Source organism: Agathobaculum hominis (genome assembly GCF_014288055.1).
GTDB classification, from domain to species: domain Bacteria; phylum Bacillota; class Clostridia; order Oscillospirales; family Butyricicoccaceae; genus Agathobaculum; species Agathobaculum hominis.
In genome coordinates this window covers 170,691-283,660 of record NZ_JACOPK010000001.1, presented here as the reverse complement: position 1 = coordinate 283,660, position 112,970 = coordinate 170,691, and the positions used below count along the sequence as shown (strand labels likewise).

109 protein-coding genes, 3 tRNA genes and 2 pseudogenes (2 of these 114 cut by a window edge) are annotated in these 112,970 nt (G+C 56.7%); 41 read left to right on the top strand and 73 right to left on the bottom strand.

Features of this window, described 5'->3' with window-relative positions; translation table 11 throughout:
• Window positions 1–481 carry the 5' portion of a hypothetical protein gene (locus H8S02_RS01370; RefSeq protein ID WP_186968892.1) on the bottom strand. It extends 395 nt beyond the left edge of the window, so only the first 481 of its 876 coding nucleotides appear in the window; it begins with the start codon at window positions 479–481; the stop codon falls past the left edge of the window.
• 6 nt (window positions 482–487) lie between these two features.
• On the opposite strand from H8S02_RS01370, the gene H8S02_RS01365 reads away from it, so the two are divergent.
• Window positions 488–691, top strand: a complete 204-nt coding sequence (locus H8S02_RS01365; protein ID WP_186968891.1) for a hypothetical protein — start codon at window positions 488–490, stop codon at window positions 689–691.
• Between the two features lie 121 nt (window positions 692–812).
• On the opposite strand, the gene H8S02_RS01360 is transcribed toward H8S02_RS01365, so the two are convergent.
• The 6 genes from H8S02_RS01360 to H8S02_RS01335 are packed head-to-tail and all read right to left on the bottom strand — an operon-like array spanning window position 813 to window position 7,830.
• A complete protein-coding gene (locus tag H8S02_RS01360; RefSeq protein WP_186968890.1) occupies window positions 813–1,418 on the bottom strand; it encodes a hypothetical protein in 606 nt (201 codons plus the stop codon).
• Window positions 1,411–4,071, bottom strand: a complete 2,661-nt coding sequence (locus tag H8S02_RS01355; protein ID WP_186968889.1) for a TraG/VirB4 family ATPase — start codon at window positions 4,069–4,071, stop codon at window positions 1,411–1,413. The genes H8S02_RS01360 and H8S02_RS01355 overlap by 8 nt, the downstream gene beginning before the upstream one ends.
• A complete protein-coding gene (locus tag H8S02_RS01350) occupies window positions 4,007–4,387 on the bottom strand; it encodes a PrgI family protein (RefSeq protein ID WP_186968888.1) in 381 nt (126 codons plus the stop codon). Before H8S02_RS01350 ends, H8S02_RS01355 begins: the two co-directional genes overlap by 65 nt.
• The gene (locus H8S02_RS01345) at window positions 4,380–4,676 is read right to left on the bottom strand and encodes a helix-turn-helix domain-containing protein (RefSeq protein WP_186968887.1); all 297 of its coding nucleotides are present in this window, start codon (window positions 4,674–4,676) and stop codon (window positions 4,380–4,382) included. The genes H8S02_RS01350 and H8S02_RS01345 overlap by 8 nt, the downstream gene beginning before the upstream one ends.
• Before the next feature lie 9 nt (window positions 4,677–4,685).
• The gene (locus H8S02_RS01340) at window positions 4,686–5,909 is read right to left on the bottom strand and encodes a C39 family peptidase (protein WP_186968886.1); all 1,224 of its coding nucleotides are present in this window, start codon (window positions 5,907–5,909) and stop codon (window positions 4,686–4,688) included.
• Window positions 5,884–7,830: a hypothetical protein gene (locus H8S02_RS01335; protein WP_207722038.1), complete on the bottom strand. Its 1,947-nt coding sequence runs from the start codon at window positions 7,828–7,830 to the stop codon at window positions 5,884–5,886. The genes H8S02_RS01340 and H8S02_RS01335 overlap by 26 nt, the downstream gene beginning before the upstream one ends.
• A 128-nt stretch (window positions 7,831–7,958) precedes the next feature.
• Here H8S02_RS01335 and H8S02_RS01330 point away from each other — a divergent pair, with 128 nt between their 5' ends.
• Both H8S02_RS01330 and H8S02_RS01325 read left to right on the top strand, forming a co-directional pair.
• Window positions 7,959–8,225: a type II toxin-antitoxin system Phd/YefM family antitoxin gene (locus tag H8S02_RS01330; RefSeq protein ID WP_186968884.1), complete on the top strand. Its 267-nt coding sequence runs from the start codon at window positions 7,959–7,961 to the stop codon at window positions 8,223–8,225.
• The gene (locus H8S02_RS01325) at window positions 8,218–8,526 is read left to right on the top strand and encodes a type II toxin-antitoxin system RelE/ParE family toxin (protein WP_186968883.1); all 309 of its coding nucleotides are present in this window, start codon (window positions 8,218–8,220) and stop codon (window positions 8,524–8,526) included. The genes H8S02_RS01330 and H8S02_RS01325 overlap by 8 nt, the downstream gene beginning before the upstream one ends.
• Before the next feature lies 1 nt (window position 8,527).
• Here H8S02_RS01325 and H8S02_RS01320 read toward each other — a convergent pair whose 3' ends face one another.
• Window positions 8,528–8,905, bottom strand: coding sequence for a hypothetical protein (locus H8S02_RS01320; RefSeq protein WP_243166350.1), 378 nt, complete (start codon window positions 8,903–8,905; stop codon window positions 8,528–8,530).
• A gap of 78 nt (window positions 8,906–8,983) precedes the next feature.
• Between H8S02_RS01320 and H8S02_RS01315 the strand changes: the two are divergent.
• Both H8S02_RS01315 and H8S02_RS01310 read left to right on the top strand, forming a co-directional pair.
• Window positions 8,984–9,169 (top strand): annotated as a pseudogene (locus tag H8S02_RS01315) (TnpV protein); the annotation flags it as partial.
• 132 nt (window positions 9,170–9,301) lie between these two features.
• On the top strand, window positions 9,302–9,706 hold the full coding sequence (locus H8S02_RS01310; protein WP_186968881.1) for an LptM family lipoprotein: 405 nt from the start codon (window positions 9,302–9,304) through the stop codon (window positions 9,704–9,706).
• 345 nt (window positions 9,707–10,051) lie between these two features.
• On the opposite strand, the gene H8S02_RS01305 is transcribed toward H8S02_RS01310, so the two are convergent.
• The 7 genes from H8S02_RS01305 to H8S02_RS01275 all read right to left on the bottom strand — a co-directional run bounded on the left by H8S02_RS01305 (window position 10,052) and on the right by H8S02_RS01275 (window position 21,115).
• Window positions 10,052–10,834 carry a class D sortase gene (locus tag H8S02_RS01305; protein WP_186968880.1) on the bottom strand — a complete coding sequence of 261 codons (783 nt, stop codon included), beginning with the start codon at window positions 10,832–10,834 and terminating at the stop codon, window positions 10,052–10,054.
• Window positions 10,835–10,913: 79 nt separating this feature from the next.
• Window positions 10,914–12,233 carry an ATP-binding protein gene (locus H8S02_RS01300; RefSeq protein ID WP_186968879.1) on the bottom strand — a complete coding sequence of 440 codons (1,320 nt, stop codon included), beginning with the start codon at window positions 12,231–12,233 and terminating at the stop codon, window positions 10,914–10,916.
• Between the two features lie 193 nt (window positions 12,234–12,426).
• Window positions 12,427–13,569: a hypothetical protein gene (locus H8S02_RS01295; RefSeq protein ID WP_186968878.1), complete on the bottom strand. Its 1,143-nt coding sequence runs from the start codon at window positions 13,567–13,569 to the stop codon at window positions 12,427–12,429.
• 21 nt (window positions 13,570–13,590) lie between these two features.
• Window positions 13,591–18,663 carry a SpaA isopeptide-forming pilin-related protein gene (locus H8S02_RS01290; protein WP_186968877.1) on the bottom strand — a complete coding sequence of 1,691 codons (5,073 nt, stop codon included), beginning with the start codon at window positions 18,661–18,663 and terminating at the stop codon, window positions 13,591–13,593.
• Window positions 18,664–18,735: 72 nt separating this feature from the next.
• On the bottom strand, window positions 18,736–19,257 hold the full coding sequence (locus H8S02_RS01285) for a CAP domain-containing protein (RefSeq protein ID WP_186968876.1): 522 nt from the start codon (window positions 19,255–19,257) through the stop codon (window positions 18,736–18,738).
• A 45-nt stretch (window positions 19,258–19,302) separates the two neighbouring features.
• A complete protein-coding gene (locus H8S02_RS01280; RefSeq protein WP_186968875.1) occupies window positions 19,303–20,301 on the bottom strand; it encodes a ParB/RepB/Spo0J family partition protein in 999 nt (332 codons plus the stop codon).
• Entirely contained in the window at window positions 20,294–21,115 is an 822-nt protein-coding gene (locus H8S02_RS01275; protein WP_186968874.1) for a ParA family protein, read from the bottom strand. Before H8S02_RS01275 ends, H8S02_RS01280 begins: the two co-directional genes overlap by 8 nt.
• Before the next feature lie 461 nt (window positions 21,116–21,576).
• On the opposite strand from H8S02_RS01275, the gene H8S02_RS01270 reads away from it, so the two are divergent.
• The 3 genes from H8S02_RS01270 (at window position 21,577) to H8S02_RS01260 (ending at window position 24,599) form a co-directional block, all read left to right on the top strand.
• Entirely contained in the window at window positions 21,577–22,920 is a 1,344-nt protein-coding gene (locus H8S02_RS01270; RefSeq protein WP_186968873.1) for an MATE family efflux transporter, read from the top strand.
• A gap of 97 nt (window positions 22,921–23,017) precedes the next feature.
• Window positions 23,018–23,091, top strand: a tRNA-Gly gene (locus H8S02_RS01265).
• Window positions 23,092–23,216: 125 nt separating this feature from the next.
• Window positions 23,217–24,599: an S-layer homology domain-containing protein gene (locus H8S02_RS01260; RefSeq protein WP_186968872.1), complete on the top strand. Its 1,383-nt coding sequence runs from the start codon at window positions 23,217–23,219 to the stop codon at window positions 24,597–24,599.
• A 59-nt stretch (window positions 24,600–24,658) separates the two neighbouring features.
• Here the strand turns inward: H8S02_RS01260 and H8S02_RS01255 are convergent, their stop codons facing one another.
• Both H8S02_RS01255 and H8S02_RS01250 read right to left on the bottom strand, forming a co-directional pair.
• Window positions 24,659–25,846: a phosphodiester glycosidase family protein gene (locus tag H8S02_RS01255; RefSeq protein ID WP_186968871.1), complete on the bottom strand. Its 1,188-nt coding sequence runs from the start codon at window positions 25,844–25,846 to the stop codon at window positions 24,659–24,661.
• Between the two features lie 99 nt (window positions 25,847–25,945).
• Window positions 25,946–27,661 carry a DEAD/DEAH box helicase gene (locus H8S02_RS01250; RefSeq protein ID WP_186968870.1) on the bottom strand — a complete coding sequence of 572 codons (1,716 nt, stop codon included), beginning with the start codon at window positions 27,659–27,661 and terminating at the stop codon, window positions 25,946–25,948.
• Between the two features lie 132 nt (window positions 27,662–27,793).
• Between H8S02_RS01250 and H8S02_RS01245 the strand changes: the two genes are divergently transcribed.
• On the top strand, window positions 27,794–28,636 hold the full coding sequence (locus tag H8S02_RS01245; protein ID WP_186968869.1) for a putative manganese transporter: 843 nt from the start codon (window positions 27,794–27,796) through the stop codon (window positions 28,634–28,636).
• An 84-nt stretch (window positions 28,637–28,720) separates the two neighbouring features.
• Here H8S02_RS01245 and H8S02_RS01240 read toward each other — a convergent pair whose 3' ends face one another.
• Window positions 28,721–29,332 carry a CpXC domain-containing protein gene (locus H8S02_RS01240; protein ID WP_186968868.1) on the bottom strand — a complete coding sequence of 204 codons (612 nt, stop codon included), beginning with the start codon at window positions 29,330–29,332 and terminating at the stop codon, window positions 28,721–28,723.
• 241 nt (window positions 29,333–29,573) lie between these two features.
• Here H8S02_RS01240 and H8S02_RS01235 point away from each other — a divergent pair, with 241 nt between their 5' ends.
• From H8S02_RS01235 to H8S02_RS01215, 5 genes are all read left to right on the top strand, one after another.
• Window positions 29,574–30,020: a Fur family transcriptional regulator gene (locus tag H8S02_RS01235; protein ID WP_186968867.1), complete on the top strand. Its 447-nt coding sequence runs from the start codon at window positions 29,574–29,576 to the stop codon at window positions 30,018–30,020.
• The gene (locus tag H8S02_RS01230) at window positions 30,010–30,960 is read left to right on the top strand and encodes a metal ABC transporter substrate-binding protein (protein ID WP_186968866.1); all 951 of its coding nucleotides are present in this window, start codon (window positions 30,010–30,012) and stop codon (window positions 30,958–30,960) included. The genes H8S02_RS01235 and H8S02_RS01230 overlap by 11 nt, the downstream gene beginning before the upstream one ends.
• A gap of 1 nt (window position 30,961) precedes the next feature.
• Window positions 30,962–31,705, top strand: coding sequence for a metal ABC transporter ATP-binding protein (locus H8S02_RS01225; protein WP_118686473.1), 744 nt, complete (start codon window positions 30,962–30,964; stop codon window positions 31,703–31,705).
• Window positions 31,692–32,510, top strand: coding sequence for a metal ABC transporter permease (locus H8S02_RS01220; RefSeq protein ID WP_186968865.1), 819 nt, complete (start codon window positions 31,692–31,694; stop codon window positions 32,508–32,510). The genes H8S02_RS01225 and H8S02_RS01220 overlap by 14 nt, the downstream gene beginning before the upstream one ends.
• 1,005 nt (window positions 32,511–33,515) lie before the next feature.
• Entirely contained in the window at window positions 33,516–34,808 is a 1,293-nt protein-coding gene (locus H8S02_RS01215) for an O-acetylhomoserine aminocarboxypropyltransferase/cysteine synthase family protein (RefSeq protein WP_186968864.1), read from the top strand.
• A 132-nt stretch (window positions 34,809–34,940) separates the two neighbouring features.
• On the opposite strand, the gene H8S02_RS01210 is transcribed toward H8S02_RS01215, so the two are convergent.
• Both H8S02_RS01210 and H8S02_RS01205 read right to left on the bottom strand, forming a co-directional pair.
• Window positions 34,941–35,657 carry an NAD-dependent protein deacylase gene (locus tag H8S02_RS01210; protein ID WP_186968863.1) on the bottom strand — a complete coding sequence of 239 codons (717 nt, stop codon included), beginning with the start codon at window positions 35,655–35,657 and terminating at the stop codon, window positions 34,941–34,943.
• Window positions 35,658–35,684: 27 nt separating this feature from the next.
• Window positions 35,685–36,206 carry a nitroreductase family protein gene (locus tag H8S02_RS01205; protein WP_118686477.1) on the bottom strand — a complete coding sequence of 174 codons (522 nt, stop codon included), beginning with the start codon at window positions 36,204–36,206 and terminating at the stop codon, window positions 35,685–35,687.
• Window positions 36,207–36,443: 237 nt separating this feature from the next.
• Here H8S02_RS01205 and H8S02_RS01200 point away from each other — a divergent pair, with 237 nt between their 5' ends.
• The 6 genes from H8S02_RS01200 (at window position 36,444) to H8S02_RS01180 (ending at window position 42,654) form a co-directional block, all read left to right on the top strand.
• On the top strand, window positions 36,444–38,048 hold the full coding sequence (locus tag H8S02_RS01200; protein WP_186968862.1) for an ABC-F family ATP-binding cassette domain-containing protein: 1,605 nt from the start codon (window positions 36,444–36,446) through the stop codon (window positions 38,046–38,048).
• A 901-nt stretch (window positions 38,049–38,949) separates the two neighbouring features.
• The gene (locus tag H8S02_RS01195) at window positions 38,950–39,372 is read left to right on the top strand and encodes an RrF2 family transcriptional regulator (protein WP_118722221.1); all 423 of its coding nucleotides are present in this window, start codon (window positions 38,950–38,952) and stop codon (window positions 39,370–39,372) included.
• 43 nt (window positions 39,373–39,415) lie between these two features.
• Window positions 39,416–39,961, top strand: a complete 546-nt coding sequence (locus tag H8S02_RS01190) for an NADH peroxidase (RefSeq protein WP_186968861.1) — start codon at window positions 39,416–39,418, stop codon at window positions 39,959–39,961.
• 360 nt (window positions 39,962–40,321) lie between these two features.
• Complete coding sequence (gene istA, locus H8S02_RS01185) at window positions 40,322–41,557, top strand: IS21 family transposase (protein ID WP_407926390.1); 1,236 nt, start codon at window positions 40,322–40,324, stop codon at window positions 41,555–41,557.
• Between the two features lie 3 nt (window positions 41,558–41,560).
• Complete coding sequence (locus tag H8S02_RS12430; RefSeq protein ID WP_243166348.1) at window positions 41,561–41,878, top strand: hypothetical protein; 318 nt, start codon at window positions 41,561–41,563, stop codon at window positions 41,876–41,878.
• Window positions 41,875–42,654: an ATP-binding protein gene (locus H8S02_RS01180; RefSeq protein ID WP_186968860.1), complete on the top strand. Its 780-nt coding sequence runs from the start codon at window positions 41,875–41,877 to the stop codon at window positions 42,652–42,654. Before H8S02_RS12430 ends, H8S02_RS01180 begins: the two co-directional genes overlap by 4 nt.
• A gap of 261 nt (window positions 42,655–42,915) precedes the next feature.
• On the opposite strand, the gene H8S02_RS01175 is transcribed toward H8S02_RS01180, so the two are convergent.
• Window positions 42,916–43,413: a CAP domain-containing protein gene (locus H8S02_RS01175; protein WP_186968859.1), complete on the bottom strand. Its 498-nt coding sequence runs from the start codon at window positions 43,411–43,413 to the stop codon at window positions 42,916–42,918.
• 256 nt (window positions 43,414–43,669) lie between these two features.
• On the opposite strand from H8S02_RS01175, the gene H8S02_RS01170 reads away from it, so the two are divergent.
• Window positions 43,670–44,860 (top strand): exonuclease domain-containing protein, encoded by a 1,191-nt coding sequence (locus H8S02_RS01170; protein WP_186968858.1) that lies wholly within the window; start codon window positions 43,670–43,672, stop codon window positions 44,858–44,860.
• A 605-nt stretch (window positions 44,861–45,465) separates the two neighbouring features.
• Here H8S02_RS01170 and H8S02_RS01165 read toward each other — a convergent pair.
• Window positions 45,466–46,233 (bottom strand): IclR family transcriptional regulator, encoded by a 768-nt coding sequence (locus tag H8S02_RS01165; protein WP_186968857.1) that lies wholly within the window; start codon window positions 46,231–46,233, stop codon window positions 45,466–45,468.
• 223 nt (window positions 46,234–46,456) lie between these two features.
• On the opposite strand from H8S02_RS01165, the gene H8S02_RS01160 reads away from it, so the two are divergent.
• On the top strand, window positions 46,457–46,750 hold the full coding sequence (locus H8S02_RS01160; RefSeq protein WP_186968856.1) for a hypothetical protein: 294 nt from the start codon (window positions 46,457–46,459) through the stop codon (window positions 46,748–46,750).
• Window positions 46,751–46,849: 99 nt separating this feature from the next.
• Here H8S02_RS01160 and H8S02_RS01155 read toward each other — a convergent pair whose 3' ends face one another.
• The 5 genes from H8S02_RS01155 to H8S02_RS01135 all read right to left on the bottom strand — a co-directional run bounded on the left by H8S02_RS01155 (window position 46,850) and on the right by H8S02_RS01135 (window position 51,192).
• Window positions 46,850–47,743: a dihydrodipicolinate synthase family protein gene (locus tag H8S02_RS01155; RefSeq protein ID WP_186968855.1), complete on the bottom strand. Its 894-nt coding sequence runs from the start codon at window positions 47,741–47,743 to the stop codon at window positions 46,850–46,852.
• Between the two features lie 218 nt (window positions 47,744–47,961).
• The gene (locus H8S02_RS01150; RefSeq protein WP_186968854.1) at window positions 47,962–49,125 is read right to left on the bottom strand and encodes a UxaA family hydrolase; all 1,164 of its coding nucleotides are present in this window, start codon (window positions 49,123–49,125) and stop codon (window positions 47,962–47,964) included.
• A gap of 18 nt (window positions 49,126–49,143) precedes the next feature.
• Window positions 49,144–49,437 (bottom strand): UxaA family hydrolase, encoded by a 294-nt coding sequence (locus H8S02_RS01145; protein WP_118686486.1) that lies wholly within the window; start codon window positions 49,435–49,437, stop codon window positions 49,144–49,146.
• Window positions 49,438–49,492: 55 nt separating this feature from the next.
• Window positions 49,493–50,473 carry a 2-keto-3-deoxygluconate permease gene (locus H8S02_RS01140; RefSeq protein ID WP_186968853.1) on the bottom strand — a complete coding sequence of 327 codons (981 nt, stop codon included), beginning with the start codon at window positions 50,471–50,473 and terminating at the stop codon, window positions 49,493–49,495.
• Between the two features lie 260 nt (window positions 50,474–50,733).
• Window positions 50,734–51,192, bottom strand: coding sequence for a hypothetical protein (locus tag H8S02_RS01135; protein WP_186968852.1), 459 nt, complete (start codon window positions 51,190–51,192; stop codon window positions 50,734–50,736).
• A gap of 231 nt (window positions 51,193–51,423) precedes the next feature.
• On the opposite strand from H8S02_RS01135, the gene H8S02_RS01130 reads away from it, so the two are divergent.
• Entirely contained in the window at window positions 51,424–51,870 is a 447-nt protein-coding gene (locus tag H8S02_RS01130; RefSeq protein WP_243166347.1) for a transposase, read from the top strand.
• 129 nt (window positions 51,871–51,999) lie between these two features.
• Window positions 52,000–52,497: a hypothetical protein gene (locus H8S02_RS01125; protein WP_207722037.1), complete on the top strand. Its 498-nt coding sequence runs from the start codon at window positions 52,000–52,002 to the stop codon at window positions 52,495–52,497.
• 51 nt (window positions 52,498–52,548) lie between these two features.
• Here H8S02_RS01125 and H8S02_RS01120 read toward each other — a convergent pair whose 3' ends face one another.
• Complete coding sequence (locus H8S02_RS01120; protein WP_186968849.1) at window positions 52,549–52,734, bottom strand: hypothetical protein; 186 nt, start codon at window positions 52,732–52,734, stop codon at window positions 52,549–52,551.
• A gap of 696 nt (window positions 52,735–53,430) precedes the next feature.
• On the opposite strand from H8S02_RS01120, the gene H8S02_RS01110 reads away from it, so the two are divergent.
• A complete protein-coding gene (locus H8S02_RS01110; protein ID WP_186968847.1) occupies window positions 53,431–53,802 on the top strand; it encodes a TnpV protein in 372 nt (123 codons plus the stop codon).
• A gap of 137 nt (window positions 53,803–53,939) precedes the next feature.
• Here H8S02_RS01110 and H8S02_RS01105 read toward each other — a convergent pair whose 3' ends face one another.
• Window positions 53,940–54,515 carry a TetR/AcrR family transcriptional regulator gene (locus tag H8S02_RS01105; RefSeq protein ID WP_186968846.1) on the bottom strand — a complete coding sequence of 192 codons (576 nt, stop codon included), beginning with the start codon at window positions 54,513–54,515 and terminating at the stop codon, window positions 53,940–53,942.
• A 176-nt stretch (window positions 54,516–54,691) separates the two neighbouring features.
• On the opposite strand from H8S02_RS01105, the gene H8S02_RS01100 reads away from it, so the two are divergent.
• Window positions 54,692–56,560 (top strand): heavy metal translocating P-type ATPase, encoded by a 1,869-nt coding sequence (locus tag H8S02_RS01100; protein WP_186968845.1) that lies wholly within the window; start codon window positions 54,692–54,694, stop codon window positions 56,558–56,560.
• Between the two features lie 223 nt (window positions 56,561–56,783).
• Here the strand turns inward: H8S02_RS01100 and H8S02_RS01095 are convergent, their stop codons facing one another.
• Entirely contained in the window at window positions 56,784–57,221 is a 438-nt protein-coding gene (locus H8S02_RS01095; protein ID WP_186968844.1) for a MerR family transcriptional regulator, read from the bottom strand.
• A 140-nt stretch (window positions 57,222–57,361) separates the two neighbouring features.
• On the opposite strand from H8S02_RS01095, the gene H8S02_RS01090 reads away from it, so the two are divergent.
• The 3 genes and pseudogenes from H8S02_RS01090 (at window position 57,362) to H8S02_RS01080 (ending at window position 59,803) form a co-directional block, all read left to right on the top strand.
• Entirely contained in the window at window positions 57,362–58,144 is a 783-nt protein-coding gene (locus H8S02_RS01090) for a carboxymuconolactone decarboxylase family protein (RefSeq protein ID WP_186968843.1), read from the top strand.
• Window positions 58,134–59,110, top strand: a pseudogene (locus H8S02_RS01085) (alpha/beta hydrolase). Before H8S02_RS01090 ends, H8S02_RS01085 begins: the two are co-directional and overlap by 11 nt.
• Before the next feature lie 15 nt (window positions 59,111–59,125).
• Complete coding sequence (locus H8S02_RS01080) at window positions 59,126–59,803, top strand: dihydrofolate reductase family protein (protein WP_186968842.1); 678 nt, start codon at window positions 59,126–59,128, stop codon at window positions 59,801–59,803.
• 89 nt (window positions 59,804–59,892) lie between these two features.
• Here H8S02_RS01080 and H8S02_RS12790 read toward each other — a convergent pair whose 3' ends face one another.
• The 3 genes from H8S02_RS12790 to H8S02_RS01070 form a co-directional block, all read right to left on the bottom strand.
• On the bottom strand, window positions 59,893–60,330 hold the full coding sequence (locus H8S02_RS12790; RefSeq protein ID WP_407926388.1) for a hypothetical protein: 438 nt from the start codon (window positions 60,328–60,330) through the stop codon (window positions 59,893–59,895).
• 123 nt (window positions 60,331–60,453) lie between these two features.
• The gene (locus H8S02_RS01075) at window positions 60,454–62,382 is read right to left on the bottom strand and encodes an excinuclease ABC subunit UvrA (RefSeq protein WP_407926387.1); all 1,929 of its coding nucleotides are present in this window, start codon (window positions 62,380–62,382) and stop codon (window positions 60,454–60,456) included.
• An 11-nt stretch (window positions 62,383–62,393) separates the two neighbouring features.
• Window positions 62,394–63,173 (bottom strand): LysR family transcriptional regulator, encoded by a 780-nt coding sequence (locus H8S02_RS01070; RefSeq protein WP_186968841.1) that lies wholly within the window; start codon window positions 63,171–63,173, stop codon window positions 62,394–62,396.
• A 132-nt stretch (window positions 63,174–63,305) separates the two neighbouring features.
• Here H8S02_RS01070 and H8S02_RS01065 point away from each other — a divergent pair, with 132 nt between their 5' ends.
• Window positions 63,306–64,145 carry an aldo/keto reductase gene (locus H8S02_RS01065; RefSeq protein WP_186968840.1) on the top strand — a complete coding sequence of 280 codons (840 nt, stop codon included), beginning with the start codon at window positions 63,306–63,308 and terminating at the stop codon, window positions 64,143–64,145.
• Between the two features lie 364 nt (window positions 64,146–64,509).
• On the top strand, window positions 64,510–65,208 hold the full coding sequence (locus H8S02_RS01060; protein ID WP_186968839.1) for a recombinase family protein: 699 nt from the start codon (window positions 64,510–64,512) through the stop codon (window positions 65,206–65,208).
• A gap of 382 nt (window positions 65,209–65,590) precedes the next feature.
• Here the strand turns inward: H8S02_RS01060 and H8S02_RS01055 are convergent, their stop codons facing one another.
• The 12 genes from H8S02_RS01055 to H8S02_RS01000 form a co-directional block, all read right to left on the bottom strand.
• Complete coding sequence (locus H8S02_RS01055) at window positions 65,591–66,829, bottom strand: LysM peptidoglycan-binding domain-containing protein (protein WP_186968838.1); 1,239 nt, start codon at window positions 66,827–66,829, stop codon at window positions 65,591–65,593.
• A gap of 149 nt (window positions 66,830–66,978) precedes the next feature.
• Entirely contained in the window at window positions 66,979–67,128 is a 150-nt protein-coding gene (locus H8S02_RS01050; RefSeq protein ID WP_186968837.1) for a FeoB-associated Cys-rich membrane protein, read from the bottom strand.
• Window positions 67,129–67,156: 28 nt separating this feature from the next.
• Window positions 67,157–69,670 (bottom strand): ferrous iron transporter B, encoded by a 2,514-nt coding sequence (gene feoB, locus H8S02_RS01045; RefSeq protein WP_186968836.1) that lies wholly within the window; start codon window positions 69,668–69,670, stop codon window positions 67,157–67,159.
• A 137-nt stretch (window positions 69,671–69,807) separates the two neighbouring features.
• Complete coding sequence (locus H8S02_RS01040; RefSeq protein ID WP_186968835.1) at window positions 69,808–70,029, bottom strand: FeoA family protein; 222 nt, start codon at window positions 70,027–70,029, stop codon at window positions 69,808–69,810.
• A gap of 17 nt (window positions 70,030–70,046) precedes the next feature.
• Window positions 70,047–70,256 (bottom strand): FeoA family protein, encoded by a 210-nt coding sequence (locus tag H8S02_RS01035; RefSeq protein ID WP_186968834.1) that lies wholly within the window; start codon window positions 70,254–70,256, stop codon window positions 70,047–70,049.
• 647 nt (window positions 70,257–70,903) lie between these two features.
• Window positions 70,904–71,335, bottom strand: a complete 432-nt coding sequence (locus H8S02_RS01030; protein WP_186968833.1) for a flavodoxin — start codon at window positions 71,333–71,335, stop codon at window positions 70,904–70,906.
• Window positions 71,336–71,381: 46 nt separating this feature from the next.
• Window positions 71,382–71,945 carry a DUF3793 family protein gene (locus H8S02_RS01025; RefSeq protein WP_186968832.1) on the bottom strand — a complete coding sequence of 188 codons (564 nt, stop codon included), beginning with the start codon at window positions 71,943–71,945 and terminating at the stop codon, window positions 71,382–71,384.
• 738 nt (window positions 71,946–72,683) lie between these two features.
• The gene (locus tag H8S02_RS01020; RefSeq protein ID WP_186968831.1) at window positions 72,684–73,229 is read right to left on the bottom strand and encodes a nitroreductase family protein; all 546 of its coding nucleotides are present in this window, start codon (window positions 73,227–73,229) and stop codon (window positions 72,684–72,686) included.
• A 134-nt stretch (window positions 73,230–73,363) separates the two neighbouring features.
• Entirely contained in the window at window positions 73,364–73,768 is a 405-nt protein-coding gene (locus H8S02_RS01015; RefSeq protein ID WP_186968830.1) for a secondary thiamine-phosphate synthase enzyme YjbQ, read from the bottom strand.
• A 2-nt stretch (window positions 73,769–73,770) separates the two neighbouring features.
• The gene (locus tag H8S02_RS01010) at window positions 73,771–74,349 is read right to left on the bottom strand and encodes a hydrolase (RefSeq protein ID WP_118686499.1); all 579 of its coding nucleotides are present in this window, start codon (window positions 74,347–74,349) and stop codon (window positions 73,771–73,773) included.
• A complete protein-coding gene (locus tag H8S02_RS01005) occupies window positions 74,330–75,676 on the bottom strand; it encodes a CCA tRNA nucleotidyltransferase (RefSeq protein WP_186968829.1) in 1,347 nt (448 codons plus the stop codon). The genes H8S02_RS01010 and H8S02_RS01005 overlap by 20 nt, the downstream gene beginning before the upstream one ends.
• Window positions 75,673–75,885, bottom strand: coding sequence for a DUF896 domain-containing protein (locus H8S02_RS01000; RefSeq protein WP_186968828.1), 213 nt, complete (start codon window positions 75,883–75,885; stop codon window positions 75,673–75,675). Before H8S02_RS01000 ends, H8S02_RS01005 begins: the two co-directional genes overlap by 4 nt.
• Window positions 75,886–76,736: 851 nt before the next feature.
• Here H8S02_RS01000 and H8S02_RS00995 point away from each other — a divergent pair.
• The 5 genes from H8S02_RS00995 to H8S02_RS00975 all read left to right on the top strand — a co-directional run bounded on the left by H8S02_RS00995 (window position 76,737) and on the right by H8S02_RS00975 (window position 80,060).
• Window positions 76,737–78,002, top strand: a complete 1,266-nt coding sequence (locus tag H8S02_RS00995) for an O-acetylhomoserine aminocarboxypropyltransferase/cysteine synthase family protein (RefSeq protein ID WP_186968827.1) — start codon at window positions 76,737–76,739, stop codon at window positions 78,000–78,002.
• Between the two features lie 12 nt (window positions 78,003–78,014).
• Complete coding sequence (locus H8S02_RS00990; protein ID WP_186968826.1) at window positions 78,015–78,470, top strand: GNAT family N-acetyltransferase; 456 nt, start codon at window positions 78,015–78,017, stop codon at window positions 78,468–78,470.
• A 106-nt stretch (window positions 78,471–78,576) separates the two neighbouring features.
• A complete protein-coding gene (locus tag H8S02_RS00985) occupies window positions 78,577–79,116 on the top strand; it encodes a hypothetical protein (protein WP_186968825.1) in 540 nt (179 codons plus the stop codon).
• Between the two features lie 73 nt (window positions 79,117–79,189).
• Complete coding sequence (locus tag H8S02_RS00980; RefSeq protein WP_186968824.1) at window positions 79,190–79,429, top strand: hypothetical protein; 240 nt, start codon at window positions 79,190–79,192, stop codon at window positions 79,427–79,429.
• Window positions 79,430–79,541: 112 nt separating this feature from the next.
• Window positions 79,542–80,060 (top strand): HD domain-containing protein, encoded by a 519-nt coding sequence (locus tag H8S02_RS00975; RefSeq protein ID WP_186968823.1) that lies wholly within the window; start codon window positions 79,542–79,544, stop codon window positions 80,058–80,060.
• 48 nt (window positions 80,061–80,108) lie between these two features.
• On the opposite strand, the gene H8S02_RS00970 is transcribed toward H8S02_RS00975, so the two are convergent.
• From H8S02_RS00970 to spo0A, 12 genes are all read right to left on the bottom strand, one after another.
• Complete coding sequence (locus H8S02_RS00970; RefSeq protein ID WP_186968822.1) at window positions 80,109–80,450, bottom strand: hypothetical protein; 342 nt, start codon at window positions 80,448–80,450, stop codon at window positions 80,109–80,111.
• Window positions 80,451–80,465: 15 nt separating this feature from the next.
• Window positions 80,466–81,200 (bottom strand): alpha/beta hydrolase, encoded by a 735-nt coding sequence (locus H8S02_RS00965; protein WP_186968821.1) that lies wholly within the window; start codon window positions 81,198–81,200, stop codon window positions 80,466–80,468.
• A 41-nt stretch (window positions 81,201–81,241) separates the two neighbouring features.
• Complete coding sequence (locus H8S02_RS00960; RefSeq protein ID WP_118686508.1) at window positions 81,242–82,264, bottom strand: LacI family DNA-binding transcriptional regulator; 1,023 nt, start codon at window positions 82,262–82,264, stop codon at window positions 81,242–81,244.
• Window positions 82,265–82,458: 194 nt separating this feature from the next.
• Window positions 82,459–84,780 (bottom strand): transglutaminase-like domain-containing protein, encoded by a 2,322-nt coding sequence (locus H8S02_RS12425; protein ID WP_243166346.1) that lies wholly within the window; start codon window positions 84,778–84,780, stop codon window positions 82,459–82,461.
• Between the two features lie 14 nt (window positions 84,781–84,794).
• The gene (locus H8S02_RS00950) at window positions 84,795–85,964 is read right to left on the bottom strand and encodes a DUF58 domain-containing protein (protein WP_186968820.1); all 1,170 of its coding nucleotides are present in this window, start codon (window positions 85,962–85,964) and stop codon (window positions 84,795–84,797) included.
• A 6-nt stretch (window positions 85,965–85,970) separates the two neighbouring features.
• Window positions 85,971–86,912, bottom strand: a complete 942-nt coding sequence (locus H8S02_RS00945; protein WP_186968819.1) for an AAA family ATPase — start codon at window positions 86,910–86,912, stop codon at window positions 85,971–85,973.
• Window positions 86,909–90,904 (bottom strand): leucine-rich repeat domain-containing protein, encoded by a 3,996-nt coding sequence (locus tag H8S02_RS00940; RefSeq protein ID WP_186968818.1) that lies wholly within the window; start codon window positions 90,902–90,904, stop codon window positions 86,909–86,911. Before H8S02_RS00940 ends, H8S02_RS00945 begins: the two co-directional genes overlap by 4 nt.
• 5 nt (window positions 90,905–90,909) lie before the next feature.
• Entirely contained in the window at window positions 90,910–92,622 is a 1,713-nt protein-coding gene (locus H8S02_RS00935) for an ATP-binding protein (RefSeq protein WP_186968817.1), read from the bottom strand.
• Window positions 92,623–92,868: 246 nt separating this feature from the next.
• Window positions 92,869–93,426 carry a biotin transporter BioY gene (locus H8S02_RS00930; protein WP_186968816.1) on the bottom strand — a complete coding sequence of 186 codons (558 nt, stop codon included), beginning with the start codon at window positions 93,424–93,426 and terminating at the stop codon, window positions 92,869–92,871.
• Between the two features lie 136 nt (window positions 93,427–93,562).
• Window positions 93,563–93,648 (bottom strand) — tRNA-Leu (locus H8S02_RS00925).
• 31 nt (window positions 93,649–93,679) lie between these two features.
• Window positions 93,680–93,764, bottom strand: a tRNA-Leu gene (locus H8S02_RS00920).
• Between the two features lie 161 nt (window positions 93,765–93,925).
• Window positions 93,926–94,693 (bottom strand): sporulation transcription factor Spo0A, encoded by a 768-nt coding sequence (gene spo0A / locus H8S02_RS00915; protein ID WP_243166345.1) that lies wholly within the window; start codon window positions 94,691–94,693, stop codon window positions 93,926–93,928.
• A 288-nt stretch (window positions 94,694–94,981) separates the two neighbouring features.
• Here spo0A and spoIVB point away from each other — a divergent pair, with 288 nt between their 5' ends.
• On the top strand, window positions 94,982–95,995 hold the full coding sequence (spoIVB, locus tag H8S02_RS00910) for a SpoIVB peptidase (protein WP_186968815.1): 1,014 nt from the start codon (window positions 94,982–94,984) through the stop codon (window positions 95,993–95,995).
• A gap of 462 nt (window positions 95,996–96,457) precedes the next feature.
• Here spoIVB and H8S02_RS00905 read toward each other — a convergent pair whose 3' ends face one another.
• The 3 genes from H8S02_RS00905 to H8S02_RS00895 form a co-directional block, all read right to left on the bottom strand.
• Window positions 96,458–97,171: a JAB domain-containing protein gene (locus H8S02_RS00905; protein WP_186968814.1), complete on the bottom strand. Its 714-nt coding sequence runs from the start codon at window positions 97,169–97,171 to the stop codon at window positions 96,458–96,460.
• 209 nt (window positions 97,172–97,380) lie between these two features.
• The gene (locus tag H8S02_RS00900; protein ID WP_186968813.1) at window positions 97,381–98,298 is read right to left on the bottom strand and encodes a hypothetical protein; all 918 of its coding nucleotides are present in this window, start codon (window positions 98,296–98,298) and stop codon (window positions 97,381–97,383) included.
• Between the two features lie 11 nt (window positions 98,299–98,309).
• A complete protein-coding gene (locus H8S02_RS00895) occupies window positions 98,310–98,729 on the bottom strand; it encodes a hypothetical protein (protein WP_186968812.1) in 420 nt (139 codons plus the stop codon).
• 137 nt (window positions 98,730–98,866) lie between these two features.
• Here H8S02_RS00895 and H8S02_RS00890 point away from each other — a divergent pair, with 137 nt between their 5' ends.
• Window positions 98,867–100,288, top strand: coding sequence for a hypothetical protein (locus H8S02_RS00890; RefSeq protein WP_186968811.1), 1,422 nt, complete (start codon window positions 98,867–98,869; stop codon window positions 100,286–100,288).
• Between the two features lie 95 nt (window positions 100,289–100,383).
• Here H8S02_RS00890 and H8S02_RS00885 read toward each other — a convergent pair whose 3' ends face one another.
• The 9 genes from H8S02_RS00885 to H8S02_RS00845 all read right to left on the bottom strand — a co-directional run bounded on the left by H8S02_RS00885 (window position 100,384) and on the right by H8S02_RS00845 (window position 108,443).
• Entirely contained in the window at window positions 100,384–100,926 is a 543-nt protein-coding gene (locus H8S02_RS00885; protein ID WP_186968810.1) for a hypothetical protein, read from the bottom strand.
• Between the two features lie 28 nt (window positions 100,927–100,954).
• Window positions 100,955–101,536, bottom strand: a complete 582-nt coding sequence (locus tag H8S02_RS00880) for a flavin reductase family protein (protein ID WP_186968809.1) — start codon at window positions 101,534–101,536, stop codon at window positions 100,955–100,957.
• 65 nt (window positions 101,537–101,601) lie between these two features.
• The gene (locus H8S02_RS00875) at window positions 101,602–102,240 is read right to left on the bottom strand and encodes an ECF transporter S component (protein ID WP_186968808.1); all 639 of its coding nucleotides are present in this window, start codon (window positions 102,238–102,240) and stop codon (window positions 101,602–101,604) included.
• 74 nt (window positions 102,241–102,314) lie between these two features.
• Window positions 102,315–103,094, bottom strand: a complete 780-nt coding sequence (locus H8S02_RS00870) for a type III pantothenate kinase (RefSeq protein ID WP_186968807.1) — start codon at window positions 103,092–103,094, stop codon at window positions 102,315–102,317.
• A 314-nt stretch (window positions 103,095–103,408) separates the two neighbouring features.
• Complete coding sequence (locus H8S02_RS00865) at window positions 103,409–104,740, bottom strand: glucose-6-phosphate isomerase (protein WP_186968806.1); 1,332 nt, start codon at window positions 104,738–104,740, stop codon at window positions 103,409–103,411.
• A gap of 271 nt (window positions 104,741–105,011) precedes the next feature.
• Complete coding sequence (glyA, locus tag H8S02_RS00860; protein WP_272884527.1) at window positions 105,012–106,253, bottom strand: serine hydroxymethyltransferase; 1,242 nt, start codon at window positions 106,251–106,253, stop codon at window positions 105,012–105,014.
• Between the two features lie 139 nt (window positions 106,254–106,392).
• On the bottom strand, window positions 106,393–107,031 hold the full coding sequence (gene nth, locus H8S02_RS00855) for an endonuclease III (RefSeq protein ID WP_186968805.1): 639 nt from the start codon (window positions 107,029–107,031) through the stop codon (window positions 106,393–106,395).
• Window positions 107,032–107,087: 56 nt separating this feature from the next.
• A complete protein-coding gene (locus tag H8S02_RS00850) occupies window positions 107,088–107,915 on the bottom strand; it encodes a type III pantothenate kinase (RefSeq protein WP_186968804.1) in 828 nt (275 codons plus the stop codon).
• Between the two features lie 12 nt (window positions 107,916–107,927).
• On the bottom strand, window positions 107,928–108,443 hold the full coding sequence (locus H8S02_RS00845) for a metallophosphoesterase (RefSeq protein WP_118685354.1): 516 nt from the start codon (window positions 108,441–108,443) through the stop codon (window positions 107,928–107,930).
• Window positions 108,444–108,644: 201 nt separating this feature from the next.
• Here H8S02_RS00845 and H8S02_RS00840 point away from each other — a divergent pair, with 201 nt between their 5' ends.
• Genes H8S02_RS00840 through H8S02_RS00830 form a run of 3 tightly spaced genes read left to right on the top strand, consistent with a single transcriptional unit; the run spans window position 108,645 to window position 109,474 of the window.
• Complete coding sequence (locus tag H8S02_RS00840) at window positions 108,645–108,926, top strand: hypothetical protein (protein ID WP_186968803.1); 282 nt, start codon at window positions 108,645–108,647, stop codon at window positions 108,924–108,926.
• On the top strand, window positions 108,919–109,275 hold the full coding sequence (locus H8S02_RS00835; RefSeq protein WP_118685356.1) for a hypothetical protein: 357 nt from the start codon (window positions 108,919–108,921) through the stop codon (window positions 109,273–109,275). Before H8S02_RS00840 ends, H8S02_RS00835 begins: the two co-directional genes overlap by 8 nt.
• Window positions 109,247–109,474 (top strand): hypothetical protein, encoded by a 228-nt coding sequence (locus tag H8S02_RS00830; RefSeq protein ID WP_186968802.1) that lies wholly within the window; start codon window positions 109,247–109,249, stop codon window positions 109,472–109,474. Before H8S02_RS00835 ends, H8S02_RS00830 begins: the two co-directional genes overlap by 29 nt.
• Window positions 109,475–109,537: 63 nt before the next feature.
• Here H8S02_RS00830 and rsmA read toward each other — a convergent pair whose 3' ends face one another.
• The 4 genes from rsmA to H8S02_RS00810 form a co-directional block, all read right to left on the bottom strand.
• Entirely contained in the window at window positions 109,538–110,407 is an 870-nt protein-coding gene (gene rsmA, locus H8S02_RS00825) for a 16S rRNA (adenine(1518)-N(6)/adenine(1519)-N(6))-dimethyltransferase RsmA (protein WP_186968801.1), read from the bottom strand.
• Window positions 110,408–110,540: 133 nt separating this feature from the next.
• On the bottom strand, window positions 110,541–111,068 hold the full coding sequence (gene hpf, locus H8S02_RS00820) for a ribosome hibernation-promoting factor, HPF/YfiA family (RefSeq protein ID WP_186968800.1): 528 nt from the start codon (window positions 111,066–111,068) through the stop codon (window positions 110,541–110,543).
• Window positions 111,069–111,250: 182 nt separating this feature from the next.
• Entirely contained in the window at window positions 111,251–112,093 is an 843-nt protein-coding gene (locus H8S02_RS00815; RefSeq protein WP_118685359.1) for a fumarate hydratase, read from the bottom strand.
• On the bottom strand, window positions 112,090–112,970 hold the 3' portion of the coding sequence (locus H8S02_RS00810; protein ID WP_186968799.1) for an amidohydrolase. Its footprint extends 292 nt past the window's final position; only the last 881 of its 1,173 coding nucleotides appear in the window; its start codon lies off the right edge, out of view — the gene reads right to left on this strand; the stop codon is at window positions 112,090–112,092. Before H8S02_RS00810 ends, H8S02_RS00815 begins: the two co-directional genes overlap by 4 nt.

Sequence of the window (112,970 nt, the reverse complement as noted above, 5' to 3'; positions counted from 1 at the left end):
CGCGCTTGCCGGTGCAGCTCGTCTGTTCTTCCAACAGTGCGCGGTAAATATCCGTGTAGCTGCTCCCGCACAGCAGATACGCCTGCTCGGTGCAGCCGCTGCCGAGCATGGCAGACTGCGCACAGTCTATCTCGCGCTGAATGATAACCCGCTGTGCCGTCTGCGGATAATGCACAGCGAACATCGTGCCGCCGAGCCGCAGGAAACCGGACACGAGACTGATGCCTATCGGGTGCTGTCCCTCTCTGCCGCGCAGCACCGATGCCGAGAGGTACCCGCCTTTCTCCCGGAGTGCAGCAAGCGAATTTGCGAACGGGTCAATGCCGGCGGCATACATGGTCAGTATCACAGCGGCGTTTTCAAATCTGCGATTGACACGCTGTGTGTGCCGGTCTGCCTGCATGGGAAATCCCTGTTCGGAGAGCCATGCATAACCGGCCGGTGTCAGCCGCCAGCCGTATGCCGCCGAGTACGGCCGCAAATACTTTTGCTGCACCAGCGCGGTCATAACAGACGGCCGGAAAATGCGGCGAAAATTGTGTTCACACTCACAATCTATGTTCTTGCACCACCCGATGAGCCGCATCACAGGCAGTATGGTTTGTACGCGCAAATAATCACCTTTCCTTCTGAAATTACCGCCCTGTCTTACCAGGTCGCGGTAATTGAGTTTGTGCTTTTGAAAAATTGAGAACTATCAGCATCGGTTTTACTTGCTTTTCTCCAATAACGAAAGAAAATAGAAACGAAAATGTCATTTCATTTCGACCTCCCGCACGGACGGTACTACCGCCCGTGCAGAGGTCCCTTTTTTACCGCCCGATCCACGTTTTTTTCACTTCAAAATAAGGGGCTGCAAGGACCTCGGTGAAGCCCTTTCCGTCCGGTACGCTGTCCAGAATCAGGCTGACCGTTCGGCTGTCATCGTCCTCGAACAGAACGCCTTTCAGCGCGTTCGTCACGCACTTCCATTCCTTGTTGTCGGGATCAAATGTGCGGCCTGTATACCGGCGGTCGGTGTGTTCGGTGATGATAACAAAGGTGCGGTCGTACCACGGGAGCGTGCCGCCCGCCGCACGGTGGTCATGCAGCATCTGAAGCAGTGTACTCTCGATGTAGCCGGTCACGCGCTGGCGGTTGCTCTGCAGGAGCGTATTCAGACGAATGTGTGTCCAGCCGTCACGGGTGACCTCCACCGCGCAGTGTTTCTCGACGTGGTGCGGCAGGATATGCGCCTCACGGCCATGCTTTTCCGGTTTGAGAAACGAGCTGTAATACCGCCGCGCCGAGAGCGTTGTATTCTCCAACGTGCAGAGCAGTTCATTCGCCAGATGGCTTCGCTTGTTGCTATCGTCTGCCTGCTCAAATGCTTTCGTCAGCCGCGTCAGCTTTTCCAGTTTGCCTTCGAATTCATTCATCGTTCGTAACTTCCTCCTTTGTCGGGTGTCTGCGGCGGCGCGCTTCTTCAATGTGCTGCCGCTGGCGGATTCGAGCGATGTCGCGCGGGTCGGTGGTAATCAGCTCATGCTCGCGCGGCGATGCGATAATCTGCACGCCCAAACGGTTGCGGCCTGCACAGAGCAGTGCCTGTCCGCGTGTGAAATTGGCGTGCATCTGCATTTCTTCGTCCGTCAGGTGGTAGTGCTGCTGAATGAGCGCGGCCTCTTCGGGTTCGGTCATCAGTGCAAACTTGATACGGCTGTTGTTGAGCAGTGCCTTGCCGAATTTGCCGTTTTCCAGTGCGAAGAAGTCCTCTAAGTCCTGCGAGGCGGCGATAGCAGACGCGCCGTAACCGCGCACGGTCTTGAACAGCTCCAGCACAAACTCCGCCGCCTGTGCATTAGAGCCTGCGCCGATCAGCGACCAGACCTCATCGAGAATGACCACCTTGTTCTCCGCGCGTGACATTCGGCAGTAATCCAGACAGATGTCCGCCGCCAGAAGTGTGCCGAACGGCAGCAGTTCCTTGCCGATTTCCGAAATATCCAGCACGATATATTTGTTATTCATGTCAATGTTGGTCATGCCGCCGAGATTTGCCGCCGAACCGGTCACGAAACGGCTGAGAATACCGGCAAGCGATTTGGTTTCTTCTCGTTCGTTCAGTAATTCGTAGAAGTCTGCCGGTGTCGGCTGCGACTTCAGATTGCCATATTCGTCATACAGACTGTCATTATCGCGGGTAATGCCGAAACGCTCATACAGCCGCATGAGTTCCACATCAAGACAGCTTTTCTCGTCCTCGGTCAGACCGCGCCGCAGCAGCGAAAAGTAAATATGCAGGCGGCTGATCTTGTCCGCAAGCAGAGAATCTTCACGGGTGCGGGTGCGCGTCAGTTCGGCGTTTACGTCCAGCGTCCGGCGGCGGATTTCCAGAAAGTTGATGCAGTCCGTAGAGGACGGCGCGAGTTTGATGTACAGACCGCCGATGGCCTCACACGCCGCACGGTACTCATAGCCTTTGTACGGCGCGATCAGGAAAACCTGCTTACTCTGCTGACGATAGCGCATGGCGATGAGCTGCAGCAGGTATGTCTTGCCCGCACCGGACATACCGAGAACGGTCATATTGGCGTTGCTGTATCGGTTGCCGTCGAAAATATCCAGCATACAGACCGCATGATTGCGCAGGTCCTCACCGATGAGGATACCGTTCTGTTCGCAAAGCTCCATCGAATAGAATGGAAATGCGCCTGCCGCACCGGAAAGCAGCGTGTTCCGTCTGGCTTTGCGGGCGATCTCCGGTGCAGGAGCGACTACCGGCAGGAATGAGTGAAACGCCTGTTCCTCCACGTAGTCACAGCGTTTGCAGATAATATCCTGTGATGCGCAAAGGCGTTCGACCTCCGCCAGACGAGTATGCAGCAATTCCTCATTTGCGGCCGTGACCTCAATGAGCGTGTACATATCGTAATAGTCCTCGTTTGCCGTGTTCATCTGCTGCTTGATGTACTGTCCGGCGTAAATCGCGCTGCCCATCTGCTCATAATCGGCGCGGGTGTCGTCTACATCACGCATACGGCTGCGGCTCCAGATGGTGGAGTTTGCGACTTTCGGCAGTATTTTCTCGCGCGGACGGCGAAGAAGGGTTGTCGAGAGAGAAATACCATCACCCATGCCGACCAGTGCCGCCAGCCAGCCACCGCGCACAAGGCTCTGATAGCCGTAACCGGCAATGTAAAGGTAGGCGTGATACACGCCGTCTATCACCAGATAGTCGCGGTGCGTCATGTCGATCGCGGACGGACAGATGAGGTCCATCACGCGCGTTGTGCCGTCTGACTGTTCGGATTTCAGCTTGCTTTTTTTAGGCTTGCGGCGCTTCTTTCTGCGTTTTTTCTCTTTGCGTGTCGGCTGTTCCGCAATTTCGGCATTTTCTTCAACATCGGTTTCTTCCGGCATATCCTCTGTGGGAATACCGAAATAGTCCTCCATCATCAGCCGGAAATCCACCGGCAGCTTGATGTTCCGCGCGGTCTGCTTGCACAGCATGGAAAAGACGGTTTCTACCATCTGATTGTCGATGTACTGCGGTTCTGCAACGGTCAGCCCACAGCGGGCAAGATAGCCTTTGGCGGTATCCGCAATCTGATAAAGCGCGTCTGCACGCTGTTCGGGTGTCTTGGCCGCCGGAGCCATGTCCGGCTCAAAGCGATACGCCACGAAAAAACGTGTCGTGAACGCGCCGCCCTGGATCATGCCGCGCACCTGCTCGATATTGTCCTCAATACACGCGCGACAGCTTGCGTCCGTTTCGGTTTCGGCGTACTCGTTCATACGGCGCGTGTACTGCTCCACATCGACCGGCTGTGACAGGCAGAGAAACTGTACGCTGCTCGGCGCGATTTTGAGCCATGCGGCCAGTGCGCCGACGATACGAACACGCTCTGCGGTGCTTTGCAGGAAAAAGTTCATTGGCAGCACTTCAAACAGTCCGACCAGTCCGCCGTCCCTTGTGTGAATGATGCCGCGGTCTATATCTGCAATCGGCAGACTGCCTTGCAGGTCATCGCTTGCAGCGGCGCGCTTTTGCGGGCTTTGTACGCCAAAAATCGCATCTTTTATGGTCATATTTGATCATTCCTCCCTTGTTCAAGATAATTCTGCGGTGTCTGCGCCAGCGGAAATATACGCTGAGAAAGCGGCTGAGCGAGTCGTCACGGATACCGAGCAGCGCAAAGCCGCAGACCGGTACCAGCAGGCACAGCGAGATCACCAGCTTTATCGTGAGCGACACCGCAAGCTGACGGGCGATCAGCATACAGAGACCGAGTGTCGGCGCGGCGAGCACGACCGCTTCGATGCAGTTGCGCAGTTCAAACATACCGAATACGCGGCCTGCATCGGTGAAATTCGCCGGAATAAAGTAAGTATCCTCGTTATCCATCTGCAATCACCTCGGTTTCCGGAACAGCCAGAAACAGCCGTCCTTTCTGTTCGCGGTAGTCCGCGATGGCGGCGGCCGCGTTGGCATTGCGGCGCAGCAGCACGACTTCCAGTGCGCGCGTGAGCTGTTCTTCGATATGTGGTGTCAGCGGACAGTCCATCAGCTCGATCTGACTGATACGCTGGATACTCACGCTGCTGGCCTGTGCCAGTTCCGCCAGTGAAATACGGTGCTTTACACGAAAAACTCTAAGTTTTAGAATTTTATCGCTGCGATATTCAATTCCCATTCGTTCCTCCTAACCCAGTACCCAGAAAGGCCCACCGGCGGCGGAGCCCTTGTTGCACTCGTTCAGAAAAATATTGATGTCCCACTCCTTTTGACTGCGTTCGTAGCTGGCGCAATCCGCAACCAGGATTTTGCCTTGGCTTGTGATACCGCGCAGCACGATGAAATGCCCACCGCGCGTGAAATGCCCCTGACTCATGATCGCCACGACCAGTTTCCCGTCCTGCAAAGCCTGAATCAGCTGTTTTCTGCTCTGCCCGATACCGTGGCAGGGTACGCCCCAGTGCGCCGCACCGTCCGGAATCAGGCTGTGATAACTGCCCGAACCCTCGCAGCGATGGCCGGTCTTGACCGACCACTCGCAGACCGCGGGCGGCGTGACCGTCTTGTTCGTCAGCGTGGAAATGCAGATAGCAAGCGAACTCGGTCCGCAGCCTGCGCCCGCAATCGTGTTGGTGCGGCCGTACATCTGACTTCCCCAGCGGCTGTCATACTGGCTGAAATACACCACATTTTTGGAATTTCCGCGTCCGGTGAATACAATATCGGACAGATCTTCGTCTGCGGTGTTGTCCGAGGAATCGACCGGCGCGGCGTAATCGCTGTCTGCAATCGTGTCCGCAATCAATGTCGCCCAGTCGCGCTGCTGTTCATCAAAGGCCAGCTTGTCCATCAGCTCGTCCGGTGTCATGTCGTAAATCATCAGAATGTACCCGACGAGTTTGCCGTCCGTGTACTTCGGTTCCAGTTTGTACTGCATTTTGTCTTTCATCGTCTGCACGATTTTGTCCTCATCGAGCAGAGCAACGTCCTGTTCGTGCAGGACTGATGTAATGGCAATCTGCCAGTAGTCATTCGTGTTCCCGAGCCGGGTTTCTACCGAGATGAACCCGAGGTCTTTCGGCAGGAGCGACACGAACAGTTCTACGGCCTGCTGCTCCAGCGACCGCTGACGTTTCCACGAGGCGTTCAGTGTCTGCGCCTGTGCGGTCATTTCCTGTATATCGGCAGATTTGACGCTTGGCGCGTCAAAAAGATTGCACGGTATTGCCGCGAGAAACAGCAGCGGTAAGCCGAAAATCACGGTAACTGCCGCAAGCATGGGTCTCACAAGATGCTTTCCGGCTTCGATTGCTGTGGCAGCTGCCGCGCCGTGCGGTCCGCCGGACCATGCGGCGTGTGCGATGCGTGCCGCCGCAACTGCTCGTTTACGGCTTGCGTTTTCGTCCTGCATGGCGTTCACCTCCGTTCTGCGGTATTATGTTGTTTGATTTCACCGGTTCGGCACTGCGGCGCAAGGTGCGCGGCTGACTTACCGGTGAAACGGGATTTTTCGGCGCAGTCTGTGCTTTCGGCGGCTGAACTGTGGGTTTCACGGGTGAAACCGGAGAAATATTCGGTCTTGCGGCGGCAGAAGTGCCGCGGTTGCGCTGCGGTGTAATGTCCGGTTTGACGGCAGCAGAATTGTATTTTGCCTGCGGTGCAGTATCCGATCGGACAGACTGCATATTAGATATTCTGTGGCTCGACTCTACATTCTGTGCAGTGCCGCCAAGTTGAGCAGCCTTCGACGCTACGGCACGTTCAGATGTCTGCATGATTGCAGAGGAACCATAATTTTCGGTATTGTGGCCAAAACTGCTGACCTTGGTTTGTGCAGAAGAATGATTTTCTGTATGCTCTGCGGTTTTCACTTCACGAATTCCTGCGGGACGCGGCGGTGTTACCGGACTGATACGTCCGGACTGCTGACCATGCGTGCCGCCGTTTTTCTCGGTCTGTGTGCTGTGTTCGATGGACTGCGGCTGAACCGAAGTATTTTCCGCGCTATGTTCCGCCGCCTGCGGTGCAATAAAATCGTGCGACATGGCACTATGCACCGAGGTTTGCGGTGTATTTTGTGAAGTGCCGATATTCTGCGCTCCTTGAACAGCCGATGCGCCGTGCGGGACAACCGGCGGTCTTGCGGACTGCGGAGAAACCGGCGGCGGTGTTTTCGCAAAATCATGCGGCAGGGGCCGTATCTGCGGCGCGACCGGTGTAATTCGCGCGGCACCGGAATGTGCCGGATTGCTCATGGTCACAAAATCGCCGTCCGTGAAATCGTCTGCGTCAATGCTGATGTCTGCATATTGATGCGGCATATGGGACGATACAGTATGCCGCGCAGACGAACCATAGGAAAAATTGCTGTTCTGCTGCGTATTGTTCTGCGTACTGCTGCCAGACGATGCAGAAAGCTGTGAAGGCTGTCCGTTACCGACTTGTCTGCCCATGCCATAGGCCAGCGGGCCGGACGGCGGAGCCGCAGCCGTATTGGTGGGGTGCGGCGGATTCGAGATTGTATTTTTGATAAACGATGCCGCGTGATGCACCAGCATGGCACTGAGCATACCCGGAACGTGATGATGCCCCAGCGGGTCGCCGGTGATAGCCGGATTGAGTCCGATACGCAGGATAATGCTGTCCATCTTTTTCGCCACGCGGACAATGCCTGTGATGAGCATGATCCACGGCACGATTGCCGCACCGGTTGGCGAATTGGACATGGCGGACAGCAGCATTTTCACGAACATCACGTTCAAAACCATCAGCGTACACATAGATGCAAACATTCTCAGCCAGCCGCGGAAAATCTCTGCGGTGCTTTTCGAGCCGCCCATTGCAAATGCCAGCGGCGCGCAGTAAATAAGTACGCATAGAATGACATATCGCTCCGCGACCTCGAAGAACAGCTTGATGATCTGCCACTGGATATACACATTGACTACGATGACCACCAGCCAGCCCGCGTTTGGCAGTTCGCTGAAGAAATCCTCGTTGAATGGCGTGAAAGTCACGGCTTTCGGCACTTCCAGCATCCGCATGATAACGGCGGAAAGGCTGAGCGCGATGTCGCATATCTGCCTGCTGCACACAAGCAGAAAGCTGAACATAGCCGTTCGCAGAAACAATCGTCCCGGTTCCTCGGCTTCAATGCCGACACCGGAGGCCATGGAGCGTAATGCCTGATACGCCAGATTGCCGATGAGCAGCGCCCAGCCGACCGCCAGCAGAATGGTGGCAATATCCTTGACGACCGGCACGCGGGACGCAAAATACGAGGTATCTACGCGCAGCAGTGTCATAAGCTGCCGGAGCAGTTTCTCCACCATCTCGTACCACATCGTTGCCAGCCATTCGAACAGCGCTTTGATAAGTTTTTCGAGAATATGATGACCCCCTCTTGTATTAAAAGCAGAATACTCATATAATAATAGTAGAATAAACGGAGGTGTCTGATATGAAAATAAAGTCTTCTACCACGTTGAGAAATGATTACAATACTGTGTCCAACTTAGCACATGAAACGCAGGAACCCATTTATATTACCAAAAACGGAGAAGGTGACGCTGTTTTTATGAGTGTTGATGCCTTTGAAAACCGTGAAAAGGTTTTGCAGCATCGAGCAGCTGTCCTGGAAGCTGAATTTTCCCGCCTGAATGGCGAGCCCACTTACTCTGTGGAAGATGTTCGTGCCATGCTGAAGGAGAAATATACGAATGCCTAAATATAATGTGCGTATTCTTACGCCTGCATGGCAGGATATTGAACGGATCGCTGATATTCATTTGTCGGCAGTGGGTCCTCATTCGGCAGAAACTATTACCAATAAGTTGTTGGACAAAATCGACCTTTTAGCCGAGCAGCCGCTGATCGGACCGTTGCACTCAGATGACTTTTTAGCTATGCGGCAATATCGTAAGCTGATTTGTGGCAACTATATTATTGTGTATAAGCTGATTGACAGTACGGTATTCATTTATCGTGTCGTTGATGGACGAACAAATTATCCCAAACTGCTTTATTAAATTACTCCAGCGTCGCCAGACCGTTGAATAGCGGACGAACATAGGCGATAAAAGCTCCAATGCCGTTGATAATGACCCACGCGAGCCAGACACGTTTAAGCCAGTCCCAAGCCTGATCTGCTTTCTGCTGCGTGCCGGACATTTTTGCGCCGATGACTGCAACAGCGGACATCAGACCGGCGAGCACCGTGGAAACGCCTGCGATTTTGGTGTAAACGTCTTTGATAATGCGGTTTGCGGCGGTCCACATATCTTCGACCGCGAAAGCGTGCGGCAGATAAAGGGCTGCCAGAAGCAACAGAATCAGTGCAATGCGGTACGCAAGAAAAACGCGCCGCATAAGCTGCGAATAGTTGATAGAAAGATGGATTTTGTTCATAATTTCAAAGGTTCCTTTCGATAAAATTTGACGCAAAAAAAAGAAAAACGGAAGCTGAATAGCTGGGTGTACGTAAGACAGTATTGCGCTAAGATTGACGAAGCGGCACGAAACCGCATGAAGCTGATCGTGCGGTCACTGGCAGAGCAAAACGGCGTGACCGAGCAACTGAAAGCTGAAAACCAAATGGAATGGGTGCGGCAGATGAACGCTTGCAAGGCACAGGCAGAGGAGATTGTGAAAGCGGAATTGATTTATGATTGAGCGAGAAAGTCCGGGCAGAAAACTGTTCGGACTTTTCTCATATATCCAAAATGACGGTAGAATTGTTCACAATTTTATGGTATAATTTGAATGCGAAATTAAGCAACAAATCGGGATTTAAGGAGGTCTTGTATGAAGAAAATAGTATGTACAATGCTATGTATTATGCTTTTATTTGGTTTGAGTGCTTGTGGTGGAGATGTCAGTGAAGTAAAAACTCATAATGTTGAATCTGAGAGCTATTCAGAAGAGGATATTAAAGCCGCTATTGACACAATAAAAAAGGAGTTTAAGAGTGACTGGAAAGGATGCACTCTCACAGAAATTTACTATGCCGGAGATGACTGCGCGAAAGATCATAAAGATTGGGCAGACAGAAACAATGCAGATGAAGTCATTGTTTTATTATCTTCATTCGATGTTGATTCATCTGGTGGAGACGGGTCTTTGAATCCAAATAGTACATACAGTGATTGGAAGTGGATTTTAGTTAGAACAGATGGCGGAAAGTGGCAGCATGTTGACCATGGATATTAAGTCAAATTCCAGTTTGTCGAACTGATAAAATCCCTTTAGGAACTAAAGGGCGCACTTCTATACTCTCCTATCGGGAGTATGTGCGTCCTGCGGAGCTTCATTCCCGGTCAGCAGAAAAAAACTGCCCGACCGAGAATGTTTCGTCACGACCTTCCGTCAAGGTGGCTACACCCCCTTGCGCCGCTTATGCGGCTATCCCTTGTGGACTTGCCGTCCGCAAACGGTTTTGACAAACCGTTTGCCGCCAGCAAGTTTGAAGATTAGACATAAACAAATCCTCCGCATGGTCTAAGCCATACGGAGGATTAACTGTTTTACGGACACCCGTCTATGAGCTTCCGTTTCTTATTTAATTTCCTGACCGACTACGCACAGCCGATAAGACGGCTCGTTGGCAATGCAGGTCAGCAGGGTGATGCGATTGTCTGCGGTGGGATTGAGAACGGCGGTGTTTATCGCCGCAATCCGTCCGGCCGAGGTAACGCGGTACGTCCGTACACCGAGCGAAGTGCGGTAGGTAATTACATCGCCTACCTGCACGTTCTTCAGCGTACCGAAATACGGCCACGAGCCGCGATTGTGGCCACAGAGGGCAACATTTCCATTCCAGACCGAAGTACTGTCTACATGGCCGGCACCTTTCCGCATACTTTCGTATGTTGCACCGGGATAGACATACGCGAACAGCTTGCGATTGCCGATGGATACCGCACCGAAATGACCGTTTGTGACGGTGAGCTGCGTTTGAGCCGTATAACTGCCGCTTTCCGCGCCTGACAGCCGATTGAACGACACGTTTTCCATGCCGTTCAGCTTTTCGTCTGTGTTGATCTGCTGCTCTACGGCGTCACCCCACGGATCAACATACGAACCGACCGGAATAACAGGTGAGCCTTCGCGGGGCGCTGTGCTTTCCGCACCCGTCCCCATACCGGCGGACGGAACAATGATAGCTGCACCGCCGGAGTTGTCCGCGCTGTCAATATCCAGCGCACGATTGGACGATGTGGGTGCGTAGAAATGATTCGGATACAGGTCTGCGGAGTAGTGATACGCAAAGGCAGACGCAAACGGGAACGTAAAAATGCCGCACATGAACGCCGTGCAGCATAACAGTTTATGTTTCATGGAAACCTCCTCCTAAATGAAAACCTCGCCGCTTGTAATGAACGGCGAGGTTTTTGCGAACATAATTGAATAACGTAGTTTATAGGGCTTTTAACAGGAATGCCATATACAGAGGGAGTGTTAGAATCTGGTCATTGCGCCCAATATTATAATCTCCAAGTTTAATAGCATGGGAAACATGATATTTTTCCGGGTGACGCAGGATGGTTTTAGTGCTTTTGGTGTTTCCATCCGATGCTTTGACCTCTACAAGTGTACATTCACCGTGATAGCGAATGACAAAATCAACTTCCAAACCAGAGTCCTTATGGAAATAATATAGCTTGCGTCCCATCTTCGAGAAAATATCTGCTATTAGATTTTCAAAAATAGCACCTTTATAACCATATAAATTTCCTTGCAGAATGTCATATTGTGTACCATCTTCCAGCATACTTACAAACAATCCTATGTCACGCATATATACCTTAAACATATTTTCGATTGAATTGCCGTCCAACGGTAATTCGGTGATAGAAAGGTTGTAACAGCGCGTGATGATGCCGGCTTCTTCAATCCACTGAAGACTGCCTGCATATTTAGAAGAGGTAGCTCCTTTTTTGACAAGTGAATACTGGAATTTTTTATTTTCTTTAGCCAGTTGACGAGGAATGGACTCAAAGCATTCTGTTATGCAGGATTTATCTTTTTTATCCGCATATTTTATCATATCATCTTTGTATGAGCGCACAATATCTCGCTGGATTTGCAGCACACGATCCAACCGATGCGTATTGATAAAAGCGTTTACTGCGTCAGGCATACCGCCAACGACGGCATATTGCAGCAAGAGTTGACGCATACGATGATGCAATGCGTCAGGAACTGGTTTTTCCTCTGACAGACAGTTTTCCAGTATAGAAGTCAGCGGAGGTTCAATTCCATTTGCCCATAAAAATTCTTCAAAATCCAGCGGATACATATCGATTACAGTTTCAGACCCTACGGGCACGGATTTTGGTTCCTTTCCGTAACCCTTTACACCGAGCAGCGAACCGGTAGCGATGACATCGTATCGCCCGTCTATACGGAAAAATTTCAAGGCGGTGCGTGCCTCGGGGCAATCCTGAATTTCATCCAGAATCAGCACGGTTTTGCCCGTTTCAAAAATTGCGTTTTTCCCAAGAAGAGCAGACAGCATCATTACGATATTATCCGGTTCCAGTGAACCGGAAAAGACAGAGGCATAGTCGGGATTTTCAAAAAAATTCAGATATACAACATGCGCATAGTTTTTCTTGGCAAAATCCAACACAGAATAGGTTTTTCCGCACTGACGGCATCCCTTGATAATCAACGGCTTATGCTCCGGATCGTTTTTCCAGTCTATCAGACGCTGTTCAATTTTTCGTTTCAGCATGAGATTACCTCCATCTGATATAGATATTATATAATCATAGTATATCCGAAACAAAAACTTTTTACAAGGGACTTTAGCTCAATAGCGCAAACTTTTTCAAGTGACTTTTCCGCAAAATCATCAACTTTTTCAAACGACTTTTCGAGAGAAGTATCAACTTTTTCAGGGGACTTTTGCTAAAAGCAGCAATTTTTCATATTCTCACCCCAAACGCATAATCGCTTCCCACGAACGACTCAACTACATGATGCTGTGCCTCACCGCCGGTTTCAATGGCAATATCGCGTCCTACGAGGCGTTTTGCCAGCTTGCGGCGCAGAATAACGGTATATTCTGTTTCGGCGTGACCTTGCAGCGCACTCAGCCGTATTTTCGGTGTCCGAACGCGCACGAATTGGCGGCTTACCACATCGTGAATGCGGCGTTCCTCGTTGTAGACATAGACGCGCGCCGTGTGCCAGAGAATGTATCGAACGATCAAAAACACCAGCAGGAGAACGCCCGCGGCGCAGACAATTACGATCTGCGAAAGCGTTACATCGGGATCTAAAAACGGCATGACGGGTATTTTGCTGCCGACATAAGTTACGGTATACGTCACATGATCCACGCTTGTTTTTGCAATTTGCCCGCGATAAACGGCCCTGGCTTGATAGCCGGTCGCAACCTGTCGGCTGGTGTAGGTAGTTTTACTGTAAACCGCGGTAGCTGTCCAGCTGTTCGGTACATCGGAGTCCGACACATTGGCCGCCTCTGTCCATGTCAAACCGGTGCGCGGCAGGCTCAAACCGTCTGCCTGAACCGCTTCGGGGACGAGCGAACGGTCATTGTACGGCAAGGTGTAACTTTTCGTGACGCTGTGCGGGTGACTGTCCGTTACGGTTTTGTATCCGGTCGCTTCCACCTTGATGCTCTGCAAATCAAGCGTTAAATCACCGATAAACCCGTCCTTAGCATAGGTTTTCGTGACCGGAAACCGGTCAATAACCGTCGCTAAATCGGCAGAGGGTGCGTCTATCGTTACCATGTCCTCCGCGTCCTTTGTATCGGTTTTATACTGTATCGATTTGTCCATACGGTCATAGCGATACCAGTAGCCGCCTTGCGAAAACGGTTCCTCTTTGAGTGCCGCCGGATCAAAGTCCGGCGGCATTTCATATGTTTTCGTCAGCGTAGGAATGCCGTTTATCTCAATCGGTTCTACCGCGACCGGCGTATAAACCGCGTGATCGCCGGCTAAAAGCACCTGTTCGGTTTCATCTGCTGCGCCTGCCGCACCGACGAGCAGTGCGGCCAGAAGTGGCAGAATCAGCCACCGTATTCTCTTTTTCTGCATTGATTTCCCTCATTTCCGTAATCAATAGCCGGTTTTCGGCAAAGTCGGCTTGGTGTAAATCGGTGCACGATGAATTTTCGTCACCCATGCACTGGTGGAGTTATCCCATTCGCCCTGATACGAGCCGCCGCAATCCACACGGTTTGTAATATTGTATCCATTTGCCATATACGGCGGCACATAGACGTAAACCGTTGCCTTTTCCGTCATCTTGAATCCGGCGGGGACGGTGGCAAACTCATAGCGAATATCGGTCACATACTCACCGATTGCCAGTTTGAGCGAACCGGAATCCACCTTGAACGAATAGCGGTTGGTGGAAAGCAGGTTGTCCGCAAGCGTTCGATACCCGTTTTTGTTCGTCTTATAGGTGATCTTATACCATACTCGCGTATTGTATGTGCCGGTGGTAATCGTGCCTACGCGAACTGCATCCGTCGGGATTCGGTCATGCCAGAAGAAATTATTCAGCGGCACATTGGACTGATTTGCAACATTTGTGATGTCATAGCGCATATTATTGCCCGCATCTACCGTGTAATTTCCCGTTTTCTTAATGCTTGTTTTGATGCTTGCGGCATCGTTATACATCTCGATGCGGACCACATCGCCCTCGACCTTCAGTTTGACTTCAACTTTCTGCGTGTTGAGCTGATAAAATCGCGGAGCCTTAATTTCACGCACAAAGTAGCGTCCCAGCGGCAGCGGATTGGAGGCTGCTATACCTCGAGAATCTGTGGTAATCGTATCTACGATACGTCCGGTTTCCGCGTTTTCAACCTCAAACACCGCGCCTTGCAGCAGACTGCCTTTGAGCTGATTTGTGACCGGATTATCCTGCGAGGATTTCTTAACCACCTGAATTTGTCCGAGAACCGGCGTGTTTTCCACGACCAGTTCGGTCGTTTCTCCTCGGCGGATACGCAGCGTGCGAACCGTGCTGTCCAGTACATAACCCTGTGCCGCCGCGATTTCCTCGACTTTCAGCTTGATTTCGCTCCTTCCGTCCGTCAGAATGTCGCGCAGCTCGATATAGCCGTCCTGGTCGGTAGAATATTCGCCAATGAGGTTGTTGACTTCATCTTTTACGAGGAAACGAACACCGTAAATGCCTTTCTTAGTTACGGCATCGATTTTCTTAATGCGGATACTTGCCAGCTTTTCATTTTGAAATTCAACGGTCGCCAGCTCACCGGATTTGACAATGACGTTCTGCGGTGTGCTGTCCAGACGATAGCCCTCCGGACACGAAAGTTCCGTGACAACGTAAACGCCGTCCTCCAGACCGCTGACTGTCGCCAGACCGGCGGAATTGGTGGTGTATTTGCCGATAATTTCGCCGTTTGCCTTGGCAACCCGGAACACGCAGCCGCTCAGCGGTTTGTTCGTGCCCTTGATGATTTTGCGGATTTGCAAACCGTAGCTGCGGCTGTTCGAGAAAACGACCTCGTAGATCTGACCCTTGCGGAGCTGCACCGTTTTCGGCGTTTCGTCGATCACATAACCGGACGGCGCTATGGTTTCGGTAATGATATAGGTTCCGGTGTCAAGTTCAGCAAGATGCACAATGCCGTCTGCATCGCTTACAACATTTTCACGGACAACGCTGCCATCGCCGCGCGTTACCTTAAAGGACGCGCCCGCCAGCGGCTTGCTGGTCTGTGCATCAACCTTTTTAATGAGCAGACCGGGTTTCTTCTCATTTTCGAGGGTAAGCGTATAAGTTTTGCCCTTCTCCAGCGATACCGGGTGCGGGGTCTTGTCGATGATGTAGCCGCCGGGGGCCGTTACCTCCGTTACGATATAATCTGCGGCATCCAGTCCCTCGACGAAGGCTGTACCGTCCTCGCTGGTGCGAATATCTTCCTTGACTACATCGCCGTTTGCGCGAGTCAGTTTGAACACAGCGCCAGTCAGCGGCTTCTTGGTTTCGGCGTCGATCTTGGTGATAGACAGTCCCGGCTTCTTGGTGTTCTCAACCGTAATCGAAGTATCCTTATCGGTCGTGTGTTCGATCTCCAGCGGTTTGTCGTTGAGGATATATTCTTTCAGCGTTGCAACTTCCTGCACCTTGTAAGTGCCTGCCGGGGCCTTTTCGATGGTGATTTTACCGTTTTCATCGGTGGTGTAGTCACCGAGCAGCACACTGTCGCGCCAGATTTTGAACTGTACGCCCGCCAGCGGCTGCTTGGTCTGGCTGTCCACCTTAACGACCTCGAACTTCTTCTGTACGGTGTTGTCCACTACGAGATCAACATTTCCGTCCGTCGTATGCTCGATGGTGATCGGTTCCTTGTTCAGCACATAACCGGCAAGAGTGTGATACTCGCGGAAAGTATAAGTGCCGCTGTCTGCGTAGGAAATCGTGAATTTACCGTCTGAACCGGTGGTAAAGTAGCCGATGCTCTTGCCGTCCTTAAGGCCTTGGAAAACAACGCCCTGCAACGGCTTGCCGGTATCCTTGTCGATCTTGGTGACGGTAATGTCCTTCTTCATCACATTGGGAATAGTGAAGAAAGTCGGGTACTCGGAATTGTTTTCGATGGTGAACACCTTTTCATTCAGCACATACTTCGGGTCGGTAATGACCTCCTGCGCCTGATAAGTACCCGGCTCTGCATACGGAAGCCAGATACGGCCATCAGCGCCGGTGGTGTAATTGCCGAGCAGCTTGCCGTCCTTGTAGATGGCAAAGGTTACGCCCTCGATCGGCTTGTGAGTTTCGCTGTCGATTTTCAGAATACCGAAATGCTTCTTGATGGTATTAGCAAAGGTAAGGGTCGGGATTTCAGCCTGATCCTTAATGAGTTCAACCGTCTGATCCGGTGCATCCATGTTGTAATGCTCGGTATCGCCGCCGGTTTCCTTAACGCGGTAAGTACCCGGCTGGAGGTTTTCAACCATCGCTTCGCCGTTCTGGTTGGTCGTTACGGTCGTAAGGTGAGCATCGTTGTAGTACACATCAAACTTCCAGCCGGACAGCGGAACCTTGGTTTCCTTGTCGATTTTCACAATACGGATGGATAATTTTTTTGTATTTGCAACATTGACTTCGCGGATGAGCTGCGTCGGGTCTGCGGTCGGGTCAATGTATACCTCGTGTACCTGCTCGTCGCGGAGATAACCCTGCGGCGGTTCGGTTTCGACTACCTGATAAAATCCCTTGGGCAGATCGTACAGTCCGGCATTGCCGTTTACATCGGTTTTTACGGTTGCAAGTACCTGACCATCGCGGCGGATTTCAAAGGTTGCGCCCTCCAGCGGCATCTTGGTATCTTTGTCGTACTTGTAAATCTTGATGCCCGGTCGCGGAGCGTCCTTAAAGGACAGCTCGATGTCCTTGGAGTTATCCCATGCAAAGGTCTGAATATCCGAACCATCGGTAGCGTAACCCTCCGGCGCGGCAATCTCATATACCTCGAAAGAGCCGGTCGGCAGGTCGCGGCCCTGTACTGTGATTTCTCCGAGTGCGTCCGTAGTGAAGCTGTGTTTATAATCGCTGTCAATGCCTCGAATTTCAAAGGTGGCGCCCATCAGATTGCGGCCATCCGCACTGCTGATTTTGTGGATTTTGAATGTATGGTCAGTGCTGTTTGCAAGCTGCAATTCGATGGTCTGACCGCTTTTCGTGCCGGTGTTGACCGTCTTTGCCGGGAGCAGCGTGTAGCCTTTCGGTGCGGCGGTTTCTTTTATCGTAACGTTGGTATTCAGCGGCAAATCGTTGAAAACCACCTCGCCGGACGCGGAAGAAACGCCGGTCAGTGGTGCTTTTTGTCCGGGGTAGGTCAGCTCAAAGGTACAGCCTGCCAGTCCCGCACCGGCTTCATCGGTTTTCAGGATACGCACGCGAACCGTACCCTGTGCGACCTCCTGATTGACGAAAACAAGCTGTGCGGCAGACTGCTTGACCGCCGGTTCGACCAGAATGACCGGCTGAACACCGCTGGCGTTGGTCGATGCAACATAAACATCATAGCGGTCTACATTCATCGTCGCGGTAACAGCAGTCTGCAACTTGGTGTCTGCCGCGTCCATCTGTTCGGCGGTCGTTTTCGGGATACACAGCAGAAAGGTTTCGCCGTAAGCCATGCCATTGCCGTTTTTGTACAGCGTTTTGTCATTCCGCACATTACCCAGCGTCAATGTGCCGTTTGTGCTTTTTGTACCCGTTTCGCTCATCAGAAATGCGCCGGTCGGCAGTTTGTCGGCTTTGAGCGTGATTTTATTGCCGCGTACAAATGTTGCGGAAGCCGCCGCCATCGGCAGAACCAGACAGATCTGTCCGTCAATCTGCTTTTCTGCGAACACACCGGATTTGATGATACCGCCGGTCAGATTGATTGAGCCGGTCTTTACATTTGCTGCGCTGTATGTGCTGCTGCCCGGTGTATAATTGATCGTGCAGCCGGTCCACGGCGCATGATTTTTCCCGTTCGGGCCCCACACATTGTAGAATGTGTTGCCGTATTCCAGCATCTTGATTGCTGCATACAGTGTCAACGCCTCGGAGGTGGTAGATGCGCTCAGCGTCTTGCCGGACGCGCGGTAGCCGAGAGCCGTAGAACTTGTGTAGCTCACGCCAAAGCTGCTGTTCGCTGCAATCTGTGCATCGCCCAATGCAACCCAGATAGCCGCCTGCGACGCGGAAAAGTACATATCCGCTGTGAAGTTGCTCGCGGTCAGCGGTGCCTGCACCCAGCTGATAAACTCGTTCAGAGTCGTGCGGGAATCGCTGCGTGTCGCCACGCCGTAAACGTGCATATCGGAAACTTTTCCGGTAACGGTATACGGCTTGCCGCCGGTTCCCGGATTGGTTTTCGCATGGTCGGCGCAGTATGCGCGAATTGTCGTGCCATCCGATGCTTTGGTGTACATCGGCCAGACATTGCGCGGTGTACCATTCTGCTGGAACCACGCCTTGCTGACGCCCTTGTCCGCCACATTGTAGGTTTCACCGACCTTGATTTCGATAGCAGAGGCTTTGTTGTCCTCGTCTGCCGCACCGGCAAGCGGTACGCTCACCGTCATGCAGGAAAGGGCGGTCACAGCTGACAGAATAGCCGCTGTGAACCGCTGAGGGAGAGAAAATTTCATAAAATCACCTGTTTCTTTGCAAAATAAAACGAGAGATCGTGAATGACCTCTCGTTTGTGCGGTTAATTCGGATTAAAAGCAGCCGAACGACTGAACCGCATAGAATTGCCCATATTCATTTTGGTCGATAGCCACGCCGACCGCATTGACTTCCTCGCTGAGAATCCATGCGCGGTGCGGCTCAGAGTTCATGAAGCAGTTCATCATGGACTGCGGCGTGGATACGTCTGTACCGCTGAGAATATTCTCGGCGCAGTAATTCTGTGGTGTGATGCCAATTTCGTGCATCAGATCGACCTTGGTACCGTTCGGACGCTCATGCGAAAACGAAACCATGATTTCCTGTGCGCGGACCTGCGCCATCTCGTGCAGGGCATCGTTCGCCTGCGCGGGCGGAAGACCGGCAGTTTCGCGGGCTTCGTTGATTAAATCAAGCATTTCCTGCTCCAGTACGGTAAAATCTTCAGAAACTGCCGGTGCTTCGGTTGCGATGGGCGGAGTGGAAGGTACGGTATTCTTTATTTCCACGACCTGTGCCTGCGCCAATGTGTTGCCTGCCGCGATACAGCAGAGTACAAGTGCCTGTAGGTTCATTTTTCTCCCTCCATGGTGGTGCGCGTGATAATTTTTGTCTGTTTTTCATGGCTGTTCTCCATCTGCAAAGCGGTTTTGCAGAAACTCAAGGAACAAATCCTCGATATTGATATCTGGCGGTATCCGGTGCAGATACGGCTCAAACCGTTTGCGTGAAAAGCGGATGCTGTCGGTTTTCTGCTCTGAAAGCTGCTCTGCGGCAGTTTTCCATGCCTTGTCCAGTTCTTCGGCTGAAATAGACGGCGGAGGGCAGCTCTGTTTGATTTTCTTCATCACATCTACCGACAAACGGCGATGCTCTGCCTTTAACAGGTGATAGAAGCGACCCTGTGTTGTGGAATCATAATATGAAAGCGCGACTCCGCACATCATGTTCAGCTTTCGCGCGTCTATTTCGTCAAGCAGCTTTTGAATGAGATAGGTCAAACGAACGGAATAGCGCACATCGCTTACGCCGACGCCGAAAAAACAGGCGACCCGTTCGCGCGCACTCAACCTCGGGTGAAATTCGCCGGAAGTAGCACTGACCAGATCGTTCCGCTTTCCCTGGCTGCGGTAAGCATCGAGCAGCGCACGGTATGCCCAGCCGCGCTCACTGGGGAGCAGGCTCTGCCGCCGCTGCAAATTCGTAACAGTAGCAATCACAACGGCTCTGGCATTGTCAACGAATTCAATATCTGCGGTGATTTCCTTGCGCCCCAGCATTTTGCAGGCGGCAACGCGGTTATGCCCGCTGAGAATTTCATAGCCGTGTTCGGACGGCCGAACCTTGATGTTTTCGATCAGTCCGTTCTCTGCAATATCATCGGCAAGCATCTTCAAATTCTCCTGACTGTACGGCTTGAAGCCGATGTGAGAGGTGCGGAACGGGTGAAGCTGCTCAATAGGAAGCTCCATCGTCACGCGCTTCTTCTTTGCCGGTGGTGCGGCTGCACCGAACAAGGCTTCAAATGCTTCATCGACCGAATCATTGACATCGGCTGATTGGGTGGCAGATTTCGCGCTGCGCTCTTTCAGTGCGTTGGCAAGTGCTGATTTAGCCATGCTGCATGACCTCCTCAGCAACCGCGCGATAAGAAATCGCCGCCGTATTCTGCGGAGCGTACTCCAGCAGGCTGACACCGATAGCCGGGTGTTCCGCGACCTTGATGGAATAGTCTATCGGCTGCTCGAAAACGTGCATCTGCTCGCCATAACGCTCCTGTATATTCTGCCGCGAAATCTGATTGAGAATGGTGCGCGGCATGAACATCGTCAGTAGGATATCTACCTGTTTCAGTGACGGGTTGAGCGACTGCTGCACCTTATGAATGATTTCGATGGTGTCATTCAGACCGGCCGTATCGAGAAAATGCGCCTGCGTGGGAATAATGACACGGTCCGAAGCGGTAAGGGCGTTGATCATCTGCAAGTCCAGATGCGGGCTGCAATCAATCAGAATGTAGTCATAACGGGTTTTAAGCCGTTCCACAATAGTGGACAGCACTTTTTCCGGTGCTATGCCATCGTTATCATTCGGGAACATGGAGCGGGTGTTCTGCATACTGACGAGCCGCGACAGGATACCGGCCAGCTTTTTATTCGCCGGAATGAGGTGCAGATTGTCCGATGCCTGCTGAATATTGCGTTCGATGGTCTCGTTCAGCAGTTCCGGCATATCGATTGCCTGAAACATCAGGTTCGCCAGCGTACTTGGCAGAGCCGATGGTTCGTAGCCGAGCGAGAGCGTTAAGCTGCCCTGCTGGTCATTGTCAATGAGCAGGACGCGCTTGCCGTGCTCTGCCAGCGCCGCACCGATGTTGCAGGTGCTGGTGGTCTTTCCCGTGCCGCCTTTTCCGCAGCATAAACTGATTACCATAATTGCCTCCTTTTGCAAAAGGTTGAGGTATCGTCTGCAAAAGAATACAGAAGAGGAAGGATTCGCTCGCGTACCCCATTTATACCCCAAGCAGAAATTACGAAGCACATTTCATGTAGACTAAGTGGTATAAATAGTTACAAAAAACATATGATATATCATGTAATAAACATATTTGTACACAATTTAATTTCAAACCAGAATTCGAATCCCACCTTCTCCGCCACATAAAGCCGTCCGAGAGGACGGCTTTTTTGTGCTCTCCGGGCTTTTCACGCGTATATCCCCTGCTGAACCGCGGTGGCAGTGCCGTTTTGGCCGCTGCATACAGCCGCCCGTTCCGGCTGCCGCGCGGCATCGCTTTTTCTGCGCTGCTTTCAATTATTGCGCTCTTCCGGGATGGAATATGCAGTCGAAATATGATAGAATAGAGAACGAAACTCCGGGGGAGGAAAAGGATAATGTCGAAAGATGAATATTTGATCACAGATGCGCCTCTCAAGGCGCTTACAGTTTTTGCAATGCCGATGATCCTCGGCAGCTTTTTTCAGCAGGTGTACAATATGGCTGACTCCATCATCGTCGGTCAGTTTGTCGGCTCCTCTGCTCTTGCAGCGGTCGGCGCCTGCGCTGCCCTGACCAACGTTTTCATCTGCGTGGCGCTGGGAGCCGGTGTCGGCGCCGGTGTGCTCGTAAGCCGCTATTTCGGCGCCAGAGAATACGGCAAAATGAAAACCATCGTATCAACCTCCCTGCTCAGCTTTTTTGTTCTGAGCATCGTTCTCGGAGTCTTTGGCTTTGGCTTTTCCCACGCGATGATGAGCGGACTGCAAACTCCTGCCGATATACTGAAGGAGGCGGTGCTGTATCTGAGGGTCTATTTCGCAGGCTTTCCGTTCCTGTTCATGTACAACATTCTCTCAACGATGTTCACCTCCATCGGCGAATCAAAAATCCCGCTCGGACTGCTGATCTTCTCGTCCGTCCTCAATATCCTCATGGATCTCTGGATGGTAGCCGGTCTCGGTCTCGGCGTGTTCGGCGCGGCGCTTGCGACACTGATCGCGCAGGGCATTTCCGCTGTGCTGTCGCTCTTGATCTTCCTTCAGCGAATGCGGCGCTACAAGAGCGCTTTTCACCGGTTTGACGGGCAGGAGCTGTGTTCCATGCTTCAAATCGCTGTCCCGTCGGTCCTTCAGCAGTCTACCGTGTCCATCGGCATGATGATCGTGCAGGCGGTCGTCAACCCCTTCGGCACACAGGCCCTCGCGGGCTATGCGGCGACGATGCGGGTGGAGAATGTGTTTTCTCTGATTTTCGTATCCATCGGCAATGCGGTCTCGCCGTATGTTTCGCAGAACCTTGGCGCCGGAAAAAAACAGCGCATCAAGCAAGGCTATCATGCCGCACTGGTGCTGGATGTATGCTTCGCAGTCCTTGCCTTTATCGTCATCGAGGCGCTGCACACGCAGATTTCCTCGCTGTTCCTCGGGAAAGACGGGACAGCGCTGGCCTATCAGGTGTCCGGGGATTACATGAGATGGCTCGGCTGCTTCTTTATCTTTATGGGCATCAAGATGGCGACCGACGGCGTTCTTCGCGGACTCGGAATCATGCGCCCGTTTCTCGCTGCAAACATGGTGAATCTCGCGATCCGTCTGTCCGTTGCCCTGATCTGCGCGCCGCGTTTCGGCATTGCATTTGTCTGGCTCGCTGTACCGGCCGGCTGGCTCGCCAACTTTTTAATCTCCTGCGCAGCACTCCGAAGATCCTGGCCGGCTGAGAAAGCGGTGTCATCTCGATAATTCCCGGTTCGCCGTTCCGAACTGCTGCGTATATTCTTGACAGGGACGGGAAAAAACGGTATAATAATACTGCTGTCCGAGTGCTCGGACAGCAAATGCAAGGTTAGTTCATCGGTAGAACGGTCGCTTCCCAAGCCACAGAGGCGGGTTCGATTCCCGTACCTTGCTCCAGAATGTATTGAGGCTGTCGGAAGGCTATGCTTTTCCGACAGCCTCATTTTCATATTTCTGCCGCTGTTTTCTCTTTTCTATGGTATACTGTAGGCAGAAACCGTACAATAAAAGGAGGAAAACTTATGAGCAGACTTCGTTATTTTCTCGCGGCGGCGCTGGTCGCCGGAAGCATGGCCGTATGCGCGGGCGCAGCGGATACCGCAGACCGGGACGCGCTGCTCGAAGCGGCCGTGACGCATCTTCAGCAGCAGTGGCAGACGGGCAATACTTCCGCTTATGACAAAACCGATGACTATTATGCGTCGATTTATTCACTTATGCCGGAGAAAAACCTGTATGAGCTGTTTTTTTCGATAGACGTTTCACGCCATAACCACGGAATCATCAACATGCAGACCGGAAAGGTCATCGTACCGCCCGAATACGATACGGTCGAACGGCTGGAAAACGATTCCTTTCTCCTGACAAAAAGCGGACAGGAGCCGAACACGCTCGACTGCTGGTTCTCCGACACCGAGGGAAACCTCACTGTGGCGGCGTCAGGTCTTCCTGGCTCCATGATCTGCTCCGCCGGTGAGGGAATGTACATTCTCGCGTCCTACGAGAAAAAGCCGGTCCGCGACGTGATCTTCTATGAAGAGCCTACCGTTACGCAGTACGATGTGCTCCAGTACAGACTGCTCGACAGCGACATGAACGTCGTGCGCGGCGATCTGGACGGCGGCATCATGGTCACGCCTCCGACATTCCATGACGGCCTGATGGCTGTTCAGACCGGCAGCACGCTGTGGGACGGCTCGATCAAGTACGGCGCATACGGCAACGGCAAATATGGTCTGATCGATACAACCGGCAAATTCGTCAGCGCGAACGATTTTGACGGCATCCAGTGGAACTACACGCGCATCATCGGCAAACGCGGCAACAAGTTCTATCTGATCGCGCCCGACGGCGGCGAGACCGCCCTGCCGAAAAACCTGGACCAGTACAGCGCATGGACGACCGCCGAGGTGGACAGCGCCGCTGAACACGGTCTGTCCCTTGTAAACTATCACTATCCGCGTCTGGACATCACGCGCGTGGACTTCGCCGCACAGGCGGTGCAGCTGTACCGCGTGCTCACGCCGGACGGACAGGCCGCACCGGACGAAACGCCGTACAGCGACTGCGACGATGAAAACGTCCGGCTTGCCGCCGCGCTCGGTATCGTCACCGGCTACGAGGACGGCACGTTCCGCCCCTGTGCGACCATCACGCGCGAGGAGGCGGCGGCCATGCTGAACCGTCTTTACAAAATCCTCGGCGGCACACAGACCGAGGAGAGCCGCGAACGGTATGCGGATGACGCGCAGTTCGGCGCGTGGTCGCGCGACAGCATTTACGCGATGCGCGAGATCGGCATCATGAAGGGCGAGGAGAACAACGCCTTCCATCCTGCCGGCGGCTATACCGGCGAGCAGGCGCTCGTTACGATGGAGCGTCTGTACAATAAACTGCATCAATAACACAAACGGCTCCCGGTGAAGAATCTCACCGGGAGCCGTTTTCCTCTCTCTTTTTACCCTCACTTGACGAGGAATGCGTCCGGCAGGGTTCTGCCCTCTTCATTCTGCGAGAGCGTGGTCGGACTCGTGATCTCGCGGCCCTTGTAGACCATGACCGAGGACGAGCCGCCGTCCAGCATGGACGCCTGATACGCGCCGTACTCGCCCATGATCTCGCCGCAGCGCTCGATGGAAATGCCGAACGAGTGGAACTGACGGCCGTCGATGACGAGCATGAGCACCGTGCCGTCCTTGGCCTGACCGATGGCGGTGCGCGGCTGCTGATCGTTCAGACCCGTACCGGCCACAAGGTTCTGGCCGTTGATGATGAGCGCCGGATGGAACTCGACCGCGTCGCGCAGCCCGCTCGTGTCCGAGAACTCACCGACCTGAAGATGATTGCTCTCATCGAAGCCGATGATCTTCCAGCCGTTGCCGACCGCGCCCTGTATCTCGGTGCCCTCGCTCTTGAGGAAGCCGTATGGCAGACCGCCCGTGCCGTTGCCCTCGTAGTCCGCAAAGCCGGAGGCGTTGATGCCGAGCACGGCGTCATAGCGGCTGACGATCTCCGAAACGTACGAGCCGTAGTCGCCGAGGCCCTCGCAGGTGCCGACATAGACGTTTTCCGGCTTTTTGCAGAGCGCGAGCTTGCCTGCATATTCCAGTCCGAGCGCGTCCTCGCCCGTCTGTTCGACGATAAGGATGCCATGCTTTACATCGAGCGCCAGCACCGGGTCGCCCTGCCGGGTCTTGAGGCCGGTGTCGTAGCCCTTCGTGGTCGCGTCATCGATGAAATCGAACTCAAAGCCCTCGTAGCCCTGTTCCTTGATGTCCGGATTTTCGTCGAGGAAGCTCTCGAACTCGGTCTCGTCCAGCTCGCTGTACAGCTTATAGAATCTGGCCTTCGGACTGATGGCCTGCTCCTCGCCGTCCGTGTCAAGCGTGAAGTCCCAGAAGCTCTCCGCGCCGGCCTGCTTCTGGTTCATCAGATAGCGCTTGGCCATGACCTTTTCGATCATGTCGTGCGGAATAAAGCTCGTGGCGAGCCACTGGTGGGTCATCGTACCCATTGCCGTCTCAATGTACCATTCGCGCCACTTGGTCACGAAGGCATTGTCCGTATACAGCAGAAATGGATAGACGACGGTCAGACCCGTCAGCAGCAGACAGGTCAAAATCAGGGAAAAGCGGTGTTTTGCGCCGTTCATGGTCCCAAATCGTCCCTTTCGTATTTATCTCTACCGATGCCGCCGGTTCTCTCCCTCCCGGCGGCCGTTTCCTCTGTTTTTCTCAGCTGCGAAGTCCCCTTACTTCTGCTGCTGCGGCTTTTTCGGCGTGCGGCGGCGGTGGTGGCGGCGCGGCGCGGCAGGCTTTGCATCCGCCGTCTTTGCCTGCGCCTCCTGTGCCGGGTGCTTGCTGTGCGCACCGCGGCTGTTTCTGCCGCTGCGGCCGCCTCTTGCGCTCTTCTTCGGCTTGTCCTCGGCCTTATCGCCGTTCAGCAGGCGCTCACTGCGCGCGGCGAGTGCGGCCTCGACCTTGCGGCGGATGCGCTCGGAGGCCTCGTCGCTCAGCGCATAAGCGCGCGAGGGCGTGTGCGCGTCAAAGCGCGGCTCGTTCTTCTCGAAGCGTGCGTACGGGTCGCGGCGGCGGTGCGAGGAGCGGGACGCACGGGGCGCGGCCGACTTCGCCTGCTGCTCCTGCTTTTTCACCTGCTCCTTTTCGCGGCGCGGCTTTTTGCCGGATGCCGCTGCGCGCGCCGTGCGCGCCTTGCGCTTTGCCTGCTTCTCGCGCTCGGCCTCCTCGGCTACCGCTTCCGCAGACGCATTTTCGCTCGTCGTATCGCGGCGGCGGCCCGCTGCGCGGGATGCGCGGCGCTGCTTCTCGAGCTTTTCCTTATCTTTGCTCTCGTCGTGCGGAATTTCGCCCGCGACCGGAATGCGGATGCCGGTCAGCTTTTCGATATCCGCGAGGTACGGGCGCTCCGACCTGTCGCAGAACGAGATCGCCGTACCCTCCTGACCGGCGCGGCCGGTGCGGCCGATGCGGTGCACATAGGTCTCCGGGATGTTCGGCAGATCGAAGTTGATGACGAGCGGCAGCTCGCTGATGTCGATGCCGCGCGCGGCGATGTCGGTCGCCACGAGCACCGCGATCTTGCATTCCTTGAAGTCGGAAAGCGCACGCTGACGCTGGTTCTGTGACTTGTCGCCGTGAATGGAGCGCGTCAGGATACCCGCGCGGTTAAGGTCGCGCGCAACGCGGTCCGCGCCGTGCTTGGTGCGGGTAAAGACGAGCGTCTGATGCACGTTCGCCCTGCGGATGATCTCGGGCAGCAGCGTGCGCTTCTCTGCCTTCTCGACGAAATAGATCTGCTGCTCGATCTTCTCGACCGGACGCGCGGACGGCGTGACCGAGATCTTGACCGGATTTTTGAGCATGCTCTCCGCAAGGTCGGCGATCTCATTCGGGATCGTCGCGGAGAACAGCAGCGTCTGGCGCTTGGCCGGGAGCTGCTTTACGATGCGCTTGACGTCCGGGAAAAAGCCCATGTCGAGCATGCGGTCGGCCTCGTCGAGGACGAAGGTCTCGACCTTGTTCAGCTTGACGATCTTCTGACCCATGAGGTCCCACAGACGGCCCGGCGTCGCGATGAGGATGTCCGCGCCGCGCTCGATCGCCTCGACCTGCGGCACCTGCGACACACCGCCGAAGATGACCGCCGCCGTCACCGGCATATAGCGCGCATACTGGCAGACGTTCTCGTAGATCTGGAGCGCAAGCTCGCGCGTCGGGGTGAGGATGAGCGCACGGATGCCGCGGCCTGCGTCCTCGTCCAGACGCTGGATGATCGGCACAGAGAACGCGCAGGTCTTGCCCGTGCCGGTCTGTGCGCAGCCGAGCAGATCGCGCCCCTCGAGAACAGACGGGATAGACTGCTCCTGGATGGGAGTCGGCTGTTCATAGCCGGCCTCCGCAAGCGCCTTGAGGATATTCTTGTTCAGTTTCAGTTCTTTGAATTTCATAAAAATATATCGTTTCCTTCTTGAAAATCCGGCCGCACGCTGCAAATCCCGATTGCAGAAAACGGCAGGGATGTGGTATACTGAGTTCTGCCGCCGCAGAGACGGCAATCTGAATGAAGAGGTAAAAATGACATGACTGCTGTACTTTCGACCGCGCAGGATGCGTTTTTCGATGTGCTGAAAACCGTTCCCCTGCTGCTTCTCGTCTACGCACTGCTCTATTATATCGAAAACCGGCTGACCGACACGCCCGCCCTGCTCTCGCGCACGGCGCAGTTCGGACCGGCGGTCGGCGCTCTGGCCGGCAGCATTCCGCAGTGCGGCTTTTCCGCCGCTGCGAGCGCACTGTTTTCCGCCGGCTATCTCGCCCCGGCAACGCTCGTCGCAGTATTCCTCGCGACCTCGGACGAGGCCGTGCCCGTGATGCTGGCAGGCGGCGCGTCCGCGAAAAGCATCCTCGCGCTGCTCGTCGTCAAGTTCGTTCTTGCCGCACTCGGCGGCTATCTGCTGCGCTGTACCGTGTTCCGCAGGCGCGAGGTAAAGCTCGACGAGCCGCTCGAGATCGAGCTGAACGCCTGCGGCTGCGGTGAGCCGCTGCCGAACATCCTCGGCCATACGCTCAAGACCTCGCTCTTTCTGTTCGCGGTGCTGCTCGCGCTGGATCTCGTGCTGCTCGCAGTCGGCGAGGACAGGCTCGCCTCTGTTCTGCTCGGCGGCAGCATTTTTCAGCCGCTGCTGTGCGCAGTGCTCGGGCTGGTGCCGAGCTGCGCGATGAGCGTGCTTTTGAGCGAGCTTTATGTCAGCGGCACGATCAGCTTCGGCGCGCTGGTCGCCGGTCTGTCGACCGGCGCAGGCTTCGGCTATATCGTGCTCCTCGGCGAAAAGCAGGGCCGCCGCAGAGCCGCGCCGGTCATTCTGGCGACCTTCATCCTCGCCGCCGTCGGCGGTACCGTCACACAGCTGCTCTTCGGATAAACCGGCAAACGCCGGTTTATTTTTTTGCCGATAACGCTCTGTCTTTATGCGGCAAGACTGCCGCACGGCAGTCACGCGGCAGTCTTACCCCAGCTCGTGCAGCAGCTCCAGCGCCTGCTGCGCCCACTGCATGTCAATGCGCGCAAACTCGCCGCCGGGCGTATACAGGTATGCGTCCACATCCTCATGCAGACGCTGGTACGCCGCGCCGGGCATGGCGGCATACTGCTCCGCGCCGTCCGACAGGACCGCGACAAAGCGGAAATCGCCCGTGCGCTCGTCGTATTCGTGGAACAGCAGCTCGACCACATCCAGATCGCGGTTAAGCTGCGAGAACAGCAGCAGCTTCATGATCTCGATGGTGCGGTCGTCCAGACCGTGCTCGAGGATGGATATCTTCTCGCGGAAGCCGTTGAGGCTGTCCACGATGCGCAGTCTGTAGCCTGCGAGCGGGTCGAACTCCGCCTTCGGCGCCTTGTCCTGCTCCGGCCACAGCCAGACCATGAACTGGTTCGACATGTCATGATACAGACAGGGATGCACCGCGAGCGCGGTCTCCCCACAGTTTGGGCATTTGATCCGGAAGCAGGAAAGATCCTGCACCTTTGCCCGCAGCTCGGGATTTCGGTCGATATTGATATGGTCGATGACCTTATAGTCATGCTCGGCCTGACAATGCGGACAGGTAATTATCATAGTGCAGCTTCTCCTCCTTGCAGCACGGCGCGGCGAGCGGATGCCCGTTTCGCACCGCAAAGCCCAATTATCCTATAGTATACCACACCCTCCCCCTTGCAGGCAAGTGAATCGCGGGTATTTATACGTTTTTGACGAAAATGCTGTATTTCTCCCCCTTGACAAAACGCTTTGTAAAGCGTATGATATAAATCAAAATGAAAATCAGTTTCAATTTTATTCTTTTCGGAGGATACGATATATGCAGTACCATACCAGACAAAAGGACAGCATCCTCGCCCTGCTCCAGGAGCAGGAGGAGCAGTTTCTGACCGTTGATGAGATCCGCCTGCGGCTGACGCAGGACGGCATTTCGGTCGGCCAGTCCACCGTTTACCGCACCGTAGAGCGCCTTGTCGCGGACGGCGTCGTCTCCAAGGTCCCCTCCGTGGACCGCTCGAGCGCGCGCTACTGCTATGTCGGCCGCCCCGAGACCGCCGCGCACGGCAAGCTCGTCTGCCTTCAGTGCGGCGCAACCCGCCCGCTCGAATGCCATATGCTCGACGAGCTGTCGCAGCACCTCGAAGGCGCGCACGGCTTCCGCATCGAGCCCTCGCGCACCGTGCTGTACGGCCTGTGCGCCAAATGCGCCGGCGGCATCGAGCACAGTGAACACAGCTGCAAAGGAGGCTGCTGCCATGAACATTAATCGTCTTTCCGCTCTCGTGTGCGCGTGCACACTTTCGCTTTCTCTGCTCACCGGCTGCGGTACGCAGCCTGCGGACACCGCCGCGGGCGACGGCCGTCTGCGCGTGCTGACGAGCTTCTACCCCATGTACGACTTTGCCTGCAAGATCGGCGGCGACTGCATCGACGTCACTAACATGGTCCCCTCCGGCACCGAGCCGCACGACTGGGAGCCGTCCACCAACGACCTCAAAAACCTCGAAAAGGCCGACGTTTTCATCTATAACGGCGCGGATATGGAGCCGTGGGCGGACGATCTGCTCGTCAGCCGCAGCGACACGCTCCGTGTGGTCGAGGCGTCCGAGAACGTTGAGCTGCGGACGACCGACGGCGAGCATGAGCACGCCCACGAGCACGAGGACGCCGACCATCATCACGGTGATTTCGACCCGCACGTCTGGCTCGACCCCGAGAACGCCAAGATCGAGATGGAGGCGATCCGGGACGCGCTCTGCGCGGCAGATCCGGAAAACTCCACCGTTTTTCAGTCAAATTATGAAAAATACGCCGCGGAGCTCGACGCACTCGACGCAGAATTCCGCGAAAAGCTCGCGCCCCTGCCGAACCGCACCATCGTCGTTGCTCACGAGGCGTTCGGCTATCTCTGCGATGCCTACGGTCTGACGCAGGTCGGCATCGAGGGCCTGTCCCCCGACTCCGAGCCGGACCCCGGCCGCATGGCGGAGGTCATCGACTTCGTCCGTGAACACAGCATCTCGACCATCTTCTTCGAGGAGCTGGTCTCGCCCAAGGTCGCCGAGGCCATCGCGTCCGAGACCGGCGCACAGGCAAAGATGCTCAGTCCGCTCGAGGGGCTTTCCGATGAGCAGGCCGCTGCCGGAGCCGATTATTTTTCGGTCATGCACGACAACCTTGCCGCACTGATGGAGGCGCTGAACTAAAATGGAAACCAGAACCGCGATCGAGTCGCACAATCTCTCCTTCTCCTACGGCACGCTCCCCGTGCTCGAAAACGTCAGCTTTTCCGTTCCGGAAGGCTCGTATACCGCTCTGATCGGCGCGAACGGCGCCGGCAAATCCACCCTGCTCAAGCTGCTGCTCGGCGAGCTGACGCCGACGTCCGGCTCTCTTTCTCTGCTCGGCCAGCCGATCCGCTCGTTCCGCGACTGGCCGCGCATCGGCTATGTGCCGCAGGGCACGCAGGCCGGTTACGCCGACTTCCCCGCCTCGGTCAGCGAGGTCGTGAGCGCCGGCCTGTACAAGAAGATCGGTCTGTTCCGCTTCGCGAACGCCTCCCATCGAAAGGAGATCGCCCGCGCGCTCTCGCTCGTCGGCATGGACGGCTTTGAAAAGCGCCCCATCGGCGACCTGTCGGGCGGTCAGAGACAGCGCGTGCTGCTCGCGCGTGCGCTCGCCGGACAGCCGTCGCTGCTCATTCTTGACGAGCCGATGACCGGCGTAGACGCACAGAACGCCGCCGCATTCCGCGAGCTGCTGCACCGGCTCAACCGCGAGACCGGCATCACCGTCCTGCTCGTCACCCACGACATCCGCGCCGTCGCGCACGACGTGACCGGCGTGCTCCGTCTGGAGGACGGCACGGTCGACGCGCTCACGCCCGACGAGATCCTCGACGAGCTCGCGCACCATCACACCCACACAGGAGGCAGCCATGGAAATGTTTGAATATGCGTTCATGCAGCGCGCGTTTATCGTCGGCGTGCTGCTCGCGCTCATTATACCGCTCATCGGCGTGACGGTCGTACTGCGCCGCCTGTCCATGCTCGGTGATGCGCTCAGCCACACCTCGCTCGCCGGCGTCGCGGCCGGTCTGCTGCTGAATGTCAACCCGGTGTTCGGCGCGTCGGTCTTCTGCGTCGGCGCGGCGTTCGGCATTGAAGGCATCCGCCGCAGGTTCCCCCGCTACGCCGAGCTTTCCATCTCGGTCATGCTGTCGGCGGGCGTCGGTCTCGCCGGCGTGCTGTCCGGCTTCACGAAGAACGCCGCGAACTTCAACAGCTTCCTGTTCGGCTCGATCGTCGCGATCAGCGATGCGGAGCTGTACAGCGTCGCGGCGGTCAGCCTGCTCGTGCTGCTTGCGAGCGTGCTGCTCTATAAGGAGCTGTTCTCCATTGCGCTCGACGAGCGCGCCGCACGGCTCTCAGGCGTGCCGGTTAATGTCGTCTCCACGATTTTTACCATGCTCACCGCCGTCACGGTCGCGATCGCCGCGCGAACGGTCGGTGCGCTCATCGTATCGAGCATGATGGTTCTTCCCGTTGCGTGCGCGATGCAGCTTGCGAGGAGCTACCGCGGCACGGTCTGGGCCTCCATCGGCTTTGCCGAGCTGTTCACTATTTCCGGACTCGTCATTGCATACTACGGCGGACTGAAGCCCGGCGGAACCATTGTGCTGATGGGTGTTGTGTGTCTGATCGGCATACTGATCGTGAAATCCGCTGTGGAGCGGAAGCAGGCGAAAAAGGCTTGATTTTCGCCGTCGGAGGCGACGAGCGCCCTTCTTTCTTTACCCTCAGCAGAGGGTAAGCGATTCCGCCGATACAGCGGTGCGCCGCTGGAGGCGACTTTACGCTCAAGGTGAGCGTGCACAATGGCCGCCTTCGGCGGCCGGGGATGCCGGGGTCTCCCGGCAGAGACAAAAGGGGCAGGGACACCAAGGTTTCCCTGCCCCTCTTGACTCCCCGACCTTTCCTTAGGACGCGACTCCCTTCGGTCGCGCGTCTACATGCGAGGGGCCCACAGAGACGTCTAGTGCTTCAAGGGCACACCCATGATCGAAGCGGAGCTTTTCGCAGAACAAGGCGAACGCCCTGCACCGTCTGGCCGCGCACTATCATGCGCGGCAAATCACGCAAAGTAAATTCAGGGCATTACAGCCACATATAATCTGAAAAACGCACGGAACCGAGCTCCCGTAACCCCCGTTTCGCCGCGCAACCGAAGGGCGTCGCGGCGCAAAGGAGGGTTTGGGGGAGTCAAGAGGGGGCAAGGGAACCATTTGGTGCCCTTGCCCCCTTTTGTCTCCGCCGCCAGACGGCGGCATTCCCGCCGGTGAACACCGGCACTCCCGGCCGCCGAAGGCGGCCATTGTGCACGCTCACTTTGAGCGTAAATCTCGCCTCCAGCGGCGAGCCGCTGTATCGGCGGAACCGCTTACCCTCTGCTGAGGGGAAAGAGTGAAGGGCATATGCCCTTCTTTTGCTATAATCATACTAATCCGCAAGGTTTTTGAAAAAGTTTGCGAAAAGGGGTTGACAGAAGCCGCACGGTCGGGTATAATCATAGCATTCCCAGTGAAATAATATGATTTAAGGAGACGCGGTCATGCGATACTACTTCGAAAAGCTGCTGCGTGCCAATTTCCGTTGCGGACGAATGTGATCCTTTCTTGTGAGCCCACGGCCCCGGGCGGCTCGTGCACAGGACAGTAAAACAAAAAGAAAACACTTACTGAAACAAAAAGGAGAACATTATCATGGCAGAGATCAAGAACACCGCAAATTGGGCATTTGAAACCAAGCAGCTTCACATCGGTCAGGAGCAGGCGGACCCGGTAACCGACTCCCGCGCAGTTCCGATTTATCAGACCACCTCTTACGTTTTCCATAACAGCCAGCACGCAGCCGACCGTTTCGGTCTTGCCGACGCAGGCAACATCTACGGCCGTCTGACCAACTCTACGCAGGACGTTTTCGAGAAGCGCATTGCAGCTCTCGAAGGCGGCGTCGCAGCTCTGGCAACCGCCTCCGGTGCAGCAGCGATCAGCTACACCATTCAGGCGCTCGCTCAGGCAGGCGACCACATCGTAGCGCAGAAGACCATCTACGGCGGCAGCTACAACCTGCTCGCGCACACCCTGCCCCAGTTCGGCGTCGAGACCACCTTCGTTGACGCGCACAACCTCGCAGAGCTCGAGGGCGCGATCAAGGACAACACCAAGGCTGTCTACATCGAGACCCTCGGCAACCCGAACTCCGACATTCCGGACATCGAGGAGATCGCTAAGATCGCGCACAAGCACGGCCTGCCGCTTGTCATCGACAACACCTTCGGCACTCCGTACCTCATCCGTCCGATCGAGTACGGTGCTGACATCGTTGTACATTCCGCAACCAAGTTCATCGGCGGTCACGGCACAACCCTCGGCGGCGTTATCGTCGATTCCGGCAAGTTCGACTGGAAGGCTTCCGGCAAGTACGCTCCGATCGCTGACCCGAACCCGAGTTACCACGGCATCTCCTTCGCGGACGCTGTCGGCCCGGCTGCTTTCGTAACCTATATCCGCGCAATCCTTCTCCGCGACACCGGCGCTGCCATCTCTCCGTTCAACGCTTTCCTGCTCCTGCAGGGCACCGAGACGCTGTCTCTGCGCATCGAGCGCCATGTCGAGAACACCAAAAAGGTCGTTGAATTCCTCAAGAACCATCCGCAGGTCGAGCACGTTAATCATCCGTCTCTGCCGGAGCACCCGGACCACGCTCTGTACGAGAAGTACTTCCCGAACGGCGGCGCTTCCATCTTCACCTTCGACATCAAGGGCGGCAAGGACGCAGCGTTCAAGTTCATCGACAAGCTCCAGATCTTCTCTCTGCTCGCGAACGTTGCAGACGTCAAGAGCCTGGTCATCCACCCGGCTACCACCACGCACTCTCAGCTGACCGCTGAGGAGCTCGAGGATCAGGGTATCCATCAGGGCACCATCCGCCTCTCCATCGGCACCGAGAATATCAACGATATTCTGGCTGACCTTGAGCAGGCATTCAACTAAAAATCAAGTCTCCCTCCGGGGCAGAGCAAAAGGGACAGGATGCCGCATGGCTCCTGTCCCTTTTCATTTCCGCAAACAGAAAAAGGAGAGCGCAGTCTTGAACGATGCGCTCTCCTTTTGTGCACTTTGAAACTAAAGCTGCGAGAATACCTCGCCGATCGGCGCGTGAATGACCAGATCGGCTCTGCGGTCTGCCGGAGTAGGAGACTTGTTGACGAGAACGAGCTTGTTTCCGCGATAATAGTCGATCAGACCGGCCGCCGGGTAAACCGCGAGCGACGTGCCGCCGATGATCAGCATATCCGCTCTGGAAATGTATTCAACGCTCTTGTTGATGGTATAGCTGTCGAGTCCCTCCTCATACAGAACGACATCCGGCTTGATCGTGCCGCCGCAGTCGCACTTCGGGATGCCGGTGCCGGAGGCGATCTTCTCGACCGGATACGGCCTGCGGCAGCGCATGCAGTAGTTGCGGAGCACCGAGCCATGCAGCTCGAGCACCTCCTTCGAGCCGGCCTTCTGGTGCAGTCCGTCGATGTTCTGCGTGACGACAGCGCGGCATTTTCCCTCGCGCTCCCATTCTGCGAGCTTGAGGTGCGCAGCGTTCGGCTGCGCGTCGAGCGCGAGCATTTTCGCGCGGTAGAACCGGTAGAATTCTGCGGTCTCGCTGAGGAAAAACGTGTGGCTGAGAATGGTCTCCGGCGGATACTTGTACTGCTGATTGTACAGACCGTCTACCGAACGGAAATCCGGAATGCCGCTCTCGGTCGAAACGCCTGCGCCGCCGAAAAAGACGATGTTGTCGCAGCCGTCGACCCATTCCTTGAGCTTTGCGATTTCAGAAGTCATAGAAAATTCCTTCTTTCCTTCCCGTTTTTACTTGACGATGTTGCAGACGCCTTCCCTGCGCTCGTGCGGCTGGGTCTCCTTTGCAATGTAGCCGATAGCGGCGGAGCAGGTTACGATGTGGTCCTCCGGCGTGCCGTACTCGGTCAGCAGGGCGCGGACAGCCGGTACGTCGCACTGGTCGCGCACCTGATTAATCCAGCAGGAGCCGAGGCCGAGCTCGGTCGCCGCGAGCATCAGATTTTCGATAGCGGCCGCGCCGTTGAGCAGGGCGTTGCGGTCGTCGCGCTCGCAGGAGATGTTGATGATGACCGGCGCGCCGTAGAAATTGTACTCGGGGCCGCGGTTGTCCGCCTCAGCGATAGCGCGTGCGAGCTTCAGCGTCTTTTCCGGGTTGTAAACGACCGAAAAATGCCAGTTGTATCTGCCCATGCCGGACGGCGCCCACTCAGCCGCTTCAACGATCCGGCGGATCTGCTCGACCGGCGGAAGCTCGGGCTTGAAGGCACGGGTGGAACGGCGGGATTTGATGATGTTCATAAGCTCAGACATGGAAATGACCTCCTGTTTCACGACCGGAGGAAGTCCTCCTCCGGCATGCGTCTGCGTGTTTTTGTACGATGAATACAGTATAACGCTTTCCGGGCGCGTTTTCAAGACAATATGAACAAAAATACAGAGAAACGCAGAAAAACTCTGTAAAATCACGTTGTTTTGTGCTATACTGATTAGGATTATATAATTGGAGACAAAGGCACGAAAGCCACGTCATATGGAGGAAGCTTCTACATGATCAATATCAGCGAACTGAGCCTGAACTTCAGCGGTGAGCCGCTGTTCAAGGACGTAAACCTTAAATTCACGCAGGGCAACTGCTACGGCGTCATCGGCGCGAACGGCGCCGGCAAGTCCACCTTCCTGCGCATTCTGTCGGGCGACCTCGACCCGTCCACCGGCACGGTATCCATCGCGCCCAAGACGCGCATGAGCGTGCTCAAGCAGGACCACTTTGCCTTCAACGACGAGACCGTTCTCAACACAGTGCTCGGCGGCAACGAGCGTCTGCTCGCTGTCATGCGCGAGAAGGACGCACTTTACATGAAGGACCCGTTCACCGAGGAGGACGGCAACAAGGCCGCCGAGCTCGAGGCCGAGTTCGCCGAGATGGGCGGCTGGGACGCTGAGACCGAGACCAGCCAGCTGCTCAACGGCCTTGGTCTGGACGCGGACGCCATTCTGTACACCGAGATGAAGAACCTCGGCGACGTCGAGAAGGTCAAAGTCCTGCTCGCCCGCGCGCTGTTCGGCAAGCCGGACATCCTGCTGCTCGACGAGCCGACCAACCATCTGGATATTCAGGCGATCCGCTGGCTCGAGGATTTTCTTGCGGACTTCGAGGGCACCGTCCTCGTTGTATCGCATGACCGTCACTTCCTCAACAACGTATGTACCCACATCGTCGACATCGACTACGGCAAGATCAAGCTGTATGTCGGCAACTACGAGTTCTGGTACGAGTCCTCTCAGCTCGTTCAGCGCATGATCAAGGATCAGAACCGCAAGAACGAGGAGAAGATCAAGGAGCTGCAGAACTTTATCCAGCGCTTTGCAGCGAACAAGTCCAAGTCCCGTCAGGCGACGAGCCGCCGCAAGCTGATCGACAAGCTGACCGTCGAGGAAATGCCGGCGTCCTCTCGCCGCTATCCGTGGGTCGCATTCCAGCAGGACCGCGAGGCCGGCAAGGATATTCTCGAGGTGCGCGGCATCTCCAAGACCATCGACGGCGAGAAGGTGCTCGACAACGTTTCGTTCATCGTGCGCCGCGGCGACAAGATCGCGTTCATCTCGGACAACGAGCTTGCAATGACCACGCTGTTCCAGATCCTCATGGGCGAGATGAAGCCGGACGAGGGCAGCTTCAAGTGGGGCGTTACCACCTCGCAGAGCTATTTCCCGAAGGACAACAACGAGTTCTTCGACGGCCACGAGGAGAACATGCTCGACTGGATCGCGCCGTACTCCCAGACCGATACGCTGGAGTCCACGCTGCGCGGCTTCCTCGGCCGCATGCTGTTCTCGGGCGACGATGTTTACAAGCCGGTCCGCGTGCTGTCGGGCGGCGAGAAGGTCCGCCTGATGCTCGCGCGCATGATGCTGTTCGGTTCGAACGTGCTGGTCGTCGATCAGCCGACCAACCATCTCGATCTGGAGTCCATCACGGCGGTCAATAACGGCGTGCGCGACTTCAAGGGCACGGTTCTGTTCGCGTCGCACGACCATGAGTTCGTTCAGACGATCGCGACCCGTATCATTGAAATCCGCGAGAAGGGCGTACTCGACAAGGAATGCACCTACGACGAGTTCCTCGACTTCCGCGAGACGTATAAGGGCTAAGCCCTTATTATTCCTGCCGCCGGAGGCGAAGCTTTTTTCTGCTTCACCCGAAGCAGACGGCAGGCCTTCCGCCGATACAGCGGCGCAGCCGGTGGAGGCGAGGAAGGCCCTCCCGGGACGGGGGATATTCGCCATGACATGGCGTGTGCATTGCCGCCGCCCGGCGGCGGGGGCAAGAGGGGGATAAGACACCGAATGGTTTCTTATCCCCCTCTTAACTCCCCCTCATCTTCCTTTAAGCCGCGACTCCCTGCGGTCGCGCGTCTAAATGCGAGGGGCCCACAGGGGCGTTTGCTGCTCCAAGGGCATACGCTTGATGGAAGCGGAGCTTTTCGCAGCGGAACGCCGCCGCCCTGCACTGTCTGGCCGCGCACTGTCATGCGCGGCAAATCACGCAAAGTGAATTCAGGGCATAAAAGCGTCACATAAGCGCATCGACGCACGGAACCGAGCCCCCGTAACCCCCGTTTCGCCGCACATCTCCGATGTGTCAGCGCAAAGGAAGGTTCGGGGTGTCAAGAGGGGCAAGGAAACCATTTGGTGTCCTTGCCCCTTTTGTCTCCGCCGCCAGACGGCGGCATTCCCGCCGGTGAACACCGGCTCCCCCGCCCGCCGAAGGCGGCCACTGCGCACGCTCACCCTGAGCATAAATCCCCCTCCAGCGGCACGCCGCTTTACCTAAAGCAGAAACAGCCGTTTTTCATACAAAACAAATAGACTTTCTCCCTCTTCTATGGTATACTATTCTTAAATAGTATAGTTAACAACCTATGCTATCTCTTATCATTATTGATAATTATTATCAAATAAAATTATTTATTTATTTTGATAAAAACCTATTGACATTTGTGCGGAACAGAGCTATACTATAGTTGTTCCAAGAGAGAAAGGAAGGAACAAGTTGAGAATTACACACGAGGCAGATTACGCGATTCGCGTAACCTATTGTCTGGCACTTACCGGCGGCAAGCAGTGCGCCAAGGATATTTCCGAGCTGACAGGAGTCACCCTCCGTTTCGCTCTCAAGATCCTCCGCAAGCTCACGCAGTCCGGTATCACCAAGTCCTACAAGGGCGTCGCCGGAGGCTATGAACTCAACCGCTCCCCTTCCGAAATCAGTCTGGGTGAAATCATTGAATGTATCGATGGCCCGATCGCAATCAACCATTGCCTCGCCAATGAATTTCAGTGCACCCATGTGGGAAGTCAGAATGAATGCGACTTTCACCGCGTGTTCTCGGAGATCAACCGGTCTCTGCGCGGTCAGCTCTTTGCGATAACGATGGATCGCTTCCTTCCGGCTAAGCTTTTACAGAACAAATAAATTCCAACTACCTATTCAGGACAAGAAACAGGAGGAAATCATCATGAAAAAGTTTGTATGCACCGTTTGCGGTTATGTTTACGAAGGCGAAGCAGCTCCGGCAGAGTGCCCGATCTGCCACGCACCGGCAGAGAAGTTCAAGGAGCAGTCCGCTGACAAGACCTGGGCAGCTGAGCACGTTGTAGGCGTTGCACAGGGCGCTCCGGAGGACATCATGGCTGATCTGCGCGCTAACTTCGAGGGCGAGTGCTCCGAGGTCGGCATGTATCTGGCAATGGCCCGCGTCGCACACCGCGAAGGCTACCCGGAAATCGGTCTGTACTGGGAGAAGGCTGCTTACGAGGAGGCTGAGCACGCTGCAAAGTTTGCTGAGCTGCTCGGCGAGGTCGTAACCGACTCCACCGAGAAGAACCTCCAGATGCGTGTTGACGCTGAGAACGGCGCAACCGCCGGCAAGTTCGATCTGGCTAAGCGCGCCAAGGCTCTCAACCTCGACGCTATCCACGACACTGTTCATGAGATGGCTCGCGACGAGGCTCGTCACGGCAAGGCTTTCGAGGGCCTGCTGAAGCGTTACTTCAACAAGTAAGAAAGTCTGTATATCCGCGCTGGAATATGCTGAGAGAACGGCGAAAAGCCAGTAAAACCAGCGGTTTCCGGCACAAAAGATACGCAGTAACAGAAATGCGGTTCACTGATCAGAGTGAGCCGCATTTTTGCGTCTGTATCCATACCCGAAACATGCCGGGACAGACAAACAGCACAGCCTTTCTCCGTCCGCATGCATAAATCGGATCGACTTTGCCACTGACACGGACTTTTCCTGCCAGCTTGCCGGACTTTTTCCGCCACTGCGCCGGAGCAGCTTGCCACTTTGATGATTTTCCCTAATAATGAAAGAAGCGCGAGCTGAAAAGTCGTGACTACTTTCAAGGAGGTCCTTCAAAAAATGACGGACTATAGGAAAATTCTTATGCTTCGAAGTAGGAAATGCAGTCAACGCGAAATGGAACGCAATAAGGTTGCATCTCGCGAAACAAGCAAGGCGGTATTTGAAGCTGCAGACCGGCTAGGCATCTGCTGGCCTATCGATGATGATATTACGAATGCAGATCTGGAGCGGATGTTCTTTCCGGACAAATACAAAAATGTTTGTCTGTATGTTGAACCCGATTATCCGTACATCCACCGCGAACTGGCCAAGCCCGGCGTTACACTGACTCTTCTTTGGGAAGAATACTGCCGCAAATGTTATGAAAGCGGCCGCACGCCGTACATGAGTACACAGTTTGGCGATAAATACCGCAGATGGGCTCGCATTACCAAGGCAACCATGCGCATTCAGCATAAGCCGGGAGATGCAATCCAGGTTGACTGGGCCGGAGATACTGTCCCGGTATACGATTCGGTTACTGGAGAACAGGGCGCGGCTTATCTGTTCGTAGCGGTGCTCCCGTGCAGCTGTTATGTCTATGCAGAAGCCTGCGATAACATGAAAACCGAGAACTGGCTGAACTGCCATGTTCACGCTTTCAATTATTTCGGCGGCGTGGCCAGGCTGCTCATTCCGGATAACTGCAAGACCGCAACTATGTCTAACACTCGATATGAAACGGTGCTGAACCGCAGTTATCAGGAACTTGCGGACTATTACAACACAGCTATTGTTCCTGCACGAGTACGTCGTCCAAAGGACAAGAGTTCGGCAGAGGCTTCTGTCCGTTTCGCTGAAACCTGGATTATTGCCGCACTGCGAGATCGTAAATTTTTCTCCTTGAATGAAGTCAACGAAGCGGTTGCTGAAAAGCTCGAAGAATTGAATAGCCGCGAGTTCAAGCAGCGCCCCGGTACACGCCGCAGCGCCTATCTGGAGGAAGAACAGGCGTATATGCTGCCGCTGCCCGCCGTACCGTTTGAAGCCGCTGTCTGGTCTATGGCAAAGGTTCCGAACGACTACCTGATTTCTGATGGCAAAAACAAATACTCCGTGCCCTATAATCTGATTGGTGAAAAGGTTGATATACGCGTTACAAAAAACCTGGTGGAAGTTTATTATCATGGCAGCCGCGTTGCAAGTCACCGCCGTTTACAGACGCTGCAGCACGATCCTCTGGTAAAGCTGGAGCATATGCCGGAATCGCATCAGAAATATATGACCTGCAATGAAGATGACTTTAGTGTTTGAGCTATGTCTGCTGGGCCGATGGCGGAGCGTGTCGTGACATTCTTCCTCGAATCGGGCAAAGCTCCTGAGCAAGGCTATAAGGCCTGTGCCAGCCTCATGAAGCTGGGCGAACGCTACAGCAAAGAACGTCTGGAAATGGCATGCATGCGTATTCTCGCATACGGAACTACGCCCTCGATTCGGAATATCAACAGTATCCTGAAAAGCAGGCTGGATATCAAGCCTAAGGATTCTGCTGTTAAGGAATCTCTTCAAAACTCGAATCGCTATGGAATTACACGCGGCGCGGCCTACTTCAAGAAAGGCGGTGACCACGAATGAACCAGCAGACGGTGGATATGCTTACAGATATGAAATTGAGCGCCATGGCTGCGGAGTTTACAGCTCAGCTCCAGGAGCCTTCTTTTCGTGCACTCAGTTTTGAAGAACGCTTCAGTATGGCGGTAACGGCAGAATGGAACAGGCGGCAGACGAACAAGGTAGAACGTTTGATTAAAAAAGCGCATTTCAGTGCCCCCTCCGCAACGATGGAGGGCATTGAGTACTACGAGGACCGTAGGCTGGACAAGTCTCAGATGCTGAGGCTGTCTACCTGCAAGTATGTCGACGAAGGGCATCATGTAATTTTGGAAGGTGCCTCCGGTAATGGCAAAACTTATATCGCCTGCGCTCTTGGAAATGCAGCCTGCCGCCGGTTTAAGAAAGTCGCTTACATTCGTATGCCTGAATTATTAGACGAAATCACCATTGCACGCAGCAGCGGCGAACTGAAGAAGCTGCTGGCTGCCTACAAGAAAGTGGATTTGCTGATTCTGGATGAATGGCTGATTCGTCCGCTGAGCCCGCAGGAAGCATATGATCTGCTGGAAATCGTAGAAGCTCGCTGTAAACGTTCAATGCTCTTTTGCACTCAGTACCAGCCCGAAGGCTGGTATACCCGAATTGACCCGAATCCAGAGTCCGACAGCCCAGTCTCTGAAGCGATTATGGATCGTATTATCCATAATTCGTATGAGATTATGGTTGAGGGACGCATCTCGATGCGCGAACGTAAAGGATTAAAGGCTTCTGCGCAGAAAGGTAGCGGCGAAGACTGAAATTCGAGGATTGTTATTGCGTTTTGCATGTTGTGAAGAAACATTGCACGAATGTGGACCAGTATTAGAAAATTGACACCTGCTCAGCCAGTGCTTGCACTGGCTGAACTTTTAGTGGCAAGGTGCTCCGGTAAGGTGGCAGAAAATCTCCGGCACGGTGGCGGAAAAAGTCCGTGCAGATGGCAGAATCGCTGCGATTTATGCAGTCCGCACGCGGTCTCGCATTCAGCGCAGCAGGAAGGCTGTGCCTGTCTGCGCCCGTCAGTCCGCGAAAAGCTGCACCCAGTAAAGCGTGCCGTCGATATTGACGCTCGCAGAGCCGATGCGCGAGTAACTGCTGTTCAGAATGTTCGCGCGGTGGTCCGGCGAATTCATCCACGCATTCACGACCTCGGATGCGCTTTTCTGGCCGTAGGCGATGTTCTCCCCCGCCCGGAGATAGCTCACACCGCTCTCGCTGAGCGCCGAACTGAATGACGCACCCGACGGGCGTGTATGCGAAAAGCTGTGCGCGATCTCGCGTGCGCGCACCGCTGCCGCATCGCTGAGCGCACCGTCCTCGACGAGCGCGGCATAGCCGTTCTGACTGCGTGCGCTGTTCGTCAGACGAACGACCTCGCTCGCGGCGCTGCTGCTCTGGATGCCTGCGCTCACACTGCTGCTCCCCTGTACCGGCCGGTCCAGATGAACTGCGCCGGCGGCTCCTGTAAGCGCTGCGGCCGCCAGCGCGGCGAAAACAATTTTCTTTATCCTGCTCATGTTATTTCCTCCTGTAAAACGGCGGCTCTACGTCCGCTCTGCGGCAAGTATACCATGTTTTGCAACCGTTCCGCAATGGAAATACCGGCTATCCAAGCCAGTTTATGCCGTTTCCGAAAACGTTTCATTCGTTTTACAGCATTCTAAAAAACATTTGCAATTGCCTGTTCGATGCGTCATAATGATAGTGGGAAAATTTTTGCACCGAAATGCACACACATACACATCTTTTTCGGTTTTAAGGAGATGAAACATCATGCTGATCCCCCCTTCCCGTCCCTGGCATCGTGCAGAGAACGCGGAGGAATTGCTTGCGCTCTCAAAGAAGCTCGGGCTCACCCCGAAGAAAGCCGTCGAACCCAAGCCGCTTGTTTACCGTGATCTGCTGAACGGCACGAGCGAGCCGTGTCAGCTCGTCGGCTGCGAGGGCGAACGCTACGCCATCATTGATATCGGCGGCGTTCTGCACACCATCCATATCGACTGTCTTGCCGATATGCAGTCCGGCTCGCGCACCAGACGTACAGAGACCGAACCGGATTGCCCGGTCTACACGGTCATCGACATCGAAACGACCGGTCTCGACCGTCAGACCGCTGAGATCATTGAGTTCGGCGCGCTGCGCATTGAGAACGGAACGCCGTCAGCACAGTTTTCCATGCTCGTGCAGGCTTCTGCGCCCGTTCCTCCGGTCTGCGCCAGACTGACGGGCATCACGGACGATATGCTTGCCGGACAGCCTGAAATTCGCGAAGCGCTTTCGGCATTTGTCGCATTTATCGGAGATACGCCGCTCGTCGGTCAAAATCTGCTGGATTTTGATCTGCCGATCATCAACCGCATCTGTGAGGAGCAGAGCATTTCCCCGCTCCGGAACCGGTGCTGCGATACCCTGCTCACTGCACGGCGCTGCCTCACGCTGTCGAGCTACAGGCTCGAAGCACTGGCAGCGGCGCTCGGCGCGGAGCAGAGCACGGCGCACCGTGCGCTCGGCGACTGCGAAACGACATACCGCGTGTTCGAAAGGCTTGCTGAGGATTATCCTGCGGCAGTTCAATGGGCACGGCCGCCGCGCCCGCGCAAAACGGCTCCGTCTGCGCCGCGTCCGCGCGTTACCGCATCGCAGCTTGCGCATTTTCAGTCGCGCCCAAAGGCAAAGGACATCGTCCCGGCGACCGATCTGTTCGATCCAGCGCATCCGCTGTTCGACAAGACCTGCGTGCTGACGGGCGAGCTGCTGAAGCTGAGCGACCGCGAAGCCATGCAGCGCATCGCAGACTGCGGCGGTAAAAACGCCGATAATGTGACAAAAAAGACCGATCTTCTCATTGTCGGCGGCGGTTCGCCCAGGGAGAAGAAGAGTGGAAAGGTCCGCAAGGCCGAGGAATATATTGAGAAGGGCATTCCGATACAAATAATCAGTGAGGAAGAATTCCTTCAAATGTGAGGGCCGGGATCTCCCGGCAGAGACAAAAGGGGCAGGGACGCCAAGGCTTCCCTGCACAGGGGCATCAACCAAATACCGTTCATGAGCAGAGCATGAGGCCACCGGAAATCACCCGGTGGCCTCGCTTTGCATGATACAGGCTGACGCCCTTATTTGCCCTGATAGGCGCGATGTAAGCGATAAATAACTAAAATGCCGACAGCCACCAGAGAGTGGCTTCCGGCATTTTGTCAGGGTGCTTTCTTGCAGACATCGGGTAGGTTCTCGGACCAGAGCATCAGATTAAGGAAGGCTTTTCAGTCATTACACATCCAGATAATTTTCTTAGCGGCATAACATGACCAGGACAATCGTTTCCTTAACTGAATCAGTCGCCGTTACTCCATGTCGCTTGCGCGCTGATCCGTCGATGTTTGAAATGTCCGAACAAGCGGCTTTGTTGTAAAAAATGAAATCCGTGCTGAAATCTATCTGATAGGGTTGAGCAAAACGCGAGTTTTGCAAAGTCGAGTCACCAATATATAGGTTTTAAGCAAGCCGGATGGCACTATTTATTGTATAGTCTCATGAACAAATTGAAATTTTACTCATCCCTATATTTCGTTTTACAGCCGATAGCCAAGCAGCCGCGAGATGTTATGCGCCGTCTGCCGCGCCTCCCGGATCATGACCTCCTGATCCTCCCGCATTCGGTAATCTGGGCCGGAAATGCTCACAGCCGCCACCACCTTGCGGTTCATATCATAGACCGGCGCCGCCACGCAGATCAGCCCCGCTTCAATCTCACCGTCATCCATGGCATATCCGTTGAGCCGGGCCTGGACCAGCTGGGAACGCAGCTGGTCGGAATCGGTGATGGTGTTGCTGGTCAGCGGATAAGCCTTGCGGTTCATCCACTGGCAGTAATCGTCGATGTATGCCTCGTTCTGGCAGGAAAGCATCGCCTTGCCGCTGCTGGTGGCATAGGCCGGCGCCCGGCCGCCAATCTGTGTGTTGCAGACAATGGAGCGGTGGGTCTCCACTTTATCCAGATAAAAAATATCGTGCTCCAGCAACACGCTGAGATTAATGGTCTCATGCACAGTGTCGCTCAGGTGCTCCAGCTCCGGCCTGGCCACCCGCCGAAGGTCCGATTGACCCAGAATCGCACTGGCCAGCAGCATCAGCCGCGGTCCCACCCGATAGCTCTTGCGGACAGGGTCCTGCACCAAATACTGCCGCTCCGCCAACGTGGACACCTGGCGGAACACCGTGGTAGAGGGCAGATCCAGATGGTCCACCAGCTCCTTCAGCGTCCATTCGGTCTCTCTGTCCATGAAACACTCCAGGATCTGTAAGGCGCGGAGGATACTGGACACTTGCACTTTCGCCATATATTTCTCTTCCTTTCGCGCAAAATGCTCATTTTTTTAAGATGCTTGGCAAATAAACGGAAAAATCCTATGATAATAGTATACCACAAGAGAGGCTGCTTGTGAATCTTTTTCATCTTATATTCCGGAATTAAAGTCCGTACTATGGAACTTTTTGAGTCTCTCCCTTCTCCCTTGCCTATACAGCTCAGACAGCGGCTGAAAATAAGGACTCAGAAAGGAAATGAAACATGAGCAAAAAAGCGTTGTCATGGACGGAGATACCGCAGCAGCCTATATCTCTTACGCCTTTACCGAAGTGGCCAGCATTTTCCCCATTACGCCTTCTTCCACCATAGCGGAAAAGGTGGATGCGTGGGCGGCCAACGGCAAAAAAATTCTCCCTGGAGATACACTGGAAATCCATGTAGAGCTGCTCAGCGAGCGGGCGGAAAAGGCCATTGCCACCTGCAAATGCGCCGTCTACACCGCCGGCGATCTGGCGGCGGAAACAGGGGGCACCATCACCATGCGCTGAGGGCCTCTTTCTCTCCCGGATTCCCTGGGCTTTCCATATTCAAAAGCGGCCCGCTGTCTGAATACAGCGGGCCGCTTTTTTGCTTTTTGCAGGGGAAATTTACTCAACACCCTCCCGGCGCAGCAGCTCCAGGATCTTGGCGTCATCTTCCACTGTCGCGTTGGGCATGGGGAAAGTGCCGGTGCTGCTGGCGGCCACGCCGCGCAGCTTGCAGGCTTCTTTAATGACCGGCAGGAAGGGGCTGCGGACCGCATAGAGATCCATCAGGCGGTCAATGGTCTGCTGTCCCCTGGCGATCCCGTCCAGATCATTTTCCCGGAACGCCCGTACCCAGGCGGAGCAGACCTCAGGCACCACGTTGCTCAAAGCGCCGATGCAACCGTTGCCTCCAGCCAGCACGTTGTGGGCAAAGTTGTCATCAAAGCCGGAATAAATCTCAAAGGAGGGGATCTGTGACTTGACGACCTTGATCAGCTCCCGGGTGTGATCCATACCGGAAATAGTATCCTTCATGCCCACGATGTTGGAATGGATCTTGGCCAGCGCCAGCACCGTTTGAGGCGGGATGGTATAGCCGGTGTTGTCGGGGAAATTATAAATGTAGATATTGCCATGAATTTGAGCTGCCAGGCGGTCGTAGTATTGCAGCAACGCCTCAGTGCCGAAGTGAAAGTAATAGGGCGGCAGAATCATGACGGCATCGGCCCCGGCATCCAGGCAGAAATTAGAAAAATTTACAATCTCGTCCGCCACCATGTGGCTGGTGCCGATAATGAGCTTAACCCGGTGGTTCACCGTCTCAATGGCAAACTTGGCCATCTCCCGGCGCTGGTCCATGGGCATGGCAAAAAATTCGCTGGAGCTGCCCTCCACCAAAATGCCGTCAACACCGTTTTCAATCAGATTGTTGAACAGGTGCTCCTGGCTTTCAAAATCCAGGGTGCCGTCTTCGTGAAAGAGCGTGATTGCAGGCGTCAGATATGCTGCGTTCATGATAGAACTTCCTTTCTTGTCTGCCGGCAAAAATGTTCTGCCGTTTTTTGATTCCGTATAACGGAATCATATTCCAAATTAACTTTACACAAAACTATGCCATTAACATCACAAATATAGTATAGTCTTTTCCCTCCATTTGTCAAGGGGTTTTTCCGAAACACGCAAAAAAAACCGGGCCCGCACTGCGGGCCCGGTCAGAGGGGCATTGAAAAAACTTACACGAAGTTGCACACGCGGGCAATGGCCATCTCCGTATAGCCCAGGGACTCGGCCTTGGTCTGCTTGCCGCAGGCCACCTCCTGGGTCAGCTTCAGCAGCTCGTCACCCAGGCTTTCCAGAGTCTTGGTACCATAGATGATGGGAGAAGCGTCCACGTCAATGTTGTCCACCATGTTGGCATAGGTCAGCTTATTGCCGGTAATCTTGATGACGGGAGCCAAAGGATTGCCGGTGGGAGTACCGCGGCCGGTGGAGAACACCACGATCTGTGCGCCGCCAGCCACCATGCCGGCAACGGAAGAGGGGTCATTACCCGGGGTGTCCATGATGACCAGGCCCTGCTTGGCCTCCACCTGCTTGCCGTAGTCATAAACGGCATTGACGGGGCTGTGACCGCCCTTGTGGATGCAGCCCAGGGACTTCTCCTCCAGGCAGGTCAGGCCGCCAGCCTTGTTGCCAGGAGAGGGGTTGCCCTCGCGGACTTCCTCGCCTACCAGCTGCAACGCCTTTTCGTAGCGGTGCACGATCTCATAAATCCGGTCATGGACCTCGGGCGTGGCGGCTCGGCGGGCCAGGATGTGCTCGGCGCCGATGAACTCAGTGGTCTCGGACAGGATGGAGGTGCCGCCCTCCTTGACGATCAGATCGCTGAGCTGTCCGATCAGGGGGTTAGAGGCAAGGCCGCTGGTGGGGTCAGAGCCGCCGCACTCCGTGCCGATGATAAGCTCGGACATGGGGAATTCTTCCCTTTGCAGCAAGGACGCCTCTTCCACCATTTCCTTGGCGTAGCGGACGGCCATATCAATGGCCTTCAGGGTGCCGCCGGCCTCCTGGATGATGACCTGCTTCAAGGGCTTGTTGGTGCGTTCCCTAATGGCCTCCACCACCAGATCCATCTGGCAGTTTTCGCAGCCCAGGGACACAACCACCGTGCCGTAGACATTGGGGTTAGCGGCATAGCCGGCCATGACATCCATGGTGAACTGCTGGTCGGAAGCCACCTGAGAGCAACCCAGCTGGTTGTTGAAGGTCACGCTGCCCACCACCTGCTGAGAGATGATGCGAGTGGTATCGGAGGCGCAGACGCTGGCAGGCAGAATCAGAACCTTGTTGCGCACGCCAACGCGGCCGTCAGGACGCTTATAACCATAGAAATTCATATTGAAATCCTCCTTTTCTCAGCCTTTGGCATCCAGGTTTTCCCGGTGCTCTTCCAGATTGTGGCAGTGAACATGCTCGCCGGCCTTGATATCGCGGGCGGCCAAGCCGATATGCTCGCCGTACTTGACGATGGGCTGGCCCTTGGCAATGTCGCAGGCAGCCAGCTTGTGATAAATGGTGATATCCTCCAGAGCGGTCAGGCTCTTTTCCTGGCCGGCGCAGTTATAAGTAACGGTATCACCCTTGGCGATGGGCTCAATGGCAACGATCACGTTGTCCTTCGCCGCTTCAACGATCATAGCATTCAGCATTGTTATTGATCTCCTTTCGATCTTCCTTCTTTTCAGCAAGTGCCTTCTTTAAAAATCAGTCCTTGGCAAACAGAGCAGCCTGCGCCTCGTCCTTGGGGAACTTGGGACAACCATACTTCTTGGCCCACCAGGAAGTGATGATGGGAACCAGAATGGCGGTCAGGATGGCGGAAGCGGCCACCTGAGAGGTCGCAATGTCCGCCCAGGGAGCCCAGGTGGCGTCTGCGGCAGCAATGACAGCGGGAACAGCCACGGCGTTGCCTGCGGTAGTAGCAACGGCCCAGCCGGCATAGCCGGGACGGCGGCTGATAAATTTGTCGCACAGCATGATGAAGGCGCCGCCGATCAGGCAGGTGATAAGGCCCAGCAAAATGCCCTGGACACCGCCCTTGGCGATGTTGGTCAGGTTCATGCCGGAGCCCAAGCAGAAGCCCACGAAGGGAAGCAGGATGCTGCCGGCGGGAGCCAGGAAGTCAGAGAGGTCCTTGTCAATGTTGCCCAGGATCATACCCACCAGGATGGGGCCGATGGCGGCAACCAGAGCCATGAACGGGATGTCGGCAAGGCCGCCTGCGCCCATAGCGATCATGGTGAGCATGGGGCCGTCGTTGATGGCCAGCAGAGGCATGGCGGCCTGGTCAACCGTATCGCCGTAGCTGTTCATCAGGGCCAGGTACACAGAACCATTGGAGTTGGTGACAGCGGAGATGATGGCCAGCGCGCTCAGACCCAGCAGGCCCTCGGGACCGCAGAGCTTGCCCACGCCGATACCGATGGCGGCACCGATGATGAACTTGGCAATCAGCAGCACGCCGCCGCGCTTGACGACGCCGCCGATCTCGCGGAACCGCAGGGTCGTACCCAGGCAGAACAGCTGAATACCGATCGCCGCGTTGGCACCGGCGCTGGTGAAGATTGCGGTGGTAAAGGAACCGATGCCAGTGACCTGCGGGAAGAAAGTATTGATGAACGCGCCCAACAGCATAGGCACGACCATCATACCGGCGGGGATTTTTTTCAGGAACTTCATGATCATGGGCTTTTTCCTCCTCGTTTTTATTCTTTTTCTCCCATGTCTCCACCCGTTTTTTCAGATATTCCGCATGGCGGAATATTGTTCCAAAACGAGGGCGAAGTAAATTCCCCTCTAGGGGGAACTGTACTTCTCATACAATCGCATTATATCTTTTTTCGATTCACTTGTCAAGAAATTGTCAGGCCACCGCCTTGTTTTCAGCAATTGTGCACGAACTACGTCTCCAAAATCTGTCGAAAAAGTCAATAAAGAGTCTCTTGTCAGAGGCCCTTTTCCACCGGATGCGCTTTCAGATATTCCCGCCACTCCACGCATTCCGCGGTATGGAGATGGATGCCGTCGGAGATCAGTTCTTTTCGCAGGCAATCGTTCTTCACGGTCACGGCCTCCGCCACATTCAAATACAAGCACTCCTTTTCAGCCGCCGGTTCCTCCAAAAGTGCGTTATATACTGCAATAAGGATTCCTCCCGGGGACAAGCAGGCTCCCGGGTCGGCGGATGGGACTTCTCCGGCCCCGTGTCCACCGGAAGCAGCGGCTCCAGCACCTACGCCGTCACCGGCGCTTCCCGCACCGGGACCTGCGGCGTTTCCAGCGGCACCGCCGAAACCGGCGGATTGCCGGACAGCAGAACGCAAAACGCCCCCATCAGCATCACCGCACCCCCAAAAATGACGCCGGCCGCGGCCGCCGCGCGTTTCCTCACCCATCTTTTTCATGGCAACACATCTCCCACTGTGTCTTTTACTTATTAGACGGGATTCGACCGGAAAAGTCGATACAATATGGCGCTGTTGAAAAAGTCTCGCAACAGCCCTCGCGGAATGCTATAATGAGGAAAACAACCTGAGGTGATGGGATGCAGCTGGCGATGCACATGGTAACGATCGAGGACTTAATGCCGCAGGAGCACCTCCTCCGAAAGCTGGAGACGGCGCTGGATTTGTCGTTTGTGTACGAGGAAACAGCCCCGCTTTACAGCAAAATACGGCTGTCCGGCCATCGACCCGGTGGTCATCGTGAAGTACCTGCTGGTGGGGTTCCTGTACGGCATCCCGTCGGAGAGGCAGATCGAGCGGCGTATCCAGACCGACATCGCCCTGCGCTGGTACCTGGGCCTCGACCTCTTCGACCGGGTGCCGGATCACAGCACCATCTCGCAGCTGCGCCGCCGGAAACCGTCCTTCCGCAGGGTATTTCGGCAATTATTTGAAGAAGTCGTGCGCCAGTGCATTGAAAAGGGCCTTGTCAGCGGGCGTGTGGTCGGCACGGACTCGACCCATGTGAGGGCCAACGCCTCCCGCGCGTCGGAGGAACTCGCTGAGATTACCGAAGTGCCCGGCGGTCTACTGGGAACGGCTGGACGCTTACAAGGAGAAAGAGCTGGAGGAGTTTGAGCGGCGAATCGGAAAACGTCGGAAAAAGTGGACAAGGCAGATCAAACGGGACAACCGCCGCTCCCACGCCCTTTGTGCAACGGGCCCTGATTGCTAGGGCCTCTACGGTTACAGTTCAGATTGGGGAAAATGAGGGCATTACGCAGACCTATACAATATAGTGCAAAGCACACCCTAGAAATACTTGAAAAGCAGCTCGAACGGATTGATACCAGTTCAGCGCTTGGAATGTGGGAATTTGCCTCCTATGTCATTTCTAGTAGTCCTGTAGTTGCCAACAATGTTGCGCACATGTATCTGGCTTTAACGCAAGGAGAAGGCTCATTCATATCAAGCGCTGCAGTACATCTTTGGGCCGGTGAAGAAGAAAAGGATCAAGCCGCCACCATTCTCGAAAGGATTCGGAAAATCACACATCCGGTCTTTGGCCCCAGGGATAGTTCTGATATCACTCTCTATGCCAAGTGGACAGTGCAGGGCGGTATCTCCTATACCGTGGAGCATTATCAGCAGAATGTAGCGGACAATGAATACACCCTTGCGGACAAAGAATCCAAGACCGGCGCTACGGGTCAGCCTAGTCTTAACCTGTTCAATCCAAGTGTATGGGGGCAGTCAACGGCATAGCCGATAGCTGCCGAAACTAACAAAAAATAAGTCGAGGAAAATTCCCTCGACTTATTTTTCGTGCCCTGTACCGTCCGATCTGCCCCATAGGTCACATTGTGTACCTATGAACATGAACCGTTCCGTTGCAGTGTTTTCCGTGATGATGGTGTTCGAGAAGTTTGTCTCCATCAGACCGCGCTTTGTGTCGTTCAACAGGCAAATACCGCCGCCTTTTGCAGCGCTGTTGGTACTCATAACAGTATTGGTCACCGCAAGGTGATTTGCTGTGAGATCACTGCTATACAAACGCGTTCTTAATCTGTACCTTGGCCGCATCATTCAGATTTGCCAACAGGATTCCGCCGCCAACCGATTGGTCTTCCCAACCATCGGCAGAGTTGTTTTTGATCTTTACCGGATTTTCTTCGGTGCCATTGATAACCAACCCCGGTGTGGTAGTAGTCTGCCTAATTGTTATGAAAGAATTTATCACTTTTCAAGTCTGTTTTTGGGCGAAATGGCCTAGATTTGCGGTATGTTACCATCGGCAGACAGACTTTACAAGAGCCTGTCTGCCGATTTTTTCGCTTTGGGTGTCAATAAGACACCCAAGGTTGGACAGCGAGGGTGTCTATTGCACACCCTTGACCTTAAATCTTTTGCAGGAGTTTTTGATTCCGGGGTATTCACCACGCTGTTTTTTCGGGAGGGGTAGTGAGGGGGTATCAGAAAAAACAGAAAACCGCTCTTTACTGCCGTCTCAGCCAGGACGATGGGATAGAGGGCGATTCCAACTCCATCCAAAATCAAGAGTTAATATGTAAAGGGTGGTTTCTCCCACCTAATACATATGACTGCGGCTCATTTGTGGTGAATGGAACAGCAGTTGTAGGAAAGGAGTCAAAACACCTTATAACCGCTGGAAATCAACACACAAAGGAGCTGATTTTTATGAAATCGTTATTTAAGCAAATGGGCGGCACTTATCATCAGGAGGGCGATTACCTTATCCCAAACCTTACCCTGCCAGATGAGCCAGAATATCAGATCGGCAAGTATGGACGTATGCGCCGCAGTTATCTGAAAGCTCATCGGCCTGTTCTCTACGCGAACTTTCTCACATCTGGGACGCTACATCGGCACCTTGCCGAGATTGACCAAGCCTGCAATGAACGAATGGAAATCGTCGTTTCTGCTATGGCGAAGCAAGAAGGTGTGACCGAATCGCTCAAAGCCGCCGACCAGATGGAATGGGTACACCGCATGAACAGTATCCGAAACCGCACGGGGGAAATCGTTTTGACCGAGCTTGTATATGAATGACAAATGCCCGTTATTGGCAACATGGCCGATAACGGGCGTTCTCTTATTCTCTGGGCAATACGAACCTATATTTGCCCTTGCCTTGACCGGTAACAGGTTCTATTAATGCGCTTGCACAGGATGCGCAGGCGCATTTGCTATTCCTCACTCCGTAAAACCGGCTCAATCACACTCAAAAAGTACTCCGTTATCGTCTCCGGCGTTTCTTTCATCCCACGGGACACCCACCAGTCAATCGTTTCAACGAAAGAAGACGCAATGTGGTTTACCAGATAGTCCTCCGGCAGCGTAGCACTTTTCAGAAGTCCCTTTTCGGCGTACTGGGTCACAATCAGCGTCCGCAGGTTGGTTTTGAAGTATTTCATAAAAATCTCATTATTTTCTGAGGACAGCAGCTCCAGAATATTCCGGTCATTTTCCTGCAAGTGTCGTACCAGATGCAGAAACACAGAGTCCGTTTTGTTGCCGCAGGAATAATGATAATGTCCGTGGGGCAAGCCCATAGCCGTGTCGATGATATGCCCGAACAATTCTTCACACAGGGATTTCAGCAGATAGTCCTTCGTTTCAAAATGGGCATAAAAGGTCGTTCTTCCCACATTGGCTGCATCAATAATCTCCTGCACGGAGATCTGATTGTAATGCTTCTGAGAAAGCAGCTCCGCAAACGCGGAGAAAATCGCATCTCTTGTTTTCTTCTGCCGTCTGTCCATATCTGCCTCCCGAACAATTCGCAAAATCTGTTCCGAACCGAATGTTCCGCAAAATCTGCTTCTTGCTTCCTTACTTCTTTCTCGATACAATAAGTTCAGAACAGAATAAAGTGTTCTGTATCGAATAAATGATACAGGAAAAGGCTTGCAGTGTCAAGAAGAAAGAGGTGTCCGAAATGTTAAAACGAATCAATGATTTTCTGGCAGGACTCCCGATGACCATCATCGGAGGCGTTCTGCTTGTATTCAGCTTTGCCCTGCCGAGGACGGGCGTCAATCTCCCGGTTGACCCGGCATGGGGAACGGTTGTAATCTCCGGGATTCCGCTTTTGTATCTTGCGGTGTGGCGGATCATTTATAATCCCGGAATCAGCAAAATCTCATCTGCTCTTTTGATTACCATTGCCATGTTTGCTGCCATTGCCATTGGCGACCTGTTCGCCGCCGGTGAAGTCGCTTTCATCATGGCAATCGGTGCGCTTTTGGAGGACGCCACCACGAACCGGGCAAAGAAGGGACTGAAAAAGCTCATCAGTCTCGCTCCGACGCAGGGACGGCGCATTCGGGACGGAAAGGAAGAAATGATTCCTGCTGAGAAGATCGTCAAGGGCGATATGCTCCGAATCCTGCCCGGAGAAACCGTTCCGGTGGACGGTGTCATTGTAAGCGGTGAAACCTCCGTTGACCAGTCGATTATGACCGGTGAATCTCTGCCAGTAGATAAGGCAGCCGGAGACACGGTGTTCTGCGGGACCATCAATCGTTTCGGCGCAATCGACATCCGTGCAACAAAGGTTGGCGAGGACAGCTCCTTGCAAAAGCTCATTCGCATGGTGCAGGAAGCGGAGGACAAAAAAGCGCCCATGGCACGAATTGCCGACCGGGTCGCAAGCTGGCTTGTCCCTGTGGCGATGTTGGTTGCAGCCATTGCCGGTATTGCAACGCAGGACATTGTCCGTGCGGTAACGGTGCTTGTGGTATTCTGCCCCTGTGCGCTGGTGCTGGCAACCCCCACGGCGATTATGGCTGCCATCGGGCAGGCTACCAAACACGGCGTAATTATCAAATCCGGCGAAGCGTTGGAGAAGATGGGCAAGGTCGATACCATCGCCTTTGATAAAACCGGTACGCTGACCTATGGAAAGCTGGAAGTCAGTGATGTTCTGTCCTTTGCTCCTGATTTGGACGAAGAAAAGCTCCTGTATCTTGCGGCTTCTGCCGAGGCAAAAAGTGAGCATCCGTTAGGGAAAGCAATCGTGGCGTATGCGAAAAAGCGTGATTTACCTCTTAGCGAATCTGCGGCGTTCCAAATGACCTCCGGCAAAGGCATTTCTGCCGAGGTGGACGGCTGTCAGCTCCTTTGCGGCAACGAAAAGTATCTGCACGAGTGCGGCGTTTCCGTGACAGCGAACGCAGCCGGTACACTGGAAAAGCTCCGGCTGCAAGGCAAGGCATCCATTCTCGTTGCGGTGAACGGTCAATGCGTCGGTGTAATTGCGCTGTCGGATGTTCTGCGTTCGGAAGCTTCGGCAATGGTGCAGAAGCTGACCGCCATGCAGACAAACACAGTGCTGCTGACCGGCGACAACCAAAAGACCGCCGACTATTTTGCGGCGCAGGTCGGCATCCGCGAAGTCTACGCCGATCTGCTGCCGGAGGATAAAGTCGGCAACATCGCCGCATTGCAGAAGCATGGCAGAAATGTGTGCATGATTGGGGACGGCGTCAATGATGCACCCGCACTGAAAACCGCAAGCGTCGGTGTTGCCATGGGCAGTATGGGCAGCGATATTGCTGTGGAAGCGGCTGACATTGCACTGATGAGTGATGATATTTCCAAAATCCCGTATCTGAAACGGCTTTCGGGTGCAACAGTGAAAACCATCAAGCTCAGCATTACGCTTTCCATGTGCATCAACTTTCTTGCGGTCACGCTCTCTGTTCTCGGATTGCTGAATCCCACCACCGGGGCGCTGGTACATAACGCCGGATCGTGCTTCGTCGTGCTGATTGCAGCTCTGCTGTATGATCGGAAATTTGAGTAATCTTTTAAGGCAACACCGCACAATTAAAGCTGCGGCGCTTTGCGGAAATTTCGTGCCCTGACTTTGTTGCGATTTCGCGGTAATACGTCAAGTATTACCGCAAAACCGCGCCTCGTCAGTACGCAAAATTTACTCGCAAATCGCTCTTGTCCAATTATGCGGTATTGCCTTATAACAAGCGTCTCAGCCGATGTCTGTCTGAACATTGGCTGAGACGTTCTTTTTATTGATGCGCATGGTCATAGAGGGGCTGAATATCATCCGGCAGATGGTCTGGAAGCAGGCTCTTGATCCGATCCTCGCTGCCGTCCTGAATCGCCTGATCATAATACCAGCATTTGAATCGGAGCATATCCAGAACTTTATTCATGTGTGCAATTTCCGCCTCGACGGTTTTCCTCTGCTTTTCCAGCAATTCCCGGCGCAAAGGGTATGTGGATGCACCCTCCACGCACCAGTCCATAAACTGCTTGATGTCCTTGATCTCAAGCCCCGACATTTTGAGACATTCGATCACCCGCAGGGCTTCAAGCTCATTCTCGCCGAATTTTCGTATGCCGGACCTGCGCTCTATTCCGGGAAAAAGACCCTGCTTATCATAATAACGAAGTGTGGAGATCGGCAAGCCGAACATCTCCGAAACCTGTCCAATCGAGTACATAGAAACCTCCACAAAAAAATTCACAAATATATTCTTCAAATCTCTTGACCTAAAGTTAGGTTTAGGTGCTATCATTATTATAGCAGAAACGAAAGCGCAGCGCAAGAGCGTGCGCCGAAATAAATGGAGGTAACGTAAAAATGGCAATCAAACAAACAGCCGGTAGGGATGCTTTGGGCAATTTCGCGCCAAAGTTCGCGGAGCTGAACGACGATGTGCTGTTCGGCGAGGTATGGAGCCGGGAGGATCAGCTTTCCCTGCGAGACCGCTCTCTTGTGACGGTGACGGCGCTCATGGCACAGGGACTCACCGATTCGTCCTTCCGGTATCATCTGGAAAGCGCAAAGAAAAACGGCATCACCAAGGAGGAAATTGCTGAGATTCTGACCCACGCCGCCTTCTATGCCGGATGGCCCAAGGCGTGGGCGGCGTTCCGTATGGCAAAGGAAGTGTGGGGCGAGGACACCGGCGAGAATGCTATGGCAGAGCACGCTGCATCCATGGTCTTTCCCATCGGCGCGCCCAACGAGGGCTTTGCACAGTATTTCAGCGGGAAAAGCTATCTGGCGCCTGTCTCCAAGGAGCAGGTAGGCGTTTTCAACGTGACCTTTGAGCCGGGCTGTCGGAATAACTGGCATATCCATCACGCAAAAACCGGCGGCGGGCAACTCCTGATCTGCGTTGCCGGACGCGGCTTTTATCAGGAATGGGGCAAGGCCGCTGTGGAGATGCTGCCGGGCGATGTGGTAAACATTCCGGCCGGTGTCAAGCATTGGCACGGCGCAGCACCGGACAGCTGGTTCTCCCATCTCGCCGTAGAGGTACCGGGAGTTGAAACATCCAACGAGTGGCTGGAGGCCGTAAGCGATGCAGATTATATCAAAGCAACTACGAATAAGGAGCGCAACGAAAATGACAGATGAAAGGCTGAATTTAACACAGGAATGGGACAAGGTGTTCCCAAAAAGCGACAAGGTTGACCACAAAAAGTGACCTTTCACAATCGCTACGGCATCACGCTGGCGGCAGATCTGTACACGCCGAAGAATGCAGTGGGCGAGCTGCCCGCCATTGCCGTCAGCGGCCCATTCGGTGCAGTGAAGGAGCAGTCCTCCGGACTGTACGCGCAGAAGATGGCGGAGTATGGCTATCTCACCATTGCCTTCGATCCGTCCTATACCGGCGAGAGCGGCGGACTGCCCCGGTATGTGGCCTCACCCGACATCAACACCGAGGATTTCTGCGCCGCCGTGGATTTTCTGTCCGTGCAGGAGAATGTAGACCCGGAGCGTATCGGCATCATCGGCATCTGCGGCTGGGGCGGTATGGCTGTCAACGCCGCCGCGCAGGACACCCGCATCAAGGCAACCGCTGCCATGAATATGTACGATATGACCCGTGTCACTGCCAACGGCTATTTTGATGCAGAAGATTCTGAGCAGGTGCGTTTTGAAAAGAAACAAGCCATGAACGCCCAGCGCACCGAGGACTACAAAAACAGCAGTTATGCCCTTGCCGGAGGCGTGGTCGATCCGCTGCCGGACGATGCGCCGCAGTTTGTGAAGGACTATTACGCATACTATAAGACGCCGCGCGGCTATCATCCACGTTCCCTGAATTCAAGCAATGGATGGAATGTAACCTCCTCACTGCCCTTTATGAATCTGCCGATTTTGCAGTATGCCTCGGAGATTCGTTCCGCCGTTCTGCTGGTGCATGGCGAGAAGGCACACTCCCGTTATTTCAGCGAGAGTGTCTATAAAAAGCTCACCGGCGACAATAAGGAGCTGCGCATCATCCCCGGTGCCAGCCATACCGATCTCTATGACCGGATGAGCCTCATTCCATTTGAAAAGCTGAATGCGTTTTTTCAGGAAAATCTCAAGTAAAAGAAGGAGTATCACATGAAAAAACCATATATGATCTGCCACATGATGATGTCGATAGACGGAAGGATCGACTGCGGCATGACAGTAAAAATTGCCGGGTCCAATGAATATTACGAAACGCTGAATGCTTTGAACGTTCCCACAACGCTGATCGGCAGAGTGACTGCACAGCTTGAAATGTCAGACTCCGGCGTATTTGAACCCACAAATGCGGCAGCAGCGTTCGGAAAAGAGGGCTTCTCAAAGAAGAGGGATGCAGCGGGCTATCAAGTCGTTGTAGATACAAAGGGGACGCTCCTTTGGCGTGACGACAGCAACAGCGGAACGCCGTTGGTCGTCATTCTATCGGAAGCCGTCACAACGGAGTATCTTGCCTATCTCGATTCGCTTCATATTTCGCGGATCGTCTGCGGCAAAACGCGAATCGACCTGCGCAGAGCTGCGGAAATCCTGTACTCTGAGTTTGGCGTGGAACGCATGGCGATCGTTGGCAGCGGCACGATCAATGCAGCCTTCCTCCATGCGGGACTGCTGGATGAGGTCAGCATTCTGCTCGGCCCCGGAATCGATGGACGAAAAGGCATGACCTCCACCTTTGACGGTCTGCCCATGGGCACAGAGCCTGTCAACCTAAAGCTTACAAGTGTGCAGCCCTATAAAGATGGCGCAGTCTGGCTGCGGTACACACTGTAATAACGCTCCGGACACGGATAACCCCTCTGCCGACACTCAGTCAGGGTGTCGGCAGAGGGGTTTGCCTATTCAGGATGATAGCGAACAAATCACAGATGCCTTCCGGTGACGTTTTCCGTATTCTGCGCAATTTCCTCCGGCGTCCCGGCAGCGACAATGCGCCCGCCCTGCTCTCCGCCGCCGGGACCCATGTCGATGATATAGTCCGCATTGCGAATTACGTCCAGATCATGCTCGATGACAATAACAGTTGCACCGCTTTCTACCAGTCGGTCAAAGACCAGCAAAAGCGTCTGCACATCCAACGGGTGCAGACCGATGGTCGGCTCGTCAAAGATAAATATAGAGGTGTCCTGCTGCCGCCCCATCTCGGATGCCAGCTTCAGCCGCTGGGCTTCGCCACCCGAAAGACTTGGCGTGGCTTCTCCAAGAGTCAGATACCCAAGTCCCAAGTCCTGCAAAACTTGCAAACGGGCAGAAACAGTTTTCATATCCCCACAGGCGGAGAGCGCCTGCTTGACGTCCATATCCATGACCTCCGGCAGAGAATGCGCTTCTCCGGCCTTATTTTTCCGCTGAACCTGTTCCGCTTCCCGGCGATACCGGCTGCCCCGGCAATCCGGGCAGGGAATTTCCACATCCGGCAGAAACTACACATCCAGACTGATGGAGCCTGTTCCGTCGCAGGTCGGGCAGCGGAGCTTTCCGGTATTGTAGGAGAAATCTCCTGCCTTATAGCCCAGTGCTTTGGCCTCCGGCAGTCTTGCATAGGCCTTGCGCAGCTCGTCGTGAACATTGGCATAGGTGGCCACGGTAGAGCGGACATTGATGCCGATGGGTGCGGCGTCGATCAGCTTGACCTGCCGGATGCCTTCTGCACAGATTTTCTTTACATGAGCCGGCTGCGCCGTTCCGTTTGTCAGGGCTTCCAGCGCGGGAATCAGGCTTTCCAGAATCAGCGTGGTCTTGCCGGAACCGGATACGCCGGTCACCACCGTCAGCCGCCCCTTGGGAATATCCGCTTCCAAGGGCTTCACGGTGTGGACGGCATCCGTGGAGAGATGGATGTGCCCCAGCTCAAACATCTCCTGCGCCGCCGCTTTCTTCCGAAGGGGCGGCGTTTTCCCTCTCAGAAAAGGGCCGATTTTGGAATGGGAGTCGGCTGCGATCTGCGGGATAGTACCCTGTGCGATGATTTGCCCGCCGTCTACTCCGGCCTCCGGCCCCATCTCCACCACCCAATCCGCTTCGGACAGGATCTGCGTGTCGTGATCTACCAATATGACCGAATTGCCGTCGGCAATCAGATCGTGCATCACATCGGTCAGTCCCACAATATTGGACGGGTGCAGACCGATGGACGGCTCATCCAGCACATACAAAACGCCTGTGGTACGGTTGCGGACGGCACGAGCCAGCTGCATCCGTTGGCGCTCGCCGGTAGAAAGGGTGGCAGACGCCCGGTCCAGCGACAGATACCCCAGTCCCAAGTCCATCAGCCGCTTTGCCACTGTCCGGAAGGATTCGCAGATGCTCTCCGCCATGGGGCGCATTTCCTCCGGCAGCGCGTCGGGGACATGATCGACCCATTTCACCAGCTGGGACAGCGGCTTTTCGCACGCCTCCGCCAGCGTGATGCCGCAGAGCTTTGGCTGTCTTGCCCGCTGGGACAGCCTGCTTCCGCCACAGTCCGGGCAGACGCTCTCCTTCAAAAAGCGCTCCATCCGTTTCATACCCTTCTCGTCCTTGACCTTGGACAGGGCGTTTTCCACAGTGTAGACTGCATTAAAATAGGTGAAGTCCAGTTCACCGGATTGATTCGTTCCCTTTGCCTTATAAAAGATATGCTTTTTCTCTGCCGGGCCGTGATAGACGATTTCCTTTTCCCGGTCAGTCAGGTCCCGGAACGGCACATCCGTGCGGACGCCCATTTCCCGGCAGACGTCCGACATCAGCGACCACATCAGCGTTTTCCAGGGCAGAACAGCGCCCTCATCAATGGTCAGGGAGTCATCCGGGATCAGCGTCGATTCGTCCACCGTGCGCACAAGTCCTGTGCCGCCGCAGGTCGGGCAGGCCCCCTGCGAGTTGAAGGCCAACTCCTCCGCCGACGGCGCATAAAACCGTTCTCCGCAGACCGGGCAGGTCAGTGCCTGCCCTGCTGCCACAGCAAGGGTCGGCGGCAGATAGTGCCCGTTGGGGCAGCGGTGGCTTGCAAGGCGCGAGAACATCAGCCGCAGGCTGCTCAGCAGCTCCGACCCGGTGCCGAAGGTGCTTCGGATACCCGGAACGCCCGGACGCTGATGCAGTGCCAGTGCCGCAGGAATGTGCAGCACCTCATCCACCTGCGCCCGTGGTGCCTGCGTCATTCTGCGCCGGGTATAGGTGGAAAGTGCATCCAAGTACCGACGAGAGCCTTCCGCATACAGTACGCCAAGGGCAAGGGAGGATTTGCCGGAACCGGACACCCCTGCAATGCCTACGATCTTATTCAGCGGAATATCCACATCAATATGTTTTAGGTTGTGTACATGGGCATTCCGAACTTGAATGACCATGGGATTTTCCTGTTTGTTCATTCTATTCTCCTTTACCTTTTTGCCAGATAGAACGTTACATGGGATTCCTCATCAGAAAGCGGAATATTGACTCGATTCGGATAGTCTCGAAGCCGAACATAATCCGTGGTAAAACAGGGCAGCGACGAGGCGTTCACCAATTCTTCAAACACCATAGCATCCGGCTGTACCAGAAATTTGGAGGCAGGCATCTTCTCCCGGCAGAGGGTGTCCCAGAAGCCCAGCTCTGTCCGCAGCAGGAAGTTGAAGCCGTTGATGTCCGCAAAGGTCAGCGCTTCGTATTTTGCAAGCTCATGGTCCGGCGGCACGCAGACAAATAGATTCTCTTTCAGAAACGGCTGGGCGCCTTCAATGGGAAATGGCAGAATGGCCATATCGCAGGAGCCGTCCTGCCATGCGGAAAGCACCTCTCTATTCTGGCAGATCGCAGAGGAAACCATCATTTCCGGCTGTTGCGTGTTCACGTCCTTTTGCAATTCCCACAGAGGCGCAGGCGCACAGGACTTGATGATAATCGTGTGCTGCCGTGCGTCAAATTCCTGCACCTGACGGACGGTGGTCTCTGCCTCCCGTAAGAGCGTTCGGGCAGCTGCCACGGCCATTTTTCCGGTTTCGTTCAGTTCGATTTTGTTCTTCCCACGAAGGAAGAGCGGTACGCCGAAAGCCTCCTCCAGATGCTGCATGGAACGGGTAATAGACGGCGTGGAGATGTGGAATTCCTCCGCTACGCGGCTGAGCGTACCCAGGTCGGCAAAAGCCACAAGCTGGCTTAACTCATTCAGATCAATCATAGTCTCACCTCTCGAAATGCTTTTCATATTATGAAAAGCAGATTGCGATATCAATAGTGTACAATATCGAAAAAGTGTTGTAAAGTAGGAATCATAAAAAATCCTGCTTTTCAGGAAATTGGAGGTATCATTATGGAATACGTTACTTTGAACAACGGCATCAAGATGCCGAAGCTGGGCTACGGCGTGTATCAGACTCCGCCGGAGGACACCCAGCGCTGCGTGCTGGATGCCATTGATGTGGGCTACCGCAGCATCGACACGGCACAGGCCTACGGCAACGAGGAGGGCGTAGGTGCGGCGATTGCCGAGAGTGGTCTGCCCCGGGAGGAGTTCTTCCTGACCACCAAGGTATGGATCACCAACGCCGGCTATGAGAAGGCCAAAGCGTCCATTGAGGCATCCATGGAAAAGCTGCGTACCGATTATCTCGACCTGCTGCTCATCCATCAGCCGTTTGGCGATTATTATGGCACTTACCGGGCGATGGAGGAATTTTATAAGGCCGGAAAGCTCCGTGCCATCGGCGTGTCCAACTTCGGCCCCGACCGGTATCTGGACATTCAGCATTTCTCCGAGGTCAAGCCTGCCGTCAACCAGATCGAAACCCATGTGTTCCAGCAGCAGAAGTTGGCCAGAGAATATCTGAAGAAGTACAACTGCCAGATTGAATCCTGGGGTCCCTTCGCCGAGGGTCGCAAGGATATGTTCATCAACCCCGTCCTGACGGAGATCGGCAAGAAGTACGGCAAGACCGCCGCACAGACTGCCCTTCGTTTCCTGATGCAGAGTGACGTGGTCATCATCCCCAAGTCCATCCATAAGGAGCGGATGCAGCAGAACTTCGACCTCTTTGACTTCACCCTGACGGCTGACGATATGGCCGCCATCGAAGCGCTGGACGGCGGCGAGAGCCTGTTCTTCTCCCACTATGACCCCAAGACCGTGGAGTGGTTCATGTCCATCCTGTGATTCTTATGTTTATATCATTGTCCTATGTAAAGCGAATGATAGCCTATAAGTGTGCTGCAGTTTCAAACTTTTTGCTATCCCTTTAGGGATACAACTGGTAACGCCTCCTCTAAGGCTGCGCAAATCATTACTCCAATAGTGGATATGATTCTAAGTTCGGAAATTTGAGAAATATCCCTCAAGCCATTGCCTATCAAAGAACTTGAAGCATGATGGCATACGAACTCGACTCTGTAAGCTACTGATCTGAATGTCACCGGGCATACAAAAAGCATCCCAGACGCACTGTTTGGGATGCTTTTGCTGTAAAATACTATTCTTGCTCTCTGTATTCTGAATTTTGAGTTTAATGCAGAAAATCACCTTGACAAATCTCGTCTCAAAAAGCCATCTTGCGGAAGATCACCACTTCCCCAGCCCCTGCTTTTATGTGGATGACGGTTTTTCGGGAGGAAACTTCCAAAGACCGGCGTTCCAGCAGATGATCTCAGACATGGAAAACGGCGGGATCGGGATCATTGTGACCAAAGATCTCAGTCGCCTCGGTAGAAATCAGCTCCACACGGGCCTGTACATCGAGGAACGCTTCCCCATGTTCGGCGTCCGCTACATCGCTATCAATGACAATGTGGACACCGACAGCAGCGAGAACAACGACCTCATGCCGTTCAAGAATTTGTTCAACGAGTGGTTTATTCGGGACACCAGCCGGAAGATCCGTGCGGTGCTGAAGGCCAAGGCAGAACGGGGCGAACGGCTGGGGACCAGAGCGCCCTATGGCTACCGAAAAAACTCAGAGACAAAAAAGCTGGAAGTGGATGAGGAAGCGGCATCCATCGTCCGCAGGATCTTCGCCATGTGCGCCGGCGGCAGCGGTCCCAGTCAGATTGCCCGCATTCTCAAGAAAGAGCAGATCCTGACACCCACCATGTACGCCTACACCAGATTCGGCATCACGTACGTGGGGCTGGATACACAACGACCGTATCACTGGTCTGGGGATACCGTGGCGGATATGCTGGAGAACGAAATCTATCTGGGAAACACCGTCAACATGAAGTAGAGTACGAAGTCCTACAAGGACAAACGGAGGGGTGGAACATTCCAGAGAAGAATGCTTGGTGTTTAAGAATACCCATCCCACCCTCATTACGCGGGAGGTCTGGGACGTGGTACAGAGAGTCCGTAAGAACACGCGCCCCAGACCGTGGAGATTGACTACAACGGCATTGGCTATGTCGGCAGCGGACAGCAGGATGTGGAAGAAGCACTGGAAGCACCGCAAACCCAGGACACAGCGGAACCCCGGCAGGCATCGTAAACACGATGGCCTGCCGGGGTATCCAAGGAATCACTTGTTACCCCTGTGAGGGGGGAACAAAGGCTTCCCTGCCCCTTTTGCCCCCGTCCCGGGAAGGTATACCGTCAGCAGACGGTAAAATTTTTCAAAGGATGCCCCACAGCTGTGAATACCACTGTGCTGCCTCCGGTACGGCAACACCCCCAAGACGGTATTCCGCTGCCAGCGCACATTTCGCGCGGTACGACCGCGCATCCTCAAACCAGACCTCCTGCTCCGTGCCGCCTCGCCAGAAATTATAGTGCGGCGCCTGTGCCGCATCATCATAACGGATAGGCGCGCCGACCTGCACTGCCTGCTCTGCGGCCTGCGCCCCGGCGAGCGGACGGGCACGCTGTCCCTGATGCCACGGAAGCGCCCACTGGAGACCGCCTGCCGGCAGGCTGCACAGCAGCTTTTTCGCCGGGATTTCGCTGACCGCATACCGTACCGCCTCATTCATCCTGCCGATGTCCGCGAGCGCAGACGGCGCACCAAGCGCGACCGAAGCATTTTTCAGCACGCAAAGATCTGCGTTCCTGCCGAGCGCCCGGAAATCATGCGCCTCGCAGAGCAGTCCGGTCTGCCCCCGACAGGTTTTCGGCGGCAGGGCAAGCAGCAGCACCAGCTTTTCCGATGCAAGCTGTGCCTTCAGCGCTCGTACAAAGTCCGAGAAAGCATCCCTGTCCTCCGGCATCAGATACTCGAAATCGAGCATGATCCCCGCCCACTCCCCTGCCGCTGCATTCTGCGCGGCGCTGCGGATCAGATTCGCGCGTGCAGCCGGATCGCGCAGCACCTGACGGGCGCGTTCGCCCGAAAACCGGCCGTTCTCGTCCTGCATCGTCAGCACGAACACCGGTCTGACGCCGTACCGCCGTGCGAGCCGTACCGGAATTTCCGCGTGTATGCCGGGGATGCGGCCCGTGCGGTCAAAGCCGAACGAGGCGACCGCTAAGTAATCCAGCTGCGGCAGCACACGGCGCAGCATCCTTGCGTCCGTGCCCTGCCGCACGCCGCCCAGAACGATTTTTCGCGGATATGCGCTGCTCTCCGCAAGATAGAGCGTCTGTCCGGGCGAAACCCTATCCTGTCCCATGAAAAACGGATTATCGCGCCAGAGCTGCCGCACGGTCGTGCCCTGTGCCTCCGCAATCGAGGCGAGCGTATCTCCGCGCCGCACGGTATACTGCCGACCGCCGACCGGGACGAGAATGCACTCCCCGGGCGTCAGACGGTTCGGGTCGCGCAGCTCGTTCTGCCGCAGCACAGCCGCCAGAGGCACGCCGTAATGCTGCGCAATACGGTAAAGGCTCTCTCCCGGCTGAACAACATGAATTTCCATCTCTTCACGCACCTTTCCTTACAGGCTATGCCGCAGGTCAGCCGTGCGTCACAGACCAAAAAGCGCGTTTTCACACAGAAACAGCATTTGCCCTGCAAATGCAAAAAGAGCAGGCAGCTCGTTCGAACTGCCCGCTCTTTTCATTTGATTTACTTTTTGTGAGGCGTCTGATTGTGAGCGCCGCAGCCGCCGCAGTGCGCACAGTCGCCGCCGCAGCCGCCCGACTTCTTGACGAACACCGAGCGTGCCGCGAAGAACACGATCACTGCTACGATAACAGCAAGAATAATATCACCCATGATATATGCCTCTTTCTAAAGTCAACAGTTAGTTTGCGTCTACGCTCATGCGGCGCAGGCCCTCGGTGGAGTCAGCCTTAGCCGGCTTGCGGAACAGCAGGAAGATGATCAGCGCGATGAATGCAATCGCAACAACAGTGCCGACGCCGAAGGTCAGCTCGCCGGTGATCAGGCCGCCGATCTGATAAATGATCGTGGATACAACGTAAGCGTAAGCACACATATAGCCGATCGCCAGTGCAGTCCACTTGCCGTTGTTCATCTCACGCTTGATGGCGCCCATTGCCGCGAAGCACGGTGCGCACAGCAGGTTGAACGCCATGAAGGCATATGCGCCGACCTGCGTGAAGTCAGCCGCCAGCTCGCTCCAGATCTCGGAGCCGTCTTCTGCAACCTCGCCGACAAAGTGGTAAAGCTGACCGAAGATAGCGACAACGTTCTCCTTCGCAACCAGACCGGAGATGGTGGCAACGGCGGATTTCCATGTGCCGAAGCCCGGCAGCGTGAAGATCGGAGCGATAACAGAGCCGATACGCGCCATGATGGAGTTGTCGATATCGGATACCGCGCAGAACGCGCCGCCTTCCCAGCCGTAGCCGAGGGTGAACCACATGAAGATGGTGGACAGCAGGATAACGGTGCCTGCCTTCTTGATGAAGGAGGAGCCGCGCTCCCACATAGAGCGGAACACATTGCCTGCGGTCGGTACATGGTAAGCCGGCAGCTCCATGACGAACGGAGCCGGGTCGCCGGTGAAGATCTTGAACTTCTTGAGCATGATGCCCGAGATGATGATGGACAGAACGCCCAGAACATAAGCAGAGAATGCGATGGTGCCGGAGCCGCCAAAGAACGCGCCTGCGAACATTGCGATGATCGGCAGCTTAGCGCCGCACGGTACGAAGCAGGTGGTCATGATGGTCATACGGCGGTCGCGCTCCTGCTCGATGGTACGGGAAGCCATGACAGCCGGTACGCCGCAGCCGGAGCCGATCAGCATCGGGATAAAGGACTTGCCCGAAAGACCGAACTTACGGAAGATACGGTCCATGATGAACGCAACACGCGCCATGTAGCCGCAGTCCTCAAGGATAGCGAGGAAGAAGAACAGGATGAGCATCTGCGGAACGAAGCCCAGAACCGCGCCGACACCGGCAACGATACCGTCCATTACCAGGCTGTAGACCCAGCCGTCCTCATTGACGCCCATGGAGGCGAACAGCTTCTCCAGCAGTACCGGGATACCCGGAACCCATACGCCGAAGTCAGCCGGATCCGGCTCCGCAGCGGTCATGGTTTCCTCGAAGGTTGCGAGGTCAACGTCCTCGGTGGTGACTTCACCGGAGTCCTCGTCCTCGAACTCGGCAGTGCCGACAACCGATGCAGCAGCCGGGTCTGCCTCGATGGCAGCAGCTGCGTCAGCGATAGCGGTTTCGTCCGCCTCCTCGGCCTCAAGAGCCTCGGTCAGAGCCGAGGTGTCGATGCCGGCCTCGTCGGCAGCCTCGAGCCATGCATCGCGGCGGGTGATCTGGTCGTCGTACTCGGCGGTTGCTTCCTCATAGTCGGCAGCGCCGATGGTGAACAGATGCCAGCCATCGCCGAACACGCCGTCGTTTGCCCAGTCGGTGAAGATACCGCCTGCGGTGGTTACAGAAACGTAGTAAACCAGCCACATGACCAGTGCGAAGATCGGCAGAGCGAGGATTCGGTTGGTAACGATGTGGTCGATCTTGTCCGAGGTGGAAAGACCGGTCTTTTTCTTCTTGACGCAGTCCTTGACCAGACCGCCGATGTACTGATAGCGCGCGTCGGTGATGATGGACTCTGCGTCATCGTCAAGCTCTTCCTCGACAGCGGTGATGAGCTTTTCCAGCTTCTCCAGAACGTCCTTGCCGAACGCGAAGCGGGCAAGCACCTTGCTGTCGCGCTCGAACAGCTTGACAGCGAACCAGCGGCGCTGCGCGGGCTCGGTCACGTCCGCGATCAGCTTTTCGATCTCGGTCAGCGCGTTCTCGATGGTCTCGGAGAACGCATGCTTTGCCGGAGCGTTCTTCGCCGCAGCGGCCTTCTTTGCCGCCTCGACGAGCTCCTTGGTGCCCTCGCCCTTGATGGCTGCGGTCTCAACGACCGGAACGCCAAGCTCCCTGGAGAGCTTCTTGACGTCGATCACGTCGCCGCGCTTCTTGACGATATCCATCATGTTCAGCGCGATAACGACCGGGATGCCCATTTCAAGCAGCTGGGTGGACAGGTACAGGTTGCGCTCGATGTTGGACGCATCAACGAGGTTCATGATAGCGTCCGGCTTCTCGTTTACGAGATAATCGCGTGCTACGACCTCCTCGAGCGTATACGGAGACAGCGAGTAAATACCCGGCAGGTCAGTGATCGTAACTTCCCTGTCGCCCTTGAACTTGCCTTCCTTCTTCTCGACCGTAACGCCCGGCCAGTTGCCGACATACTGCGTCGCACCGGTCAGATCGTTGAACATGGTCGTCTTGCCGCAGTTCGGGTTGCCGGCAAGTGCCAAACGAATTGACATGTTTGTTCCCCTTTCTCGTCAGCGTGTGCTAACTCAATTAGTACACGCTAACCCATATCTAAAAAAAATTTTTAACTGATTTTGCTGTTTTCCGCACTTTAGAGTTGTCTAAGAGCAACTCACAGAAATGACGGAACTCAGTCGACGAGGATCATTTCCGCGTCAGCCTTGCGCAGAGAAAGCTCGTAGCCGCGCACGGTGATCTCGACCGGATCGCCCAGCGGTGCTACCTTGCGGACGTAGATCTCCGCGCCGCGCGTGATGCCCATATCCATGATACGGCGGCGGGTCGCGCCCTCACCCTCGATCTTGCGCACGGTAACGGTGGAGCCGACCGGCGTGTTTCTCAGATTGCTCATTGTTGTTTACCCCCTGTTCAGACCATGATACGCGACGCCATCTGCTCGGAAATCGCAACGCGCGCGTCCTTTACCGACACGATCACATTTCCGGCGAGAGACGACACAACGATCACCTTTGCGCCCTCCACAAAACCCAGATTTTGCAGAAACTTGCGTGTTTGATCCTTTCCCCGGATGGCTTTTACCGTCGTTTCGACGCCGATATCCATCAGTGTAAGCGGCATGATAGTGACCCTCTCCTTTGCTGTGATCTATGTCTCTTCGGTTTGGGTTAGTAGATACTAACCCCTTTAACATATGCAGTTTACCACCACTAACCTCTCTTGTCAACCTCATTCAGTTAACTTTGGCTAATCTATACAACGCTGCTATGAGTTCGTCTGTGCTAATTGTATGTTCTCGCAAAAGGACAGAACGGCATAATTGCAGGATGTCCGTTTCCATCCGTCATTTCCGGGAAAATATCTCCGGACAGGAGGAAGCCCGCAGCCGTTGTTCCGGACAGCTGCGGGCTCTGTTACGGGTACGCCGGGCAGCGTACCAGGTTTGGGGTTTCCCCCGGGACAAGAAAGGATATTTGTATCATAACCGCCGCCGTCGCGGCAGGTATGACCGGAGTGAACTTCGTTGCAAACTACAGTTTGCAACGAGTAGGTTCAACCGCATGAATGCGGATTGAACCTGTGATTAAATTTGCGCGTCGCTGCGCGGCACACAAATTTAACCTCTTGTATAAAAACCGTGATACATGCTCCCGGTTTTTATGAACCTGCTGCGCAGGTTCTATCGAATGCGCGCTGGCGCGCGTTCGGCGCAGCGCATGGGATAGGTTAAGGATATATATGTATGGAGATGCAGATTGGAGGTTGCCTTAGAAAGCTGCGAAGCCCTTGCCGAACTCCTTGCACTTTGCCAGACCGTCCTCGTCGGGGGTCTCGTTAATGATCAGGCCCTCATCGGTGTAGATGACAGCGTTTGCGTCGTTGGTACGCTGTACCCAGTCGCGCATCCACTGGCCATCGCCCCAGCCGTAAGAGCCGAACAGAGCGACCTTGCGGCCGGACAGCTTGCTCTCCAGATCGGTGAAGAACGGATCGAACTCGGTCTCCTCGAGAACCTCGGCGCCCATTGCCGGGCAGCCAAGAGCGATCTTAGCGTAAGCCGCTGCGTCGGTCGGGTTGGTATCTGCTACGTTCAGCAGATCGCACTCCATGCCGCCCTCGCGGATGCCCTCTGCGATTGCGCTTGCCATCTGCTCGGTGTTGCCGGTCTGGCTCCAGAAAATAACTGCTGCTTTGCTCATGTCAGTTTAGCTCCTTTAGTTGAAAATATATATATGCTGTACGCATTTATGCCGCCGCGAAAACCTCGAGCAGCGTTTCGCCCTGCTCTACTCGTTTTGTTACTGCGTGACATACCCGCGATAAGCGGTCAAACAGACGGGACGCCGCTTCTGCGTCACCGTAAACCTTCCAGTAGCCGCTGAGCTTGCAGCCGCGACCGGAATATCGAATAAACCCGACCACATCCTCGATCGGATAGCCCAGAAACAGTCCGATCTCATGCGGAAAGCCGTCCGTGCAGGCGATACGCTTTCTCAGCACCGCGAGCAGTTCGGGAAGCGGACTGCCGACCGGATAGCCAAAGCGTCGGAGCACATGCTGTACTCTTTCATCCTGCATATAGCGCTCGAGCTGCGCCTCGTTGTACACGAGAAGCAGATACCGTGCGCGGCACGCACAGACGATCTCAAAGCGCATTCCGCGCGGCGCGAACGCTTCGCGGTAGGTCTCGAGCTGCTCCGGCAGATCGGGATAGATCGTGCGGTCGCAGGAAACAAGATTCGCAGGCTTGATGCCGGCGAGCGCCGGTGAGCAGTACGCGGCAAGCAGTCGGTCGAGCTGGTTTTCCATGGTATCTGACGCCCCTTTCTTCTCACTCGTATCTTGTCCATCTCCGGCCTGTTTCATCCGGCGTTTTCCGAACAGCGCGGCCGCGGTTAGCCATACGGCCACGCAGTCCTTATATGGTCTGTTATGTTCGGATCAATGCGCAAAATACAGAGGAAGTTGTTTAATCTTATCCGTACCGTTCGGTTCCGTGCGAACGATACCGGTCATCGGGCGTATCAGTAAGCCTCGGCTAACCTGTATATAAGTTAGCATATGCTAACGATAAAGTCAAGCGTTTTTTTAAAAAAATTCCAAAGATTTTTTTCAGCGTAAGAAACCGCCTGTCCGGCAGGCCACGCCGCCCCCTTCTCCTTACCCTCAGCAGTGGGTATACCTTCCGCCGATACAGCGGTGCGCCGCTGGAGGCGAGGATGGCCCTCCCGGGTCGGGGGATGTTCGCCATGACATGGCGTGGGCAATGCCGCCGCCCGGCGGCGGGGGCAAAAGGGGGAAAGGACACCGATGGTTTCCTTTCCCCCTCTTGACTCCCCCAAACTTTCCTTCAAGCCGCGACGCCCTTCGGTTGCGCGGCTAAACGCGAGGGGCCTCCAGATACATTTGGTGCACTACGGGTTTTCTCTTGATCGAAGTTGAGCTAGTCATGGAGATGGTGCGATGATCAGGCATGATGCAAGAAGGTCTTGGGCGCGAAAAAAAGAGCACGGATGATAATCCGTGCTCTCCTTTGGGATGTAATTGTTAGTCGATCACGCGCAGCAGGGTATCGGCGTCCTTGCGTGCGGGAGCCTGCGGCTGCTCTGCCGGATGGCCGATGGCGATGATCGCAGCGACCTCTTCTCCCTCCGGAAGCTCGATCACCTTGCGAACCTCGCTCTCCTCGAAAACGCCCATAATGACCGTGCCGAGACCATGTGCGTGCGCCGCAAGGCAGAACGCCTCAGCGGCAATGCCGGCGTCGAACGACTGCCAGTGCGTGCCCTTGGAGGTCGAGAAGCTGCCGTCGCGCTCAAAGCCGGAGCGGCCGGTGATCGTCGTCAGGATAACGAGCGCCGGTGCGTGCGAGGCGGTCTTCTGGTTGTACGCAAAATCCATCATGCAGTCGGACGCGAGACGCGCGATCTTCTCCTTGTCCGTGACGAAATTATAGCGCGCGGTCTGCGTGTTCTTCCAGCTCGGCGCATAGGCTGCGGCGGCAACGACCTCCGCCATCTGCTCGCGGCTTACTGCTTCTTCGGTGAATTTACGCACACTGCGGCGCGTTTTGATACATTCCAGTGCTTCCATGACATTTTCTCCTTGTTTCAGGCAGCATCACACAGGCCGGGCATCAGCGTCCTGCTCAGAACGCTCCTGCTCAGCCGTGCGGTATTGTCTTTGTTTTTCTTTATCATAGCAAACAGACGGGATAAATGCAACCGTTATCCCCTGTCCTCCATAATTTTCACAAAATATTTGCGCGTGCGCGGGCCGTCGAACTCACAGAAGTAGACGCCCTGCCAGATACCGAGCAGCATCTTCCCGTCCTCGATGAGAATGGTCTCGCTCGCGCCGACGGTCGAGCATTTCAAATGCGCATCCGAGTTCCCCTCGGCGTGCCGGAACGCCGCGCGGTCAGGGAACGCCGCGTCAAGGCCGAGCGTCAGGTCATGCTTCACGTCCGGGTCGGCGTTCTCGTTGATCGTGATCGCGCCGGTCGTGTGCGGGCAGAAAACGATCGCAATGCCGCTCTGAATGCCCGACTCGCGCACAGCCTCGCGCACGGTCCGCGTGATGTCATAATAGCCCTGCCGTTCGGTTTTCAGGGTAAAGGTCTGGGTTTTCATGCTCATTCACTCCTGTTTTCGTGCAGATAAGTTGCTTCCAGATCGGAAAGATGCAGCTTTACTGCGAGCGGATACTTCTCGAAGGCGTGCGCAAGGGCGAAGCTGCCGCCCTTGACCGACTCGTCAAAGCCGCCCATGTGCCACCGGATGGCCATGGCCTCCTCGGTACGCAGGCGCATGAAGCGCTCGATCAGATACACGCTTTTCTCGCCGTGACCGTAGGGAAACTGATCGTCGACCGTGTATACCGGCACCTTTTCCCATTCGCCGCGGTCATTTTTGCGGTTCCGCAGCTCGGTCTTGTAAAATCCGGCCTTGCACAGATCGTGCAGCAGCGACACGATCGTAAAGCTCTCGATGTCATCGGACGCCGGATCGAAGTGCTTGGAAATGAGCACATTGTAGACGTTCATCGAATGATCGAGCAGTCCGCCCTCATATGCCGCATGAAAGCGCGTCGAGGCGGGCGCAGTGAAAAAGTCGGTCGTCTCCATCCATGCAAGCAGCTTTTCCGCGCCGGGACGCTGCACATTCTTGCGAAAGGTCGAGAGGAACAGCTCCTTATTCTCTGTGTTGTCCATAGTTTTCCTCCATTTTTGTCCGGGCGAGCCGCAGCAGGATCTCCCGCCGGTTTCGGCTCTCGTCGTCAAGCACCGCGTCCAGAAGATACCGCAGCATCTCCCCGATGGCCGCGCCGCCGAGGCCGAGCGCCTGCATATCGTGCCCGTTCACCGCGAGCTGCCGCAGAGACAGACAGGCGTTCTGCCGCAGCACCTCGTTCAGCATTCTCTCTGTCGCGCACAGCGTGCCGACGTCCCACGGCTGCGTGTTCTGACCGACCGCATCACCCTTTTTGATCATGAGCAGGTCGCGGAACCGTGCCTCTCCCAGGCGTGCAAGACTGCGGCGGACGAGCTTTTCACTGTCCCCGAGCGGGCGGTCATGCTGCTCGACGAGCAGCAGAATGCGCTCGGTGTCCTCCTTCGAGAACCGCAGGCGCGGCAGCAGCGTGCCCGCAAGCGCACGGCTGTGCTTCGGGTGGCCGCGAAAGTGACCGATTCCCTGCTCATCCACGGTCTTGCAGGCCGGTTTTCCGCTGTCGTGCAGCAGCATCGCCCACCGCAGACAGGGCTCAGACGGAACCTGCCCGACCGCACGAACGGTATGCCCCCAGACGTCGTAGCAGTGATGCGGATTATCCTGTGTGCAGCTGAACATCGGCACGAGCTCGGGCAGCGCCGCACCGATGATGTCGTTATATTTCAGCAGCGTGCGCTGCGCCCATCGACCGCACAGAAGCCGCGTCAGCTCCTCGCGCACGCGCTCTGCTGCAACGCAGGAAAGACGGCCGAGCTGCCGCCGCATCGCCGCAGCGGTGTTCCCCTCGATCGCAAAGCCAAGCTCGGACGCAAAGCGCACGCCGCGCAGAATACGCAGCGCATCCTCGGTAAAGCGCGTATCCGGATCGCCGACCGCGCGCAGAATGCGGTTTTTCAGGTCATTCCGACCTTCGAACGGGTCAAAAAGCCCGCGTTCGGGATGCCACGCCATCGCGCCGACCGTGAAATCGCGCCGCGCGAGGTCCTCACGGATGCTGCGCACAAAGCGCACGCCGTCCGGGTGACGGCCGTCCGAATAGCCGCCGTCCGTGCGGTAGGTCGTGATCTCGAGCGGACTGCCGTCCAGTATCACGGTCAGTGTGCCGTGTTTGAGACCGGTCTCGATGACCTGTTCTCCCTCGAAAACGCGCAGCATCTCCTCCGGCGCTGCCGCCGTACACAAGTCCCAGTCGTGCGGCCGGATGCCGCGCAGGCTGTCGCGCACACAGCCGCCGACCGCCCAGGTCTCAAACCCGGCCTGTTCCAGACGCTCGACCGCGCGCGCCGCATACCCCGGCAGATGCATCATTTGTCACCCTTGTCCTGACGGAGCCTGTAGGAGGTGCCATCCGGACTGATGACTACCGTGTTGTCGAGCTGGCTCTTGAGGCTTTTGCGGAAATCCGCGATATATTCCGCGCGAAGCGCCTGCTGCTCCTGCTTTTCCGCCTCGGTAAGGCCTTCCGTCTTTGATTTTTTTGCAAGCGCGTTGATACGCGCGATCTTTTCGTCAGTCATAAAAAATCCTCCCATGTGTTTATCTTATTATAAAATAGCTCACCCTTTTCAGCAAGTGTCAATTCGGAGTTTTTGCCGTCCCCTTTTTGACCGCCAGCAGACGGTATACCTTCCGCCGGTACAGCGGTGCGCCGCTGGAGGCGACTTTACGCCCTCGGAGGGCGTGGTCATTGGCCGCCTTCGGCGGCCGGGAGAGCCGGTGTTCACCGGCGAGAATGCCGCCGCCCGGCGGCGGGGGCAAAAGGGGGATAAGACACCAAATGGTTTCTTATCCCCCTCTTAACTCCCCCTCATCTTCCTTTAAGCCGCGACTCCCTGCGGTCGCGCGTCTAAATGCGAGGGGCCCACAGGGGCGTTTGCTGCTCCAAGGGCATACGCTTGATGGAAGCAGAGCTTTTCGCAGCGCAAATCAAGCGCCCTGCACCGTCTGGCCGCGCACTGTTATGCGCGGCAAATCGCGCAAAGTAAATTCAGGGCATAACAGCGTCCTATAAGCGAACCGACGCCCGGAACCGAGCCCCCGTAACCCCCGTTTAGACGCGCGACCGAAGGGAGTCGCGTCCTAAGGAAAGGTTGGGGAGTCAAGAGGGGCAGGGAAACCTTGGTGTCCCTGCCCCTTTTGTCTCTGCCGGGAGACCCCGGCATCCCCCGGCCGCCGAAGGCGGCCAATGCCCACGCTCACTCTGAGCGTAACGCCGCCTCCAGCGGCGAGCCGCTGTATCGGCGGAAAGGCATACCCTCTGCTGAGGGGAAAGATAGAAGGGGCTCTTCGCCCTTGACCCCCCTCCCCCTCCGTGTTACAATAAATGAAGATTATTATACCTTAAATCCTATAAGAAAGGTAGTTTATTATGCAAATCGAAACAAAATGCCTGCATGAAGGCTACAAGCCGGAAAACGGCGGCCCAGGCGTCATGCCCATCGTTCTGTCCACCACCTATCGCTTCGACTCGACCGAAAAGATCGCGTCCCTGTTTGATATGCCGACCGAGTGCATCTACTCCCGCTTCGCCAACCCGACCTGCGATGCCGTGGAAAAGAAGATCGCCGCTCTCGAGGGCGGTGTCGGCGCCATGCTGACCACCTCGGGTCAGGCCGCTTCCCTGCTCTCCATCCTCAACCTCTGCTCCGCAGGCGACAGCTTCATCGCCGTCTCCACCATCTACGGCGGCACGATCAACCTGTTCGGCGTCACCCTCAAAAAGCTCGGCATCGAGTGCATCTGGGCAGACGCGGAAGCGGATGAAGAGGAGATTCAGAAGCTGTTCAAGCCGAACACCAAGGCTGTTTTCGGTGAAACGCTCGCCAACCCGGCTCTGACCGTATTCGACATCGAAAAGTGGGCGAATATCGCGCACAGGAACAACGTTCCGCTCATCGTGGACAACACGTTCGCAACGCCGGTTCTCTGCCGCCCGTTCGAGTGGGGCGCAGACATCGTCATCCACTCCACCACCAAATACATGGACGGCCACGCGGTACAGGGCGGCGGCGTTATCGTCGACGGCGGCAAATTCGACTGGGCTGCCTCCGGCAAGTTCCCGGACTTCACCGAGCCGGACGAGAGCTACCACGGCGTTGTCTACACCCGTGAATTCGGCGCGATGGCCTACATCATCAAGGCCCGCATGCAGCTGATGCGCGACTTCGGCTGCTACCCCTCCGCACACTCCGCATTCCTGCTCAATCTGGGTCTCGAGACCCTGCCGGTCCGCATGCGCCAGTACTGCGAGAACGCGCTGACCGTCGCAAAATTCCTTGAGGCCAGCGACAAGATCGCCTCGGTGCGCTACCCTGCCCTGCCGGGCAACGAGCACTTCGAGCGCGCGAAGAAGTATCTGCCGCTCGGCACCTCGGGCGTCATGTCCATCGACATCAAGGGCGGCCGCGCTCCGGCGATGAAGTTCATGGACAGCCTCAAGCTCGCGTGCAACGAGGTTCACGTTGCCGACATCCGCACCTGCGTGCTGCATCCGGCTTCCGAGACCCATCGCCAGCTGACCGACGAGCAGCTTGTTGCCGCAGGCATCGAGCCGGGCATGGTCCGCATTTCGGTCGGTCTGGAGAACGTCGAGGACATCATCGCAGACCTTCAGCAGGCGCTCGACCAGATCTGAGAGGAGCCTCCCATGCGCATTCGCTCTATTGAAAAGGCTGACCGCGAGTTTTTCATCGACCGCTGCCACGCCTTCTACCGCACCTCGGCCTGCGACCATGAAATCCCGCAGCAAAACGCCGAGCGCACATTTGAGCTGCTCATGCACGGCACGCCCTACGCAGACTGTCTGATCGCTGAGGACGACGACGGCACACCCTGCGCGTACTGCCTGCTCGCGCTCACCTGGTCGAACGAGGCCGGCGGCCTGTGCGTCTGGCTCGATGAGCTGATGGTGGACGACGAGCAGCGCGGCAAGGGCATCGGCAGCCGCATGATCGCCGCCGTGCACGAAAAATACAACACCGCTGCGCGTTACCGCCTCGAAGTGACCGAGAGCAACGTGCGCGCCATTGCGCTCTACACCATGCTCGGCTTCGAGGGTCTGCCGTACCGGCAGATGATCCTCGATACGCCGCCGCTGGACTGACTTTTTCAGCCGTGTTTCTCCGGAAATGCGGCTGATTTTCTTTACCTGCCGCCTGTTTTTTGGTATAATCAAAGTACAGAATTTACCTGTAAGGGAGGCGGAAGCCATGAAAGACAAGCTTCGTATTCTGCTGCGCATCGCGCTCGTGCTGCTCCTCGTGTGCGGCGTCACGGTCGGCGTGCTCTACGCCAATCGCGACATCGGCATCCCGACCGACCAGCTTGAGCAGGCCATGCGCGAAAGTCAGGACATTCCGGATGACTGGACGGTGCAGACCAGCGCCGGTGACACGACCGCCGCCGGGATCGCATACGCTCCCAACCACAGCGACTACGTTTTTGCGCTCTATATCGACCGCGATACACACCGCTTTTTCACTACCGGCTGGTTCTTCACCATGGGCGGCAGCCTGTTTGAGATTTCGGATTTTGTCGCGGCCTTTACGGTGAACGACCGTCCCGAGACCGCGTATATTTCGATGAACGCGGAGAAAATTGACCGCGCGGTCATTGACAGCGGAATCGAAACGCGCACCATCGAGCTCGACAGCACGCAGCCGTTCGCGCTCGTCCTGCCGCGGAGCAGCGGCAGCGTGACGTTTTACGGCGCAGACGGTCAGCCGGCCGAAGTCCGAATTGTCCGATGAGCCTCAGGACAGGGGGGCGCCTCATTTCAGCTTTGGATTGCAGCGCTTTTAGCTGCTGAAAGGAGTATGTTCTATGAGATTTCTTATGGTTTTCGCCTTGACGCTTGCCGCGTGCTTCGGCGCGTCGTTATGCGGCGGATGGGTGGTGTTTGAGCTTGCTACAAAACTCTGGCCTGTCATTGTGTTCTTCTCGCTCGTCATCTCCGTCCCTGTCACGCTTCTGCTCCGCCAGTCAGAGCGCATCGACCTGCTCGAAGAGCGTATCGAGGTGCTCGAGGCGGAACGCCGCAGTTCGGACACGCCTGCGGAATAACTGTGAATTCTTCACAATTTCTTCAAATTCTTCCTCTTGATTTTTCAGCGTTTCGCGCATATAATAAAGTCAGAAAAGGACCCGTGTTCCCGTTTTTCAGGAGGTGTTTCCGATGGGTCAGAATGAGATCGAACGATACGCAGGCGCGATCCTGAACGATCCGCGCTTTCAGAAGCTGCGCTCCTTTGAGCACCACGGACCTGCGAACACGGTCTACGACCACTCGCTTGCCGTAACGCGCGCCGCTTACCGCATTGCGTGCGCGCTCCATCTTTCCGAGGAAGAGACCGCGTCGGTCGTCCGCGCGGCGCTGCTGCACGATTTCTTCGGCTATGACTGGCACAGCGAGCGTTTTCGCCGCTTTGTGCGCCATTATTCCGGCTTCAGACGGCTGACGCACATGCACGGCTTCATCCACGGCCACATTGCCGCTGCACGGGCGAAGCGCGTTTTCGGCCTGTCCGACCGCGAATGCGACGCCATCGCGCGGCATATGTTCCCCCTCGCGCCCATTCCGCGCTCGCGCATTGCGTGGATCGTTACGCTCGCAGACAAGGCTGTCGCCTCGAAGGAAGTGACGCTTGCCGCAGGCGACTATATCGCCCTCGCGTATCACAGAGTTTTCGCATGAAAAATCCCACTCCGGTGTTTCTGAACTGCACCGCGAGTGGGATTTCTTTTACCTTTTGGGCTTGCTGTTTTCGGTTTCTGCGCACTTCTGCTGCACCTTTTTCCGGTTTAGAAAATAGATCGTGAACAGCGCTGCGCTCGGTACGAGGCACGCCAGAATGAACAGCCCGGCATGCAGGATGCCGCCGCCGAGCGTCGGCTGCGCGAGAAGGAAATTGAGCGCCATCAGACGGATCATGTTGAATGCGCCGAGCGTCACCGAGCACGGCAGCACAAGCCCCGGCCACCAGCTCGGACGGCGCGACAAAAACACCTCAAGTGCAAGCACTGCCGCGAGCGGCAGCAGTACCATGAGGACAAAAACGATCATGTTTGCTGTGTTGAATGACATAAAATTTTCTCCTTTTTATTCCTTCAGCCATTCCGCGCAGAGCGCCTGCCACCGGGCGATATGGCGGTCGGGCAGGCGGCCCTTTTCGATGTCCGACGTCTCCATATCCGCAAGCGCGAGACCGTGCACGCCGTGCGGAAACAGGTGCATCTCGTGCGAAACGCCCGCCCTGCGGAGCGATTTCTCGAGCAACAGCGAATTCTCGACCGGCACAGTCTCATCCGTCAGCGTATGCCAGAGGAAGGTGCGTGGCATATCGGGAGACACCAGATTTTCGAGCGAGAACGCCTGCTGTTTTTCCATATCGTCTCCTGCTAGCTGTTTAAAGCTGCCGCGATGGGCGTACTCGCCGGCGGACACGACCGGATAACACAGCACGGCGGCATTCGGCTGATGGAGTGCGAGATCCGTTCCCTGCGGATACCATGACGCGCGGTTCCACACCGCCGCATGAAGGCCTGCAAGATGCGCCCCGGCGGAAAATCCGCCGACCGCGATACGCTGCGGCGAAATGCCGTACTGCTCCGCGTGCGTGCGCACCCACTGCACCGCCGCCGACAGCGCGGCGAGCGGACGGGTACCGAGCGGCGCCGGAGCACAGTCATACCGCAGCACAAAAGTCTCGATACCGCGGCGGGCGAAGGCGCGGCCCACCGGAGCACCCTCGCGGATGGAGCAGTGCTCATAGCCGCCGCCCGGGCAGAGGATAAGCGCGTTCTTTTTTACCCCGGCGGCAGGAAAGTGGGTCATTGTGCCGTGTGGCAGCGATATTTCGTACATTTTTACCTCTTTCAGACGTTGTACCGGTTGCGGATGTCGATGTGCGCAAGGATGCGCTCGCTCTCCGGATTGTCGCCGCAGAGCAGGTAGTCGAGCAGCAGCTCGGTCGGACGGTTGCCCTGCATATGTGCGTCCTGGTCGATCAGGAAGTCGATCACGCCGCGGCGGACGTTCTCGATATTTGCCGGGATAAGGTCGTGGCAGATGAGGCGGACGCGGCCTGCCGCACCCATTTCGGTCAGCGCCTCACACGCGCCGATCTGGCCGTTTACCGAGATGTACACACCGCCGAGGTCGGGATGCTCGCGCAGCGCACGGCACACGATGTCGTGGGCGAGCTTCTGATCGTCGCCGCAGTTCTCGGTCGGGAGCAGCTCGAGTCCCGGGAACTGGGACTCTGCCTCATCGCGGAAGCCGTCGACGCGCTGGCGGTGCGCAAGGTTGTTTTCCTGACCGCCGACCACGAGCACGCTTCCCTTTCCCGCGAGCAGGAGATTCATCAGACCGGCGCTCGCGCGGCCGAAGGCATAGTTGTCCGGGCCGACGTAGCACAGTCTGCCCGACTCCGGCAGGTCGGTGTTGAAGGTCACGACCGGGACCTTGGAGGACAGCTCCATCACCCGTGCGCGCACACGCGCATCCTCTGCCGGAGACAGCGCCAGTCCGTTCACGCCAAGCTCGACCAGCTCGTCGATCGCAGCCAGCTGGCGCTCTGCGTCAACGCCCTGAATGGGGCGCACATAGATCTCCGCGCCGGGCGTGGTCAGCTGCGCCTGCGTGCGCATGACCTCCTCGAAAACCATGTGCATGAACATGGTCTCGACCGACTGGACGATGATGCCGATCTTGATCGGGTTTTTCGCGAGCGCGAGCAGACGCCCCTCACGGTTGGGCCGGTAGCCCAGCTCGGCTGCGATGCGGCGCACACGGTCCGCGACCTCCGGGTCAACGCGGCCGCGATTGTTGAGGGCGCGGTCGACCGTGCCGCGCGATACGCCTGCAAGCGAGGCGATTTCTACCAAAGTAACTGCCATTTTCTTTTTCCTCTTCTGTCTTTCTACGTCGTGCCGCCGGGGCGGCTTTTATCGGCGCCGGCTAAAGCGCCGCTGCTGTTTCTTTTACTCTACTATCATTTTACCGAAAACACATCCGGATTTCAACCGTTTTTTCCACATTCCCACCAAAGAAAAAGAGCGCACTGCCGCTTTCTGCCGCAATGCACTCTTTATTACAGTTTTTCCGCTCGCGCGTACCCCAGCTGAGCGAGCAGCAGATAATGCAGCCGCCGTCTGGTCGCGAAATCGGGCGCCGGGGCGTGATACAGCCGGTCGAGCAGACTGTATACTGCGCGTTCCTCGTACACCTTGAGCGCGATGCCGCCGTAGATCGCCTTTTCGAGCAGGCCGGATACACGCCTGTATTCGCCGGGATTGACCGTATCGATCATCTCTGCGAGCTTCGCGTCGGTCTCCTCCGTATGCCAGCCGATCGTCGCCTCCACGCCGCGTGCGGCAAGGATGTGCTGTCCCCACCACGCGAGCAGGCGGGCGCGCTGCTCGGGCGAGGCGTGTTTGAAGCCGGAGAGTGCCCGCACGCGGCAGAGCAGCAGCGTGCCTTCCAGTGCCGCCGCCGCGAGCGAAGCAAGGATGAGCAGCAGCGCCAGAACGCCGAGCAGCAGCTCCGGGGGATAGACCGTGCCGTCGAGCAGTCCGTCGGGCCTGTCTGCGCCGCTGTCATCCGTTTGTGCCACCTCGCCGGCTGCGTCCCCCGCGTCCTCCATCGCAGCTGTGCGGCGGATCGAATCCGGCATCGCGACGAGCTGCTGAAGAGCGAGCGCATCATAGTAAAACCCGGGCGTCACATCTACGGGCAGCCAGCCCACGCCGTCGAAATATGCTTCACACCACGCATGAGCGTTCGCCCCCGTCAGCGTGACCGCGCCGCCCTCCGCCGCCTGCACCTGTGCCGCAGTCAGCAGATAACCCTCGCAGTAGCGCGCCGGAATGCCGTGCGCGCGCAGCGCCATAGCGGCCGCGGAGGCATACTGCACCGCATTGCCCTCGCGCCCCCCGGTCAGAAACCACGTGAGCGGGTCCTCGCCCCCGGGGGCCTCAGACGGCGTTTCGGTATAGGTCATTTCGTCGCGCAGCACCTCGCGCACCCGGCTGACCGCGCTGTAAATGCCGTCGTTCGAGTCGTCGTAGTCCTCCCAGAACAGCCGGTCGAGCATCGGCGCGATTGTGTCGCTGACAGCGGTATAGCTGTCGTAAACGAAGCCGCGGTAGACCGCCTCGCTCTCCAGATGCATCTGCTGTCCGGGAGTCTGCGGTGCTCTGACCCAGTCCTCTGCAACCGTCAGCTCGGCCGGACGCGAGCCGGAAAGCTCGGACGCTGTGTAGCGGCGCGCGCCAAGCACGCCCCGCGCACGGCTTGTGCTGTCGCGTTCGTTTTCCGTGACGCGCGCGCCCGAAAGCTCATTCGCCGTACCCGGAATGTACACATATTCGCGGCTTGCCGCAAGTGTTTCAACCGTCACGTCGTTCGGCTCGGCCTCGCTGTCGCCGCACAGCGCAAGGTATGCCGCCGGCTGCCGCGCCGGGTCAAAGCCGCGCCCGCTCAGCCACTTCATCATGCCCGCGTACTCCTCGCTGTAGATCAGACCGGGCAGCGGCTTCCAAGCCCCGTCCGCATACGCGCCGGCGATATATCCGCGCAGGTAGAGCGTTTTCTCCTGCCCTTCCGTCACGCTCAGCATGCCGCGCGGATCGCTGTGCAGCGTATCCGCCTGCGCGAGCACGCCGCCCGGCAGACTGTCCGCGCCGTAGCGCAGCTCGTGTACGCCGCTCTGCGCCTTCTCGCGCAGGCTGCGAATGCCCTGCATATCCATATCCGGCAGGAATGCTGCGGCCGCGAGCAGAGCCAGCAGGATGCCGAGCGTGCGCCATGCCGCGCGGGTCAGATGCAGACTGATATCCGAGACATAGAGCGCCAGCATGCCTGCGAGCATGAGCGCCGCGCCGAGCGGCGAAAAGCAGCCGTCCGCCAGACCGAGCGCAATCCAGAACCCTCCGAGCACGGCGCCGAGCACGCGGTGACGGTGCACCACGACGAAGTGCGCCGCCTGCGCGATGAGCATCGCGCCGACAAAGGCCGCCGCTTTTTCGTCAACGAGATCCGGCGCTGTGTTCAGCAGCTGTGCGCTGCCGTCGTGCAGCACATTCCAGCGTGCGGCGAGTCCGGAAACCCATGCCGCGAGACCACGCACGCATGCGGCCGGCATGAGAAGCGCCGGTACCCACGGCACGAGGCCGAGCAGATAAAACGCGCCGTGCCGCCGCGAAAGGCGGTGCGCCGCCGAGGCGGACACATAGCCTGCCGCCGCCGCGAGCACGAGCGCCCAGCGCGGAACCGCCAGCTCATCCCATGTCCGGAAGAGCACGAGCAGCGCGCCGGCCATCAGACAGAGCGAGGCGAACGCAGGCAGGGCGAGGGCGCGATATGGACTTGTCGACCCGTCCGGGTAAAGCGTCTTAACGCTGATTTCGTTCATACTGGGACTCCGTTTCAGCAGAGAATTTTGATCTTCGCGTCGCCCTCCGCCGGTATCTCAATGTTTTCCACGCCGTTCAGAAGGACAGCGCGCGGCTCGGAAACGTCCTTCGTTACCGTCAGAGAAAGCACGCCGATGTCGTTCGCGAGCGCACGGAGACCGGTCTCGGGCGCACCTGCGCTCACCGTTACCATGCGGGTGAAGCGGTTTTCGAGATGCTCCATGCGGAACAGCTGCATCATGCGTCCGGCCTGCTCGGGGAGCTTGATGGACAGCCATCGCGGGATGCTCTGCTCGAGCTCGCGCACGCTTTTGAAGCCGAACAGCTCCATGCCGCCGCCCGGTCCGGGCAGCGCGACGCACAGCGGCACGCCCCGCCGCACAAGACGGCGGCTCAGCTCGATCACGAGAGCGACACACCTCGTCAGCTCTCCGGCCGCGATATCGCGGCCGCCCTGCTTTCTTCCGAAATCGGGCAGGATGACCAGATCGTAGTGTGTGCGGTCGCTTGCCTGACGCACGATCAGCTCGTCCGTCTTGCCCGACAGCTTCCAGTGAATGGAGCGGATGTCGTCGCCCGGTACATAGCTTCGAATGTCGAACATTTCGCTCGCATCCGTGCCCTTGCGGCTGCGCGTCAGACCGCTGTCGCCCGTCTCGCCGACCGCATCGCGCGACAGCGTAAGCTCGAGCTGCACCGGGCGCGGATAGATGACCGTGCGCACCTCGTCAAAAGGCGCGACCCGCTCGCAGAACAGATGCAGCAGATCACAGAGACCGGTCTCGCGGCAGGAAATCACGATTTCGCCGCAGCAGGGCGGCACGATCGGGCAGGAAAAACGGTTCGCGCCGTCGCTGAGCGTCAGCATCACCCGGCGGTGCGTTTCCTCGCCAAGCAGCAGATTGTTCATCGCGAGATCGAGATAAATGCTTCGCGCAGCATGCAGCGCACGCCCGTTCTCTACCTCAAAGCAGAGCAGGAGCGCTTCCCCTTCCCTGCCGCCGGGACGTACGGAGAGCGAGACCGAGACCGCGCCCGCATCGCGCTTCAGCAGCGCGAGCTGCACGAACGGCAGTCCTGCCGCCAGAACGAGCGCACAGACGAGAAACGGTCTGCCGAACAGCCAGACGAGTGCGGCGAGCGCCGCGACCGCAAGCGCATAACCTGCGCGGTTTTTCCACATATCCGCTTACCTCGCGGACAGAACCGGCGGACGGATCTCGCTCAGGATGCTGCGCAGAACGTCGCGCGCGTTCATGCCGTCCACACGCGCCTGCGGACGCAGCACCAGTCGATGCGCGCAGACGTCGAGAAAGACCGACTGGATATCCTCGGGGACGACGTAATTCCGTTCATGCAGCACCGCCGATGCACGCGCCATGCGCACGAGTGCGGCAACGCCGCGCGGCGAAATACCGAGCTCGATCAGCGGATGGATGCGGGTCTTTTCACACAGCTCAATGGCGTAGCGCAGCATATCGTCCATGACCTTGACCGAGCTGAGGAACTTCTGCACCTCGATGACGTTCTGTGCGGTCGTGACCGGATGCAGCTCGTCAAGCGGATTGGCGTAACGCTGCGCCGAGATGATCTTCATCTGATCCTCGATCGAGGGATAGCCGATCGAGAGCGAGACCATGAAGCGGTCGAGCTGGCTCTCCGGGAGCGCCTGCGTGCCGGCAAAGCCGAAGGGATTCTGCGTCGCGATGCAGATGAACGGCGCTGGGAGCGCGTGCGTCTCGCCATCCACCGTGATGGTGCGCTCCTCCATGACCTCGAGCAGCGCGGACTGCGTTTTCGGAGAAGTGCGGTTGATCTCGTCGGCGAGCAGCAGCTGACAGTTCGCCGCGCCCTCACGGTATTCGAATTCGCCCGTCTTGCGGTTCCACATGGTGAAGCCGGTGATGTCGGACGGCAGCGTGTCGGGCGTAAACTGGATGCGGCGCGTCGAAAGACCGAGCACGCGCGAGAACGCGACCGCGAGCGTCGTCTTGCCGACGCCCGGGCAGTCCTCGAGCAGAACGTGACCGCCTGCGTAAATCGTCATCAGGACCTTCTCGATGACCTCATTCTTGCCGATAAACGCGTGGTTTATCTCGGAAATAATCTGTTTTGACTGTTCGATAATCATGTATTTTCTCCCTCTGCCGCATCGGTCGTCTCCGGTGCAGGCTCGGTGTTGTTTGTGTCGGCGGACGCGCTGTCCTCCCCGTCCGGCGCATCGGCAGACGGCGTGCTCTCGCCGGTCACTGTTTCGCCGGAGATATTTTCTCCGCCGGTTTCATCCGAAATCGTTTCATCGGAAGCGGTCTGGCCGTCCTGCGTGATGTCCGGGTTCTCGTCCGGGATTTCAATGTCGAGCTCGATGTCTCCGCCGAACGGGTCGGCATAGCCGTAATCCTCTTTATGCTCCTCCGGATTTTCCGGCTCTTCCAGCAGCTCCATGCCCATCATCGCGCGAAGGTTGTTTTCGCCGTGGATAGCGCGGTAGTCGCAGACGGCCTGCACAAACTCCGGCCATCTGTCCTCCGGGAAATACCATTCCATCCAGCTGAGCTCAAACATCGACATATCGATATAATATGTTCCGTTCTCGATCTCCTCGTCCGTGTAGCCGATGAACATAGGCTTCCACGCCCGGAAATACGCTTCCTCGCACCCTTCCGGAACATGAATGCGGATATTTCTGTCATAGATACCGTCCGCAAACTGGAACGGGGCGTGCGGATACCATGTCAGCAGTCCAATCGGCTTCTCGGTGGTAAAATAGAGATCTGTCAGCGCATCGCAGCCGTAAAACGAGCCGGTCGGAATAATCGACATAAATTCACCGTCGCTTTTCCTGCACACCCATCCAAACGAAACGCTTTGCAGCTGTTTGCAGTCCGCCAGTGTCGACTCACCGTAATCCTCCAGAGATACATCGCTGAAATCTGCCTCCACAATGTTGGTCTGATAAAATGCGGCATTCCTGATCAGCATCATATACGTCGACTGAACCGGATGAATCACGCCTGTCAGACCGGACTGCGCGAAGGCGCTGTCATAGATGTGGACCAGACGCGGCAGCTCCTCCCAGTTGATCGTGAACGCGCAGTCCAGCTGGGCGAAGCAGTAGTTATTGATCGCGATCGTGGTTTCGGGCAGGGTGATCGTGCCGCCCTCTGCGGGCGGACCAGCGGCGCGCAGCGCAATCCAGCTGTCCAGCCTGCTGCCTTCCCACAGCTCGCTTTCTACCTCGGCGTTGCAGCCGTACAGGACATTCGCTCCGTTGCAGTCGATGACCCGAAACTCTGCAATATCCGTTTCGTCGCGCCAGTCACTCCTCGGCTCGTAGCAGCCCCAGCTGTCATCGAAGCCTTCGCTGCCTGCCAGACACCACAGCTGTCCGTAAAGTGTTTCGCTTCCCGATTCACTCAGAATATCGTAATCGTTCTTCAGCTCCATGTTTTTCGCGTTCGACGCGATAAAGCGCAGGTTCGTGCAGTTGTTGAACGCGTGTTCCATGATGGTCACGCTGTCCTTGCTCCCGAGCAGCACGCCGGAGAGCGCGGTACAGTTCTTGAACGCCGAAACGCCGATGGTCTTAACCGTCTCGGGCAGCGAAACGTATTCCAGCGTGGTGCAGCCGTCAAATGCGTGCGCCGCGATGCTGTCGACCGTTTTTTTCTCGCCGTCAATGATGATCTCGCCGTAATACTCGCTGATGCCGTCCGGCGCATTGACTACGACGATCTTTCCGTCCGATTTCACGTAGAAGCAGCCGTCGTCCGATGTGCCTGACGCCGCAAACTCGACCTCCGCAACACCCGCTTCGTCGAGCTTTTTATTGATCTCAGCCTTCTGCGTTTCGTCCTCGCAGGTCACATACGAGACCATGCTGTCCTTGAAGCTGTCCGCCGCATAGGAGGTCTTTGCGTCCGTAATCAGGATTTTGACCGTAGAGCCGGCAAAGGCGTTCGCTGCGATCCTGTCGACCCCCTGCGGCAGCCGGTAGATCTCTGCATCAGTCACCACGCGGTCGAGCACGGCCGCGCCGTCCTCCTGATGCGTCAGGTAGCCGTCGTGAACCTCATATTTCGCGTCGCCGCCGTCTACGCTGACCGTCGTTTCGGTTCCGTCGAGCTGTCTGCCGTACTTCGTGACGAATGCGTTCAGCAGCTCGGGCTGCACGATGACAGAGCCGTGCAGCTCCTCGAAATTGACCGAGGGCATCCGGTCTTCCGACTGCGCCATAAGAGTGACCGTTCCGCAGTAGCTCTCCGGCAGTCTGACCGAGGTAACGTTCTCCGGGACCGTGACGTTCTCGTTGTTCTCCGGGATCGCGAGGTATTCCGTGCCGTCCCTGCTGGTCAGGATGCCGTCCTCAGTCGAGGCATAGTATTCGCTGTCCTCCGCGACACGGTAGGCGTCGAGGACTGAGGAGATGCTGTCCGGCTTGATGTAGACAACGCTCGCCGGAATTTCCATCGTGCCCACCAGATACGGAAGATAGGTGACGGGGCTTTCTTCCCGGCCGTCGGTCTCGAGCGCAACCGCCTGAACATATTCCGGTATCGTCAGCGTACCATATCCCTCATCTTCGGTCAGCGCGCTCTCGTCAAAGCCGGTCAGCGTTTGCAGCTCATATGTCATGCCCTTGTTGATTTTCAGACGAACCGTAAGGTTCTCCGGAACCTTCACGAAATCCGACGGCTGGAGCACATGCCGCCCGCCGTCGCAGGTATAGTCCCACGAAACGCGCCTGCCGTCCTCCGTCCAGCCGGAGAACAGCCGGTCGATGGGCGGAAGCTCGTCATAAGATGTGCCGCTGTCCCAGCCGTACAGCTTCTCATACAGCCTTCTCTGCAATGCGAACAGATTGAGCCTTCTGCTGAATTCATTATAGGAATAATCGCTGTTCAGCACGATGTCCAGCGGGATTTCCGTATCCTTGTCGGTCAGCTCCCGGCCGAGCACCAGAATGCGGTGCGGCGCGACCGTGCAGTCGATATAGGCGTTTCCCTCGTCCGGTCTGTATTCCGTCCATGCGCTGTTTTCACTGAAGCGATACGACATATCGATCTGCATCGACTGATCCCCGGCGCTTTTTGGGATTTCGATATTATTCGAAAAATCCGTGAGCCAGGTTTTGCCGCCGTCAAAGCTGACGCGGTTGATACGGATGTATTTTCCGAGGTCGCTCGACGTCCAGTAGTAGATCTTTTCGCCGGCCATGACATAAGCATAGAGCGCGCGGACGATATCCGCGTCATTGACGATCTGGCCGGCATACAGGGCATCCGTGCTGTCGATCCGTCCGACGATCCTGACCTCGCTGTCGCTCGGCAGCGTGACCGTGCCGTCGTAGCGCGTGCCGCTGTCGAACCAGGGAATGTCCGGCCCCTTTTCCTCCGAGGTCTGTTCGGGCGGCTTGCCGTCCGTCTGCTGCGGCTTGCTCGGCGCGGGCGGCGTGACCGGCGTCACAGGGGCATCCGGCGTGGCCGTGCCGCCGGTCTCTCCGCCGGAGGACGAGCTTCCGCTGCTGCTGTCGGGCGTTGCCGGCCGGAAAGGCTGGTTCGGTGTAGTGTCTCCGCCGCTGTTTGCCGTGTCGCCGCCGGTCGGGGGCGTTACCTGCGCCACGTCGCTCGGATGCAGCACGATGTCCGCCGCCGCAGGGTCTTTCACAATGTCGAGCACCGTCCCCGGCTGCACGCTCGCCGCACCGGCGGCCGGAACCGTTCCGGCGATGGCTGCCGCCGTGCCGTCCCTGTCGAGCAGCCCGCTCGGCTTTTCCTGCTGCTTCACATTCTCGAACAAATAGGACGCGCTGTCGCCGGTCTGCGGCTTTTGCTTCTCCTCGGCGCTTTCATCACGCTCGTATATCTCGCTCTCGCCGTTTTTCGTCTGCTCGTCCTGCCTGCCTATCGTATTTTCGCTTCCGTCAAAGTGCACCTGATTGGTGCGTATCGCGCGTCCTGCGCCGTCCGGCGTAAAATCCCGGCCGCTCGTGAAGGCATGGACTCCGGCCGCCGCGCCTGCAATCACTGCCGATGCAGCCGCAGCCGCGCCGATGGTTTTTACCGTGCTCGCTGTGCCGAATATCTTCGCGCCCGTCGCGGTATAAAGCTCCTTCAGTCCCACGCCTTTTACTCCTTTCTTTTCCGCTTCGCCAGATAGACGCCGATCGCCTGCTGAAGCATGGTGAAATCGACCGGCTTGGCAAAGTGACCGTTCATGCCGCTCTGAATGGACAGGCGCTCGTCCTCGACGAACGCGTCCGCCGACAGGGCGAAGATCGGTATCGTTTTCGCGTCCGCCCTGTCAAGCGCACGGATGGTGCGCGCGGCGGTACGGCCGTCCATCTCCGGCATCTGCACATCCATCAGGATCAGATCGTACCAGTTTTCCGGATGATTCTCGAACGCCTCGACCGCAAGACGGCCGTTTTCTACACCCTCGACCTGTGCGCCCATTTCGCCCAGAATCTCGATCGCGATCTCCGCATTGATCTCGTTGTCCTCGGCCATGAGGATGCGGCAGCCCTTGAAGGCGTCATCGCAGCGCTGTTTTGCCGTCTCGCCCGGCACTTCCGCCGTCTCGGCGGCCTGCTCCGCCACCGGCAGATGCAGGAACACGGTGAAATCCGAGCCCTTGCCCGGCGCACTGTCCACGACGATCTCGCCGCCCATCAGACGCACGAGCTGATCGGTGATCGTCATGCCGAGGCCGGTGCCGCCGAATTTTCTGCCCGTCTCGATGCTCTCCTGCTCGAACGGACGGAAAATACGGTTCAGAAAGGCGTGATCCATGCCGATACCGGTATCGTGAACGCGGAACATGAAGTCCGCGACGTTATCCTGAAGCATCATCTGACGGAACGTGACGATGATCTCGCCCTCGCTCGTGAACTTGACAGCGTTCGAGAGGAAGTTGATGATGATCTGGCTGATGCGCAGCTCGTCGCCGACGACACTGTCGACCGTCATATCCTCCAGATTGACCTCGTAGCGGATGCCGCGTGCCTGAAGCTGCTTGGCGAACATATCATACAGACGATCACCCAGACCGCGCAGGCTGAACACCTTGTGCTCAAGCTCGACCTTTCCGGCCTCGATGCGCGACATATCCAGAATGTCATTGATGAGCGCGAGCAGATGAGCGGACACCTCGTCCGCCTTGTTCAGATACTGCATCGCCTCGTCTCCGGGACGCAGTCTGCTCTTTGCGAGCGAGATCATGCCGATGATGCCGTTCATCGGGGTTCTGATCTCGTGCGACATACGCGAGAGGAAGGTTGTTTTCGCGCGGCTCTCCTCCTCCGCCCCTGCGAGGCGCTTTTCGCATTCCTCGATGCGGTCGTGCAGTGCAGCGATGTCGCGGAAGCACAGCAGGTCGTACTCACCGTCGGGCGTGCGGCTGACGATGAAGCGCATCCAGCGTCCGCCGCCGCTCTGTACAGCCTCATCGAACATTTCTCTGCCGTCCCACGCCATGTATTTTTTCCAGACCGCACGGCATCTGCTTTTGTCAGAAAAAGCGGCATTGAGATTAGCGATATTATCCCGCAGCGCCGCATATGACACGCCGAGCAGCTTTTCCGGATCGCCGGTGCAGGCGAGCAGCATCATATCCTCGCGCCGGAGCACGAGCATGACCTCGCCGCTCTCCAGCCTCAGGACGCGCTGAATATCGCGGTTCATCCCGACCGGCGCAAGCGATGCCCTGTTTTTTCCCGACTGCGTGCGCATGACGGCTGCCCTGCCGAGCAGCGCCGCCGCCGCGAGCACCTCTGCGCAGCCGACTGCCACGAGCGGCAGATTTGCGCCGAGCGTCGTCAGCATCTCGGTCACGATCCCCATTGTCCTTCCCCCGTTCTTCCGTTCTGCTCCATGTATCGATGCAACAGGAGCCATAAATTATCAATTTATTATACCATAGCGGCGCTTAAAATCCAACCCTGTCGCCAACTTTACTGCCGCAGTCGGAATCGGTCCGTTCCTTTCGCCGTGCCGGCGGGAAAATCCGCGTGCAGCCGACTTTAAAGCAGCCCGGCAGACAAAAAGCAGCCCTTCCTGCATCAATCGCAGGAAGGGCTGCTCTTGTATTTAATTGAGGCGTTTTCTTACTGCAAATCCAACGACCGAAGCGAGAATCGCCTTGATAATGGCGGTCGGGATGAACGGCAGCACACAGGCCGTGATGCCGGCTGCAAGCGTGCTCTGCGTCAGCGCGCAGAACATCGCAACGCCGACCACATAGTTCAGCACCGTGCCTGCGACGAGCGCGACCACGAACGCACCCGGGAACGCCCTGCGGTGCTCCACGCCCCAGCCGATGACAAACGCCATCAGCGGAAACGAGATCAGAAAGCCGCCTGTCGGTCCGACAAACTTTGCAAGTCCTCCGGTGAAGCCTGCAAGCACCGGAACGCCTGCCGCGCCGAGGATGAGATAGATGACGGTCGAAACCGTCGAGAGCTTCGCGCCCAGTACAATCGCCGCGAGCGTGACCGCGAACGTCTGCATCGTCATCGGAACGCCGCCCGGCATCGGAATGGATATCTGCGCCATGATTGCAATTACCGCTGCAAAAAGTCCTGCATAACAGGTTTCCTTGACGGTAAATGCCGATTTCGGCGCGGTTTTCGTTTCTGGTTGATTCATGTTGACCCCTCCCGGAGCAGTTTTTATCTGAAGCTATTAAACCATACTTCCGCGCCATTGTCAACCTATATTTTGTTTTTGGTTTACATTTGCCATTGAAAACAAAAAAGGCCCTGACCTCTGTCAGAACCTTGATTGGTGCGGATGGGGGGACTTGAACCCCCACGTCCTTGCGAACACTAGCACCTGAAGCTAGCGCGTCTGCCATTCCGCCACATCCGCATGTGGTATTTACTTCTGCACTGAAAGGAAATGGTGCGAGTGACGGGACTTGAACCCGTACGTCGTTCGACACACGCCCCTCAAACGTGCCTGTCTACCAGTTCCAGCACACTCGCATTTCCAATTGTCAGCGAGTCGCCTCGCTCTCAGCGACAAGAGTTATTATATCAGCGTCTTCCGCATTTGTCAACACAATATTCCGATTTTCTCAAAAAAATTTTGAGACAGGTTTACGGGCAGAGTTTTCACCTCCCCTGCCCGCATCCCCTGCCGCGCTTTACGCCCCAAACCGCATCTGCAAACGCAGTCTGTCGGCAATCATCGAGATAAATTCGCTATTTGTCGGTTTTCCCTTGACACCCGAAACCGTGTAGCCGAAATAGCTTTGCAGGGTTTCGAGGTCGCCGCGGTCCCACGCCACCTCGATCGCGTGGCGGATGGCGCGCTCAACGCGCGACGAGGTCGTATGGAATTTCTTTGCGATCGACGGGTACAATACCTTGGTGATCGCGCTGACCGACTCGATATCTTCGACCGCCATCATGATCGCCTCCCGCAGATACTGATACCCCTTGATATGTGCCGGGACGCCGACCTGATGGATCACCTCGGTCACACGCACCTCCAGTGCGACCGCATTCTCCTCGCGCGCCATGCGTTTTCTGCCCGAGCGCCACAGCCGAATGCGCTCACAGACCTTTTCCGCCGCGATCGGCTTGCGCAGGAACACATCCACGCCCAGGCTCGCGCACTCTGCGCAGACCTGCGTACTGCTGAATGCCGAAAGCACAAACACCGCCGGCATGTTCCCTGCCGCGCGCAGCTGTTCGAGCAGCAGCACGCCGTCCATTCCGGGCAGGGACAGCTCCGTGATGAGCAGATCGGGCCGCAGCTCCCCAACTGCGGCGAGCGCCTTCTCGCCGCTCTCCGCAATGCCTACCAGCTCCATATCCTCTGCGTTCTCACACAGCGCCGCCATCTCCGCGCAGAAATCTCCATCGCTGTCCGCCAGAAGAATACGAATTTTTCCAACCATGTTATCCATGTTATCAACCACTTTCACACAGAATATTTTTAGACAATACCGTTTTGCCTTTATTTTTCTATGTTCAAGATTTTACCATACTCTCTGACGTTATTCAATTCATTTCAGCAACTTTTTTCGTGTTTTCGTTGACACTTTTCTGCATATTATCGCAATATCCGTCGTTTCTTCCCTTATTTCGTGCAATCAGGGTTTTCCTTCCATTTCCCGTTTCATGCCGGGGCAAGCAAAACTTCACATGTGTTTTCGCCCGCCCGCCGCGGCAAGCTAACAGCGGAGGTGACAGCAGTGGGGCATTCAAAAATCAAACGGCTGGCGGTATTTCTGGCGCTCGTTTTCCTGTTCCCTGTACAGGCGGCGGCCGTGCGCGAGGTCGTCCCGATCGGGCACACGGCCGGCATCCGGATGAAAAGCGAGGGCGTGCTCGTGGTGCGGCTCGATACGGTGCAGACAGCGGACGGCGAACGCTGCCCGGCGCGTGACGCCGGTGTGCGTGAGGGCGACATCATCGTTTCCGCGGGCGGCACAGAGGTATCATCGAATGCCGAGCTTCAGTCCGCGCTCAAAGCGGCTCAGGGCGGCGCGGTCGAGCTCAGCATCAAGCGGGGTGATGAAACGCACTCCGTGCAGATCACGGCCTGCACGGACCAGACAGGCGTATACCGTCTCGGCATTCTCGCACGCGACAGCATGGCCGGCATCGGCACGCTGACGTTCGCAGATCCGCAGACCGGCGTGTTCGGCTCGCTCGGCCACGGCATCTGCGACGCAGAAACCGGCGTCCTGCTTCCGCTCAGCGAGGGCGATCTGATCTATTCGACGGTCGAGACTGTGACACGCGGAAAATCCGGCGCTCCGGGTGCGCTCCAGGGCGACTTTTCCGACGCGCGTCCCATCGGCACGGTAACAAAAAACACGGTGCACGGCATTTTCGGTACGCTCTCCGACCTCTCGCTTCTGAGCGGACAGGGCGCTCTTCCTGTGGCGGCGCGCGATGAAATCCAGACCGGCGACGCAGAAATCATCGCGAACATCGACGGCGACAAGGTACAGCGTTATTCTGTGCAGATCGTGCGGCTCTATCCCGAAAATGACGAATACGGCCGCGGCATGATGCTGCGCGTGACCGACAAGACGCTGCTCGCGCAGACCGGCGGCATACTTCAGGGTATGTCCGGCTCACCTGTCGTTCAGAACGGCAGGCTGATCGGCGCGGTGACGCACGTTCTGGTAGATGACCCGGCAAGCGGCTACGCGATCTGCATCGATGATATGCTCAGGGAAGCCGAAAGCGTCGCCTGACCTTCGGTGAACCCGGCAGTCTGCGTGCTGACGAATGCAGAACGCAGGGAGACCGAAAGTTCTTCTCTCTCCGAGTGCTATTCCGTGCGTCAGCGCCGGCACCGCGGCAATGAGCCTTAACAACAAATTGAAAAGCGGCAGGCTCTCGCCTGCCGCTCAGTCTGTCGATAAAGTCTGTTTTCACGCCAAACAGCAGTCGCGCGGCAGCGCGCATTCAAAAGCGTTTGCTGCGCAAACGCATAAGCCCGTAGGCCTCTATCCTCAAAAATATTTAATGAGAGCAACCGGGGGCGTGTACCTCGGTTTTCATACTTTAAGAGGGAGAAAGTTTCCGTATGGGAACTTTCGGACGTCCGTGTTTTGCGAAGTCAAAACACAGATTGTCGGAAAAACGATAGTTTTTCGACAGTCTCAAGCGGCAGGCTCTCGCCTGCCGCTTTTCGAAAGGATATTCTAAAAAAATCAGCCCCGGCGGCCGTGCATCATGAGATGGAGCTCGCCGCCGCGCGCCATCGAGTAGTAGCTGTCCTGTGCAACGATGCAGTGATCGACCAGCGCGATGTCGAGCGGAGCAAGCCGCGCGACAAGCATCTGTGTAGCGCTAATGTCCTCGCGCGAAGGACGAGCCTCACCGTTCGGATGGTTATGCGCGAGCACAACCCCGGCAGCGTTGCACATAACGGCGCTGCGCGGGATGGCTACCGGATCGAGAAGCACCTTTGAGGTGCTGCCGCGGCTTTGATCGTCGCAGCGGATCAGCCGGCAGCTGCTGTCGACGTAGGCAACGCAAAGCGATTCCGTATGCAGCGCGGCAAAGCGCGGAACGAAGAACGCTCCGATCTTATCCGGGTCGTTCAGCCGGACCACGCTGTTCCGTGCCCGGTTGCGGTCGGTCTGATAGCGGCGCATGCTCGCGCTGATGAGCGACAGATATTCGGCCGTGCGCGGACCGACACCCTCCACCTCGCACAGCTGATCGGCCGTCGCCTCGAGGACGGCATGGAGCGAGCCGAAATGCTGCATCAGAGCATGGGCAACCGGGTTGGTGTCCCCCTGCCGGATGGTATAATACAGCAGAACCTCCAGCAGCTCATGGTCTGCGAATGCATCGACACCGAACCTGCCGAATTTATCAAGCATGCGCCGGCGATGCCCCTGATGTGGATTTCCTTCCACGGGTATCGCCTCCCTTGCCGTGGGTCTGTCCATGTATGAAAAATACAGAAAAAATACATATTTCTACTTCTACTATACATTTTGCAGGACATATAGTCAAACGCATTTATTCACAGCATGTGCAGAAAATTCCGATCGTTTTTTGGGCAGATTCACCAAAATGACAGTCTGGCGAGTCTTAATACGCCCAGCTTCCCGACAAAAGTCTCTTACCGTGACCTGCTAACTGCATTTTCGTTGCTTTCGCCACGGTTTTGCGCATCAATCAGGATTTCGGTCATCCCGTCATTGCTTGAAACAACATATACCGGCTGAATGTATTCGCCACCCACATCAGCATAGAATCCGAGCTCCGCCTGTTCCATTTTCCTGTTTTGCGGTGATTCATCTCTGGTACACAGAAAGTCCTGGGCAAGAAATCTATTTTTTATCGTCCGAAGGTCTGACAGCTGAACCTGTGCGATCTTCTCATATTCGCCCGCCAACTTTTCCACTCCAACAATTTTCCCTTCAGCTCCAACTGCGATACAGATACGGAATACGCCATAAACAGGCCGATTTTCCACCGTCGGATAATAGAAAACATTCCATCGAACAACAGATGAAGGCTTATTTCTTTCCTCTCCGCTCATATCAGCGATGGCAGTGGGATTTCCCAGTGTTTCGACCGGATACAAATTCGATATAAAATCATTGGCAATTTGGATGGCTTTCTGTTTTTCCGGCACATTTTCTCCCGTATCATATGCCAGATCGGTTTGATATATCCAGCGTCCGCTTTCCGTATCATATCCCAACACCGCGGTGGAGGATGCCGGCATTGGGTCTGACACCGTTCCAAATTTCGCATTCTCATCTAAACCGAGTGCCTTTCTGATATTTTTCTGATCCTGCGCTGAATCCACCTTTTTCAGTTTGTAAACCGCGCAGGCTGTTTCGGGCGGAAATTTCACATGATCCAGATTGCAGTTGTTTACAATATCAGACTGATTTACATACCCAGAAAATTCAAGCTCTGGGATTTTACCTATTGACATCCGGCAAAAATGCAGCAACACAAAAATTAAAATCGATGCTCCTACCAGCGCTGCAATTCCAATTTTACGGCTGTATAACTGTTTTTTCATTCCTATCACCCCTAATTTGAAATTATTACAGAAAGTAAGCCCTCATTATTATAAATTGTCAATGTACTCCAAGGCGATTCGACTACCGATTCCCTGCCGCCGCGCTTGCCCATATAGCGGCTGTCTCTCCACTCGATCTGGTCGAAATCATTTCTGCTGACGTATTGCCCTGTCGTGTCGATCAGACCATACTTGCCGTTTCCGGTCGCTCCCTTGCCACCGCCGTTTCGAGCAGCGCGTCCCGGTCCGCCGTATCGACCGCCCCTGCGCCCGCCGCCATACTGCCTGCGGCCACCGCCGCCGCGATCAGATAACGCCATCATTTCATAAAGCATCCCTCCTGCTTTCATGTTATCCGGCAAAATTATGATATTGTTATTATAACATAAGCATTCAACGAACAAAATACTTTGCAAAAAAATCCATTTCACGTGCAGCTCTATCGTCCCTCCATTTTTGATCCGGTCGTGTGCACATTGACCGGGCGTGCGCGTTGTAGTAAAATATGGTGTATGAGGTGATTCCCATGAACCGACCGAAAAAGTCCGCCCTCTTCCGAAGGCTCCGCATGACATTCTTCTGCGTGCCGCTTGCGGCGATCTTTCTGCTTCCGCAGCTGTTTTCCGGCTTTCTTCTACCGAGGCAGGTCGAAACAGCCGTGATCCATACTACCGCAGGCGACGTGACGCGGCGGGAATTCGAGACGAGCAATTCCTCCTTCACACAGCACATTCGAACCTGGACAGATGCCGAAAACACCGCCGTGCGCAGCGACCGCTTTGCGCCTGTGTCGGGAACGCAGACGCACGAAAGTTCGGTCCTCTCTGTCAAGGGCACGGGCACGATGCGCACCTACGACGTCAAGGCGAACCGCTGGAGCGAAGCGCCGCTCCGCGCCGGCACCTTCCCCAAGGGCATGTACTTCATCCGCGCGGACGGCGGCGACAGCATCATCGTCACGCCCCTCGCCTACCGCGACCGCGGAACCGGCATGATCGAATATCTGCCGTCGAGCGACGGAACACTCAAGGTCACAAAGACCGCAGACGGCTTTTCCCTCTCGGTGCAGAGCGGCTCAGTGCCTGCCGGCGCGTTCAGCGACTCTCTCGCCCTGACCTCGCGCAGACAGCTGTTCGACTGGAACGACGGGGACACACTGACCCACTGGCAGAACTACCGCTTCACCGACGACAACCGCTGGTGCTGGAGCGGCTATTACTACACCGCGCCTCCCGAATATTACCCGAACGGCGAAAACTACTTCCATGCACTTCCCGGCGCTTACATCACCTGCAAGATGGTGCGCAACGCGGAGGACGGCGCCTGCCGGATGCTCGGCATCGCCATGCTGGACGTCATGCGGCAGCAGCAGAACGAGCTCGGTTTTATCCCCTCGACCGCCGGCAGCACATGGCTGAAAAACGATTACGGCATCGAGCCGGGATATTATGACACGCGCTTCAACACCGACCTCTGGCTCGCTGTGGTGAATGCGGCCGAAAACTACGGTGTGACCGAATGGCTGCCGCAGGCGCGGAAATACGCCGATTTTCTCGTGCAGTACGCACAGGAGCATCATTCCTCCATCACGACCGGAGACGCGCTGCTCGTGCAGGACTACTGGCACCCGAACGGCGAGGGCCTGCCGACACACACCTCGCTCAACCATCATTCCGTCGAGGCGGTCTTTCTCTATCGTCTTTCCCGCGCCGTGGGAGACGACGGCTATGCCCTTGTCGCGGACCGCATGGTAAAAGGAATCGAGCAGACAGTCTCCCTGTGGGTCCGCCCGGACGGCAATCTGCATTACAGTCTTTCTCCGGCCGGTGTCGGCGGCGGCGCAGATTACCCCTACCTCACCTACAATGATCTTGTCGACCTTCAGACGCAGTACACCGCCCGCTTCCATCATCCGAACTCCGCTGTTCGGATGCTCGCTCAGACTAAGCTGAACTGGATGCAGAAAAATCATGTCGTTATCCTGTACTGACGCCCTCCACCGGACCGTCGTCTTTCAGAACGGCAAAAAGCACGGAATGCATCGCGCATTCCGTGCTTTTGTTTTTCCCTGCTTCAATTACAGCATCAGCCGCCGCATTCCTCGCGGACAAACAGACAGCCGTCGATGAACGCCGCGATGCGTTCCCCGGAAACATACAGCTTGATGTCATCCGTCTGCCCCGAGAAGGTTTCCATGTCCACCGGAATATCCCACTCCACCGGGTCGGTCTCCGCGAAGCAGTCCATCGTGCCGAACGGCACTTTCGAGACCGCAAAATGCGGCTCGGTCATAAAATGCTCGACGAGCTGAAGCGTGTACACCTCGCCCTCGTACAGCACTGCCGCGACGCAGTACGCCCCGTCCGACACATGCACAAGCTCCTCCTCCGCCGTGTCCCAGAACATCACCACGCCGCCCTGCATGCCCGCCGTGTGCAGCACGCACAGGATATAGCGCCCGTCGGTCTCGACAAAGCCGCCCTCGTTCTCGTAAATATATTCCCAGTACGGGTAGATGTCCTCACCGCAGATGCGCTGCTCCATGCCGTCGACATCCGCCGCGATCAGTACGTCCTCCGGAAGGTCCGGCTCGAATTTGATCTGATAGATATTAGGTCCCTGCTGCATTCTGCCCTCTCCTTCCGCGCGTCTCACATTATTTTCTTCGGCGTTTCGGCTTTTTCTGCACGCTGTATCCGAACTTTCCGAGCTTTCGGCCGAGGCCGAAATATTCGCCGTGCGAGTACATGATAAGGCCGGTTCCGTTGATATCGAAGCGACCGGTCTCGTCGAGATAGCGGTCATCCGCCGTCACGCCCACGACCTCTGCAAGGAACATGGTATGACTGCCGAGGGCGCGCTCCTCGACCACGCGGCACGCGATGCTGACCGGACTTTCCGCGATGCCGGGAACGGACACGCCCTCGACCGGGATGGGCGTGAGACCGGTCTTCGCGAACTTGTCGACATCCCTGCCGCTCACAACGCCGCAGTAGTCGCACGCGCGCGTCAGCGGCTCGGTCACGAGATTGATGACGAACTCGCCCGTCTCGCGGATCATATCATAGGAATAGCGCGTCGGACGCACCGAGATCGACACCATCGGCGGATTGGTGCACACCGTGCCCGCCCACGCGATCGTGATGATATTCGGCTTTCCCTCCCTGTCCGCGCAGCTCACCATGACCGCCGGGACAGGATTGAGCATATTGCCCGGCTTCCAGCTTTGTTTTCCCATTTTTCTCTCCTTTTAGATGACACATCCCCGGCGCCGCCTGAATAGACCTGCCGGGGATGCCGTTGTTAATCTTCCGTTTTGGATGTCTTGGCCGGTGCGCGTGTGCCGAGGAAGGACGAGACCGCACGGGTGATCACGCCGCCTGCCGCGCAGCATACGATCGCCTCGATCAGACCCTGCACGCCGACGAGCAGTACCACGAACATCAGCGGATTGACCGCGCCGAGGTCTGCGACCTTGCTCTGGATAAATTCGGTATGATAGAACACCAGAACGATATATCCCATGAAGAACAGCGTATTGAGCAGCGGCGCACTCAGCGCACCGATAAAGTAGCTCCAGCCGCCTCTGCGGTCGATAAAGCGCAGCGCCTTGAAGATCAGACCGACGCAGAAGCCCATGAGCACGCGCATGACAACGCACAGCACAAAGGTATTCAGCGGACTGATCTGGAAGAACATGCCGGTCATGCCCACACCGGAAAGCGCGTCCTTGAAGCTGACGAGACCGAATACCGCGCCGAGAATGGCGCCGGCCGCCGGGCCCATCGTCATCGCGCCGACCGCGATCGGCACGGTCAGGAACGACATATACAGCGGTCCGACCGGAACGCTGCCAAGGCCGATCAGCTTCATCACGATCTCGATCGCCGCAAGCAGACCGAGCTGTGCGAGAAAGCGCACGTTGGTTTTGTTGTTATTCATTTTTATTCCTCCCGCTCCCGTCTCAGCATTCCTTCCGCCGAGTACAGGGCAAAATTTTAACAAAGAAAAGCATCTCAGCCGCGGTTTTTGCTCCAGACGAGCCGCAGCCCCTCGAAAATAAGGTCATCCGCGCGATCCCAGCCGATCGAGAGATGCGGCGCGATCAGCTGGCAGCAGTCGCCCGTGAGCCAGACCCGAGGCGTTTTGCCGAGGACAGCGGCATAACGGCCGATGAGACCGTCGACCATGGCAGCCGCGCCCATGACCGCGCCGACACGCATCGCGTCCGCGGTGTTCCGCGCCATAACGTCATATCTTGCGCCGCGCACGAGCGCCACGGTCGGCAGCTGCGCGGTCTGTGCACGAAGCGCTTCGAGCGAAAGCTCGACGCCCGCGGTGATGGCCGACGCGACGAGCGCGCCGTTTTCATCGAGCACGGTGAAGGTTGTTGCGCATCCGCAGTCCACGACCACGCACGGCAGACTGCCGCGCGCCTTGGCGGCGACGGCCGCCGCTACGCGGTCCGCACCCACCTGCTGCGGCTGGTCCGAGCGGATATTGAGGCCGGTCTTGATGCCGCTCGACAGGCTGAGCAGCTTGTGGCGGCTGCCCGCGATGCGCGCGAGCGCGTCGATGAGCGTCGGCGTCAGCTGCGGCACGACCGACGCGAGCACCACGCCGGTGATACGCTCGCCGGACACGCCGTAGAGTGTGAACAGCTGTGTCAGCATGAGGATATAGTAGTCCGAGGTCTGCCGCGGCTCAGTCTGTACGGAAGCATGGAAGCGAATTTCCTCTCCCTCGAAGCCGACCGCACGGATATGACTGTTTTCCGCGAGCACGGTGATGAGCATATGCAGACCTCCTTCAAAACTTTTTCAGTTTATTATACCCCTATTTCTGTCATAACGCAAGACTTTACATAAAAAAACGGAGCAGAGAAAACTCCCTGCTCCAGTCTGTCGAAAAACTTCGTTTTTCCGACATCATGTGTTCTGACTGCGCAGAACACGAGTCGTCCGAAAGTTCCCATCCGGAAACTTTCTCCCTCTTAAAGCATAAAAACCGAGGCACATGTCCCCGGTTTTTATAAAATCGCTGCGCGATTTTCATTTTATGCGCGCTTCCGCGCGTCTGCTGATTTTTGAAAGAGTTTTTCAACAGTATTTTACATTCTGCCTTCCAGATACTTTTTGCGCTGCTCATAGCCTTTTTTGCCGAGCAGAGCGAACATATTCTTCTTGTATGCCTCGACGCCCGGCTGATCGAAGGGATTTACGCCGAGCAGATAGCCGGAGATGCCGCAGGCCTTCTCGAAGAAATAAACGAGGTAGCCGAAGTGCCATGCATCCGCGCGGTCGATCTCGAACACGATATTCGGCGTGCCGCCGTCAACGTGCGCGAGCAGCGTGCCCTGATATGCCTTGGAGTTGACGAACTGAACGCTCTTGCCTGCGAGGTAGTTCAGGCCGTCGATATCGTCCTTTTCCTCCTTGATGATGCTCTCCGAGCGCGGCTCGCGCACCCAGAGCACGGTCTCGAACATCATGCGCGTGCCGTCCTGAATAAACTGACCGATAGAATGCAGGTCGGTCGAGAAGTTCGCGCTCGTGGCGAAGATCCCCTTGTGGTCCTTGCCCTCGGACTCGTTGAACAGCTGCTTGTACCATTCGCCGAACATGACGAGCGCCGGATCGTAGTTGACGAGGATCTCCATCGACTTGCCCTTGCGGTGCAGGATGCTGCGAAGCGCCGCGTATTTTGCAGCGAGATGGTCGGTGGTATGGCGGTTCTCGATACGTGCCTGCGCCGCGCCCTTCATGACCTCGTCGATGTTGACGCCCGCCGCCGCCATCGGCAGCAGACCGACAGGCGTCAGCACGGAAAAGCGTCCGCCGATATCGTCCGGCACGACGAAGGTCTCGTATCCCTCATCGTCCGCAAGCTGCTTGAGCGCGCCGCGCTCCTTGTCCGTGGTCGCAAAGATGCGCTCCTTCGCGCCCTCGCGGCCGTATTTCTTCTCGCAAAGCTCCTTGAAGATACGAAACGCAATGGCCGGTTCGGTCGTCGTACCCGATTTGGAGATAACATTGATGCAGAAGTCCCGGTCTCCGACAATCTTGACCAGATCGTTCAGATAGCTGGAGGAAATATTGTTGCCGGCAAAGTAGACCTCGGGCGTGCCCTCCGGGCGGATCTGATTGTACATCTGACCGTTCACAAATTCGATCGCCGCACGCGCGCCCAGATACGAGCCGCCGATACCGATCACGATAAGTACGTCCGCCGTTCTGCGGATCTTTTCCGCCGCCTGCTTGATGCGCGCAAATTCCTCCCTGTCGTAATTTTCCGGCAGATCCAGCCAGCCGAGAAAATCATTGCCCGCGCCCTTGCAGCTTTCGAGTGTATCCTGCGCGACCTTTACGAGCGGCTCTGCGTCGTGAATTTCGTCATCCTGCACATACCGCCAGAGGCCGCTCATCTTCAGTTCCATAGACATTCTTGCATTTCCCCTTAATTTAACCTCTCAAACCCGGGTCAAAGCGTCTCTCTCACTGTAACCCTTTACCAATAGTATACCATATTTGAGAAGAAAGGCAAGTGTTTTGTTCATTTTCTACAAAACATTTCAATTTTCACACGGATTTTGCAATATTTTTACCACACCGTTTTTTTCGTAAAAATAAACAAAGACCGCTTTTCATATGAAAAAGCGGTCCTTGATGCGATAATTTGTTGCAAAAACAGGGAGAAAAATATCCGTTTTTTTCTTAGTAGATCGGGAAACGGGAGCAGATCTCGCATACGTTGCGGCGGATCTCGTCAGCCTTGTTGTCGAAATCGGTCGCTGCCTGCCAGATAAACTCAGCGATATGCAGCATTTCCGGCTTGCCGAAGCCGCGGGTGGTAACGGCCGGGGTGCCGATGCGCTGGCCGGAGGTGACGAACGGGCTTTCCGGATCGTTCGGGATGGCGTTTTTGTTCGCGGTGATGTAGACCTCATCCAGACGGCGCTGCAGCTCCTTGCCGGTAACGCCGGTGCCGCGCAGGTCGATCAGCATGAGGTGGTTGTCCGTGCCGCCGGAAACCAGATTGAAGCCCTGATTCTGGAGGGCTGCCGCCAGTGCCTTTGCGTTGTCAACGACGCGCTGCTGATAAGCCTTGAACTCCGGCTTGAGCGCCTCGCCGAAGCAGACAGCCTTCGCCGCGATAACGTGCTCGAGCGGACCGCCCTGGGTGCCCGGGAAGATCGCCTTGTTGAACTTCTTGGCAAGCTCCTCGTTATTGGTGAGGATAACGCCGCCGCGCGGACCGCGCAGGGTCTTGTGGGTGGTGGTGGTCACGACGTCCGCATACGGAACCGGGCTCTGATGCAGACCGGCTGCGACCAGACCTGCGATATGCGCCATATCGACGAACAGGTATGCGCCGACCTCATGTGCGATCTCAGCGAACTTTTCAAAATCAATGGCACGCGGATAAGCGGAAGCGCCGGCGATGATCATCTTCGGCTGCTCCTTCTTCGCCATGTCGCGGACTGCGTCATAGTCGATGTAGCCGTTGTCGTCTACGCCGTAGGAAACAATGTGGTAGAGCAGACCGGACTGGTTGACCGGAGAGCCGTGGGTCAGGTGGCCGCCGTTGTCCAGGCTCATGCCCATAACGGTGTCGCCCGGCTTGCAGAGCGCCTGATAGACCGCCATATTGGCCTGCGCGCCCGAGTGCGGCTGAACGTTTGCGAACTTTGCGCCGAATACCTCGCAGACGCGGCTGATTGCCAGACGCTCCACCTCATCAACGCATTCGCAGCCGCCGTAATAGCGCTTGCCCGGATAGCCCTCTGCGTACTTGTTGGTCAGAACCGAGCCCATCGCCGCCATGACTGCCTCGCTTACGATATTCTCGGATGCGATCAGCTCGATATTGCGCTGCTGGCGCTTATATTCTGCCTCGATCATATTGCCCAGTTCCGGGTCATATGCCTTTACGAACTCCATTGCCTCGCGTACCATGTTTCATCCTCCATTTGCAAGGGAAATATTATTATAACTATTAAACCACAATTTCCTCATTCTTTCCATAGTGAAAGAGATAGTAAATTGCAAGGTTCACAGAAAACTTTCTGTGAATGTTGTTTAATCTGTATATTTTTCACCGCATTTTTCCGAACGACGGACAGATGTCCGCGAGCGGGCAGTCCGTGCAGCGCGGCGCACGGGCGGTGCAGTGCTCCCGGCCGAACAGCACGAGGCGGTGACAGAAGTCGCTCGACTCTGCGGGCGTGACGAGTCCCCGCAGCGCCTTTTCCACCTTGACCGGGTCCTTCTCGTCCCGAACAAAGCCGAGACGGTTGGACAGCCGGATGCAGTGCGTGTCGCACACGATGGCCGGCTTGCCGAAAATATCGCCGAGGATGAGGTTTGCGGTCTTGCGTCCGACGCCCGGCAGCCGCAGCAGCTCCTCCATCGTGTCGGGCACCCTGCCGCCGTACTCCGCGAGCAGCATCACCGCGCAGGCGTGCAGGTCGCGCGCCTTGGTGCGGAACAGGCCGCAGCTGCGGATATCCTCCGCGATCTCCTCCTCGCTCGCCTCCGCGAAGCTCTCGAGCGTCGGAAAATCAGAAAACAGCTTTTCCGTCACGATGTTCACGCGCGCGTCCGTACACTGCGCGGAGAGCCGCGTCGCGAACAGCAGCTCGTAGTCGTGCGTATAGTGCAGTGCGCAGACCGCTTCGGGATAGACCTGCTTCAGCCGCTCCGTCACCGCCTGCATGCGTTCCTTCTTTGTCATGGCTCATTCCTCTTTCTAAGACAAAAACCGAGAAAGCTCCCGGTTTTTGTGCAGTATCAGCCTTCCTCAGTCACTTCGATGTTGCCGATGTTGTCAGCAAGTCTCCTGCCGCGGAAGGCATCCTTATTGTTTTCATAGATCAGACGCAGACCCTCGAGCGTCAGATTCGGGTCCACCTCGTCTATCAGCGGACAGTATTCCGCCATCATGCGGCCCATGCCGCCGGTCGCGACAACGCGCGCGCTGCCGCCGAGCTCCTTCTGGATGTCGGTGATGATGCCGGTCAGCGCGCCGACATAGCCGCGCACCGCGCCCGACTGCATCGAGCGGACGGTCGTCTTGCCGATGGCGTGCTCGGGCATCTCAATATCGACGCGCGGCAGCTTGGACGCCTTGAGGAACAGCGCCTCCATCGCGACCTTGAGTCCGGGGAAGATCGCGCCGCCCTGATACGCGCCCTCTGCGTCGATGGCGTCGAACGTGGTCGCCGTGCCGATGTCGACGATGATGAGCGGCCTGCCGTAGCGCTCCATCGCGGAGACCGCATTGATCAGGCGGTCCACGCCGACCTCGCGCGGATTGGCGTAGCAGTTGCGCACACCGATGTCCACATCGCGGCCCGCGATGAGCGGCTGCACATGCAGATACTTGCGGATCGCGTTGACGAGCGTGTACATCACGGGCGGAACCACGCTCGCAATGATGACCGCGTCGGTCTGATGACGGTCGAGACCGTGAAAATGGTAATACTGCGCGATCTGCATACCGAGTTCATCCGATGTACGCTCCGCGTTGGTGGAGATGCGGAACGAGCCGCAGAGCTTCTCCTTATCGTAAATGCCGAACACCATGTTGGTGTTGCCTACGTCTATCGCCAAAAGCATTGATCTTTCCCCTTACTTCCTTACAAAACTCTCTTTCCGCAGCAGCGCGCCGTCCTCATCGACCAGCTCGAGCGTGCGGACCATGCCGCCCTCGATGTCGAGCCGCGCATAGCTCGCCGGGCCGCCGCGCGGCAGGCTGATGCTGCCGGGATTGCACACGAAAACGCCCTGTTCTCTCTCGGCCATCATGCGGTGCGTATGGCCGAAAAACGCAAACGAGCAGCCCTCTTCCCTCGCCCTTGCGGGCACAAGACCGCTGTGCAGCATGGACACGCGCTCCCGGTGGCCGTGGGTCAGGTACATGCGCACGCCGCCGACCGTCACGACCGCGAACAGCGGAACATCCATATCAAAGTCGTTGTTGCCGCGCACATGATAGATGGTAAGCGCCGGAAAAGCGCGGCGGATGTCATCCGCGTCATCGGTATGATCACCGAGATGGAGCACGGCGTCCGGCTTTTCGCGCTCGATGGCGTAAGCCATCGACATGTTATACCCATGCGAGTCTGAAAAAACCAGAACCTTCACGTACTTTCCTTCCTTTCGCTCCGCGGCACATATAGCGTTATTTTACACCGCGAGACGGTCGTTGTAAAGCACAAATCAAAAATTCACAGGAATTTTTGATGAAATCTCCCGCTGTCCGTCCCGGCACGCCCCGCGCCGCAGGGAACTTTTCCGTGCCCTGCGCATACATTATAAGGAGAACCTTTGGAAGGAGCGATCTTCATGTCCGATACGAACGACATTCTGAGAAAACTTGCCGCCCAGGCAGGCGGCGAGGCCGCGCTTTCCGCTCTGGAGCGCACGCTTTCGAGCGCCGACGGCCGCAGAGCAGTCAGCAGCCTTTCCGCGTCGTACGAGGCGCTGCTGCGCGCCGCCGCCGACCGTGCTGCTTCGGGTGACCTGTCCGCTGCCCGTGCGCTCGCACGCAGCCTCGCCGCCACTCCGGAGGGCGCAAAGCTCGCCGACGCCCTGCGCCGCAGCATGGGAGGGTCGAGCCGTGGATAACGATGCCCTTTCCGGCCTGCTGAACGACCCGGAAGCACTTCAGAATGCGCTCCGGTCGGTCTCCTCGCTGCTCGGCGCATCCGATGCGGGCGGCGCACCGGACGCCGTCTCCCCGGCCGACGACCCGGAAGCACAGCTCCTCCCGGTCATCACAGGCATCATGCAGAGCGGCCGCGCCGCCGTCCGGCCGGAAAAGCGGGCGCTCCTGAGCGCACTGCGGCCGTTCGTCGCGGAGGATGTCGCGTCCCAGTTCGACCGGGCACTCCGCCTCGCCGGCATGGCGGGCATGGCGCGCGCCGCGCTGGGGCAGCTCGAGCACCGTGCAGAAGGAGGCGAGCATTCTGTATAACCGCTATCTGGCCGAGAGCACGCCGTCCGCCGCACCCGAAACACCGCCGCTCTCCCCGCTCCTGCCATCACTGCCGCACCTTGACCGCGACGCGCTCATCACGCTCGCCGCCGCCTTTTTTCTGCTGACCGACGGCGACCGCGGTACAGACTGGGAAAGCGTCATTCTGGCCGGCATCCTGCTGTTTCTCGGGTTTTAGACTGTCGCGAAACTACAGCCGATAAGCTGAAAGGGCGAGCTGTGCGCTCACCCTTTCCCGTTTTTATCCCTTATTCAGCTTTTCGGATGCAAGATCCGCCAGCTTTGCGTAATCCGCAAGGCTGAGGCGTTCGCCGCGGATGCGCGCGTCCAGACCTGCCGCCTCGACGAGCGAAACGATCTCCTCCTTGCTCATTGCGCTCGCAAGCACCGGGCCGAGGGCGTTGACGAGCGTCTTGCGGCGCATATTGAACGCAGCGCGGACCAGCGCGAAGAACAGCTTTTCGTCGCGCGTCTCGACCGCAGGCTGCGCGAGCGGCGTGAGCTTCAGCACCGCCGAGTCCACCTTCGGCCTCGGTACAAAGCAGTCCGCCGGTACGTCGAACAGGATCTCCGCCTTCGCGTGGTACTGTACATAGATCGAGAACGCGGAATACGCCGATGTGCCCGGCGCGGCGCAGATGCGCTCCGCGACCTCCTTCTGCACCATGACCGTGATATGCTCGAACGCGCCGCTCTCCATGAGCGCGGTGATCGCCGGGGTCGTGATGTAGTACGGCAGGTTCGCGCAGGCGACCGCCCTGCCCTCACCGAACTTCTCGCGGCACAGCGCGGCAAGATCGAGCGCGAGCACGTCGCCCTGCACGACCTCGAAGTTGTCGAACTCTGCCATGGTCTCCGCAAGGACCGGCAGCAGCGCACGGTCAAGCTCGACCGAAACAACGTGCTCCGCGCGGCGGCACAGCTCCGCCGTCAGGCAGCCCATGCCCGGGCCGACCTCAACAACGTTCCCGGCCTCGCGCGCGCCGCTCATCTCCGCGATGCGCTCGGGAACCGTGATGTCGGTCAGAAAGTTCTGGCCGAGCGACTTGGAAAAGTGGAATCCGTGGCGGCCAAGCACCGCACGGATGGTTTCGATATCACATAAATTCATTGCATTCTCCCATAAAGTATCATTGCAGCATTTTCCCGAAAAAAGCCGGCGGCTTTCTGCCGCCGGCTCATTTTATCTTTATAAGTACAGTCAGCACGTCCGCGTCATACGACTGCGGCGTTCAGACCGGGCTTCATTCCTCGCTCTCGATCAGACCATAGCCGCCTGCGGCGCGCTTGTAGACGACCGCATGGGTGTTGTCGTTCTCCGAGTTGCGGAAGAAGTAGAACTGGTGATCCAGCAGATTCATCTGGAGGATCGCTTCCTCGACGCTCATCGGCTTGACATCAAATCTCTTGCGGCGGACTACGTCGAAATCGTCCTCAGCAAGCGCAGCCTGCTGCTCGGCGATCTTGTCGAACGCACCCTCGCGCAGACGCTTCTCGAGACGGGTCTTGTGCTTGCGGATCTGGCGCTCGATGCTGCTTACCGCACCGTCTACGGACGCGAACATATCGCTCGTCGTCTCCTCGGCGCGAACGACCAGACCGACCTGACGCACCGTAACTTCCACTGTCTGTTTGCCGCGCAGTTCGCTGAAGGTAAGAGTCGTGTCAGAGTCCTGCTGGAAGTAGCGATCCAGCTTCTCTACCTTGCGCAGCGCGTATGCACGCAGATCGTCGTCAATCTTCATTTTTCTCTCGACGATGGTGAACTTCATAACATCATCTCCTAACGGACGTAAACGCCCATGATACTTGCACCTTCCGGGCGGAAACCCCGTCCGAAAGGCATATGGGTTTTTGCTATCTTCAGTATAGCACAACCTATGCAACTTGTCCAACAGATTTTACAAAGTTCACAGTTTGTTCAGCAAATTTAACTACATCCCTGCCGGGCGTATCAGATCTCGCCCTCTGCGTGGCGCGTCACGTGGCAGGAGATGTTGACGACGCACGGCAGGCCTGCGATGTGCGTGCCGAACGGCTCGATCGCGCAGGAGAGCGCGGTCACGGTGCCGCCGAGGCCCTGCGGGCCGACGCCGGAGGCGTTTACCTTGTCGAGGATGCGCTGCTCCATGTCGGCGTACAGCGGATCTGCGTTATGCTCGCCCACGGTGCGCAGCAGCGCTCGCTTGGCGAGATAGGCCGCCTTGTCGCTCGTGCCGCCGAGGCCGACGCCGATCACGATCGGCGGACAGGGGTTGGAGCCTGCGCCGATGCAGGCGTCCGCGATAAAGTCGATGATCTGCTCCTGCGTTGCCGCCGGGGTGAACATCTTCATCTTCGTCATGTTCTCCGAGCCGAAGCCCTTGGGCGCGACCGTGATCTTCACCCTGTCGCCCGGCACCATCGAGGTATACAGGATGCACGGGGTGTTGTCGTTGGTGTTCTCGCGGCGCAGCGGATCGCCGACGACCGACAGGCGCAGATAGCCGTCGATATAGCCGCGGCGCACGCCTTCAGTGACCGCGTCCTCAAACGAGCCGCCGGTCAGATGCACATCCTGTCCGATCTCCGCGAACACGATGGCCATGCCGGTGTCCTGGCAGACCGGAACGTTGTTCTCGCGCGCCAGATCGCAGTTCGCGATCATCTCGCCGAAGATCTCGCGGCCGAGCGGAGACTGCTCGCTCTGCTGACCGTCCACGAAGGCCTGCCGCAGATCGGCCGGCAGATAGTAGTTTGCGTCGATGCACAGCTTGCGCACCAGTGCCGTTACCTCAGAAACGTCGATTGTCCTCATCTTGTCCTCCTGTATTCCGGTGTGCCGTTTACGAAAACAGCCTTCACCTGGGTTGCAATATCGAGCGGATCTCCGCTCCAGAGCACGCAGTCCGCGTCCAGACCGGCGCGCAGGCTGCCGATACGGTCGTCCAGACCGGCGATCTTCGCCGGAACAGCCGTCACCGCACGCAGCGCATCGGTTTTATCCATGCCTGCGCGGACCGCGAGCATAACCGCTACCGGCAGCAGGCGCAGGGGAATTTCCGGATGGTCGACCGTGATGGCGGTCGGGATGCCGGCCTTCGCGAGAATGCCGGGCGCCTCGTCGGTCAGATTTTTGATCTCGGGCTTGGAGCGGTCGGTCATGTACGGGCCGCACACCACGGGGACATTCTCCTCCGCGATGAGGTCCGCGACCAGATGCGCCTCCGTTCCGTGGATGATGACCGGGCGCAGGCCGAACTCCTTCGAGATGCGCAGCGCGGTGAAAATGTCGTCCGCGCGGTGCGCATGAAAATGCGCCTCGATGCTGCCGTTCAGCACCGGGAGCAGCGCCTCCATCTTGCCGTCGTAATCCGGCTCCTCATGGTCGTCGTCTACCTCGGCGCGCGCCTTGCGCGAGAGATATTCGCGGCCCTTGTACAGCTCGTCCCGGATGAGCGCGGCGGTCGCCATGCGCGTGACCGGGGTCTCGTCCTTGTCGTGGTAGACCGACTTCGGATTTTCGCCGAGGGCGAATTTCATCGCGAGCGGCGCCTTGACGATCATGTCGTCGATGCGCCGGCCGGCGGTCTTGATGAGCGCGATCTGGCCGCCGATGGCGTTCGCGCTGCCGGGCGAAACGCCTGCCGCCGTCACGCCGGCCTCGAGCGCCTCGCGGAAGGCGTGGTCCATCG

Bases quoted from the DNA above. Each gene is read 5' to 3' on its own strand.
- H8S02_RS00865 (WP_186968806.1), bottom strand. From the start codon at position 104,740: ATGTCTATGGAACTGAAGATGAGCGGCCTCTGGCGGTATGTGCAGGAT.
- H8S02_RS01240 (WP_186968868.1), bottom strand. From the start codon at position 29,332: ATGATAATTACCTGTCCGCATTGTCAGGCCGAGCATGACTATAAGGTC.
- H8S02_RS00945 (WP_186968819.1), bottom strand. From the start codon at position 86,912: ATGATTATCGAACAGTCAAAACAGATTATTTCCGAGATAAACCACGCG.
- H8S02_RS01285 (WP_186968876.1), bottom strand. From the start codon at position 19,257: ATGAACCTACAGGCACTTGTACTCTGCTGTATCGCGGCAGGCAACACA.
- H8S02_RS01050 (WP_186968837.1), bottom strand. From the start codon at position 67,128: ATGGGTGATATTATTCTTGCTGTTATCGTAGCAGTGATCGTGTTCTTC.
- H8S02_RS01135 (WP_186968852.1), bottom strand. From the start codon at position 51,192: ATGAAAAAGATGGGTGAGGAAACGCGCGGCGGCCGCGGCCGGCGTCAT.
- H8S02_RS00935 (WP_186968817.1), bottom strand. From the start codon at position 92,622: ATGGGGATCGTGACCGAGATGCTGACGACGCTCGGCGCAAATCTGCCG.
- istA (WP_407926390.1), top strand. From the start codon at position 40,322: ATGACGGACTATAGGAAAATTCTTATGCTTCGAAGTAGGAAATGCAGT.
- H8S02_RS01125 (WP_207722037.1), top strand. From the start codon at position 52,000: ATGAGGGCATTACGCAGACCTATACAATATAGTGCAAAGCACACCCTA.
- H8S02_RS01295 (WP_186968878.1), bottom strand. From the start codon at position 13,569: ATGCAGAAAAAGAGAATACGGTGGCTGATTCTGCCACTTCTGGCCGCA.
- H8S02_RS01305 (WP_186968880.1), bottom strand. From the start codon at position 10,834: ATGAAACATAAACTGTTATGCTGCACGGCGTTCATGTGCGGCATTTTT.
- H8S02_RS01080 (WP_186968842.1), top strand. From the start codon at position 59,126: ATGAAAAAACCATATATGATCTGCCACATGATGATGTCGATAGACGGA.
- H8S02_RS01330 (WP_186968884.1), top strand. From the start codon at position 7,959: ATGAAAATAAAGTCTTCTACCACGTTGAGAAATGATTACAATACTGTG.
- H8S02_RS01145 (WP_118686486.1), bottom strand. From the start codon at position 49,437: ATGCTGAATGCTATGATCGTTGAAGCGGCGAAGGACAACGTGATCGTT.
- H8S02_RS00890 (WP_186968811.1), top strand. From the start codon at position 98,867: ATGACATTCTTCTGCGTGCCGCTTGCGGCGATCTTTCTGCTTCCGCAG.
- H8S02_RS01235 (WP_186968867.1), top strand. From the start codon at position 29,574: ATGCAGTACCATACCAGACAAAAGGACAGCATCCTCGCCCTGCTCCAG.
- H8S02_RS01150 (WP_186968854.1), bottom strand. From the start codon at position 49,125: ATGAATTTCTATGGTTATAAGCGTCCTGACGGCCGCGTTGGCGTGCGC.
- rsmA (WP_186968801.1), bottom strand. From the start codon at position 110,407: ATGAATTTATGTGATATCGAAACCATCCGTGCGGTGCTTGGCCGCCAC.
- H8S02_RS00985 (WP_186968825.1), top strand. From the start codon at position 78,577: ATGAAAGACAAGCTTCGTATTCTGCTGCGCATCGCGCTCGTGCTGCTC.
- H8S02_RS00960 (WP_118686508.1), bottom strand. From the start codon at position 82,264: ATGGCAGTTACTTTGGTAGAAATCGCCTCGCTTGCAGGCGTATCGCGC.
- H8S02_RS01110 (WP_186968847.1), top strand. From the start codon at position 53,431: ATGAAATCGTTATTTAAGCAAATGGGCGGCACTTATCATCAGGAGGGC.
- H8S02_RS01270 (WP_186968873.1), top strand. From the start codon at position 21,577: ATGTCGAAAGATGAATATTTGATCACAGATGCGCCTCTCAAGGCGCTT.
- H8S02_RS01255 (WP_186968871.1), bottom strand. From the start codon at position 25,846: ATGAACGGCGCAAAACACCGCTTTTCCCTGATTTTGACCTGTCTGCTG.
- H8S02_RS01035 (WP_186968834.1), bottom strand. From the start codon at position 70,256: ATGCCGCTTACACTGATGGATATCGGCGTCGAAACGACGGTAAAAGCC.
- H8S02_RS01300 (WP_186968879.1), bottom strand. From the start codon at position 12,233: ATGCTGAAACGAAAAATTGAACAGCGTCTGATAGACTGGAAAAACGAT.
- H8S02_RS00875 (WP_186968808.1), bottom strand. From the start codon at position 102,240: ATGAATAACAACAAAACCAACGTGCGCTTTCTCGCACAGCTCGGTCTG.
- H8S02_RS00850 (WP_186968804.1), bottom strand. From the start codon at position 107,915: ATGCTTTTGGCGATAGACGTAGGCAACACCAACATGGTGTTCGGCATT.
- H8S02_RS01000 (WP_186968828.1), bottom strand. From the start codon at position 75,885: ATGACTGACGAAAAGATCGCGCGTATCAACGCGCTTGCAAAAAAATCA.
- H8S02_RS01190 (WP_186968861.1), top strand. From the start codon at position 39,416: ATGAAAAAGTTTGTATGCACCGTTTGCGGTTATGTTTACGAAGGCGAA.
- H8S02_RS01290 (WP_186968877.1), bottom strand. From the start codon at position 18,663: ATGAAATTTTCTCTCCCTCAGCGGTTCACAGCGGCTATTCTGTCAGCT.
- H8S02_RS01065 (WP_186968840.1), top strand. From the start codon at position 63,306: ATGGAATACGTTACTTTGAACAACGGCATCAAGATGCCGAAGCTGGGC.
- H8S02_RS01230 (WP_186968866.1), top strand. From the start codon at position 30,010: ATGAACATTAATCGTCTTTCCGCTCTCGTGTGCGCGTGCACACTTTCG.
- H8S02_RS01335 (WP_207722038.1), bottom strand. From the start codon at position 7,830: ATGGTGGAGAAACTGCTCCGGCAGCTTATGACACTGCTGCGCGTAGAT.
- H8S02_RS01020 (WP_186968831.1), bottom strand. From the start codon at position 73,229: ATGGAAGCACTGGAATGTATCAAAACGCGCCGCAGTGTGCGTAAATTC.
- H8S02_RS12430 (WP_243166348.1), top strand. From the start codon at position 41,561: ATGTCTGCTGGGCCGATGGCGGAGCGTGTCGTGACATTCTTCCTCGAA.
- H8S02_RS01120 (WP_186968849.1), bottom strand. From the start codon at position 52,734: ATGAGTACCAACAGCGCTGCAAAAGGCGGCGGTATTTGCCTGTTGAAC.
- H8S02_RS01175 (WP_186968859.1), bottom strand. From the start codon at position 43,413: ATGAGCAGGATAAAGAAAATTGTTTTCGCCGCGCTGGCGGCCGCAGCG.
- H8S02_RS01030 (WP_186968833.1), bottom strand. From the start codon at position 71,335: ATGAGCAAAGCAGCAGTTATTTTCTGGAGCCAGACCGGCAACACCGAG.
- H8S02_RS01075 (WP_407926387.1), bottom strand. From the start codon at position 62,382: ATGAACAAACAGGAAAATCCCATGGTCATTCAAGTTCGGAATGCCCAT.
- H8S02_RS01325 (WP_186968883.1), top strand. From the start codon at position 8,218: ATGCCTAAATATAATGTGCGTATTCTTACGCCTGCATGGCAGGATATT.
- H8S02_RS00885 (WP_186968810.1), bottom strand. From the start codon at position 100,926: ATGCAGCAGGGACCTAATATCTATCAGATCAAATTCGAGCCGGACCTT.
- H8S02_RS00975 (WP_186968823.1), top strand. From the start codon at position 79,542: ATGGGTCAGAATGAGATCGAACGATACGCAGGCGCGATCCTGAACGAT.
- H8S02_RS01210 (WP_186968863.1), bottom strand. From the start codon at position 35,657: ATGACTTCTGAAATCGCAAAGCTCAAGGAATGGGTCGACGGCTGCGAC.
- H8S02_RS01025 (WP_186968832.1), bottom strand. From the start codon at position 71,945: ATGGAAAACCAGCTCGACCGACTGCTTGCCGCGTACTGCTCACCGGCG.
- H8S02_RS01320 (WP_243166350.1), bottom strand. From the start codon at position 8,905: ATGAACAAAATCCATCTTTCTATCAACTATTCGCAGCTTATGCGGCGC.
- H8S02_RS12425 (WP_243166346.1), bottom strand. From the start codon at position 84,780: ATGAACGAAATCAGCGTTAAGACGCTTTACCCGGACGGGTCGACAAGT.
- H8S02_RS01350 (WP_186968888.1), bottom strand. From the start codon at position 4,387: ATGGATAACGAGGATACTTACTTTATTCCGGCGAATTTCACCGATGCA.
- H8S02_RS01245 (WP_186968869.1), top strand. From the start codon at position 27,794: ATGACTGCTGTACTTTCGACCGCGCAGGATGCGTTTTTCGATGTGCTG.
- H8S02_RS01275 (WP_186968874.1), bottom strand. From the start codon at position 21,115: ATGGTAATCAGTTTATGCTGCGGAAAAGGCGGCACGGGAAAGACCACC.
- H8S02_RS01160 (WP_186968856.1), top strand. From the start codon at position 46,457: ATGAAACATGAGCAAAAAAGCGTTGTCATGGACGGAGATACCGCAGCA.
- H8S02_RS01220 (WP_186968865.1), top strand. From the start codon at position 31,692: ATGGAAATGTTTGAATATGCGTTCATGCAGCGCGCGTTTATCGTCGGC.
- H8S02_RS01260 (WP_186968872.1), top strand. From the start codon at position 23,217: ATGAGCAGACTTCGTTATTTTCTCGCGGCGGCGCTGGTCGCCGGAAGC.
- H8S02_RS01225 (WP_118686473.1), top strand. From the start codon at position 30,962: ATGGAAACCAGAACCGCGATCGAGTCGCACAATCTCTCCTTCTCCTAC.
- spo0A (WP_243166345.1), bottom strand. From the start codon at position 94,693: ATGGATAACATGGTTGGAAAAATTCGTATTCTTCTGGCGGACAGCGAT.
- H8S02_RS01310 (WP_186968881.1), top strand. From the start codon at position 9,302: ATGAAGAAAATAGTATGTACAATGCTATGTATTATGCTTTTATTTGGT.
- H8S02_RS00970 (WP_186968822.1), bottom strand. From the start codon at position 80,450: ATGTCATTCAACACAGCAAACATGATCGTTTTTGTCCTCATGGTACTG.
- H8S02_RS01280 (WP_186968875.1), bottom strand. From the start codon at position 20,301: ATGGCTAAATCAGCACTTGCCAACGCACTGAAAGAGCGCAGCGCGAAA.
- H8S02_RS01215 (WP_186968864.1), top strand. From the start codon at position 33,516: ATGGCAGAGATCAAGAACACCGCAAATTGGGCATTTGAAACCAAGCAG.
- H8S02_RS01155 (WP_186968855.1), bottom strand. From the start codon at position 47,743: ATGAACGCAGCATATCTGACGCCTGCAATCACGCTCTTTCACGAAGAC.
- H8S02_RS00930 (WP_186968816.1), bottom strand. From the start codon at position 93,426: ATGAATCAACCAGAAACGAAAACCGCGCCGAAATCGGCATTTACCGTC.
- H8S02_RS12790 (WP_407926388.1), bottom strand. From the start codon at position 60,330: ATGGACGTCAAGCAGGCGCTCTCCGCCTGTGGGGATATGAAAACTGTT.
- H8S02_RS00870 (WP_186968807.1), bottom strand. From the start codon at position 103,094: ATGCTCATCACCGTGCTCGCGGAAAACAGTCATATCCGTGCGGTCGGC.
- H8S02_RS01015 (WP_186968830.1), bottom strand. From the start codon at position 73,768: ATGAAAACCCAGACCTTTACCCTGAAAACCGAACGGCAGGGCTATTAT.
- H8S02_RS01205 (WP_118686477.1), bottom strand. From the start codon at position 36,206: ATGTCTGAGCTTATGAACATCATCAAATCCCGCCGTTCCACCCGTGCC.
- H8S02_RS01140 (WP_186968853.1), bottom strand. From the start codon at position 50,473: ATGATCATGAAGTTCCTGAAAAAAATCCCCGCCGGTATGATGGTCGTG.
- H8S02_RS00880 (WP_186968809.1), bottom strand. From the start codon at position 101,536: ATGGGAAAACAAAGCTGGAAGCCGGGCAATATGCTCAATCCTGTCCCG.
- hpf (WP_186968800.1), bottom strand. From the start codon at position 111,068: ATGAAGTTCACCATCGTCGAGAGAAAAATGAAGATTGACGACGATCTG.
- H8S02_RS00840 (WP_186968803.1), top strand. From the start codon at position 108,645: ATGTCCGATACGAACGACATTCTGAGAAAACTTGCCGCCCAGGCAGGC.
- H8S02_RS00815 (WP_118685359.1), bottom strand. From the start codon at position 112,093: ATGAGGACAATCGACGTTTCTGAGGTAACGGCACTGGTGCGCAAGCTG.
- H8S02_RS01010 (WP_118686499.1), bottom strand. From the start codon at position 74,349: ATGGACAACACAGAGAATAAGGAGCTGTTCCTCTCGACCTTTCGCAAG.
- H8S02_RS01100 (WP_186968845.1), top strand. From the start codon at position 54,692: ATGTTAAAACGAATCAATGATTTTCTGGCAGGACTCCCGATGACCATC.
- H8S02_RS01250 (WP_186968870.1), bottom strand. From the start codon at position 27,661: ATGAAATTCAAAGAACTGAAACTGAACAAGAATATCCTCAAGGCGCTT.
- H8S02_RS00965 (WP_186968821.1), bottom strand. From the start codon at position 81,200: ATGACCCACTTTCCTGCCGCCGGGGTAAAAAAGAACGCGCTTATCCTC.
- H8S02_RS00995 (WP_186968827.1), top strand. From the start codon at position 76,737: ATGCAAATCGAAACAAAATGCCTGCATGAAGGCTACAAGCCGGAAAAC.
- H8S02_RS01345 (WP_186968887.1), bottom strand. From the start codon at position 4,676: ATGGGAATTGAATATCGCAGCGATAAAATTCTAAAACTTAGAGTTTTT.
- H8S02_RS01095 (WP_186968844.1), bottom strand. From the start codon at position 57,221: ATGTACTCGATTGGACAGGTTTCGGAGATGTTCGGCTTGCCGATCTCC.
- H8S02_RS01180 (WP_186968860.1), top strand. From the start codon at position 41,875: ATGAACCAGCAGACGGTGGATATGCTTACAGATATGAAATTGAGCGCC.
- H8S02_RS00980 (WP_186968824.1), top strand. From the start codon at position 79,190: ATGAGATTTCTTATGGTTTTCGCCTTGACGCTTGCCGCGTGCTTCGGC.
- H8S02_RS01070 (WP_186968841.1), bottom strand. From the start codon at position 63,173: ATGATTGATCTGAATGAGTTAAGCCAGCTTGTGGCTTTTGCCGACCTG.
- H8S02_RS01105 (WP_186968846.1), bottom strand. From the start codon at position 54,515: ATGGACAGACGGCAGAAGAAAACAAGAGATGCGATTTTCTCCGCGTTT.
- H8S02_RS01170 (WP_186968858.1), top strand. From the start codon at position 43,670: ATGCTGATCCCCCCTTCCCGTCCCTGGCATCGTGCAGAGAACGCGGAG.
- nth (WP_186968805.1), bottom strand. From the start codon at position 107,031: ATGACAAAGAAGGAACGCATGCAGGCGGTGACGGAGCGGCTGAAGCAG.
- H8S02_RS01360 (WP_186968890.1), bottom strand. From the start codon at position 1,418: ATGAATGAATTCGAAGGCAAACTGGAAAAGCTGACGCGGCTGACGAAA.
- H8S02_RS00990 (WP_186968826.1), top strand. From the start codon at position 78,015: ATGCGCATTCGCTCTATTGAAAAGGCTGACCGCGAGTTTTTCATCGAC.
- H8S02_RS00900 (WP_186968813.1), bottom strand. From the start codon at position 98,298: ATGAAAAAACAGTTATACAGCCGTAAAATTGGAATTGCAGCGCTGGTA.
- H8S02_RS00950 (WP_186968820.1), bottom strand. From the start codon at position 85,964: ATGTGGAAAAACCGCGCAGGTTATGCGCTTGCGGTCGCGGCGCTCGCC.
- glyA (WP_272884527.1), bottom strand. From the start codon at position 106,253: ATGGTACGCGAGGCAATGGAGTTCGTAAAGGCATATGACCCGGAACTG.
- H8S02_RS01005 (WP_186968829.1), bottom strand. From the start codon at position 75,676: ATGATGCATCTGCCGGGGTATGCGGCGCGCGCGGTCGAGCGTCTGGAA.
- H8S02_RS01040 (WP_186968835.1), bottom strand. From the start codon at position 70,029: ATGAGCAATCTGAGAAACACGCCGGTCGGCTCCACCGTTACCGTGCGC.
- H8S02_RS01165 (WP_186968857.1), bottom strand. From the start codon at position 46,233: ATGGCGAAAGTGCAAGTGTCCAGTATCCTCCGCGCCTTACAGATCCTG.
- H8S02_RS01340 (WP_186968886.1), bottom strand. From the start codon at position 5,909: ATGCAGGACGAAAACGCAAGCCGTAAACGAGCAGTTGCGGCGGCACGC.
- H8S02_RS01055 (WP_186968838.1), bottom strand. From the start codon at position 66,829: ATGGAAATTCATGTTGTTCAGCCGGGAGAGAGCCTTTACCGTATTGCG.
- H8S02_RS01090 (WP_186968843.1), top strand. From the start codon at position 57,362: ATGGCAATCAAACAAACAGCCGGTAGGGATGCTTTGGGCAATTTCGCG.
- H8S02_RS01355 (WP_186968889.1), bottom strand. From the start codon at position 4,071: ATGACCATAAAAGATGCGATTTTTGGCGTACAAAGCCCGCAAAAGCGC.
- H8S02_RS01200 (WP_186968862.1), top strand. From the start codon at position 36,444: ATGATCAATATCAGCGAACTGAGCCTGAACTTCAGCGGTGAGCCGCTG.
- feoB (WP_186968836.1), bottom strand. From the start codon at position 69,670: ATGTCAATTCGTTTGGCACTTGCCGGCAACCCGAACTGCGGCAAGACG.